The 113,809-nt window shown below is 71.9% G+C and carries 102 protein-coding genes, 2 tRNA genes and 1 pseudogene (2 of these 105 cut by a window edge); 69 read left to right on the top strand and 36 right to left on the bottom strand.

The annotated features are described in order from the left end of the window. A protein-coding gene (gene ccrA, locus U5C87_RS19820) for a crotonyl-CoA carboxylase/reductase (RefSeq protein WP_330474168.1) crosses the window boundary here: on the bottom strand, positions 1-156 show its 5' portion. It extends 1,185 nt beyond the left edge of the window; 156 of the gene's 1,341 nt are visible here — the first part of the coding sequence; it begins with the start codon at positions 154-156; its stop codon lies beyond the left edge, outside the window. 284 nt (positions 157-440) lie between these two features. Here ccrA and U5C87_RS19815 point away from each other — a divergent pair, with 284 nt between their 5' ends. Further along, entirely contained in the window at positions 441-1,091 is a 651-nt protein-coding gene (locus U5C87_RS19815) for a DUF998 domain-containing protein (RefSeq protein WP_330474167.1), read from the top strand. Here the strand turns inward: U5C87_RS19815 and U5C87_RS19810 are convergent. Continuing rightward, complete coding sequence (locus U5C87_RS19810) at positions 1,022-1,834, bottom strand: polysaccharide deacetylase family protein (RefSeq protein WP_330474166.1); 813 nt, start codon at positions 1,832-1,834, stop codon at positions 1,022-1,024. The two genes, U5C87_RS19815 and U5C87_RS19810, sit on opposite strands and share 70 nt — an antisense overlap. Before the next feature lie 111 nt (positions 1,835-1,945). Here U5C87_RS19810 and U5C87_RS19805 point away from each other — a divergent pair, with 111 nt between their 5' ends. Further along, positions 1,946-3,193 (top strand): glycoside hydrolase family 15, encoded by a 1,248-nt coding sequence (locus tag U5C87_RS19805; RefSeq protein ID WP_330474165.1) that lies wholly within the window; start codon positions 1,946-1,948, stop codon positions 3,191-3,193. Here the strand turns inward: U5C87_RS19805 and mce are convergent. Then, positions 3,176-3,616, bottom strand: coding sequence for a methylmalonyl-CoA epimerase (gene mce / locus U5C87_RS19800; protein ID WP_330474164.1), 441 nt, complete (start codon positions 3,614-3,616; stop codon positions 3,176-3,178). The genes U5C87_RS19805 and mce overlap by 18 nt on opposite strands. Before the next feature lie 137 nt (positions 3,617-3,753). Between mce and U5C87_RS19795 the strand changes: the two genes are divergently transcribed. The 7 genes from U5C87_RS19795 to U5C87_RS19765 all read left to right on the top strand — a co-directional run bounded on the left by U5C87_RS19795 (position 3,754) and on the right by U5C87_RS19765 (position 10,213). Then, complete coding sequence (locus U5C87_RS19795; protein ID WP_330474163.1) at positions 3,754-4,959, top strand: acetyl-CoA C-acetyltransferase; 1,206 nt, start codon at positions 3,754-3,756, stop codon at positions 4,957-4,959. A gap of 17 nt (positions 4,960-4,976) precedes the next feature. Continuing rightward, a complete protein-coding gene (gene meaB, locus U5C87_RS19790) occupies positions 4,977-5,942 on the top strand; it encodes a methylmalonyl Co-A mutase-associated GTPase MeaB (protein WP_330474162.1) in 966 nt (321 codons plus the stop codon). A 210-nt stretch (positions 5,943-6,152) separates the two neighbouring features. After that, positions 6,153-7,160, top strand: coding sequence for a GNAT family N-acetyltransferase (locus U5C87_RS19785; protein ID WP_330474161.1), 1,008 nt, complete (start codon positions 6,153-6,155; stop codon positions 7,158-7,160). Positions 7,161-7,230: 70 nt separating this feature from the next. Further along, positions 7,231-7,545, top strand: coding sequence for a thiamine-binding protein (locus U5C87_RS19780; RefSeq protein ID WP_030195005.1), 315 nt, complete (start codon positions 7,231-7,233; stop codon positions 7,543-7,545). Continuing rightward, entirely contained in the window at positions 7,538-8,041 is a 504-nt protein-coding gene (locus U5C87_RS19775; RefSeq protein WP_330474160.1) for a GNAT family N-acetyltransferase, read from the top strand. Before U5C87_RS19780 ends, U5C87_RS19775 begins: the two co-directional genes overlap by 8 nt. A gap of 223 nt (positions 8,042-8,264) precedes the next feature. Next, positions 8,265-9,251: a hypothetical protein gene (locus U5C87_RS19770; RefSeq protein WP_330474159.1), complete on the top strand. Its 987-nt coding sequence runs from the start codon at positions 8,265-8,267 to the stop codon at positions 9,249-9,251. A 14-nt stretch (positions 9,252-9,265) separates the two neighbouring features. Further along, a complete protein-coding gene (locus U5C87_RS19765) occupies positions 9,266-10,213 on the top strand; it encodes a tetratricopeptide repeat protein (protein ID WP_330474158.1) in 948 nt (315 codons plus the stop codon). A gap of 153 nt (positions 10,214-10,366) precedes the next feature. Here the strand turns inward: U5C87_RS19765 and U5C87_RS19760 are convergent, their stop codons facing one another. Genes U5C87_RS19760 through U5C87_RS19735 form a run of 6 tightly spaced genes read right to left on the bottom strand, consistent with a single transcriptional unit; the run spans position 10,367 to position 20,004 of the window. Beyond that, the gene (locus U5C87_RS19760; protein WP_330474157.1) at positions 10,367-10,870 is read right to left on the bottom strand and encodes a hypothetical protein; all 504 of its coding nucleotides are present in this window, start codon (positions 10,868-10,870) and stop codon (positions 10,367-10,369) included. Further along, positions 10,867-12,513 carry a phosphoglucomutase (alpha-D-glucose-1,6-bisphosphate-dependent) gene (gene pgm / locus U5C87_RS19755; RefSeq protein WP_330474156.1) on the bottom strand — a complete coding sequence of 549 codons (1,647 nt, stop codon included), beginning with the start codon at positions 12,511-12,513 and terminating at the stop codon, positions 10,867-10,869. Before pgm ends, U5C87_RS19760 begins: the two co-directional genes overlap by 4 nt. Continuing rightward, the gene (gene glgB / locus U5C87_RS19750) at positions 12,510-14,852 is read right to left on the bottom strand and encodes a 1,4-alpha-glucan branching protein GlgB (protein WP_330474155.1); all 2,343 of its coding nucleotides are present in this window, start codon (positions 14,850-14,852) and stop codon (positions 12,510-12,512) included. The genes pgm and glgB overlap by 4 nt, the downstream gene beginning before the upstream one ends. Then, positions 14,849-16,276 carry a maltokinase N-terminal cap-like domain-containing protein gene (locus U5C87_RS19745; RefSeq protein ID WP_330474154.1) on the bottom strand — a complete coding sequence of 476 codons (1,428 nt, stop codon included), beginning with the start codon at positions 16,274-16,276 and terminating at the stop codon, positions 14,849-14,851. The genes glgB and U5C87_RS19745 overlap by 4 nt, the downstream gene beginning before the upstream one ends. Continuing rightward, the gene (gene treS / locus U5C87_RS19740; protein WP_030195029.1) at positions 16,276-17,982 is read right to left on the bottom strand and encodes a maltose alpha-D-glucosyltransferase; all 1,707 of its coding nucleotides are present in this window, start codon (positions 17,980-17,982) and stop codon (positions 16,276-16,278) included. Before treS ends, U5C87_RS19745 begins: the two co-directional genes overlap by 1 nt. A 3-nt stretch (positions 17,983-17,985) precedes the next feature. Next, positions 17,986-20,004 carry an alpha-1,4-glucan--maltose-1-phosphate maltosyltransferase gene (locus tag U5C87_RS19735; protein WP_330476722.1) on the bottom strand — a complete coding sequence of 673 codons (2,019 nt, stop codon included), beginning with the start codon at positions 20,002-20,004 and terminating at the stop codon, positions 17,986-17,988. 380 nt (positions 20,005-20,384) lie between these two features. Between U5C87_RS19735 and glgP the strand changes: the two genes are divergently transcribed. Then, on the top strand, positions 20,385-22,973 hold the full coding sequence (glgP, locus tag U5C87_RS19730) for an alpha-glucan family phosphorylase (protein WP_330474153.1): 2,589 nt from the start codon (positions 20,385-20,387) through the stop codon (positions 22,971-22,973). Between the two features lie 123 nt (positions 22,974-23,096). Here the strand turns inward: glgP and U5C87_RS19725 are convergent, their stop codons facing one another. Next, the gene (locus tag U5C87_RS19725) at positions 23,097-24,116 is read right to left on the bottom strand and encodes an aldo/keto reductase (RefSeq protein WP_330474152.1); all 1,020 of its coding nucleotides are present in this window, start codon (positions 24,114-24,116) and stop codon (positions 23,097-23,099) included. A 144-nt stretch (positions 24,117-24,260) separates the two neighbouring features. On the opposite strand from U5C87_RS19725, the gene U5C87_RS19720 reads away from it, so the two are divergent. Next, positions 24,261-24,839: a TetR/AcrR family transcriptional regulator gene (locus U5C87_RS19720; RefSeq protein ID WP_330474151.1), complete on the top strand. Its 579-nt coding sequence runs from the start codon at positions 24,261-24,263 to the stop codon at positions 24,837-24,839. Positions 24,840-24,854: 15 nt separating this feature from the next. On the opposite strand, the gene glgX is transcribed toward U5C87_RS19720, so the two are convergent. Continuing rightward, the gene (gene glgX, locus U5C87_RS19715; protein ID WP_330474150.1) at positions 24,855-26,999 is read right to left on the bottom strand and encodes a glycogen debranching protein GlgX; all 2,145 of its coding nucleotides are present in this window, start codon (positions 26,997-26,999) and stop codon (positions 24,855-24,857) included. A 78-nt stretch (positions 27,000-27,077) separates the two neighbouring features. Here glgX and U5C87_RS19710 point away from each other — a divergent pair, with 78 nt between their 5' ends. From U5C87_RS19710 to U5C87_RS19700, 3 genes are read left to right on the top strand one after another with little or no spacing between them, the layout of a single operon-like run. Then, positions 27,078-27,602 (top strand): YbjN domain-containing protein, encoded by a 525-nt coding sequence (locus U5C87_RS19710; protein WP_030195035.1) that lies wholly within the window; start codon positions 27,078-27,080, stop codon positions 27,600-27,602. After that, on the top strand, positions 27,602-28,381 hold the full coding sequence (locus tag U5C87_RS19705) for an enoyl-CoA hydratase/isomerase family protein (protein ID WP_330474149.1): 780 nt from the start codon (positions 27,602-27,604) through the stop codon (positions 28,379-28,381). The genes U5C87_RS19710 and U5C87_RS19705 overlap by 1 nt, the downstream gene beginning before the upstream one ends. Further along, complete coding sequence (locus tag U5C87_RS19700; protein WP_330474148.1) at positions 28,378-28,710, top strand: hypothetical protein; 333 nt, start codon at positions 28,378-28,380, stop codon at positions 28,708-28,710. Before U5C87_RS19705 ends, U5C87_RS19700 begins: the two co-directional genes overlap by 4 nt. A gap of 54 nt (positions 28,711-28,764) precedes the next feature. On the opposite strand, the gene U5C87_RS19695 is transcribed toward U5C87_RS19700, so the two are convergent. Further along, the gene (locus U5C87_RS19695; RefSeq protein WP_330474147.1) at positions 28,765-29,562 is read right to left on the bottom strand and encodes an SDR family oxidoreductase; all 798 of its coding nucleotides are present in this window, start codon (positions 29,560-29,562) and stop codon (positions 28,765-28,767) included. Positions 29,563-29,809: 247 nt separating this feature from the next. On the opposite strand from U5C87_RS19695, the gene U5C87_RS19690 reads away from it, so the two are divergent. Next, positions 29,810-30,592 carry an electron transfer flavoprotein subunit beta/FixA family protein gene (locus tag U5C87_RS19690; protein WP_330474146.1) on the top strand — a complete coding sequence of 261 codons (783 nt, stop codon included), beginning with the start codon at positions 29,810-29,812 and terminating at the stop codon, positions 30,590-30,592. A gap of 39 nt (positions 30,593-30,631) precedes the next feature. After that, positions 30,632-31,588 (top strand): electron transfer flavoprotein subunit alpha/FixB family protein, encoded by a 957-nt coding sequence (locus tag U5C87_RS19685; protein WP_330474145.1) that lies wholly within the window; start codon positions 30,632-30,634, stop codon positions 31,586-31,588. A gap of 129 nt (positions 31,589-31,717) precedes the next feature. On the opposite strand, the gene U5C87_RS19680 is transcribed toward U5C87_RS19685, so the two are convergent. Continuing rightward, entirely contained in the window at positions 31,718-32,191 is a 474-nt protein-coding gene (locus tag U5C87_RS19680) for a hypothetical protein (protein WP_330474144.1), read from the bottom strand. Positions 32,192-32,302: 111 nt separating this feature from the next. On the opposite strand from U5C87_RS19680, the gene U5C87_RS19675 reads away from it, so the two are divergent. Continuing rightward, a complete protein-coding gene (locus U5C87_RS19675) occupies positions 32,303-33,493 on the top strand; it encodes a cysteine desulfurase family protein (protein ID WP_330474143.1) in 1,191 nt (396 codons plus the stop codon). Next, complete coding sequence (gene mnmA / locus U5C87_RS19670; RefSeq protein WP_330474142.1) at positions 33,490-34,596, top strand: tRNA 2-thiouridine(34) synthase MnmA; 1,107 nt, start codon at positions 33,490-33,492, stop codon at positions 34,594-34,596. The genes U5C87_RS19675 and mnmA overlap by 4 nt, the downstream gene beginning before the upstream one ends. 16 nt (positions 34,597-34,612) lie before the next feature. Here the strand turns inward: mnmA and U5C87_RS19665 are convergent, their stop codons facing one another. After that, entirely contained in the window at positions 34,613-35,500 is an 888-nt protein-coding gene (locus U5C87_RS19665; RefSeq protein ID WP_330474141.1) for a GNAT family N-acetyltransferase, read from the bottom strand. Positions 35,501-35,665: 165 nt separating this feature from the next. On the opposite strand from U5C87_RS19665, the gene U5C87_RS19660 reads away from it, so the two are divergent. Continuing rightward, positions 35,666-36,646: a methionine synthase gene (locus U5C87_RS19660; RefSeq protein ID WP_330474140.1), complete on the top strand. Its 981-nt coding sequence runs from the start codon at positions 35,666-35,668 to the stop codon at positions 36,644-36,646. Between the two features lie 86 nt (positions 36,647-36,732). Here the strand turns inward: U5C87_RS19660 and U5C87_RS19655 are convergent, their stop codons facing one another. Both U5C87_RS19655 and U5C87_RS19650 read right to left on the bottom strand, forming a co-directional pair. Continuing rightward, positions 36,733-37,968: a L,D-transpeptidase gene (locus tag U5C87_RS19655; protein WP_330474139.1), complete on the bottom strand. Its 1,236-nt coding sequence runs from the start codon at positions 37,966-37,968 to the stop codon at positions 36,733-36,735. Positions 37,969-38,150: 182 nt separating this feature from the next. Beyond that, complete coding sequence (locus tag U5C87_RS19650) at positions 38,151-39,662, bottom strand: long-chain-fatty-acid--CoA ligase (protein ID WP_330474138.1); 1,512 nt, start codon at positions 39,660-39,662, stop codon at positions 38,151-38,153. A 144-nt stretch (positions 39,663-39,806) separates the two neighbouring features. Here U5C87_RS19650 and ligA point away from each other — a divergent pair, with 144 nt between their 5' ends. The 7 genes from ligA (at position 39,807) to U5C87_RS19615 (ending at position 47,429) form a co-directional block, all read left to right on the top strand. Then, positions 39,807-41,954 (top strand): NAD-dependent DNA ligase LigA, encoded by a 2,148-nt coding sequence (gene ligA / locus U5C87_RS19645; RefSeq protein WP_330474137.1) that lies wholly within the window; start codon positions 39,807-39,809, stop codon positions 41,952-41,954. A gap of 32 nt (positions 41,955-41,986) precedes the next feature. Continuing rightward, positions 41,987-42,190 carry a hypothetical protein gene (locus tag U5C87_RS19640; RefSeq protein WP_330474136.1) on the top strand — a complete coding sequence of 68 codons (204 nt, stop codon included), beginning with the start codon at positions 41,987-41,989 and terminating at the stop codon, positions 42,188-42,190. 211 nt (positions 42,191-42,401) lie between these two features. After that, the gene (locus tag U5C87_RS19635; protein WP_330474135.1) at positions 42,402-43,166 is read left to right on the top strand and encodes an ABC transporter ATP-binding protein; all 765 of its coding nucleotides are present in this window, start codon (positions 42,402-42,404) and stop codon (positions 43,164-43,166) included. Continuing rightward, complete coding sequence (locus U5C87_RS19630; RefSeq protein WP_330474134.1) at positions 43,159-43,992, top strand: ABC transporter ATP-binding protein; 834 nt, start codon at positions 43,159-43,161, stop codon at positions 43,990-43,992. The genes U5C87_RS19635 and U5C87_RS19630 overlap by 8 nt, the downstream gene beginning before the upstream one ends. Before the next feature lie 207 nt (positions 43,993-44,199). Continuing rightward, positions 44,200-45,444, top strand: a complete 1,245-nt coding sequence (locus tag U5C87_RS19625) for an ABC transporter substrate-binding protein (protein ID WP_030195067.1) — start codon at positions 44,200-44,202, stop codon at positions 45,442-45,444. 99 nt (positions 45,445-45,543) lie between these two features. Then, the gene (locus tag U5C87_RS19620; RefSeq protein WP_030195070.1) at positions 45,544-46,413 is read left to right on the top strand and encodes a branched-chain amino acid ABC transporter permease; all 870 of its coding nucleotides are present in this window, start codon (positions 45,544-45,546) and stop codon (positions 46,411-46,413) included. Further along, entirely contained in the window at positions 46,410-47,429 is a 1,020-nt protein-coding gene (locus U5C87_RS19615) for a branched-chain amino acid ABC transporter permease (protein WP_330474133.1), read from the top strand. Before U5C87_RS19620 ends, U5C87_RS19615 begins: the two co-directional genes overlap by 4 nt. A gap of 79 nt (positions 47,430-47,508) precedes the next feature. Here the strand turns inward: U5C87_RS19615 and U5C87_RS19610 are convergent, their stop codons facing one another. Continuing rightward, positions 47,509-48,039, bottom strand: coding sequence for a hypothetical protein (locus U5C87_RS19610; protein ID WP_330474132.1), 531 nt, complete (start codon positions 48,037-48,039; stop codon positions 47,509-47,511). 146 nt (positions 48,040-48,185) lie between these two features. Between U5C87_RS19610 and gatC the strand changes: the two genes are divergently transcribed. The 3 genes from gatC to gatB all read left to right on the top strand — a co-directional run bounded on the left by gatC (position 48,186) and on the right by gatB (position 51,687). Next, on the top strand, positions 48,186-48,482 hold the full coding sequence (gene gatC / locus U5C87_RS19605; RefSeq protein WP_330474131.1) for an Asp-tRNA(Asn)/Glu-tRNA(Gln) amidotransferase subunit GatC: 297 nt from the start codon (positions 48,186-48,188) through the stop codon (positions 48,480-48,482). Positions 48,483-48,608: 126 nt separating this feature from the next. Further along, on the top strand, positions 48,609-50,138 hold the full coding sequence (gene gatA, locus U5C87_RS19600) for an Asp-tRNA(Asn)/Glu-tRNA(Gln) amidotransferase subunit GatA (RefSeq protein ID WP_330476721.1): 1,530 nt from the start codon (positions 48,609-48,611) through the stop codon (positions 50,136-50,138). A gap of 1 nt (position 50,139) precedes the next feature. Next, positions 50,140-51,687, top strand: coding sequence for an Asp-tRNA(Asn)/Glu-tRNA(Gln) amidotransferase subunit GatB (gatB, locus tag U5C87_RS19595; RefSeq protein ID WP_330474130.1), 1,548 nt, complete (start codon positions 50,140-50,142; stop codon positions 51,685-51,687). A gap of 117 nt (positions 51,688-51,804) precedes the next feature. On the opposite strand, the gene U5C87_RS19590 is transcribed toward gatB, so the two are convergent. From U5C87_RS19590 to U5C87_RS19580, 3 genes are read right to left on the bottom strand one after another with little or no spacing between them, the layout of a single operon-like run. Then, entirely contained in the window at positions 51,805-52,551 is a 747-nt protein-coding gene (locus U5C87_RS19590) for a DUF937 domain-containing protein (protein WP_330474129.1), read from the bottom strand. A 39-nt stretch (positions 52,552-52,590) separates the two neighbouring features. Then, positions 52,591-53,847 carry a PQQ-dependent sugar dehydrogenase gene (locus U5C87_RS19585; protein ID WP_330474128.1) on the bottom strand — a complete coding sequence of 419 codons (1,257 nt, stop codon included), beginning with the start codon at positions 53,845-53,847 and terminating at the stop codon, positions 52,591-52,593. A gap of 40 nt (positions 53,848-53,887) precedes the next feature. After that, a complete protein-coding gene (locus U5C87_RS19580) occupies positions 53,888-54,550 on the bottom strand; it encodes an MOSC domain-containing protein (protein WP_330474127.1) in 663 nt (220 codons plus the stop codon). Positions 54,551-54,619: 69 nt separating this feature from the next. Here U5C87_RS19580 and U5C87_RS19575 point away from each other — a divergent pair, with 69 nt between their 5' ends. Genes U5C87_RS19575 through U5C87_RS19565 form a run of 3 tightly spaced genes read left to right on the top strand, consistent with a single transcriptional unit; the run spans position 54,620 to position 56,987 of the window. Further along, positions 54,620-55,570, top strand: coding sequence for a 2-hydroxyacid dehydrogenase (locus tag U5C87_RS19575; protein ID WP_330474126.1), 951 nt, complete (start codon positions 54,620-54,622; stop codon positions 55,568-55,570). Between the two features lie 20 nt (positions 55,571-55,590). Then, positions 55,591-56,673, top strand: coding sequence for a WD40/YVTN/BNR-like repeat-containing protein (locus U5C87_RS19570; RefSeq protein WP_330474125.1), 1,083 nt, complete (start codon positions 55,591-55,593; stop codon positions 56,671-56,673). Between the two features lie 17 nt (positions 56,674-56,690). Then, positions 56,691-56,987, top strand: coding sequence for a MoaD/ThiS family protein (locus tag U5C87_RS19565; protein WP_030195122.1), 297 nt, complete (start codon positions 56,691-56,693; stop codon positions 56,985-56,987). Positions 56,988-57,144: 157 nt separating this feature from the next. Here U5C87_RS19565 and U5C87_RS19560 read toward each other — a convergent pair whose 3' ends face one another. Beyond that, a complete protein-coding gene (locus U5C87_RS19560) occupies positions 57,145-57,759 on the bottom strand; it encodes a TetR/AcrR family transcriptional regulator (protein WP_030195125.1) in 615 nt (204 codons plus the stop codon). 59 nt (positions 57,760-57,818) lie between these two features. Here U5C87_RS19560 and U5C87_RS19555 point away from each other — a divergent pair, with 59 nt between their 5' ends. The 4 genes from U5C87_RS19555 to ilvD all read left to right on the top strand — a co-directional run bounded on the left by U5C87_RS19555 (position 57,819) and on the right by ilvD (position 63,044). Then, positions 57,819-58,598 carry a hypothetical protein gene (locus U5C87_RS19555; protein ID WP_330474124.1) on the top strand — a complete coding sequence of 260 codons (780 nt, stop codon included), beginning with the start codon at positions 57,819-57,821 and terminating at the stop codon, positions 58,596-58,598. Next, positions 58,595-60,658 (top strand): YhgE/Pip domain-containing protein, encoded by a 2,064-nt coding sequence (locus U5C87_RS19550; RefSeq protein ID WP_330474123.1) that lies wholly within the window; start codon positions 58,595-58,597, stop codon positions 60,656-60,658. The genes U5C87_RS19555 and U5C87_RS19550 overlap by 4 nt, the downstream gene beginning before the upstream one ends. A 52-nt stretch (positions 60,659-60,710) precedes the next feature. Further along, positions 60,711-61,244, top strand: coding sequence for a SixA phosphatase family protein (locus U5C87_RS19545; protein ID WP_330474122.1), 534 nt, complete (start codon positions 60,711-60,713; stop codon positions 61,242-61,244). 99 nt (positions 61,245-61,343) lie between these two features. Further along, positions 61,344-63,044: a dihydroxy-acid dehydratase gene (gene ilvD, locus U5C87_RS19540; RefSeq protein ID WP_330474121.1), complete on the top strand. Its 1,701-nt coding sequence runs from the start codon at positions 61,344-61,346 to the stop codon at positions 63,042-63,044. A gap of 100 nt (positions 63,045-63,144) precedes the next feature. Here ilvD and U5C87_RS19535 read toward each other — a convergent pair whose 3' ends face one another. Then, entirely contained in the window at positions 63,145-63,978 is an 834-nt protein-coding gene (locus U5C87_RS19535; RefSeq protein WP_330474120.1) for a helix-turn-helix transcriptional regulator, read from the bottom strand. A gap of 127 nt (positions 63,979-64,105) precedes the next feature. Between U5C87_RS19535 and U5C87_RS19530 the strand changes: the two genes are divergently transcribed. Continuing rightward, on the top strand, positions 64,106-64,924 hold the full coding sequence (locus U5C87_RS19530; protein WP_330474119.1) for a phytanoyl-CoA dioxygenase family protein: 819 nt from the start codon (positions 64,106-64,108) through the stop codon (positions 64,922-64,924). A gap of 246 nt (positions 64,925-65,170) precedes the next feature. On the opposite strand, the pseudogene U5C87_RS19525 reads toward U5C87_RS19530, so the two are convergent. Together U5C87_RS19525 and U5C87_RS19520 are read right to left on the bottom strand one after the other, a co-directional pair. Next, positions 65,171-65,344: pseudogene (locus U5C87_RS19525) on the bottom strand (SRPBCC family protein); the annotation flags it as partial. A 65-nt stretch (positions 65,345-65,409) separates the two neighbouring features. Beyond that, positions 65,410-66,360, bottom strand: a complete 951-nt coding sequence (locus tag U5C87_RS19520) for a GNAT family N-acetyltransferase (protein WP_330474118.1) — start codon at positions 66,358-66,360, stop codon at positions 65,410-65,412. A 321-nt stretch (positions 66,361-66,681) separates the two neighbouring features. On the opposite strand from U5C87_RS19520, the gene U5C87_RS19515 reads away from it, so the two are divergent. From U5C87_RS19515 to ilvC, 3 genes are all read left to right on the top strand, one after another. Beyond that, positions 66,682-68,547 carry an acetolactate synthase large subunit gene (locus U5C87_RS19515; RefSeq protein WP_330474117.1) on the top strand — a complete coding sequence of 622 codons (1,866 nt, stop codon included), beginning with the start codon at positions 66,682-66,684 and terminating at the stop codon, positions 68,545-68,547. 2 nt (positions 68,548-68,549) lie between these two features. Beyond that, positions 68,550-69,062: an acetolactate synthase small subunit gene (gene ilvN / locus U5C87_RS19510; RefSeq protein WP_030195151.1), complete on the top strand. Its 513-nt coding sequence runs from the start codon at positions 68,550-68,552 to the stop codon at positions 69,060-69,062. Positions 69,063-69,175: 113 nt separating this feature from the next. Beyond that, positions 69,176-70,204, top strand: coding sequence for a ketol-acid reductoisomerase (ilvC, locus tag U5C87_RS19505; RefSeq protein ID WP_030195154.1), 1,029 nt, complete (start codon positions 69,176-69,178; stop codon positions 70,202-70,204). A gap of 64 nt (positions 70,205-70,268) precedes the next feature. Here the strand turns inward: ilvC and U5C87_RS19500 are convergent, their stop codons facing one another. After that, complete coding sequence (locus tag U5C87_RS19500; RefSeq protein WP_330474116.1) at positions 70,269-71,033, bottom strand: SDR family oxidoreductase; 765 nt, start codon at positions 71,031-71,033, stop codon at positions 70,269-70,271. A gap of 168 nt (positions 71,034-71,201) precedes the next feature. Here U5C87_RS19500 and serA point away from each other — a divergent pair, with 168 nt between their 5' ends. The 3 genes from serA to U5C87_RS19485 all read left to right on the top strand — a co-directional run bounded on the left by serA (position 71,202) and on the right by U5C87_RS19485 (position 74,591). Next, the gene (gene serA / locus U5C87_RS19495; RefSeq protein ID WP_330474115.1) at positions 71,202-72,785 is read left to right on the top strand and encodes a phosphoglycerate dehydrogenase; all 1,584 of its coding nucleotides are present in this window, start codon (positions 71,202-71,204) and stop codon (positions 72,783-72,785) included. Between the two features lie 104 nt (positions 72,786-72,889). Continuing rightward, positions 72,890-73,801, top strand: coding sequence for an ABC transporter ATP-binding protein (locus U5C87_RS19490; protein WP_330474114.1), 912 nt, complete (start codon positions 72,890-72,892; stop codon positions 73,799-73,801). Beyond that, positions 73,791-74,591: an ABC transporter permease subunit gene (locus tag U5C87_RS19485; protein WP_330474113.1), complete on the top strand. Its 801-nt coding sequence runs from the start codon at positions 73,791-73,793 to the stop codon at positions 74,589-74,591. Before U5C87_RS19490 ends, U5C87_RS19485 begins: the two co-directional genes overlap by 11 nt. Here the strand turns inward: U5C87_RS19485 and U5C87_RS19480 are convergent. Further along, on the bottom strand, positions 74,581-75,879 hold the full coding sequence (locus tag U5C87_RS19480) for an AI-2E family transporter (RefSeq protein WP_330474112.1): 1,299 nt from the start codon (positions 75,877-75,879) through the stop codon (positions 74,581-74,583). The two genes, U5C87_RS19485 and U5C87_RS19480, sit on opposite strands and share 11 nt — an antisense overlap. A gap of 323 nt (positions 75,880-76,202) precedes the next feature. On the opposite strand from U5C87_RS19480, the gene U5C87_RS19475 reads away from it, so the two are divergent. From U5C87_RS19475 to cimA, 11 genes are all read left to right on the top strand, one after another. Further along, positions 76,203-76,283: a 3-isopropylmalate dehydrogenase gene (locus tag U5C87_RS19475; RefSeq protein WP_081633825.1), complete on the top strand. Its 81-nt coding sequence runs from the start codon at positions 76,203-76,205 to the stop codon at positions 76,281-76,283. Between the two features lie 138 nt (positions 76,284-76,421). Then, positions 76,422-77,486, top strand: a complete 1,065-nt coding sequence (locus tag U5C87_RS19470) for a 3-isopropylmalate dehydrogenase (protein ID WP_330474111.1) — start codon at positions 76,422-76,424, stop codon at positions 77,484-77,486. 178 nt (positions 77,487-77,664) lie between these two features. Beyond that, positions 77,665-78,762 carry a branched-chain amino acid aminotransferase gene (locus tag U5C87_RS19465; protein WP_330474110.1) on the top strand — a complete coding sequence of 366 codons (1,098 nt, stop codon included), beginning with the start codon at positions 77,665-77,667 and terminating at the stop codon, positions 78,760-78,762. Positions 78,763-78,775: 13 nt separating this feature from the next. Then, on the top strand, positions 78,776-79,630 hold the full coding sequence (locus U5C87_RS19460; RefSeq protein WP_330474109.1) for an HAD family hydrolase: 855 nt from the start codon (positions 78,776-78,778) through the stop codon (positions 79,628-79,630). Positions 79,631-79,731: 101 nt separating this feature from the next. After that, entirely contained in the window at positions 79,732-81,282 is a 1,551-nt protein-coding gene (locus tag U5C87_RS19455; protein ID WP_330474108.1) for an amino acid permease, read from the top strand. Between the two features lies 1 nt (position 81,283). After that, a complete protein-coding gene (locus U5C87_RS19450; RefSeq protein ID WP_330474107.1) occupies positions 81,284-82,036 on the top strand; it encodes a FadR/GntR family transcriptional regulator in 753 nt (250 codons plus the stop codon). 8 nt (positions 82,037-82,044) lie between these two features. After that, entirely contained in the window at positions 82,045-83,412 is a 1,368-nt protein-coding gene (locus U5C87_RS19445) for a glutamine synthetase family protein (RefSeq protein ID WP_030195178.1), read from the top strand. Beyond that, a complete protein-coding gene (locus U5C87_RS19440; protein WP_330474106.1) occupies positions 83,409-84,791 on the top strand; it encodes an aldehyde dehydrogenase family protein in 1,383 nt (460 codons plus the stop codon). The genes U5C87_RS19445 and U5C87_RS19440 overlap by 4 nt, the downstream gene beginning before the upstream one ends. A 51-nt stretch (positions 84,792-84,842) precedes the next feature. After that, on the top strand, positions 84,843-85,610 hold the full coding sequence (locus U5C87_RS19435) for a 3-oxoacyl-ACP reductase (protein WP_330474105.1): 768 nt from the start codon (positions 84,843-84,845) through the stop codon (positions 85,608-85,610). Positions 85,611-85,629: 19 nt separating this feature from the next. Then, on the top strand, positions 85,630-86,340 hold the full coding sequence (locus tag U5C87_RS19430; RefSeq protein ID WP_330474104.1) for a gamma-glutamyl-gamma-aminobutyrate hydrolase family protein: 711 nt from the start codon (positions 85,630-85,632) through the stop codon (positions 86,338-86,340). A 403-nt stretch (positions 86,341-86,743) separates the two neighbouring features. Further along, positions 86,744-88,324 carry a citramalate synthase gene (gene cimA / locus U5C87_RS19425; protein WP_330474103.1) on the top strand — a complete coding sequence of 527 codons (1,581 nt, stop codon included), beginning with the start codon at positions 86,744-86,746 and terminating at the stop codon, positions 88,322-88,324. On the opposite strand, the gene bioD is transcribed toward cimA, so the two are convergent. From bioD to bioB, 4 genes are read right to left on the bottom strand one after another with little or no spacing between them, the layout of a single operon-like run. Continuing rightward, positions 88,303-89,040, bottom strand: coding sequence for a dethiobiotin synthase (bioD, locus tag U5C87_RS19420; protein ID WP_330474102.1), 738 nt, complete (start codon positions 89,038-89,040; stop codon positions 88,303-88,305). The two genes, cimA and bioD, sit on opposite strands and share 22 nt — an antisense overlap. Then, the gene (locus tag U5C87_RS19415) at positions 89,033-90,331 is read right to left on the bottom strand and encodes an 8-amino-7-oxononanoate synthase (protein WP_330474101.1); all 1,299 of its coding nucleotides are present in this window, start codon (positions 90,329-90,331) and stop codon (positions 89,033-89,035) included. Before U5C87_RS19415 ends, bioD begins: the two co-directional genes overlap by 8 nt. Then, complete coding sequence (gene bioA / locus U5C87_RS19410) at positions 90,328-91,692, bottom strand: adenosylmethionine--8-amino-7-oxononanoate transaminase (RefSeq protein ID WP_330474100.1); 1,365 nt, start codon at positions 91,690-91,692, stop codon at positions 90,328-90,330. Before bioA ends, U5C87_RS19415 begins: the two co-directional genes overlap by 4 nt. Next, positions 91,685-92,761, bottom strand: coding sequence for a biotin synthase BioB (gene bioB, locus U5C87_RS19405; RefSeq protein WP_330474099.1), 1,077 nt, complete (start codon positions 92,759-92,761; stop codon positions 91,685-91,687). The genes bioA and bioB overlap by 8 nt, the downstream gene beginning before the upstream one ends. Positions 92,762-92,885: 124 nt before the next feature. On the opposite strand from bioB, the gene U5C87_RS19400 reads away from it, so the two are divergent. From U5C87_RS19400 to U5C87_RS19390, 3 genes are all read left to right on the top strand, one after another. Next, on the top strand, positions 92,886-93,497 hold the full coding sequence (locus U5C87_RS19400; RefSeq protein ID WP_330474098.1) for a TetR family transcriptional regulator: 612 nt from the start codon (positions 92,886-92,888) through the stop codon (positions 93,495-93,497). Between the two features lie 190 nt (positions 93,498-93,687). Then, positions 93,688-94,074 (top strand): VOC family protein, encoded by a 387-nt coding sequence (locus tag U5C87_RS19395; protein WP_330474097.1) that lies wholly within the window; start codon positions 93,688-93,690, stop codon positions 94,072-94,074. Positions 94,075-94,164: 90 nt separating this feature from the next. Next, a complete protein-coding gene (locus U5C87_RS19390; protein ID WP_330474096.1) occupies positions 94,165-95,739 on the top strand; it encodes an HNH endonuclease in 1,575 nt (524 codons plus the stop codon). A gap of 87 nt (positions 95,740-95,826) precedes the next feature. On the opposite strand, the gene U5C87_RS19385 is transcribed toward U5C87_RS19390, so the two are convergent. Next, complete coding sequence (locus tag U5C87_RS19385; protein ID WP_330474095.1) at positions 95,827-96,756, bottom strand: 3-methyladenine DNA glycosylase; 930 nt, start codon at positions 96,754-96,756, stop codon at positions 95,827-95,829. 68 nt (positions 96,757-96,824) lie between these two features. On the opposite strand from U5C87_RS19385, the gene U5C87_RS19380 reads away from it, so the two are divergent. From U5C87_RS19380 to U5C87_RS19340, 9 genes are all read left to right on the top strand, one after another. Beyond that, positions 96,825-98,294 carry a hypothetical protein gene (locus U5C87_RS19380; protein ID WP_330474094.1) on the top strand — a complete coding sequence of 490 codons (1,470 nt, stop codon included), beginning with the start codon at positions 96,825-96,827 and terminating at the stop codon, positions 98,292-98,294. 42 nt (positions 98,295-98,336) lie between these two features. Next, the gene (locus tag U5C87_RS19375; protein ID WP_330474093.1) at positions 98,337-99,116 is read left to right on the top strand and encodes a fumarylacetoacetate hydrolase family protein; all 780 of its coding nucleotides are present in this window, start codon (positions 98,337-98,339) and stop codon (positions 99,114-99,116) included. A 23-nt stretch (positions 99,117-99,139) separates the two neighbouring features. Continuing rightward, entirely contained in the window at positions 99,140-99,319 is a 180-nt protein-coding gene (locus tag U5C87_RS19370; RefSeq protein WP_330474092.1) for a hypothetical protein, read from the top strand. 325 nt (positions 99,320-99,644) lie between these two features. Beyond that, positions 99,645-101,096, top strand: a complete 1,452-nt coding sequence (gene gltX / locus U5C87_RS19365) for a glutamate--tRNA ligase (RefSeq protein ID WP_443082144.1) — start codon at positions 99,645-99,647, stop codon at positions 101,094-101,096. 11 nt (positions 101,097-101,107) lie between these two features. Beyond that, positions 101,108-101,752, top strand: a complete 645-nt coding sequence (locus tag U5C87_RS19360) for a GNAT family N-acetyltransferase (protein WP_330474090.1) — start codon at positions 101,108-101,110, stop codon at positions 101,750-101,752. After that, positions 101,749-102,501, top strand: a complete 753-nt coding sequence (locus U5C87_RS19355) for an HAD family hydrolase (protein ID WP_330474089.1) — start codon at positions 101,749-101,751, stop codon at positions 102,499-102,501. Before U5C87_RS19360 ends, U5C87_RS19355 begins: the two co-directional genes overlap by 4 nt. 59 nt (positions 102,502-102,560) lie before the next feature. After that, positions 102,561-102,632 (top strand) — tRNA-Gln (locus U5C87_RS19350). Positions 102,633-102,723: 91 nt separating this feature from the next. Then, positions 102,724-102,796, top strand: a tRNA-Glu gene (locus U5C87_RS19345). A 133-nt stretch (positions 102,797-102,929) separates the two neighbouring features. After that, positions 102,930-104,657, top strand: a complete 1,728-nt coding sequence (locus tag U5C87_RS19340) for an alpha/beta hydrolase (RefSeq protein WP_330474088.1) — start codon at positions 102,930-102,932, stop codon at positions 104,655-104,657. On the opposite strand, the gene U5C87_RS19335 is transcribed toward U5C87_RS19340, so the two are convergent. The 4 genes from U5C87_RS19335 to U5C87_RS19320 form a co-directional block, all read right to left on the bottom strand. Beyond that, positions 104,642-106,831, bottom strand: coding sequence for a bifunctional lysylphosphatidylglycerol flippase/synthetase MprF (locus tag U5C87_RS19335; RefSeq protein ID WP_330474087.1), 2,190 nt, complete (start codon positions 106,829-106,831; stop codon positions 104,642-104,644). The genes U5C87_RS19340 and U5C87_RS19335 overlap by 16 nt on opposite strands. A 124-nt stretch (positions 106,832-106,955) precedes the next feature. Beyond that, positions 106,956-107,963 carry a glucose-6-phosphate dehydrogenase (coenzyme-F420) gene (fgd, locus tag U5C87_RS19330; protein WP_330474086.1) on the bottom strand — a complete coding sequence of 336 codons (1,008 nt, stop codon included), beginning with the start codon at positions 107,961-107,963 and terminating at the stop codon, positions 106,956-106,958. Between the two features lie 106 nt (positions 107,964-108,069). Next, the gene (locus U5C87_RS19325) at positions 108,070-109,059 is read right to left on the bottom strand and encodes a L,D-transpeptidase family protein (RefSeq protein ID WP_330474085.1); all 990 of its coding nucleotides are present in this window, start codon (positions 109,057-109,059) and stop codon (positions 108,070-108,072) included. A gap of 197 nt (positions 109,060-109,256) precedes the next feature. Further along, a complete protein-coding gene (locus tag U5C87_RS19320; protein ID WP_020142814.1) occupies positions 109,257-110,009 on the bottom strand; it encodes an IclR family transcriptional regulator in 753 nt (250 codons plus the stop codon). Between the two features lie 153 nt (positions 110,010-110,162). On the opposite strand from U5C87_RS19320, the gene leuC reads away from it, so the two are divergent. From leuC to U5C87_RS19305, 3 genes are all read left to right on the top strand, one after another. Next, a complete protein-coding gene (gene leuC / locus U5C87_RS19315) occupies positions 110,163-111,608 on the top strand; it encodes a 3-isopropylmalate dehydratase large subunit (protein WP_330474084.1) in 1,446 nt (481 codons plus the stop codon). 3 nt (positions 111,609-111,611) lie between these two features. Further along, positions 111,612-112,205 (top strand): 3-isopropylmalate dehydratase small subunit, encoded by a 594-nt coding sequence (gene leuD, locus U5C87_RS19310; RefSeq protein WP_330474083.1) that lies wholly within the window; start codon positions 111,612-111,614, stop codon positions 112,203-112,205. 284 nt (positions 112,206-112,489) lie between these two features. After that, positions 112,490-113,224 carry an HU family DNA-binding protein gene (locus tag U5C87_RS19305; RefSeq protein WP_330474082.1) on the top strand — a complete coding sequence of 245 codons (735 nt, stop codon included), beginning with the start codon at positions 112,490-112,492 and terminating at the stop codon, positions 113,222-113,224. A 90-nt stretch (positions 113,225-113,314) separates the two neighbouring features. Here the strand turns inward: U5C87_RS19305 and cofC are convergent, their stop codons facing one another. Next, positions 113,315-113,809, bottom strand: partial view of a 2-phospho-L-lactate guanylyltransferase gene (gene cofC / locus U5C87_RS19300; RefSeq protein ID WP_330474081.1) — the 3' portion only. Its footprint extends 375 nt past the window's final position; the window shows 495 of its 870 coding nt (coding positions 376-870); its start codon lies off the right edge, out of view — the gene reads right to left on this strand; the stop codon is at positions 113,315-113,317.

Genomic DNA, 113,809 nt, shown 5'->3' with positions numbered 1-113,809 from the left:
CTTGCGGGGGTCCTTGTCGCGCGTGGCGAGCCCCTCGAACATGCCGACCTCGTCCTTGTGGACGGTGGCCCCGCGATAGGTCGCGGGGATCTCGATGTTCGCGTAGGTCTCCTGGGTGCGGTCGCCGGAGAGGATGGCGTCGCGGATGGCCTGCATTGAAGGTCCTTACGTCGCAGCGTCATTGGTGGGTCGAGGCAGTGTCGAGCCAGTGCGTGGTGCCACCGAACGTAGCGAGACGCGACCCGCGGGTAGCCCCTTCTGAGACGGCCACCACAGGTGACCTGGGTCACGAGACCCGGCCGGGTCGGGCAGGTGGTCCGACGGACCGCCACGAGGTCGTATGCCGTGTGGTCGCGCCACGTGGTCACCGCCGCGGCGCCGTGCTCGTGGCGGTCCGTCGGTCCGGTCGGGCGCATCCGTCGACGGGGTACGGTCGGCGCGTGCGACGACAGACCGTGGGGGTGGCGTGCTGGCTCGCGCAGCCGGCCTACCTGCTCACCGAGCTCCTCGTGGCGGCCGGCGCGTCGGCGGCCTACTCGCTGCGGGACGACACGATCAGTGCGCTCGGGATGCTGACCTGCTCGCCCGGCCACGCGGGCTCGCTCGTCGACGTGTGCTCGCCGTGGCACGTCGGGATGAACGCGGCCTTCGTCGTCTTCGGGCTGCTCAGGGCGGCGGGTGCGGTGCTCCTGCGGCCGGCGCTCGGTGGCGGGCGGTGGGTGACGGCGGCGACCCTGCTGTGGGTCGTCTCGGCGCTGGCGGCCGCTGCGGTCGGTCTGGTTCCGGTGGACCAGCAGCCGGGCTGGCACGTCGTCGCCGCGCTGCCCGTCTTCGTGCTGCAGCCGCTCGCCGTCCTCGTGACGGCCGTGGCGCTGCGGCGGTCCGGCTCCGTGGCGCGCGCGGTGTCGGGCTCGGGGTTCGTCGTCGGCGCGGTGACCCTCGCTGCGGCTGCCGGTTTCGGGCTGCGCCTCGGTGGCGCGACGTGGGTGGGTGGCCTGGAGCGACTGGCCCTGTGGCCCGCCTACCCGTGGCTCGCGGTCGTGGCGCTCGCGCTGGCGGCCAACAGGGCGGAGACCGTGACGAAGGTGTAGCCGTCGTCGCGGAGCCGGCGGATGATCGCGGGCAGCCGGTCGATGGTGACGAGGCGGTCCTGCGACCCCGTGTCGTGGGCGAGCACGATGGAGCCGGGCCGCACCTGCCCCGCGATGTCCTCGACGATGCCGTCCGGACGGTCGGCGACGAGGTCCTCGCGCGCCTGGGCGGACCACAGGACGGTCGTCAGGCGTGCCTCCGCGGCGGCGAGCAGGGCGGCGCCGCCGACGTGCCCGTACGGCGGCCGGAAGAGCGTGGGGGCGACGCCGTAGGTCTCCTTCATGAGGCGGCTGGTGCGCTCGATCTCGTCGCGACACCCGGACCAGTCGTGCCGACCGAGGTCGGGGTGCTCGAAGGTGTGGTTGGCCAGCTCGTGGCGTCCGACGCTCTCGCGGTGCAGGTCGCCGTGGTCGCGCACGTTGCGGCCGAGGCAGAAGAACGTGGCCGGCACGTCCTCTGCCGCGAGCGCCGCGAGCACGCGCGGCGTCCAGTCGGGGTGGGGGCCGTCGTCGAAGGTCAGCGCGACGTGGCGCTCGGTGCCCGAGCCCGCCCAGACGACCGATCCCGCTGCCGCTGCCGGCGCGGACCGGTCCGGTCGGATCGCGCTGACGGGGCTGCTGTAGAAGGGGAGCGGGGTGTCCTGGTCGAGGTGCTCCTCGAGCCGGACGGCGCCCACCGCGCCGGCTGCACCGACTGCAGCCCCGGCCGCCGCGGTCAGGGCCTGCCGGCGTGTCACCTCCATGGCAGCCGATGCTACGGGCCGCCCGGCCGATCCTCGGGCGGCTCGGCCCCTCGCGTGCCACACTGGCGCCGGTCCACGGGGAGGTCGGACCGGGATCGAGGGGAGGTGCGCGTGCGACGTGCCGTGCTGGGCGCCCTGGCCACGGTGGTCGTGGCCGGCTGCGGCCTCGTGCCCCGGCTCACGCACGAGGAGCCCCTGCCGGTCCTGCGCAACGACGCCGGCTGGCGGGCGAGGTCCGTGCTCGCTCCGACGACGCTCGGCGCGCGGCTGGTCGACCCGGTGGCAGAGGCGGTGTGGGTCGCCGACGGGACGGTCCCCGTGGCCGGACCGCGCACGGACGTCACCGCGCAGGCGCTGCGGGACCTCCACTCCCTGACCCGCCCGAACGGCGCCGTCGCGGCCGGACCGGACGGGCCGTGGGCGTATGCGTGGCCGCGGGACTCGGCGTTCGTGGCGGTCGCCTACGCCGAGACCGGGCACGCAGCCGACGCGCGCCGGGTGCTGGGCTTCCTCGCGCGGGTGCAGCTCCCGGACGGCGGGTTCGAGGCCCGCTACCGGCTCGACGGGTCAGGGCCGCCGGACGACCGTCCCCGTCAGACCGACGGCGCCGGGTGGGTCCTCTGGTCGCTCGAGCGCGTCAGGGCCGCGAGTTCCGACCGGGTGCTGCCACCGGCGCTCCGGGGCCTGCGCGACCGCGCGTTCGCCTTCTCCATGGCGCAGACCGACGGTGGCAGGCGGCTGCCGGAGGTGTCTCCCGACTACTGGGAGGTGTCCGAGCGGCGGGTCACCCTCGGCACGGCCGCGCCCCTGGCGGCGGGGCTCGAGGCGGCGTCCCGGACGTTCGCCGCGGAGGGCGACACCCGACGCGCGGCCCGCGCGGCGCGCGCGGCGAGCGGCCTACGGGCCCTGATCCGCTCGGAGTTCGGGCCCGACTACGAGCGGCACGGCCACACCGGTGGTCTCGATGCCGCCGTGGCGATGCTCATGCCGCCCTTCGCCGCCGCCGACGACGCTGCGGCCCAGCGGGCCTGGGCCCGCTACCCCGTCCTGGCCCTGCGCAGCGCCGGCGGACTGGCGCCGGGCGTCGACTGGAAGAGCGACGGCGTGTCGTGGACTCCCGAGACGGCGATGGTCGCCTACACGGCCGCGGCGTCCGGGCACCCGCTCGTCGCCGAGCACTGGATGACCTGGCTCGACCGCCACTGCACGAGCTGGGGGAGCCTGCCCGAGAAGGTCCTTCCCGACGGCAGCCCCGCCGGGCCGGCGCCGCTCGCGTGGACGGCCGCACTCGTCGTGCTGACCGAGAGCGAGCTCGCCACCCGGCGGGCCGGCGTCGACGCGTCAGTGGGCCTGGGCTGAGGGCTCGACGAGCTCGACGAGGACGCCGCCGGCGTCCTTGGGGTGGATGAAGTTGACCCGGCTGTCGCTCGTGCCGGGCTTCGGGGTGTCGTAGAGCAGGCGCAGCCCGCGCTCGCGCAGGGTCGCGCACACGGCGTCGATGTCGCTGACGCGGTAGGCGAGCTGCTGGATGCCGGGGCCGCTGCGGTCCAGGAACTTGGCGATCGTCGACTCGGGGGAGAGCGGCGCGAGCAGCTGAATGCACGAGCCGGAGTCGCCGACGCCCATCATCGCCTCACGCACGCCCTGCTCCGCGTTGGTCTCCTCGTGCAGCATCGTCATGCCGTACTTCTCCTCGTAGAACGCGATGGCCGCGTCGAGGTCGGGCACGGCGATGCCGACGTGGTCGATGTGGGTGAAGAGGGGGTCGGGAGTGGCGCTCATGGTTCCCAACGTAGGGGGCGTGACGGCATACGACCCGCGTATGCCGTGTGCGCTTGGTCATGCTCGTCGGGAGCCTCGCAGGCGCCCCGACTACAGTTGTCCGGACACCCCCAAAGACGTCGGAAGAGGCTTCACCCATGACTGCTGACCGTCCCACCTCCGTGATCGTCGCCGGTGCCCGGACCCCCATGGGGCGCCTGCTCGGCTCGCTCAAGGACTTCTCCGGATCGGACCTCGGTGGCGTCGCCATCAAGGGCGCTCTCGAGAAGGCGGGCGTCGCCCCGGAGCAGGTCGAGTACGTCATCATGGGCCAGGTCCTGCAGGCCGGCGCCGGCCAGATCCCGGCCCGTCAGGCCGCGCACGCCGCGGGCATCCCGATGACGGTCCCCGCGCTGACGATCAACAAGGTCTGCCTCTCCGGCATCAACGCCATCGCCATGGCCGACCAGCTGATCCGCGCCGGCGAGGTCGACGTCGTCGTGGCCGGCGGCCAGGAGTCGATGACCAACGCTCCCCACCTCATGACGAAGTCGCGCGAGGGCTACAAGTACGGCGACGTGACGATGCGCGACCACATGGCCTACGACGGGCTGTGGGATGCCTTCACGGACCAGGCCATGGGGCTGCTGACCGAGCAGGCCAACACCGGCTCGCAGGCCTTCACGCGCGAGGAGCAGGACGAGTTCTCGGCGCGCAGCCACCAGCTCGCCGCCAAGGCGTGGAAGGACGGCCTCTTCGACGACGAGGTCGTCCCCGTGAGCATCCCGCAGCGCAAGGGCGACCCGGTCGTCTTCAAGAGCGACGAGGGCATCCGCGCCGACACGACGACCGCCTCGCTCGGGGGCCTGCGCCCGGCCTTCAGCAAGGACGGCACGATCACGGCCGGCTCCGCCTCGCAGATCTCCGACGGCGCCGCCGCGGTCGTCGTCATGAGCCGGGCCAAGGCCGAGGAGCTGGGCCTGACGTGGCTCGCCGAGATCGGCGCCCACGGCATGGTGGCCGGACCTGACTCGACCCTGCAGCAGCAGCCGGCCCGTGCCATCGCGCGCGCCTGCGAGAAGGAGGGCATCACGCCCGCCGACCTCGACCTCGTCGAGATCAACGAGGCCTTCGCGGCCGTGGGCCTCGCCTCGGCCAAGGAGCTCGGCATCGACGTCGACAAGGTCAACGTCAACGGCGGCGCCATCGCGCTCGGCCACCCGATCGGCATGTCCGGCGCCCGCATCGCGCTGCACCTCGCGCTCGAGCTCAAGCGCCGCGGTGGCGGCGTCGGCGCGGCTGCGCTCTGCGGTGGCGGTGGCCAGGGCGACGCGCTCATCGTCCGCGTGCCCAAGAGCGCCTGACGGTCGAATCCTCTTTCGTGTCACGCCGATCCGTCGACGTCCCCGCCCTGGTCGAGTCGGCCAGGGCGGGTTCTCCGCGCGCCGTTGCCCGGCTGATCTCGCTCGTCGAGGACGGCCACGGCTCGCTGCGTGAGGTCATGGCCGCGCTGGCGCCGCACGCCGGCAACGCGTGGGTCATCGGCATCACCGGCTCGCCCGGTGTCGGCAAGTCCACGACGACCACGGCGCTCGTGGGCGCCTTCCGCGAGCGCGGCCTGCGGGTGGGGGTGCTCGCGGTCGACCCGAGCTCGCCCTTCTCCGGCGGCGCCCTGCTCGGCGACCGCATCCGCATGCAGGACCATGCGCTCGACCCCGACGTCTACATCCGCTCGATGGCCTCGCGCGGGCACCTCGGCGGGCTGTCCTTCGCGACGCCGCAGGCGATCCGCGTGCTCGACGCCGCGGGCTGCGACGTCGTGCTCGTCGAGACCGTCGGGGTCGGGCAGTCCGAGGTGGAGATCGCCGGCCTGGCCGACACCTCCGTCGTGCTCCTCGCGCCGGGCATGGGCGACGGCATCCAGGCCGCCAAGGCCGGCATCCTCGAGATCGGCGACGTCTTCGTCGTCAACAAGGCCGACCGCGAGGGCGCCGACGCGACGGTGCGCGACCTGCGCCACATGATCTCGCTCGGCGACCGCACCGAGCCGGGCCTGTGGCGCCCGCCGGTCGTGAAAACCGTTGCGGCACAGAAGATCGGCATTGACGAGGTCATGGAGGCGCTCGACAAGCACCGGGCGTTCATCGAGGAGGACGGCGAGCTCGACCGGCGCCGTGAGCGCCGGGTCGCCGACGAGATCGAGACGATCGCGCTCGCCACCCTGCGCACCCGGCTCGGTCACCTCGGTGGCCGCGAGGGCGTGACGGCCCTGGCCCGCGACGTCGTCGCGGGACGCATCGACCCGTATGCCGCTGCCGACCGCCTGCTCGAGCAGCTCGGCACCTGACGGAGTCGCGCCCTCGCCTGGTCCACGCGTGTGTGCGGCGCGAGGTCGTGCGCGTGGTCGCGCAGGTGATGTCGTCATGACGCACCTGGCGCCCGATCTCATGCACGACCAGGAGGGTCCCCGTCGGGGAGCGAGGCTCAGGCGTGTGCGGGGCACGCGGCATACGTAATTCGTTGGCGCGGCAACGGCCCCCGGTGTCACCGTCGAGGGATGGACATCATCCCGCTCGACCGTGACGACGACGTCATGCTCAAGGCGCTCCACGGCGTGGCCACGCGCAGCGAGGCGGTCTCGCGCGTGCAGCCCGTCCAGCGCACCGAGGAGGAGTTCCTCAAGATGGCGCGCTTCTCGTTCCCGGGCGAGCGAGAGGAGACCGCGGTGGCGGTCGTCGACGGCGCGCCTGTCGGCTGGGTCCGGCTCTTCCTCCCGGAGCGCGACAACCTCGACAAGTCCTGGTCGCAGCTCGAGGTCGACCCCGAGCACCGCCGTCAGGGCGTGGGCTCGGCGCTCGCGGAGTGGGCGGAGCAGCGCGCGGAGGCGGCGGGTCGGCACATGCTGCTCACCGAGGTCTTCGTCCCCGTCGGCGACCGTGAGTCCCACGCGGACCGCGAGTTCGCCCTGAAGCGTGGGTATGCCGTGTCGAGCGTCGAGATCGTGCGCTCGCTGCCGCTACCTGTCGACTCGGACGTCCTGGCCGGTCACGAGGCCCGGGCCGCCGAGGCCATGGGCGACCTGTTCGAGCTCACCGTCCACGTCGACGGCGTGCCGGACGAGCTCCGCCAGGGCGTCTGCGACGCCTCGAACCGGCTCATCCTCGACGCACCCACCGGCGACGTCGAGTTCGAGCCGGAGTCCATGACGGTCGAGGACTACGAGACGCTGCTCGCCCACCTGCGCGACACCGGTCGCACGATGGTCACGGCGGTCGCGGTGCACCGCGAGACGGGGGTCGTCGCGGCCTACACCGACCTCGCCGTCCCGTCCGGAGACCCTGATGTCGTCTTCCAGTGGGGCACCCTCGTGCTGCCGGAGCACCGAGGTCACCGCCTCGGCATGGCCGTCAAGGCGGCCAACCTCAGGGAGCTGGGCCGCCTTGCGCCGGAACGACGCTCGGTCCAGACGATGAACGACGAGCAGAACCCCTGGATGGTCCGCATCAACCAGGACCTCGGCTTCGAGATCATCGAGGAGGCACTGACGATGAGGAAGGCCTTCTGAGCCGGCGCGTGGTCGAGGCTGGGCCGGGGGTGGCCGTGCGACAGGTCCGCCGGCGGCATACGGTGAGCGCATGCTGATCGCCTTCTCCGTCGCCCCCACCGTCGCGGCCGACGACACCGGATCGGTGTCCGACGCCGTCGCCCGAGCCATCCGCGTCGTGCGCGACTCGGGTCTGCCGCACCGCACCGATGCGATGTTCACGACGATCGAGGGGGAGTGGGACGAGTGCATGGCTGTCGTGAAGCAGTGCTGCGACGTCCTCGCCGAGACCTCGCCGCGGGTGGGGCTCGTGCTCAAGGCGGACATCCGGCCCGGGTGGACCGGCGAGCTGGACGGCAAGCTCGAGCGTCTCGAGGATGCCCTCGGTCGTCAGCAGGATGACTGAGCCGGACTGGCAGCTGCGGCCGCTCGCGCTCGAGGACTGCGACGAGCTGGGACGCGTCCACATGGCCGTCTGGCGTGACGCGTACGCAGGCCTGATGCCCGCGGACTACCTCGCAGGTCTCAGTGACGAACGCTGCGCCGACAACTGGCGTCGGATCGCGGCGCGCCCGGCGGACGAGCCCGGCGGCACGCTCGTCGTCGTCGGTCCCGACGGCCGGCTCGCGGGCTTCGGCAGCGCCGGGCCGAGCCGTGACGAGGACGCGCCCACCGAGTGGGAGCTGTATGCCGTGAACCTGGCCGCACCGGCCCGCGGCACGGGTGTCGCGGACCGGCTCCTCGACGAGCTGCTCGGCGCCAAGGACGCGACGCTGTGGGTCGTCGAGGGCAACGCCCGGGCGAGGGCCTTCTACTCTCGCCGCGGTTTCGCCCCCGAGGGCGGGCGTGACGTGCACCCGGCCACCGGGACGCCCGAGGTCAGGATGATCCGGCGCGCCTGAAGCGTTCAGGACGAAATGCGCATATCGGTCATGAGGCGCATCAGGCGCGGCGTGACCGGCCTGACACCGATCCGTCTCCTGCGCACGATCCGCGCCCGGACCGTCCGGAAATGTCCCCGGCGAGCCGCTTCGACGGATTGGGGATCCAGCACGGTGCCTGCGTATCGTGGGTCGCGGCCGAGCCTGCTCGGCCTGTCCTCCTGTGTCACCGAAAGGCTTTTCCATGCCCCGCACCGCGACCCGTCGACGTGCTCTGGCCGCCGCGCTCGCCTGTGCTGCCATGCTCTCCGCCTGCACCGGCAACTCCGATGACGGCACCAGCAGCGCCGCGGGCACCCCTGCCGTCGCCCCGGACTCGGCCCAGACCACGGCCGCCTCGGCCGTGAGTGCAGCGGCGACGTCGTCTCTCGACGGGACGGCTGCCGGCGCGGCAGCCCGGGACAAGGCGTTCGTCGGCGCGGCCCTCGAGTCGGCCAACGCGTACGCCAAGACGCTCCCCGGCCGCACGGCGGCGGAGAAGGCGGACGCCGAGCTCGCGACCACCGGCGTCAAGGTGCTTGCGATCTCCCGGAGTGGTGACACGCCCCAGCAGGTGCTCGCGCAGACGACCCTCAAGAAGACGGGCGCCGCGGTCCTCGTGCTGCTCGTCGGTGGTCAGTCCGGCGCCCCGTTCAAGGCGGCGGCCGTGACGCCGATGCTCCCCGACGCCAAGCTCGACGCGCTCGACCCGACGACCGACGGCTCGGCAGCCGTCGGGGACGGCTCGGGCCTCAGCGCCAAGCCCGACGACGTCGTCGCGGCCTTCGCCGCCTCGGTGAAGTTCCCGGAGCCGACGGCCACGAAGGTGCTCGCCGCCGACCCCCTCTCGGAGCAGCTGCGCCAGTCGGCCCGCGCCCAGTCGCAGGCCCTCAACAACCAGGGCGCCTTCACCCAGGAGCACGAGCCCAAGGGCGTCATCGGTGGCCTGCGGCTCAAGGACGGCAAGGGCGCCATCGTCTTCGCCCACCTCGTGCGCAACGACGCGATCGCCATGCGGACTCCCGTCAAGCTCACCCCGGCCAAGGACCTCACGCTCCTGACCGGCATCAAGCAGATCACGACCGAGGCCAACCTGACCTCCAACGAGATCATCGCCGTCGTCATCCCCGCGTCGGGACAGGCGCGCATCGTCGCCGCGTCCGACCAGCTCGTCGCCGGCTCGGGTCGGTGAGGCAGGATTGATCTATGAGTCACCAGCCATTCACCGCAGCAGCACTTCGCGGTGCCGTCGACCTGTCATCGCTCAAGCGTCCGGCCCCGCCGGCTGGCCCCGCATCCGGCGCGGCCTCCACCTCCGCGGACGGTGCTGGCCTCGTCATCGAGGGCACTGACGCCTCGATCCGCGAGGTCATCGCGGCCTCGGACCGGCACCCCGTGGTCATGGTGCTGTGGTCACCGCGGCTCCAGGAGTCGGCCGACTTCGTCACGACCCTCGGCTCGGTCGCGCGCCGCTACGGCGGACGCTTCCAGCTCGTGACCGTCGACGTCGACGCCAACCCTACGATCCTGCAGGCCTTCCAGGTCCAGGCCGTCCCCGTGAGCTTCGCCTTCGTCCAGAGCCAGCCCGTCCCCCTCTTCGAGGGCGTGCAGCCCGAGGCGCAGGTCGCGGCCGTCATCGACCAGGTCCTGCAGCTCGCGGCCCAGCACGGCGTCACGGGCACCGTCCCGGGAGTCGACGGCGCCGCTGGCGAGGCCGGTGAGCCCGAGCAGGAGCAGCCCCTCCCGCCGCTCCACCAGAAGGCCTTCGACGCCATCGAGGCCGGGGACCTCGACACCGCCGCCGCGGCCTACCGCGAGGCCCTCGCGCAGAGCCCGGCCGACACCGACGCCAAGCTCGGCCTCGCCCAGGTCGGCCTCATGCAGCGCACCCAGGGCGCCGACCTCCAGGCCGCTCGCGCCGCCGCGGCCGCAGCGCCGACCGACGTCGACGCGCAGATCCTCGTGGCCGACCTCGATCTGCTCGGTGGCCACGTCGAGGACGCGTTCCTGCGCCTCATCGACACGGTGCGGGTCACGGCCGACGCCGACCGCAACAAGGCCCGTGAGCACCTCGTCGAGCTCTTCGAGGTCGTCGGGGTCACCGACGAGCGGGTCGCCAGGGCCCGCAAGTCCCTCATGAGCGCCCTCTTCTAGAGCCTTCCGAGCCATGCCGACAGCGCCGAGCCACCCGGGTAGGGGTGCCTCGGCGCTGTCGTGCCACTGCGGTACCGACAGAGTGACTCGGTGCCGACAGAGTGGCTCGGTGCCGACAGGCTGGGTCGGTGGCGCCAGGGCGCGTCGGTGAGGTCAGTCGGTCTCGGCGGTGAGGACGAGGGCGTCCGACAGGCGCGCCACCACGTCGTCGGCGGTGCCGTCCGTGACTTCGGCGCCTTCGCCCCCTTCGGTGTCGACCCAGAGCCCCCAGCGCGGGGTGCGCGGGTCGGCCCCGTCGCGCACGACGACGACGTGCACCGGCTCGGGCTCGACGAGGTCGAGGAAGTCCTCGAGGCGGTCGCCGAGCGCGTCCTCGGCGACGACCGCGTCGAAGCCCTCGAGCTGGTAGGTCTCGGCGACGGCGAGGGCCGCCGACCAGCGCAGCAGGCGCAGCCGCAGCTGCTCCGGCGTCGGCGGGTCGTCCCAGCCGGGCACGTCCCCGGTCGTGAGCGTCTGCTCGAGCGCCGCCCCGTCCACGACGACGGCGCGCTCGAGCCGTGCGGCTACGGCGGAGGCGAGAGCGGCCCGGGCCGAGGCCCGGGCCGCCGTCACGAGCAGGAGCCGGCCGCGCGGACCGGTCTCGTCGGGGTCGCTCATCCGCCGAGGGCCGCCGACACGACGTCCTTGGCCTCGGCCTGCACGCGGACGAGGTGCTCGGGTCCCTGGAAGGACTCGGCGTAGATCTTGTAGACGTCCTCGGTGCCCGACGGACGCGCGGCGAACCACGCGCTCTCCGTCGTGACCTTGAGGCCGCCGATCTTGGCGCCGTTGCCGGGAGCCTCGGTGAGCTTGCCCGTGATCGGCTCTCCCGCAAGGGTCTCCGCGGTCACGTCGTCGGGGGAGAGGGCACCGAGCTTGGCCTTCTCCTCGCGCGACGCGGCGGCGTCGATGCGGGCGTATGCCGGGTCGCCGTGTCGCGCGGTCAGCTCGGCGTAGTGCGCGCTGGGGGTCCTGCCGGTCGCGGCGAGGATCTCGGAGGCCAGCAGCGCGAGCAGGATGCCGTCCTTGTCGGTGGACCAGACGGTGCCGTCCTGGCGCAGGAAGCTGGCGCCGGCCGACTCCTCGCCGCCGAAGCCCACCGAGCCGTCGAGCAGGCCGGGCACGAACCACTTGAAGCCCACAGGGACCTCGAGCAGCGTGCGGCCGAGGTCGCCGGCGACGCGGTCGATCATCGAGGACGACACGAGGGTCTTGCCGATGGCCGTGGTCGCCGGCCAGCCGGGGCGCGCCCCGCCGTAGAGGTACTGGATGGCGACGGCGAGGTAGTGGTTGGGGTTCATCAGCCCGGCGTCCGGGGTGACGATGCCGTGCCGGTCGGCGTCGGCGTCGTTGCCCGTCGAGATGTCGTAGGCGTCCTTGGCGTGGATGAGCGAGGCCATCGCCGAGGGGGAGCTGCAGTCCATCCGGATCTTGCCGTCCCAGTCGAGCGTCATGAACGCCCACTGCGGGTCGACGCGCGGGTTGACCACCGTGAGGTCGAGCCCGTGCCGCTCGCCGATCTCGCCCCAGTAGGCCACCGACGCGCCACCCAGGGGATCGGCGCCGATGCGGACGCCGGCCTCGCGGACCTTGGCGAGGTCGACGACGTTGGGGAGGTCATCGACGTAGGTGCCCATGAAGTCGTACGAGCCGGCCTCGCCGCGTGCCTGCTCGAAGGACACCCGTCGGACGTCGCGCAGCCCACCACGGATGAGGTCGTTGGCGCGCTTGGCGATGACGGAGGTGGCGTCGGTGTCGGCCGGCCCGCCGTGCGGCGGGTTGTACTTGAAACCGCCGTCGGCCGGGGGGTTGTGCGACGGCGTGACGACGATGCCGTCCGCGAGACCGCTTGCCCCGGAAGCCTTCCCGCGGTTGGCGCGCAGGATGGCGTGCGACACGGCGGGTGTCGGGGTGAAGCCGTCGCGGTCGTCGACGAGCACCTGCACGCCGTTGGCGACGAGCACCTCGAGCGCCGAGCGCCACGCCGGCTCGGACAGGGCGTGGGTGTCGCGCCCGATGAAGAGCGGACCGTCGAAGCCCTGCGACACGCGGTAGTCGACGATGGCCTGCGTCGTGGCGAGGATGTGGTCCTCGTTGAAGGCCGTGCGCAGGCTCGACCCCCGGTGCCCCGACGTGCCGAAGGCGACCTGCTGGTCGGGGTCGTCGACGTCCGGGTGGCGGTCGTAGTAGGCGCCGACGAGGGCGTCGACGTCGACGAGGTCCTGGGCCTCGGCGGGCTGACCGGCGCGCGGGTGGGTCATGAGGGGTCTCCGTTCGTGGTCGTGGCGGCAGGGGCTGGGGCGACGGCGCTGGATGCGGCACCGGTGGCAGCCCCGGCGAGCGTCGCAGTGCCTGCCGAGCTACCCGAGGCACCTGCGACCGCCGGGGTCGTGGGCTCGTCGACGGGGACGAGCCACACGGTCGACAGGCGCGGCACCGTGACGTCGACGGCATACGGCTGGTCGTGCCACGCCTCCTGGCGCGCCTCGACGACGAGACCGGTGCTGCTCGGCGCGTCGGGGTGGTAGCCGGCGGTGTCGAGCACGACCGTCCACCTCCCGCCCCGCGGCACGCCGATCCGGTAGGACTGCTGCGTCTCGCCGCTGAAGTTCATGACGCACGCGACGACGGGGGCGTCCGTCGCGCGGTCGCCCGTGCCGAAGCGAAGCCACGAGAACGTGTTGTGGGCGGCGTCATCGGCCTCGAGCCACTCGAACCCCGAGGGGTCGGCGTCGAGCTCCCACAGCGCGCGGTGGCTGCGGTAGATCCCGTTGAGGTCCTTGACGAGGTTGTGCACGCGGTAGTGCAGCGGCTGCTCGAGCAGCCACCAGTCGAGGCTGCGCCCCTCGGACCACTCGGACTCCTGGCCGAACTCGCAGCCCATGAAGAGCAGCTGCTTGCCGGGGTGGCACCAGAGGTAGGCGAGGAAGGCGCGCAGCGTGGCCACCTGCTCCTCGCGCGGACCGCGCGACTTGCGCAGGAGCGAGCCCTTGCCGTGCACGACCTCGTCGTGGCTGATCGGCAGCACGAAGTTCTCGTCGAACGCGTACATGAGCGAGAAGGTCAGCTTGCCGTGCTCGTACTGACGGTAGATGGGGTCCGACCCGAGGTACTTCAGCGAGTCGTTCATCCAGCCCATGTTCCACTTGAACCCGAACCCGAGGCCGCCCACGTTGGTCGGCTTCGTGACGCCGGGCCACGTCGTCGACTCCTCGGCGATGGTGACCACGCCGCCGTAGCGCTTGTAGGCCGTCGCGTTGGTCTCCTTGAGCAGCTCGACGGCCTCGAGGTTCTCGCGGCCACCGTCCTTGTTGGGGATCCACTCGCCGGGATTGCGGGCGTAGTCGAGGTAGAGCATCGAGGCGACGCCGTCGACCCGAAGACCGTCGATGTGGTACTCCTCGAGCCAGTAGAGCGCGTTGGCGACGAGGAAGTTGCGCACCTCGGGGCGGCCGTAGTCGAAGATGTTCGAGCCCCACTCGGGGTGCCATCCCTTGCGCGGGTCCGGGTGCTCGTAGAGCGGCAGCCCGTCGAAGCGGGCGAGGGCCCACTCGTCGGTGGCGAAGTGGCCCGGCACCCAGTCGAGCAGCACACCGATGCCGGCACGGTGGAGCTCGTCGACGAGGTAGCGGAAGTCGTCAGGGCGGCCCCAGCGCGAGCTCGGGGCGTAGTAGCCGGTGACGTGGTAACCCCACGAGGGCACGTAGGGGTGCTCCATGACGGGGAGGAACTCGACGTGGGTGAAGCCGAGGTCGCGCACGTAGTTGACGAGGTGCTCGGCGAGACCGCGGTAGCCCAGCTCCTGGCGCCACGAGCCGAGGTGCACCTCGTAGATGCTCATGGGCCCCTGGTGCGCGTTGCTCGTGCGGCGACGCTCCATCCAGTCGTCGTCGCGCCAGTCGTAGTGGGTCTCGGTGACGATGGCAGCCTGCTTGGGCGCCACCTCCGTCATGCGCGCCATCGGGTCGCTCTTGAGCCGGACGAGCTCGTCGGGCCCGCGCACGGCGAACTGGTAGTTCATCCCCTCCTGGGCACCGGGCAGGAACAGCTCCCAGATGCCGCTCTCGCCGAGGGCGCGCATCGGGTGCGAGCGACGGTCCCAGTCGTTGAAGTCGCCGATGACGTGGACGGCCTTGGCGCGGGGCGCCCAGACGGCGAAGGACACGCCCCAGACGTCTCCGAGGGGTCCGGGGTAGTGGCGCACGTGGGCGCCGAGGACGGTCCACAGCTGCTCGTGGCGTCCCTCGTTGATGAGGTGCCGGTCGATCTCGCCGAGGGTCGGCGCGAAGCGGTACGGGTCGTCCTGCTCGTGCTCGACGCCGTCGCCGTACTCGACGAGCAGGCGGTAGTCGTGCGTCGTGCCGAAGTCGGGAGACGTCATCGACCAGATGCCGTCCCGGACGTGCTGCAGGTCGACGCGCTCGCCCGAGTCGAGACGGGCGCCGACGCGGGTGGCGTACGGGCGGTAGGCCGTGATGGTCAGACCGCCCGGGCCGACGTGGTGACCGAGCAGGTCGTGGGGCTGTCCGTTGCGGCCCTGGAGGAAGGCGGTGATGGCCGCGTCGTCCAGGGAGGGGCCCCGGGTGGTGTCGGTGGTCATGGCGTGCCTTCCTCGGTGGTGAGCCGCTCGACGGCGCCGAGCGGGATCGGCAGCCACGTGGGCCGGTTGCGCGCCTCGTAGACGACCTCGTAGAGCGCCTTGTCGAGCTCGAGCGCGCGGATCAGCGCCTGCGTGTCGGCGTCGGGTGCGCCCGCGACGGAGGCGTAGCCGTCGAGGAACGCCGCCCGGCAGGCGGCAGCCCAGGCCGTGGCGTCGACGGGGGACTCGGCCAGCGCCACGGAGCCGGCGGCGTAGTCGAACGAGCGCAGCATCCCGGCGACGTCGCGCGCCGTGAGGTCGGGGAGTACGCGTTCGGCGAGCGGGCGCAGCGGCTCGCCCTCGAAGTCGAGGGCCACCCAACCCCGCTCGGGCACGTCGAGCACCTGTCCGAGGTGGTAGTCGCCGTGGATGCGCTGCAGCGGCGGCCAGTGCACGTCGCGGACCGACGCCACGACGCGGTCGACGGCGGCCGAGCGCGAGGCGAGGTCGGGCACGAGGGCCACGGCCGCGGCATACCGCTGTCGCATCGACGCGACGACGGCCTCGCGGGCCTCAGGGGTCACCTCGTGGGTGCCGAGGGAGTAGGCGAGCGCGCCATGGATCTCGGCGGTCACGACTCCGAGGTCGCGCGCCCGGGCCGTGAAGTCCGTGCCCGACGCCGCGGCGACGAGGGCGACGCGCCAGGCGTCCTCGACTCCCGGGATGAACTCCTGCGCGAAGGCGAGGTGCCCGTGCATGGGCGACCCGTCGGCGGGGGAGTCCCAAGCGCCGGAGAGGTGCCCGATCGCCATCGGGACCCGGTCGGACCCCTCGGCGGTCAGAGCGGACTGCACGACGACGTCGGGGTTGTCGCCGTCCTGGAGGGTGCGGAACACCTTGACGATGACGGGCTCGGCGGGACCGCCGCCCGGCGCCGTCATGCGGCAGATGATCGAGGTGTTGGACTGCTCGCCGCTCAGCACGGTGGCCGACGACACGGACCCGTGGGCGCGACCCGTCGAGGAGCCCGTCGCGAGGGCGTTGCTGCCGACCGAGGCCTGGGCCTCGTCGGAGACGCCGGCCCCGAGGATCGTCGCCATGAGCTGGCCGACATAGACCGGGTCGTGCGGGGCGTCGTAGACCCAGCGGGTGCCGAGGACGCTGTGCTCCATCGTGCCGAGCAGGGCGTGCTCGGCGCCCTCGAGCGGCGCGGCCCGGTAGGTGAGCGGGACCTGGTAGACGACGGCGGGCGTCACGGCCTCGTCGGCGAGCAGCAGCGTCTCGCAGCCGACCTCGCCGTCGGGGTCCTCGAAGCGGAAGCCGCCGACGCGCCGCAGCTGCGGCACGTGACCCTTGCCGTGGTACCACCGCTGGCGCGGCATCCACTCGGTGACCATCTCGGTCTTGGTCGGCACGATGGTCGCGCCCTTGTGCACGATCGCCATCAGCCGTGGTCCTCCCCGCCGCGCAGGCGCAGCCAGAAGAAGTCGCGCGAGCCGAGCGTCAGGGTGACGCGCCCGTCGCTCGCGACCCACGGGAAGCCGCTGCCGCCGAAGAGGTCGATGAGCTCGCGGCCCGCGAGGTGCTCGGGCAGCTGGATCGTCGCGGCCTGCGGGCGGCTCGAGAGGTTGTTGACGCACAGCACGGACTCGCCGGGCTCGTTGCCGTCGGCCTCCATGGTGCGCGTGAACGCGAGGATGGCGTCGTTGTCGGCCTCGACGACCTGGAAGTCACCGAGCCCGAAGACGGGGTGGCGCCCGCGGATCTGGAGCATGCCGCGCACCCAGTGCAGCAGCGACGCCGACGACGCCATCTGCGCCTCGACGTTGATGTTGTTGTAGTGGTAGACGAGGCTGCTGATGACGGGCAGGTAGAGCTTGCCCGGGTCGACGCTGGAGAAGCCGGCGTTGCGGTCGGGCGTCCACTGCATCGGGGTGCGCACGGCGTCACGGTCGGTGAGCCAGATGTTGTCGCCCATGCCGATCTCGTCGCCGTAGTAGAGGCAGGGCGAGCCGGGCAGCGACAGGATGAGCGCGTGGATGAGCTCGATCTCAGGGCGTGAGTTGTCGAGCAGGGGCGCGAGCCGGCGCCGGATGCCGACGTTGGCGCGCATGCGGGGGTCCGGGGCGTACCAGCCGTACATCGCGGCACGCTCCTCGGGCGTCACCATCTCGAGCGTCAGCTCGTCGTGGTTGCGCAGGAACGTGCCCCACTGCGTGCCGCTCGGGATCGCCGGGGTGTCGGCGAGCACGTCGATGATCGGCGCGGCCTTCTCCTCGCGCAGCGAGTAGTAGAGGCGGGGCATGACGGGGAAGTGGAAGCACATCTGGCACTCCGGCGCCTCCTCGGTGCCGAAGTAGTCGACGACCTCTGCAGGCGGCTGGTTGGCCTCCGCCAGCAGGATGCGACCGGGGTACTCGGCGTCGACCATGGCGCGCAGCCGGGCGAGGAACTCGTGCGTCTTCGGCAGGTTCTCGCAGTTGGTGCCCTCCTCCTCGAAGAGGTAGGGGACCGCGTCGAGCCGGAAGCCGTCGATGCCGAGGTCCATCCAGAAGCGCACGATGTCGAACATCGCCTCCTGGACGGCCTCGTTCTCGAAGTTGAGGTCGGGCTGGTGGCTGAAGAAGCGGTGCCAGAAGAACTGCCGGCGCACCGGGTCGAAGGTCCAGTTGGAGACCTCGGTGTCGACGAAGATGATGCGCGCGTCGTCGTAGCCGTCGTCGGTGTCGGACCACACGTAGAAGTCGCCGTAGGGGCCGTCGGGCTCGGCGCGGCTCGCCTGGAACCACGGGTGCTGGTCGCTCGTGTGGTTCATGACGAAGTCGGTGACGATGCGGATGCCGCGGGCGTGGGCCTGCGAGACGAGCTCGGTGAACTCCGGCAGCGTCCCGAACTCGGGCAGCACCGCCTTGTAGTCGGCGATGTCGTAGCCACCGTCGCGCAGGGGGGAGGCGTAGAACGGCGGCAGCCACAGGCAGTCGACCCCGAGCCACTGGAGGTAGTCGAGCCGGTTGATCAGCCCGGTGAAGTCACCGGCGCCGGAGCCCTTGGAGTCGGCGAAGGCGCGGACGAGCACCTCGTAGAAGACCGCCTTCTTGAACCACTGCGGGTCGTGCTTCAGGCCGGGCTGGGACAGGTTGAGGCCCTGCATGCGTCAGTGGCTCCTCACGTGGATGATGTGGACGGGCTCGGAGTCGGGCCCCAGACGGACGAAGTTGTCCTGGCGCCACTCCCACGTCTGGTTGGTGATGTGGTCGTGCGCCTCGAAGGTCGACCACGTGGCCATACCCAGAGCCTCCATGTCGAGGTGCACCCACGTCTCACGGGTCGCGTGCGGGTCGAGGTTGGCGATGACGAGCACCGTGTCCCGCTCACCCGTGTCCCGGTCGACGACGCGGGACTTGCTGAAGACGAGGACGTTCTCGTCGTCGGCGGCGTGGAAGCGCAGGTTGCGCAGCCAGCGCAGGGCCGGGTGCCAGCCGCGGATGTCGTTGAGCCGCTTGAGGTACCAGGCGAGGGAACGACTCTCGAGCGGACCGCCCGGCTCGTAGAGGTACCACTGGCGGTCCTTGTACTCGTACTTCTCGTTGTCGATCTGCTCCTCGGCGCCGGGGCGCGCCACGTGCTCCATCAGCTCGTAGCCGGCGTAGATGCCGTAGGTCGGTGACATCGTCGCCGCGACCGCGGCCCGCAGCTTCCACGCTGTGGGGCCGCCGTACTGCATGTAGGGCGTGAGGATGTCGTGCGTCGTGGGCCAGAACGACGGGCGCATGTAGGCCGACCCGGTCGTCTCGCCCGCGAGCTCGCGGCCGTACTCCTCGAGCTCCCACTTGGCGTTGCGCCACGCGTAGTAGGTGTAGCTCTGCTGGAAGCCTGCCTTGGCGAGCTCGTGCATCATCGCCGGCTTGGTGAACGCCTCGGAGAGCCAGACGGTCTCGGGGTGCTGAAGGGCGACGTCTGCGATCAGCCACTGCCAGAAGGCGACCGGCTTGGTGTGGGGGTTGTCGACGCGGAAGATGCGCACCCCGTGGTCGAGCCACACCTGGATGACCCGGCGCACCTCGGCGTAGGCCTCGGCGGGGTCGTTGTCGAAGTTGAGCGGGAAGATGTCCTGGTACTTCTTGGGCGGGTTCTCGGCGTAGGCGATGCTGCCGTCGGCGCGCGTCGTGAAGAGCGCCGGGTGCGTCTGCACCCACGGGTGGTCGGGGGAGGCCTGCAGCGCGATGTCGAGCGCGACCTCGAGCCCGACGCGACCGGCCTCGGCGACGAAGTGGTCGAAGTCCTCGAAGGTGCCGAGGTCGGGGTGGATGGCGTCGTGCCCGCCGTCGGGGGAGCCGATGGCGTAAGGGGATCCGGGGTCGCCGGGCTGCGCGCTGAGGGAGTTGTTGCGCCCCTTGCGAGCCGTCGTGCCGATGGGGTGGATCGGGGTGAGGTAGACGACGTCGAAGCCCATGTCGGCGATGGCGGGCAGCCGCTCGGCGGCGGAGCGGAAGGTGCCGGAGACCCACTCGCCCGTCGTCTCGTCGCGGTGTGCGCCCTCGGACCGGGGGAAGATCTCGTACCACGCGCCGTAGAGCGCGCGCTCGCGCTCGACGAGCAGGGAGTATGCCGGTGAGCTCGACACGAACTCACGCAGCGGCACGAGCGCGGCCAGTCCCGTGATCTCGGGCGAGGTCGCCGCGCCGAAGCGGTGGGCGGCAGGCGAGCGGGTGTCGCCGAGGGCGAGCACGCCCTTGTCGATCTCGGACGCGTCGACGCCCAGGCCGCGGACGGACTCGGCGAAGCGCTGGAGCACGCGGACGCCCTCGGCGCACATGAGGTCCTCGTCGACCCCGGCGTCGATCTTGATGCCGGCGTCGTGCACCCACGTCGCGTAGGGGTCGGACCAGCCCTCGACGCGGTAGGTCCACCAGCCCTCGCGGTCAGCGACGACGCTCGTGGACCACTCGGACAGGCCGGGGTTGTCGCTGTGCATGGCGAAGTAGTGCTCGTGGCCGTCGGGGTCGGTGAGGACCGCGGTGGCGTTGACCGCGTCGTGGCCCTCGCGGAAGACCTTGGCCCGGACGGTGAACTCCTCGCCGACGACCGACTTCGCGGGGCGCGTGCCGCCGTCGACGAGCGGACGGACGTCGCTCACGGGGATGCGTCCCATGGGGAGCGCGCCACCCGGCATACCCTCCACGGTCGGCGGAGTGCTCACGGCGTGGTCGGGAGCGAGGTGGACGGCGCCGGCCGCGGTGTCGTCGACGAAGGCGGAGTCCGCGGTCGGGGTGGAGTCGTCGCGCCGAGGAGCCGGGGGAGTCGCCACAGCGGGAGCAGCCGGAGCGGGAGCAACGGGATCAACAGGAGAAGCGGGGGGAGTCGCAGGGGGAGCGGCGCTGCGCACGCGGTTCGGCTTGCCGGAACGGGACTTCTTCGCTGAGCCAGTCACGTGTTCGACCGTATCGAAGTTGCAGCGTTTGGCCCATGAGGCGGTGCGGGTCGGTCCAGTGGGTGAAACCCCGCTGCAAGGGTTGCAAAAACCCGACATGGCGACCCCTATGCTGTCCCCTTGTGAAGGCCATCCGTCGCTTCAGCGTCCGTACCGTCCTGCCGAGCCGCATCGAGGGTCTCGGCGTCCTCGCGAGCAACCTCCGCTGGTCCTGGCACCCGCCCACCCGCGACCTGTTCGAGAGCATCAGCCGGCGCAAGTGGGCGCAGGCGGGTGAGGATCCCGTCAAGCTGCTCTCGCGCCTGTCCGCCGACGAGCTCGCGGCGCTCGCCGCCGACGACGACTTCGTCGGTCGCGTCGTGGTCGCCAACGAGGACCTGCACCACTACCTCACCGACGAGCGGTGGTACCAGTCGTGGAGCCGTGAGCAGGAGGCCGCCGGCAAGGCCGCGCCCGCCGCGATCGCCTACTTCAGCCCCGAGTTCGGCATCACGTCCGTGCTGCCGCAGTACTCCGGCGGTCTCGGCATCCTCGCCGGCGACCACCTGAAGTCGGCGTCCGATCTCGGCGTGCCGATCGTCGGTGTCGGCCTCTTCTACAAGACCGGCTACTTCAAGCAGTCGCTGAACCGCGACGGCTGGCAGGTCGAGACCTACCCCGTGCTCGACCCCGACGGACTGCCGCTCTCGCTGCTGCGCGAGGAGGACGGCACCCCCGCCGTCGTCACCGTGAGCCTGCCGGCCGGCCGTGAGCTGCACGCCCACGTCTGGAAGGCGCAGGTCGGCCGCGTGCCCCTGCTGCTGCTCGACTCCGACGTCGCCGGCAACGACGAGCAGACCCGCCGGGTCACCGAGTCGCTCTACGGCGGTGGCGGCGACACGCGCCTCGAGCAGGAGCTGCTGCTCGGCATCGGCGGCGTGCGCGCGCTGCGCCTGTGGTCGCGCCTCTCGGGCGCGCCGACGCCGGAGGTCTACCACACCAACGAGGGCCACGCCGGCTTCCTCGGCGTCGAGCGCATCACCGAGCTCGTCCGCGACCACGGCCTCACCTTCGACGACGCCCTCGAGGCCGTCCGCGCCGCAACGGTCTTCACGACGCACACGCCGGTGCCCGCCGGCATCGACCGCTTCGACGCGGCCAAGATCAACCTCTTCTTCGGCGGGCCCAACGCCATCCCCGGCGTCCCGGTCGAGCGCCTGCTGGCCCTCGGGGCCGAGGACTACGAGGGTGGCCAGCCGGGCATCTTCAACATGGCCGTCATGGGTCTGCGCCTCGCGCAGCGCGCCAACGGCGTGTCCCAGCTGCACGGCGTCGTCAGCCGCGAGATGTTCGACGGCCTGTGGCCGGGCTTCGACGACGTGGAGGTCCCGATCTCCAGCATCACCAACGGAGTCCACGCCCCGACGTGGGTCGACCGGGCGGTCTACGACGTCGCCCGCAAGCACCTCGGCACCGCCGACATCGCCGGCGAGGACGCCTGGGGTCGCATCGACGAGGTGCCGGCCGACGCGGTCTGGTCGACCAAGCGCGTCATGCGCGAGAAGCTCGTCGCCGACGTCCGTCGTCGCGTGCGCTCCTCGTGGCAGAAGCGTGGTGCGAGCGATGCGGAGCTCGGCTGGGTCGAGGACATCCTCGACCCCGACGTGCTGACGATCGGCTTCGCCCGTCGCGTGCCGACCTACAAGCGCCTCACCCTGATGCTCCGCGACCCCGAGCGGCTCAAGCGCCTGCTGCTCCACCCGGAGCGCCCGGTCCAGCTCGTCATCGCCGGCAAGTCCCACCCCGCCGACGAGACCGGCAAGCGCCTCATCCAGGAGATGGTCCGCTTCGCCGACGACCCCGAGGTGCGTCACCGCATCGTCTTCCTGCCCAACTACGACATCGCCATGGCCCAGCACCTCTACCCGGGCTGCGACGTCTGGCTCAACAACCCGCTGCGTCCCTTCGAGGCGTGCGGCACGTCGGGCATGAAGGCGGCCCTCAACGGCGGCCTCAACCTCTCGATCCTCGACGGCTGGTGGGACGAGTGGTTCGACGGCCGCAACGGCTGGGCCATCCCGACCGCCGACGGTGTCGAGGACGCCGACCGTCGTGACGACATCGAGGCCTCGGCGCTCTACGACCTCATCGAGCACGACGTCGCCGCGAAGTTCTACGACCGCGACGCGGCGGGCCTGCCGCAGGGGTGGATCGACATGATGACCCACACCCTCAAGACCCTCGGCCCCAAGGTCCTGGCGAGCCGCATGGTGCAGGACTACACCGAGCAGCTCTACAGCCCTGCTGCCGGCGCCGGCCGCTCGGTCGGTGGTTCCGACTTCGCCGGAGCCAAGGACCTCGCGGCCTACAAGACGAAGATCCGCGCCGCGTGGCCGAAGGTCAGGGTCGAGCACGTCGAGCCCTCGGGCCTGTCGGACTCGCCGCAGATCGGCGACGTGCTGGACCTGCGGGCCTACGTCACGCTCGACGGTCTGACGCCCGACGACGTCGAGGTGCAGCTCGTCCACGGGCACGTCAACGACACCGACGAGCTGTGGGGCATGGAGGTCGCCCCGCTCGCCCTCGTCGAGTCCTACGAGGACGGCCGCCACCAGTTCGCCGGCTCGCAGCCGCTGCGCCGCACGGGCTCGTTCGGCTACAGCGTGCGCGTCGTGCCCAAGCACGCGGGCCTCGCCGGCCCGGCCGAGCTCGGACTCGCGCGCAACGCCTGACGTCAGCTCGAACCGACCGGAGAGCCCGGACCCCTCGTGGGGTCCGGGCTCTCCGGCTCTCGAGCGTTCACGTATGCCGTGTGCCCGGGTCGCGGTGTCTCGTTGCGGCCGACGGGCGCGGCCTCACCGACGACGCAGCGACGCGTCGAGCAGCGCCGGGGGAGCGTCGGACTTCTCGTCCGGCGCGAGGTCGAGTCCGGGCGCGACGATCGCGTCCACCGCGTCGAGCACGTCGTGACCAAGCACGGTGTCCGCGGCGGCGAGCTGGGAGCCCAGGTGCTCCAGGGTGCGCGGCCCGACGAGGGCGCTCGTGACGGCGGGGTGCGCGGTGACGAAGCCGAGCGCGAGCTGGATGAGGGTGAGCCCGGCCTCGTCCGCCACGGCGGCGAGCCGCTCGACGGCCTCCAGGCGCGCCCGGTTGGCCGGCACGGTGGTGTCGAAGCGCTGGGGCATGAGGCTCGAGCGGCTCGTGGCGATCTCGCGTCCCTCGCGCACCGCACCGGAGAGCCAGCCCGAGGCGAGGGGGCTCCAGACGAGCACGCCGAGCCCGTGCTCCTGGGCCACGGGCAGCACGTGCGTCTCGGCGCCACGCCGGAGCGCGGAGTAGCTCGGCTGCTCCGTCACGTAGCGACCGAGGTGGTGCTCCCGGGCGGCCCACTGGGCGGCGACGATCCGGTGGGCGGGGAAGGTGGACGAGCCGAAGTAGCGGATCTTGCCGGCGCGCTGGAGGTCGGTCAGGGCCGAGAGCGTCTCCTCGTCGCTCGTCGTGGGGTCCCACCGGTGCATCTGGTAAAGGTCGATGTGCTCGACGCCTAGCCGCTCCAGACTGTGCTCGACCGCGGTGATGAGCCAGTGCCGGGAGCTGCCGCGGTGGTTGGTCCCCTCGCCCATGGGCAGGGTGGCCTTGGTGGCCAGCACGACGTCGTCGCGACGGCCGGCGATCGCGCGGCCCACCATCTCCTCGGACTCGCCCCGGCCGTACGCGTCGGCCGTGTCGATGAGGTTGATGCCGCCTTCGAGCGCGGTGTCGACGAGGGCGGTCACCTCCTCCTGGCTCGTGCGGCCGAGCCGGCCGAAGTTCATCGCGCCGAGGGAGAGAGTGCTGATCCGGACGCCGGTGCGTCCGAGGGTGCGGTACTGCATGGGTGACCTCCGTGGTCGGGGAAGGTGTGGGAGCCGGGTGCGTGGACGTCCTGCCGCACCCTCTGGCATGCTGAAACGGATCGATGTTCCGTTCACACGATACGGAACGCAGTTCCGTTTTGCCAACCCACGTCGAGGAGAACCGTGGCCGAGACCCCTGCCCAGACCGCCGGGCCCCGCAAGCGCGCCGACGCGCGTCGCAACGAGGAGGCGCTGCTCGACGCTGCCGCCGCGGCCTTCGTGGAGTCCGGGGTCGACGTGCCGGTGCGCGACATCGCCGGGCGGGCGGGGGTGGGCGTGGCCACGATCTACCGGCACTTCCCGACCCGCGCCGACCTCATCGTCGCGGTCTACCGGCACCAGGTGCTGGCCTGTGCCGAGGCCGGCCCACGCCTGCTGGCGGAGTCGGCCTCGCCGCACGCCGCCCTCGCCCGCTGGGTCGACCTGTTCGTCGACTTCCTCGTGACCAAGCGCGGTCTGGCCGAGGCGCTGCAGTCCGACGACGCCGCGTTCGCGACGCTGCACGGCTACTTCGTCGACCGGCTCGTGCCGGTGTGCGACGAGCTGCTGAGGGCCGCCGCCGAGGCCGGCGAGATCACCTCCGGGCAGGATGCCTACGAGCTGATGCGCGGCATCGGCAACCTGTGCATCGGCGGTGGCAACCCGCGCTACGACGCCCGGCACATGGTGGGCCTGGTCATCGAGGGGCTCCGCAGCCGGTAGCCGACTTCCTGGGGTTCAGGCCCTCTCGACCGGACGCCACACGTGCATCGAGGCCGCGCGCATCGTGACGAAGTCACCGGCGGCCACGGGCGGGCCCGGGGGAGTGGGCCGCTCGTCGGCGCTGTCCCAGAGCTTCTCGTAGGCCGCCGCGCCGGGGGCCGTCGGGAGCGTCACGTCCACCGCCCCTGCCGAGCCGTTGACCACGAGGAGCACGGAGCGCTCCGAGATCGCGGCGCCGTTGTAGAGGCCTTGGAGCACGGCGACGGCCGGGCCGTCCCAGCGCTCGCCCATGGGTTGGCCGTCGGCGCCGAACCAGGCGAGGTCGGTGGAGCCGTCGGCGTGGACCTGCCTGCCGGAGAAGAAGGTCCGCTGCCGCAGCACCGGGTGGTCGCGGCGCAGCCGCACGAGGTGGCGGCTGGTCTCGAGGAGGTCCTCCTGCCACGCCGCGAGGTCCCACGACATCCAGCTGATCTCGTTGTCCTGCGAGTACGGGTTGTTGTTCCCCCGCTGGCTGCGTCCCAGCTCGTCGCCGGCGTTGAGCATCGGCACGCCGGTCGACAGCAGCAGCGTGCCGAGCAGGTTGCGCATGGACCGCCGCCGGGCGGCGGCGATGTCGGGGTCGTCGGTGCGGCCCTCGACGCCGTGGTTCCACGACCGGTTGTCGTTGGACCCGTCGGTGCCGCTGTGGCCGTTGGCGCCGTTGTGCTTGGTGTCGTAGGTCGTGAGGTCGGCCAGGGTGAAGCCGTCGTGGGCCGTGACGAAGTTGACCGAGGCGATGGTGCCGCGGTCGTGCCGGTCGAAGAGGTCCTGCGAGCCGGCGAGCCGCGTGGCCAGCTCGCGCACGCCGTGACCGACGCCGCCCGACGCGGACGCCGCGAGGTCGCGCAGCCAGAAGGTGCGGGTCGCGTCGCGGTAGCGGTCGTTCCACTCGGAGAACGGCGGCGGGAACTGCCCGGTGCGCCAGCCGTGGAGGCCGAGGTCCCACGGCTCCGCGACGAGCTTGGTGCGCGAGAGGACGGGGTCGGTGCGCAGCGCGACGAGGAAGGGGTGGTCGCGGTCGTAGCCGTCGTCCTTGCCCCGCCCCAGTGCCACGGCGAGGTCGAAGCGGAAGCCGTCGACGTGGCACTCCTGCACCCAGTAGCGCAGCGAGTCGAGCACCAGGCGCGCGGCGACCGGGTGGGTCAGGTCGAGGGTGTTGCCGCATCCCGTGACGTCGATGTCACGCCCGCGTCCGTCGACCCGGTAGTAGGCGCGCTGGTCGAGCCCGCGCCACGAGAGCGTCATGCCCTCGCGCGAGTTCTCGGCCGTGTGGTTGTAGACGACGTCGAGCAGCACCTCGATACCGGCGGCGTGGAGGTCCTTGACCATCGTCTTGAACTCGTCGAGGGCGCCCTGCGGGTCGGGGGTCGACGCGTACGCCGCGTGCGGCGCGAAGAAGCCGAGCGTGTTGTAGCCCCAGTGGTTGCTCAGCCCGCGCAGCACGAGGTCGGGCTCGTGCGTGAACGTGTGGACCGGGAGCAGCTCGACCGCCGTGACGCCCAGCCCCAGCAGGTGGTCGACGAACGCGGGGTGCGCCAGGCCGGCATACGTCCCGCGCAGCTCTTCGGGCACGCCAGGGTGCAGCTTCGTGGCGTTCTTGACGTGCACCTCGTAGACGAGCGACTCGGTGAGCGAGTGCTGCGGGAACTCGTCCGCGCCCCAGTCGAACTCGTCCTCGACGATGACGCAGCGCGGCATGAAGGGCGCCGAGTCGCGGTCGTCGCGCACCCAGAGGTCGCCGCGCAGGTCGGGGCCCACCCGGTGGGCGTAGAGGGCCGGGTCGAGGTGCACTCCGCCCTCGACGGCGCGCGCGTAGGGGTCGAGCAGCAGCTTGGCGGGGTTGTGCAGCAGGGAGCGGTCGGGGTCCCAGTCGCCGTCGACCCGGAAGGCGTAGCGCTGCCCGGCCGCGACCCCGGGCACGGTGTCGAACCACGTCCCGTGGGCCCGGTGGCGCAGCGCAATGCGCCGCTCGGTCGTCGTCCCGTCCGCGGCGTCGTCGAAGAGGCACACCTCGACCGACCGGGCGTGACCGGCGTAGACGCAGAACTGTGCACCGTCAGCGGTCAGCCGCGCCCCGAGCTCCGGAGGCAGGTCGGGCGTCGCGGGCAGGGGCGGGCACATGTGTCAGAGCGTAGGGGGTGGCCCACGGCACGCCCGGGCCGGATCGACCTCGCCGCGCAGGCTCGTTACGGTTGACGCATGACCGATCCGACTTCGCTGCCCAACTTCATGCCGAGCGCGCCCGACGCCGGCCCCACCCCGAGCCCCAACGGCGCCGCTGCCAGCGACGCCCCGGTGCGCGACCGCATCCTCGAGGTCCTGAAGGGCCTCGGGATCGAGGCGAGCGTCGACGGCGACGGCGACCTCGAGTTCGCCATCGTGGACGACCAGGGCACGAGCACGACGCTCTTCGCCCGCGTCGCCGAGGGCGACCTGGCCCTCGTGCGCTTCTTCGGCCAGTGGCAGCTCGCCGACCCCGTGTCGCCGGACCGCAACGAGCGCCTCGCCCGCTGCAACGACCTCACGATGCAGCTCAACATCGTCAAGCTCTCGCTCGTCCAGGAGAGCCTCGTCGTCTCTGCCGAGCACGTCATCACCCCGAACGCCGATCTCGACATCCTCGTGCCGCTGTCGGTCAACCACATCCTCCAGAGCGTCGGCTTCTTCTTCCAGTCCTGGCTGCCCATGGACGACGCGGCTGCCGGCGCCCCCGGCGACGCCTGATGGGCGAGTTCGTCCGGCTCGAGGTCGAGGACGGCATCGGCACCATCCGCCTCGACCGGCCGAAGATGAACGCGCTCAACGTCCAGGTCCAGGAGGAGATCCGCGCGGCGGCCGCCGAGGCCACGGCGCGCACCGACGTCAAGGCGGTCATCGTCTACGGCGGTGAGCGCGTCTTCGCGGCCGGAGCGGACATCAAGGAGATGCAGTCCATGTCGTACACCGACATGGTCGAGCGCTCCGGCCCGCTCATGAGCTCGATCAGCGCGGTCGCCCGCATCCCCAAGCCGGTCATCGCGGCGATCACGGGGTATGCGCTCGGCGGCGGTTGCGAGCTCGCGCTCGCCTGCGACTTCCGGGTCGTCGCCGACGACGCCAAGCTCGGCCAGCCGGAGATCCTCCTCGGGATCATCCCGGGCGCCGGTGGCACGCAGCGTCTCTCGCGTCTCGTCGGGGCCTCGCGCGCCAAGGAGATCATCTTCAGCGGACGCTTCGTCGACGCCTCCGAGGCGCTCGCGATCGGCCTCGCCGACAAGGTCGTCCCGGCCGCCGACGTCTACACCGCGTCGCGCGAGTGGGCCTCCACCTTCGTCGGTGCCGCGTCCTTCGCCGTCCGCGCTGCCAAGGAGGCCATCGACCGGGGTCTCGAGGTCGACCTCGAGAGCGGTCTCGAGATCGAGCGGATGCTCTTCGCCTCGCTCTTCGCGACGAAGGACCGTGAGATCGGCATGACCTCCTTCGTCGAGCACGGCCCGGGCAAGGCGCAGTTCGAGGGTCGATGACCCAGCCGCTGGACGTCCTCGTGTTCTACTCGCCCGTCGAGTCGACCGAGGACGTCCTCGCGGCGGTCTTCGCCGCCGGCGCGGGTGCGGTCGGGGACTACCGCGACTGCGCCTTCGTCACCCGCGGCACGGGCCGCTTCCGCCCGACGGCCGGCGCCAACCCCACGATCGGGTCGGTCGGCGAGCTCGCGCTCGTCGCCGAGGACCGCGTCGAGCTCGTCCTCGACCGCCACCTGCGCGCCGACGTCGTGGCCGCGCTCCGGGCGGCGCACCCCTACGAGGAGCCCGCCTTCCACGTCGTCGAGACGGCCGACCCCGACGCCCGCTGACCTGCGCGTGAGCCGTTCCGGGTCGTATGCCGTCCCGCCCGCGGGCGACCGCGCTCAGGAGGTCCTGAAGCCGCCGTTGCTGTGGAGCAGCTGCCCGTTGATCCAGCCGCCCGCGTCCGAGAAGAGGAAGCGGACGAGGTCCGCGGTGTCGCGCGGTGTGCCGAGGCGTCCCGCCGGTGTCTCGGCCACGCCGAGGGCGCGGATCCGCTCGTCCATCCAGCCGGTGTCGATCGGCCCCGGGTTGATGACGTTGGCCCTGACGCCGCGGTCGGCGAGCTCGACCGCGGCCGCGATGACGATCCGGTCCAGCGCCCCCTTGCTCGAGCCGTAGGGCAGGTTGTGGGCCGTGTGGTCGCTCGTCAGCGCGACGACGCGGGCTGCGGCCGGCGCTCCCGGAGGCTGCTCCGGCAACCGGTCCGCGAGCGCCTTGAGGAGCAGCCAGGTCGCGCGGGCGTTGACCGCGTAGTGCCGGTCCCAGCTCTCGAGCGAGGTCGACAGGATGCCGCTGTCGACCGACTCGCAGTGCGACATGACGAGCCCCGTCACCGGTCCCAGCCGGTCGGTCGCCGCGGCGACGAGCGCCTCCGGCGTGGCCGGGTCGGCGAGGTCGCCCGGGAGCAGCTCGACGCGGCGGCCGAGGGCGCGGCACTCATCGGCCACCGCCGCGGGGTCGTCCGCGCCGCGCTCGTAGCCGAGGCGGTCGTCGTAGGGCTGCCAGTGGCCGAGCGCGAGGTCCCAGCCGTCGGCGGCCAGGCCGAGGGCGAGCTCCGCCCCGATCGAGCGGCGCCTCCCGACCCCGGTGACGAGGGCGACACGCGGCGGGACGGCACGAGGTGAGGAGGGCAGCGACATGCGCCCATCCTCTGCAGCGGGCACGCGCACGCACAAAGGGTTTTGGCCCTGACGGACCCGCCCCGGGTGCCGGTCCTTGACGCGCGAGGGGGCACACGGCATACGCCGTCGGTGCCCTGGTGGTGAGCGTCACGCCTGACGCGTGCGGACTGAGCGAGCGCTCAGTGAGAGGATGGCAGGCAGTGCCGGAGCGACCTCCGGCAGCTCCATGAGCACCACCACCAGCAACGGAAGAGGACGTTCACCCATGAACATCGTCGTCTGTGTCAAGTACGTGCCGGACGCCCAGGCCGAGCGCACGTTCAACGCATCTGACAACACGACCGACCGCGAGAACGTGGACGGCCTGCTGTCCGAGCTCGACGAGTACGCGGTCGAGGAGGCCCTGAAGATCGTCGAGGCCGGCGAGGGCGAGGTGACCGTGCTGACGGTCGGCCCCGACGCCGCCGCCGACGCGATCAAGAAGGCCCTGCAGATGGGCGCCGACAAGGGTGTGCACGTCAGCGACGACGCCATCCACGGCTCCGACGCGGTCGCCACCTCGCTCGTGCTCGCCGAGGCCGTCAAGAAGATCGGAGACGTCGACCTCGTCGTCACCGGCATGGCCAGCACCGACGGCACCATGGGTGTCGTCCCGGCTATGCTCGCCGAGCGCCTCGGCCTGCCGGCCGTGACCTTCGCGTCCGAGCTGAGCGTCGACGGCGGTGTCGCGACGATCCGCCGCGACGGCGACGCCTCGACCCAGACGATCACGGCCACGCTGCCGGCCCTCGTCTCGGTCACCGACCAGATCAACGAGCCGCGCTACCCCTCGTTCAAGGGGATCATGGCCGCGAAGAAGAAGCCCGTCGAGACGTGGAGCCTCGCCGACCTCGGCGTCGACGCCGCGCAGGTCGGCCTCGACGCCGCCTGGACGAAGGTCGAGTCCTTCGCCGCCCGCCCGCCGCGCACGCAGGGTGAGATCGTCCCCGACGAGGGCGACGGCGGAGCCAAGCTCGCGGCGTTCCTCACCGAGCGCAAGTTCGTCTGACCCTCCTGAACTTCCCAGCCAGCAAAGGAGATTCGCATCATGGCTGAAGTACTCGTGCTCGTCGACCACGTCGACGGCAAGGTCCGCAAGACCACGTCCGAGCTGCTGACGATCGCCCGCCGCCTCGGTGAGCCGTCCGCCGTCTTCGTCGGCTCCGGCTTCGACGCCGCCAAGGAGACCCTCGCCCGCTTCGGCGCCGAGAAGGTCTACCGCGTCGAGTCGCCCGAGGTGCTCGAGCACCTCGTCGTGCCGCAGGCCGAGCTGCTCGCGCAGCTCGTCGCCGACAAGGCTCCCGCCGCGGTCCTCGTGCCGTCCTCGCCGGAGGGCAAGGAGATCGCCGCCCGCCTCGCCGTCAAGACCGAGTCGGGCCTGATCACCGACGCCGTCGACGTCCAGGCCGCCAACGGTGGCGTCGCCACGACGCAGTCGGTCTTCGCCGGCTCGTACACCGTGTCGGCCGCGGTCACGAAGGGCACGCCCATCGTCGCCGTCAAGCCCAACTCGGCCACCCCCGAGGAGGTGGCGGGTGCGGCCGCCGACGAGGTGCTCGACTTCACCCCGTCCGACGCCGCCAAGGGCGCCCGGATCACCGAGTCCAAGCCGAAGCAGGCCACCGGCCGCCCCGAGCTGACCGAGGCCGCCATCGTGGTCTCTGGCGGTCGTGGCACCGCCGGCGACTTCTCCAAGGTCGAGGACTTCGCCGACTCGCTCGGCGCCGCGGTCGGCGCCAGCCGTGCGGCCGTCGACGCCGGGTGGTACCCGCACACCTCGCAGGTCGGCCAGACCGGCAAGCAGGTCAGCCCGCAGCTCTACGTCGCGTGCGGCATCTCCGGCGCGATCCAGCACCGCGCCGGCATGCAGACGTCCAAGACGATCGTGGCCGTCAACAAGGACAACGAGGCCCCGATCTTCGAGCTCGTCGACTTCGGCGTCGTCGGTGACCTCTTCGCGGTGCTCCCGCAGGCCACCGACGCGATCAAGGCCGCCAAGGACTGAACGCGTCCCGCGCCACGGCGCGGGCCCTACGTGAGCTCTGAACCTCGAGAGGCCACGAACCGGACCGGTTCGTGGCCTCTTGACGTGTGTGTGGGTTCGCCCGCGCCCGCGCGCGGGCGGGGGGCTCGGTCAGGCCGGCTCGGTGTCGAGGTCGAGGCGGGCGGTCAGGCGCGCCCAGCTCTCGAGTCGCTCGCGGTTGAACGCGTAGGCCTGCCGTCCCGTCCCGAGGGTCCACCACGCGCCGCGCAGCGCCTCCGACGGCAGGCGCACGGGCCGGCCGCTGCCGCGTCTCCACTCGAGCCGCCCGCCCGCCGACACCCGGCGCACGTCGCGGCGGTCGACCGTGGTCGTGGCCAGCGTGTTGTGCACGCGCAGGCTCCGGGTCCCGAGCTCGATCCGCGCCGACCAGGCACGCCAGCCGAGGGCGAGCGCGACGGCCAGGCACACGGCATACGTCATCGCGGTCGGCAGGGACGGCACGAGCCGCACGAGCAGGCGGGCGACGAAGTAGCCGACGACCGGGCAGGCGAGCCCGGCGACGGCCCGGTGGGCAGCGGGCGCGCGCAGCCGGCTCCCGCCGGTGCCCTCGTGCCTGCCACCCATGGGGCTGATCATAGGCACGCGGCCGCGCCCGTGGGGCGAGCACCGGAAGGGCCGCCGGCAGCCCCATCGGCGGCGGTCGGGAGAGACGTCGTGGCGGCCTAGAATCGATGGGTGACTGCCTACCTCGACCACGCGGCGACGACGCCGATGCTCCCCGCCGCCCTCGCGGCGATGACGGAGCAGCTCGCGGTCGTGGGCAACGCCTCCTCGCTGCACCGCACGGGCCGCGCGGCCCGCCGTGCCGTCGAGGAGTCGCGCGAGAAGATCGCCCGCTGCCTCGGCGCGCGACCGTCCGAGGTCGTCTTCACCTCCGGCGGCACCGAGTCCGACAACCTCGCGGTCAAGGGCACCTTCTGGGCCCGGCGCGACCGCGACCCCGCACGCGTGCGCCTGCTCGTCGGCGCCACCGAGCACCACGCCGTGCTCGACTGTGTCGACTTCCTCGTCGCCCACGAGGGCGCCAAGGTCACCTGGCTCGAGTGCACGTCCGAGGGCGTCGTCGAGCCCGCGACGGTGCGCGCCGCCATCGAGTCCGACCCCGACTCGGTCGCCCTCGTGTCGGTGATGTGGGCCAACAACGAGGTGGGCGCGGTGCAGGACGTCCGCGCCCTCGCCGAGGTCGCCCACGAGTTCGGGGTGCCCCTGCACACCGACGCCGTCCAGGCCGCCGGCCACCTGCCCGTCGACTTCGCCGCGAGCGGCGCCGACCTCATGTCCGTCACGGCCCACAAGCTCGGCGGCCCGATCGGCGTCGGGGCGCTCGTCGTCCGGCGCGGGGCCGCTCTCGTGCCGCTCACCCACGGCGGCGGCCAGGAGCGGCAGGTCCGCTCCGGCACCCTCGACACCCCGGCCATCGTCGGTTTCGCCGCCGCCCTCGTCGAGGCCACCGCGTCGATGGAGGCCGAGGCCGCGCGCCTCGTGGCCCTGCGCGACGACCTCATCGACCGCGCCATGGCGATCTCGCCCGACATCCGCCCGTCCGGGGTGTGGCACCGCGGCGACGGCGCGAGCCGGCTCCCGGGCAACGTGCACCTGCTCGTGCCGGGCTGCGACGGTGACTCGCTGCTCTACCTGCTCGACGCGGCCGGGGTCTCGTGCTCGACCGGCTCGGCGTGCCAGGCCGGCGTGCCGCAGCCCAGCCACGTCCTGCTCGCCATGGGCGTGGCCGAGAGCGACGCCCGGGGGGCGCTGCGCCTGACGCTCGGGCACACCTCGACCGCGGCCGACGTCGACACCTTCGTCGAGGCGCTGCCAGCGGCCATCGAGCGGGCCCGTCGCGCCCGGGAGGCGACCGCGTCGTGAGGGTCGTGGCGGCGATGAGCGGCGGCGTCGACTCGGCGGTCGCCGCTGCCCGCATGCTCGACGCGGGGCACGAGGTGGTCGGCGTGCACCTCGCGCTGAGCCAGAGCGCAGCGACCCTGCGCGAGTCCGCCCGGGGCTGCTGCACCATCGAGGATGCCGGTGACGCGCGGCGCGTGGCCGACGTGCTCGGCATCCCCTTCTACGTCTGGGACATGGCGGCCCGCTTCACCCGGGACGTCGTCGACGACTTCCGGGCCGAGTACGCCGCGGGTCGCACCCCCAACCCGTGCCTGCGCTGCAACGAGAAGATCAAGTTCGCGGCCCTGCTCGACAAGGCCCTCGCGCTCGGCTTCGACGCCGTCGCCACCGGGCACTACGCCCAGGTCGTCGAGGCCGACGACGGCCACGGGGGAGTGCGGCGCGAGCTGCACCGCGCGGTCGACTCTGCCAAGGACCAGAGCTACGTCCTGGGCGTCCTCGACGCGGACCAGCTGGCCCACTCCTTCTTCCCGCTCGGCGACACGAGAAAGCCGCAGATCCGCGAGGAGGCCGCCGAGCGCGGCTTCTACATCGCGAAGAAGCCCGACAGCCACGACATCTGCTTCATCCCCGACGGCGACACCCGCGGCTGGCTGACGCGCCAGCTCGGCGCGGCGCCCGGTGACATCGTCGACACCAGCGGCGACGTCGTCGGCCACCACGAGGGGGCCTTCGCCTACACGGTCGGCCAGCGGCGCGGGCTCGGGCTCTCGCGGCCCGCCGCCGACGGCGAGCCCCGCTACGTCGTCGAGGTCCGGCCCGAGACCAACCAGGTCGTCGTCGGCGCGGCCGAGCTCCTCGGCGTCAACGCCATCACCGGCGACCACGCCCGGTGGTCCGGGCCGGCGCCCGAGGGCGTGGTGCGCGTGGGAGCGCAGGTGCGGGCCCACGGCGAGGAGCACGCCGCGACGGCCTGGGCCGACGGCGACCACGTCGAGGTGCGCCTCGACAGCCGGATCCGCGGTGTGGCTCCGGGGCAGTCGGTCGTGCTCTACGACGGCACCCGGGTCGTCGGCTCCGCGACGATCGCGGCGTCCCGGCTCGAGCGCGCGACCATCGACTGAGCCGTCCGGGGCGGGCTCAGTCGAGCGAACGGCTCCACGTGACGGTGCGGGCACGCGGCCGGAATCCCATCGAGCGGTAGAGCCGCTGCGGGGCCGGGTAGCCGTCGTCACCGCGCGGGCTGATCTGGGCGACGACGGCGCCGACCTCGGCGAGCCGGTGCAGCGCGGCCATCGTGACCGCCCCCGCCAGTCCGCGACCGCGGTGCTCGGGCACGCAACCGACCGGCTCGACCAGCCCGGCGCCGTGGGCGGGGTCGAGCCACACGAGCGCAGAGGCCACCATCTGGCCGTTCGCGTCGACGGCGACCCAGTCGAGGTCGAGGCGGTAGGGCCACGCCGCCATGACGTGCTCGTACGCTCGCTCGTCCACCTTCGACGGCCCTACGTCGGACCACGAGGCGGCGTGCACGGCGGCGCGCGCCGCGGCCTCGTGCTGCTCGACGTGGCGGAGGCGGTAGCCGGGGATGGTCGGTACCGGGGGCAGGTCGACGAGGTCGAGGCAGTGGTGGGTGAAGAACGGCTCGTCGGGCTGCGGCGCGAATCCAGCTGCGGCCAGGGCGTGCTCGGCGGCGTCGCCCTCCATGACGAGAGCCGACTGCGTCTCGGCGTCGCTCACCTCCTCGAACCAGTCCAGGACCTCCGCGGCCACGTCGGGCCGCGCGGGGTCGACCTGGAGCTCGAGCCAGTCCGGAGCCTCGGCCCAGCCGAAGCCGACCACCTCGGCGCCGTCGGTCCACAGCGCGATCGCCTCGCCCTCGTCCAGGGCGTCCGGGTCGACGGGCCGGTGGTAGCGGCTCCACGCCAGCTGACCGGGATGGAAGCGGCTCGTCGGCGACCAGAGCCGCGAGGCGAGCGCCTGCATCGCGCGCAGGTCGTCGGGTCCGGAGAAGTCGTGGCGTCGCACCGGCGCCACGCTACCGCCGGGGGAGGGCCGCGCCCTCCCCGCAGGTCGTCTCGGACGGGGTCGACCGCTGACCCGCATCGTGGGCAGCAGCGTGGCCAGCAGCCTGTCAGGCGGCGTGTCAGGCGGCGTGCCAGGCGGGGGACCGGCTGCGCCTAGGCTGGCGCGGTGACTCTCGCTACCGGCATCGGCTCCTGGCCCGGCACCTCCGTGCGTGACGCGCTGGCGCAGGTGCGCGAGCTGCTCGATGGGCAGCTGCCCTACCTGCCCGAGCTGCCGGCGCGCGGGCCGGGCGCCGACATGGTGGGCCGCACCGCGGGCCTGCTCGTCGAGCTGCCCGTGGACCTCCAGCCGATCGGGTGGCGGCTCGTGGACCGACCCGGACGCGACGCCTCGCGCACCGCCGCCCTGCTCCGCGAGGACCTCGACGAGCTCGCTGAGGCCTTCGACGGCCACACGGGAGCCCTCAAGCTGCAGGTCGTCGGGCCTTGGACGCTGGCGGCGAACGTGTGGCTCTCGCGCGGCGAGCGCGTCATCGTCGACGACGGGGCCCGTCGTGACCTCGTCGAGTCGCTCGCCGAGGGAGTCCGGCTGCACGTCGCGGCGGTCCGCAGCCTCGTCCCCGGTGCGCAGATCGTGCTCCAGGTCGACGAGCCGAGCCTGCCCACCGTCCTCGCCGGACGGCTGCCGACGTCGTCGGGCTTCGGCCGGCTGCCGAGCCTGGACCCCCAGGTGGCGGCGGCCGGCCTGAGGACCGTGCTCGACGCCCACGACGGGGACACCGTCGTGCACTGCTGCGCGGCGAACCCGCCCCTCGCGCTCCTGCGGGCGACCGGCCCGACCGCGCTGTCGCTCGACGTCTCGCTGCTGCGCCCCCGCGAGTGGGAGGGCGTCGCGGTCGCCGTGGAGGACGGCATACGCCTGCACGCCGGGGTGGTGCCCACGGACGGCAGCCTCACGCGACCGCAGGACCTGGCGGCCCTCGTCGTCGAGGCCTGGACCCGGACCGGGCTGCCGCTCGCCTCGCTGGCCGACGTCGTCGTCACACCGGCCTGCGGGCTCGCGGGTGCCTCGCCCGACGTGGCCCGGGCCGTCCAGCGGGCTTCCGTCGAGACTGCCCGCGAGCTCGAGGAGCGCAGCGTCGGCTGAGAGGACGTCGTGCCGGTCCGGGGCCGGGGAACGCGAGAGGCCGGCCACCCGCAGGGGTGACCGGCCTCTTCAGGCGCTGGGGGAGCTCAGAGCGCGGAGCCTGCCGTCCACTTGGCCCAGCTGAGGTTCCAGTCGGCGTAGCCGTTGCCCATCGTCATGGGTCGGTTGGTGCCGGTGGTCTCGACGACGTCGCCGATCTGCATCTGGCCGTAGAGCCACTTGCCGTTGGCGTCGCTCATGCCGGTGCAGCCGTGGCTGACGTTGCGATGGCCCTGGTCGGCGACGGACCACGGTGCGGTGTGGAGGAACTCGCCGGAGTTGGTGACCCGCATGGCGTACTTGACCGGGGTGTCGGAGTAGTAGCCCGTGTCACCCTTCTTGAGGCCGATCGTCTCGGCGCGCATCGTGATGTTGGTCTGCTTGTCCATGATGACCTTGACGCCCGAGCGGGTGATGAACCCGTCCCGGCCGCCGGTGACCGGGATCCGCTTGGCCAGCTTGCCGTCGATCATGACGTCCATCTGGTCGGTCTTGAGGTTGACCTTGGCGATGACGGAACGACCGATCGTGAAGTCCGAGGTGCGCGACATCTCGCCGAAGCGACCGCCACCCGCGGGCACGCCGTTGAGGTTTGCCTCGACGTGCACCTTGCTGCCGGCCTTCCAGTACGTCTTGGGGCGCCAGTGGGCCTCGCGGGAGCTGAGCCAGTACCAGCTGCCCTCCTGCGCAGGGCTCGCCGTCACCTTCATGTGCTTCTCGAAGCTGGCCTTGTCGACGACCGGCAGGTCGAAGCGCACGACGACCGGCATGCCGATGCCGACGGTGCCGCCGTCACGCGGTGACACGGCGACGTAGACCTGGTCGTCGAGGGTGAGGTTGGCGGTCCGGAACGTCTTGGAGGTCTCGGTGACCTTGCCGTCGGCGTCCTTGGCCTCCATGTCCAGGGTGTACTTGACGCCCGGCTCGAGCAGGTCGCCCGCCGTCCACGTGCCGCCCTCGAGCGTGCCGTCGACCGGGATGCGGTTGCCCTTCTTGCTCTTGTAGGACAGCGAGGCCTTGGTCAGGGTGCCCTTCTGCGCGGAGGCCGTGACGCGCGTGTCGACGGCGACGTCCTCGGCCCCGGCGGCGGGCGTGGTCGTGAAGACGACCGGGTCGGTGGTCGGCGTGGGACTGGGCGACTCGGACGAGCCCTCCGACGCACCGGCAGACGAGCTCGCCGGCTTGCCGTTGTCAGCCGTGGCGGTCGCGTTGCACGCGGTGGCGCCCAGCATGGCCAGGACGGCCATCCCCGAGACTGCGGCGGAACGGATGCTCAACTTCACGCGTGAATACCCTTCGCAGACGTGACGCCGGGCGCCCCAGGGCGGGACGGGGTGCGACACGTCGATAGTGACCCTGCACCAGTGTCACCGATACGGGTCAATACTCCAAAACGTACGGCGAGTCCAACCGCTGCGCGTGTCGCACCCGGCCCGCACGGTCCCGCTGAGCCGTGCGGGGCCCCTCAGGAGGCGTTCTGCGGGCGCACCTCGCGGCGCAGGATCTTGCCCGTGGGGCCCTTGGGCAGCTCGTCGAGGCTCCAGATCCGGCGGGGGTACTTGTAGGCGGCCAGGCGCTCCTTGACGTAGGTCTGGACGTCCTCGAGGGTCGCGGAGGACCCGGGTCGCAGCACCACGGCGGCACCGACCTCCTCGCCCATGAGGTCGTCGGGCACGCCCACGACCGCGGCCTCGAGCACGTCGGGGTGGGTGTAGAGCACCTCTTCGACCTCGCGCGGGTAGACGTTCATGCCACCCCGGATGATCATGTCCTTCTTGCGGTCCACGATCGTGAAGTAGCCCTCGTCGTCGACGGTCGCGAGATCGCCGGAGCGGAACCACCCGTCGGGGATGGCCTCCTTCGTCGCCTCGGGACGGTTCCAGTAGCCCTTCATGATGTTCTCGCCGCGGATCGCGATCTCGCCGATCTCGCCGGGCGGGGTGTCCTTGCCCTCGAGGTCGACGAGCTTCATCTCGCAGCCGGGGATCGCTCGGCCGATGGTGCCGGGCTTCGTCGGCTTGTCGGGCATGTTGAACGACGCGACGGGGGAGGTCTCCGAGAGGCCGTAGCCCTCGAGGATCTGGCAGTGGAACTTCTCCTCGAACGCCTTCATGACGGCCTCGGGCATGGCCGAGCCGCCGGAGGCGCAGGTGCGCAGGGTGCTCGTGTCGGCCTGGTCGGCGTTCGGGTGGTTGAGGATCGCGGCATACATCGTCGGCACGCCCTGGAAGATCGTCACGTGGTCGCGCCCGAGGACCTCGATGGCCTTGGCGGGGTCGAAGCGGGGAATGAGGCTCAGGGTGGCGCCGCGCTGGACCGAGGTGTTGAGGCCGCACGTGAGGCCGAAGACGTGGAAGAGGGGCAGGCACCCCATGATCACGTCGTCCTGGGTGATCTCCATGATGTCGGCGGCCGACCGCTCGGCGTTGCGGTGCAGGTTGAAGTGCGTCAGCTCGGCGCCCTTGGGCTTGCCGGTGGTGCCGCTCGTGTAGAGGATGACGGCGGTGTCGTCGTCGGCGCGCTCGACCGGCTCGAGGACGGGCTCGGCCGCGGACTCCGACGCGTCGAACTGGCCGTCGGCCGGGCCCATCGGCCCGCACACGACCAGGCGCGTGCCGGTCTCGGCGGCGGCCTTGCCCGCCTCGTCGGCGAAGTCGGGCCACACGAAGCTGAAGCGGGCGCCGCTGTCCTCGTAGAAGTACTGGATCTCGCCCGACTTCAGCAGGGGGTTCATGGGAACCACGATGCCGCCGGCGAGCAGGGTGCCGTAGAACGCGACGGGGTAGGCCGGCACGTTGGGCAGGATGAGCGAGACACGGTCACCGGGCTCGAGGCCCGCCGCGCGCAGCTGCCCGGCAACCGTCGCCGCCGCCCGGTGCAGCGCCGACCACGACAGCTCGACCTGGTCGAGCTTGATGCCGACCTTGTCGGGGACGCGGGCCGCGGTGGCGGCGAGGTTGGCGGCGAGGTTGGTCATCTCTGCTCCTTCGCAGGGGGCGGCGCTCGGACTCGGGCCCATTGTTACCGCTGGGTCGCCCGGTGAACAGACCCGGTGCGTCCGACGCCACGTGACGTGTGTCATCGACCGGGCACCGTCACAGCTGGCTGGCAGGATGAGCGCGTGAGTGAGAGCACCGTCCCCGCGCCCGTCACCGACGACGTCCCGACCGAGATCCACCAGGAGTGGGCCGACCTCGCCGAGCAGGCCGCGACGGCCCAGTTCGCCTACCACGTCAAGGACGCGCCGACGATCAGCGACGGCGAGTACGACGCGATCATGCGCCGGCTCACCGCGATCGAGGACGAGCACCCGTCGCTGCGCACGCCCGAGAGCCCGACGCAGAACGTCGGGGGCGCCTCGTTCGCGACCGGCTTCGCCACCGTCGACCACCTCGAGCGGATGCTGAGCCTCGACAACGCCTTCTCCTTCGAGGAGCTGCAGACCTGGGCCGAGCGCGTCGAGCGCGAGGTCGGTGACGGGGCGCACTTCCTCACCGAGCTCAAGATCGACGGGCTGGCCATCAACCTGCTCTACGAGAACGGACGCCTCGTGCGCGCCCTGACCCGCGGCGACGGGCGCACCGGTGAGGACGTCACCCACAACGTCCGCACGATCGAGGGCGTCCCCGAGCGGCTGGCGGGCGACGACGTCCCCGACCTCGTCGAGGTGCGGGGCGAGGTCTTCTTCCCGACCGCCGCCTTCGCCGACCTCAACGCGAGCCTCGTCGAGGCGGGCAAGGCGCCCTTCGCCAACCCGCGCAACGCGGCCGCGGGCTCGCTGCGCCAGAAGGACCCGAAGGTCACGGCGAGCCGGCCGCTGCGCATGCTCGTCCACGGCATCGGCGCCCGCCGCGGCTTCGACGTCGAGCGACAGAGCGAGGCGTATGCCGTCCTGCGCGCCTGGGGTCTGCCGACCTCCGACGAGGTGCGCGTGCTCGACGACATCGCGGCCGTCGAGCAGTTCGTGACCTACCACGGCGAACACCGGCACGACCGCGCGCACGAGATCGACGGCATCGTGGTCAAGGTCGACGAGGTCACGCTGCAGCGCCAGCTCGGTGCGACCTCGCGGGCGCCGCGGTGGGCCATCGCGTTCAAGTACCCGCCCGAGGAGGTCAACACCAAGCTCCTCGACATCCGCGTCAACGTCGGCCGCACCGGTCGGGTCACGCCGTACGGCGTGATGGAGCCGGTCGTCGTGGCCGGGTCGACCGTCGAGAACGCGACGCTGCACAACGCGTACGAGGTGGAGCGCAAGGGCGTCCTCATCGGCGACACCGTCGTGCTGCGCAAGGCCGGCGACGTCATCCCCGAGATCGTCGGGCCGGTCGTCGACCTGCGCGACGGCACCGAGCGTGCCTTCGTCATGCCGACCGAGTGCCCCGCCTGCGGCACGCCGCTCGCCCCGGAGAAGGAGGGCGACAAGGACATCCGCTGCCCCAACACCCGCTCGTGCCCGAGCCAGCTGCGCGAGCGCGTCTTCGCCCTCGCCTCCCGCGGCGGCCTCGACATCGAGGCGCTGGGCTGGGAGGGGTCCATCGCGCTGCTCGAGTCCGGGATCATCACCGACGAGGGCGACCTCTTCGCACCACCCGAGGGCAGCCCGCACGCCGGGGACTACGGCATCACCCGCGAGAAGCTCTCGCACGTCCCGCTCTACACGCGGGCGGCGAAGAAGACCGACCCCGCCGACGCCGTCGTCGACGGGCGCATCCTCTCGGCCGGCGGCGAGACGCTCCTCGCCGAGCTCGAGAAGGCCAAGAGCCAGCCGCTGTGGCGGGTCGTCGTCGCGCTGTCCATCCGTCACGTGGGCCCGACCGCTGCGCGGGCGCTCGCGACGCACTTCGGCTCCATGGACGCGATCCGAGCGGCCTCGACCGAGGAGCTCGCGCAGGCCGAGGGAGTCGGAGGCGTCATCGCCGAGGCCGTCACCGCGTGGTTCGCGGTCGACTGGCACCAGGAGATCGTCCGCAAGTGGGCCGATGCCGGCGTCCGGATGGCCGACGAGGTGGACGAGTCCGCCCCGCGCACGCTCGAGGGCAAGACCGTCGTCGTCACCGGGTCCCTCGAGGGCTTCTCCCGCGACGAGACGAAGGAGGCCATCATCAGCCGGGGTGGCAAGGCGTCCGGGTCGGTCTCGAAGAAGACCGACTACGTCGTCATCGGCGCCAACGCCGGCTCCAAGGCGGCCAAGGCCGAGGAGCTCGGCCTGACGATCCTCGACGAGACCGGCTTCCGACGCCTCCTCGAGACCGGGTCGCCCGAGTGACGGTGCCCGACTCGCGTGACGGCGCCTGACCGGTGGCCGTGCCCGTGGAGGGCGCGCGGGACGGGTGCCGTGACCGCGTCGTCGCCCTCGGAGACGTCCGCCTGCTCGGCGTCGACCCCGAACGCATCGCGCGGGCCATCGCGCTGCTCGCGGCCCGCGCCGACCTGCGCGAGCGCCTCGTCGACGAGCGCGGGATCCGCCTCGTCGAGTCCGGATCGGCCGACGCCACGGTGTGAGCGGGCGGCGCGTCGATGGATGCGCTCGCATGTGTGCCGACCCCACAGAAGCCGCTCAGGTGTGTGGGTCCCCACCGTCCTTTCGTCGTGGTGCCCTCCTAGGCTTTGCCGAAGTTCGCAGCAGTTCCAGCAGCTATCCGCGGTCGATGCCTCGCTCACCTGAGCAGCACGCCGCGACACCACCGCTCACCGGAGCGCGACGCACGAGGAGGTGCAGGTCTTGACGGGTACCCCGTTGCTCGAGACCAGGGCCCTGACCAAGGAGTTCCGCGGTTTCCGCGCCGTCTCGGAGGTCGACCTGGCGGTCGCCCGCGGCACCGTCCACGCCCTCGTCGGACCCAACGGAGCGGGCAAGACCACGCTCTTCAACCTGCTCACCGGCTTCCTCTCGCCGACGTCCGGCGCCGTCGTCTTCGACGGTCAGGACATCACCGGCAAGGCGCCGGAGCAGATCGCGCCGCTCGGCATCGCGCGCTCCTTCCAGATCACGAGCCTCTTCGAGGCGATGACCCTGCGCGAGCACCTCGAGCTCGCCCTCGCGAGCCCCACGGGGATGGGCAAGCAGTGGTGGCGCTCGGTCAGCCGCATGGCGACCTTCAAGGACCGCGCCATGGAGCTGCTCGAGCAGGTCGGCCTCGCCGACCGCGCGGGCGCACCCGCCTCGTCGCTCGCGTACGGCCAGAAGCGTGCGCTCGAGCTCGCCATCGCCATGGCCCTGGACCCCAAGCTGCTCCTGCTCGACGAGCCGACCGCCGGCATGGGCATCGAGGACATCGACCGGACCATCGCCCTCGTCAAGCAGCTCGCGGCTGGCCGCACCGTCGTCTTCGTCGACCACAACATGCACGTCGTCGGCTCGCTCGCCGACACCGTCACGGTGCTCCAGTCGGGACAGGTGCTCGCCGAGGGCCCGTACGAGCAGGTCCGCGCCGACGAGCGTGTCATCACGGCCTACCTCGGAGCAGCCCATGAGTGACGACACCGCCGGCACGACCGGCACGACGACCGGCACGACGACCGGCACGACGACCGGCACGACGACCGGCACGACGACCGGCACGACGACCGGCACGACGACCGCGCCGGCAGGGACGACCGCCGGGCCGCGGATGCTCGAGGTGGCCGGGCTCTCCGCCTGGTACGGCGAGGCCCGCGTGCTCACCGACGTCAGCATCGACGTCGCCCCCGGCGAGGTCGTCACGCTCGTCGGCCGCAACGGCGCCGGCAAGACGACCCTGCTCCGCTCCGTCATGGGCCTGCACCGGCAGACCGAGGGCACGATCACCCTCGACGGCAGCGACCTCGCCAAGCGGTCGGCCGACGCCCGCGCCCGCGCCGGCATCGGCTGGGTCCCCGACGACCGCGGCATCTACTCGAGCCTCACCGTCGCCGAGAACCTCCTGATGCCGCCCGTCGTGCACCCCGACGCCTGGTCGCTCGAGAAGGTCTACGAGTTCTTCCCGGTGCTGCACGAACGCCGGGACTTCCCCGGCACGAAGCTCTCCGGCGGCGAGCAGCAGATGCTCGCCATGGCCCGGGTCCTGCGGATGGGCTCGCGCCTGCTGCTGCTCGACGAGCCCAGCGAGGGACTGGCCCCCGTCATCGTCCAGCGCATCGGCGAGATCGTCCGCGAGATCACGGGTCAGGGGGTCGGCGTGCTGCTCGTCGAGCAGAACGTCAAGTTCGCCTCGACCGTCGCCGACCGGCACTACCTGCTCGCGCAGGGGAAGGTCGTCGAGCACCTCGGCAACGCGGAGTTCCGCGCCCGTGAGGGCGAGCTGCTCACCTACCTCGGGATGTAGCCCGCCCGCGTCGGCGCCACACCCAGCCCGCGCCGCGCATCACGACGCCGCACCACGGCGCACACCAGGCGTCGCGCACCCGCGCGGCACACGGCATACGGCATACGACATACGACAGCACCCACCTCGCCTCACCGCACCACCAGCGTCACCCCGTCACACACCCGTCCCACCCCGTCACAAACCCGTCACAAACCAGGAGCAGACATGCGTAGCAGGACAGTCCAGGGCACCGTCGCCATCGCGGCGACCGCGTCGCTCGCGCTCGCCGCGTGCGGAGGGGCCGGCGGCCCGCAGTCCGGCGGCTCGAGCAAGCTCACCGACGACAAGGTCGTCATCGGCCTGCTCAACGACCAGTCCGGTGTCTACAAGGACCTGTCCGGCCCCAACTCCAAGGTCGCGATCCAGATGGCGATCGACGACTACAAGGCGAAGTACGGCGACAAGGCCGTCGCCAAGGACATCGAGATCGTCACGGCCGACCACCAGAACAAGGCCGACATCGCCAACTCCAAGGCGCAGGAGATGTACGACCGGCAGAAGGCCGACATCATCCTCGACGTGCCCAACTCGGCCGCGGCCCTCGCCGTCGCCACGCAGGCCAAGAACAAGAAGAAGCTCTACATCAACATCGGCGCGGGCACGACGGCCCTGACCGGTGCGAGCTGCAACAAGTACACCTTCCACTGGGCCTACAACACCGCCGTCCTCGCGCGCGGCACCGCCGGCACCATCACCAAGGAGGGTGGGACGAGCTGGAACATCGTCTACCCCGACTACGCCTTCGGCCAGGACATGAATAAGTCGTTCAGCGCCGAGGTCACCAAGAACGGCGGCAGCGTCGGGCAGTCGATCGCCTCGCCGTTCCCGAGCGACAACTTCGCCACCTTCATCACCAAGGCCGGCGAGGGCAGCCCCAAGGTCGTCGGCTCGATGCACGCCGGCGGCGACCTCATCAACTTCGTCAAGCAGTTCAACCAGAGCTCGCTCAAGGGCAAGGTCCAGCTCGCCGTCGGCCTGATGTTCATCACCGACATCCACTCGCTCGGGGTCGACCAGTTCGCCGGCACCCAGTTCACCGACGCCTGGTACTGGAACTTCGACGCCCAGAACAAGAAGTGGGCCGACCGCTTCAAGGAGAAGACGAACACCCGTCCGTCCTTCGCCCACGCCGCCAACTACTCGGCCGCGATGAACTACCTCGAGGCCGTCCAGGAGGCCGGCACCGACGACGCCGACACCATCGTCGGCAAGCTCGAGGGCAAGAAGATCAACGACGTCTTCCTGCGCAACGGCGAGATCCGCAAGGCCGACCACGCCGTCATCCACGACGTCTACCTCGCCAAGGTCAAGTCCTCCGCCCCGGAGGAGTGGGACTACGAGGACATCGAGAAGACGATCCCGGCCGCCGAGGCCTATGGCGAGGCCAACCCCGCCTGCTCGATGAGCTGACACCCGCCGGTGGCGTATGCCGTCCGGTGGCGTCCCACGAGGGCGCGCCGGACGGCATGCACCGAGGTTTTCCCGATCGACCGCGAACGAGCGAGAGACATGAGCGAATTCATCCAGTACACCCTCCAGGGGCTCGCCGCCGGCGGCTTCTACGCGCTGTCCGCCCTGGGCCTCGCCGTGATCTTCGGAGTCCTCGGGGTCGTCAACTTCTCCCACGGCGCCTGCTACATGCTCGGCGCCGTCATCTCCGCGGTGCTGCTCGGTGAGCTGCACGTCGGCTTCTGGGTCGCGCTCGTCGTCGTGCCGATCCTCATGTTCGGGTTCGGCGTGCTCATGGAGCGGCTGCTCGTGCGCTGGCTCCTCGCGCTCGACCCGCTCTACAACTTCCTGCTGACCTTCGGGCTGACGCTGATCCTCGTCGAGGCGGTCAAGCAGCGCTACGGCGTCTCCGGCCTGCCCTACGAGGTCCCGGCGGGCCTGACCGGCCAGGTGAGCATCGGCAGCGTCAACCTGTCGACGTACGCGATCTTCGCGTGCCTCTTCTCCGTCGTCGTCTGCGTGGCCGTCGGGCTGCTGCTGACGAAGACGCGGATCGGCATGATCGTGCGCGCCTCGACCGAGGCACCCGAGCGCACCCGCGCCCTCGGCATCAACGTCGGCCGCTGGGTGACACCGGTCTTCGGCTTCGGCATCGCCCTCGCGGGCCTGGCCGGGGTGCTCGCCGCCCCGACGCGCGCCATCACGGCCGAGATGGGCAGCAACTTCATCATCATCCTCTTCGCGGTCGTCGTCATCGGCGGCCTCGGATCCATCCTCGGGGCGGTGGTCGCGGGCTTCCTCGTCGGACTCGTCGAGGCCTACGGCATCGCCTACGCCCCCACGTACGCCCAGATCGTCATCTTCGTGCTGATGGCGCTCGTCGTTCTCGTCCGGCCCTCGGGGCTCTTCGGACGGGAGGAGGTCGCATGAGCGAGCAGATGACCGCCAAGGTCGACGTCGACCTGGCCCAGCCCTCGATCCTGTCGCGGCGAAACCCGCTGCGCTACGTGCTGCTCCTCGCCGGCCTCGCGGTCGTCGTGATGCTGCCGTACTGGATCTACCCGCCGGTCGCGATGGACATCCTGTGCTGGGGGCTCTTCGCGATCAGCGTCGACCTGCTCCTCGGCTTCACCGGGCTGCTCAGCTTCGGGCACGCGGCCTTCTGGGGCGGATCCGCCTACTGCACCGGGCTCATCGCCACCCACTGGGGCGTGCCGTTCCCGGTGGCCGTCCTCGGCGGGGCAGTCTTCTCGATGCTCATCGCGTGGCCGATCGGCTACCTCTCGGTGCGGCGCACCGGCATCTACTTCGCGATGGTGACCCTCGCCTTCGCGCAGATGCTCTACTTCATCGCCAACCAGGCGCGTGACCTCACCGGCGGCGAGAACGGCCTGCAGGGCATCCCGCGCAACTTCTTCGGGATCGAGCTCGTCGAGACCGACCCGTTCTACTTCTACTACGTCGGCGCCGTGCTCATCCTCATCGGCATCCTGCTCGCCTGGCGCGTCGTCAACTCGCCCTTCGGCCGGGTGCTGACGGCCGTGCGCGACAACCCGGCCCGCGCCCGTGCGCTCGGCTACGACGTCGAGCGCTACAAGATCACCGTCTTCGTCATCTCCGCAGGGCTCGCGGGCCTGGCCGGCGGCGTCTTCGCGGTCAGCCACCAGTTCGCCTCGCTGCAGGAGCTGATGTGGACGACCTCCGGCAAGGTCGTGCTCGTGACGGTGCTCGGCGGCATCGGCACCCTCTGGGGCGGTCTCGTCGGCGCCGGTGTCGTCGTGACGCTCGAGGACTTCCTCGCCAGCTCCGGCTTCGAGGGCATCGGCCTGATCACCGGCACGATCTTCGTCGTCATCGTGCTGCTCTTCCGGCACGGCATCTGGGGCACAGGGCGCAACGTCCTGCGCCGCTACGTCCTCGAGCGGCGCCAGAGGTCGCGCGACTGACGGTCCGCCACCGCCGCACCCACCCGGTTCGATGTATTCGCGTACGCCGGAAGGCCGCGCGAATACATCGAACCGGGGGTCAGGCTCGCGGGGTGAGGATCCTTCGGGCGATCCGGCCCACGACGAGCCAGGCGACCGCGCCGAGGCCCCAGTTGGTGATGGCGTTCTTGACCGTCGCGCCGTCGCCGGTGAACTGCTTGACGCCCGCGGTGCGGCTGAAGACGCCCAGGTCGGCCCAGTCGGCCGCCTTGAGCACCGCCTCGACGAGCGCGTTGCGCGTGTTGGCCTCGAGCACGACGAGGACGGCGCCGAGCAGCAGGGCCGTCGCCGCGAGCAGGCAGGCGAACCACACGATCTCGCCGAGCAGCGTGCGCAGCCGCGTGATCCCGGCGCCGGTCAGGCTCGCGGCCCGGCGTGCGCCGGCGCGGACGTCGAGGGAGCGGCGTGCCGCTGCGCCCGACTCGGCCTTGGCGGCTGCCCGGTCCGAGGGCTCGGGAGCGGGAGCCGGGGTGGGCGTCCCGGCCTCCGGCGTCGTGGCGGCCGGTGTGGCCGGTGCGGGTGCGGGCTCGGGTGCGGGGGTGTCGGTCGTCGGGGTGGCCGGGCTCGTCATCGAGGGTTCTCCTTGCGGCAGTTCGTGGATCCGGTGTGGTCAACGAGCCAGGCCGCCGGAGGACACGCCCGTCTCGTCGCGGACCCGTCGAGCCGACGCCGGATGCGTGGTCCGGGCGCGCTGGGGCGCCCCATAGACTGGCGCGCATGTCATCCCTGTCCCGCGACGACGTAGCCCACCTGGCCGGCCTCGCCCGCATCGAGCTCTCGAACGCCGAGCTCGACCGCATGGTGGGTGAGCTCGGCGTCATCCTCGAGTCCGTGGCCAAGGTCCAGCAGGCCCCGACCGAGGGCGTGGCCCCGATGTCGCACCCGATGCCGCTGACCAACGTGACCCGCCCCGACGTGGTCCGCCCGAGCCTCGGCGCCGACGCCGTGCTCGCCGGCGCGCCCCAGGCCGAGCAGCAGCGCTTCTCGGTGCCGCGCATCCTCGACGAGGACTGAGCCCCCCAGCCACCGACCTGCTCGCGTATGCCGTGTCGCCGAGCACCCGGCATACGCCCCGCCCGTGACGGGCATCCACGAAACCGCTTGTCGCAGCTACGAACCGAAGGCACCGACGTGACCGACCTGCCAACCGACCTGACGAGGGCGACCGCCGCCGACCTGGCCGACGCTCTCGCGCGCAAGACCATCAGCTCCGTGGAGGTGACCCAGGCGCACCTCGACCGGATCGCCGCCGTCGACGGCCAGGTGCACTCCTACCTGCACGTCGACACCGACGGCGCCCTCGCGCAGGCGCGCGCGGTCGACGAGCGGCGCCAGGCGGGCGAGAGCCTCGGTGCGCTCGCGGGCGTGCCGATCGCCGTCAAGGACGTCATGACGACCAAGGGTGTGCCCACGACGTGCGGCAGCCGCATCCTCGAGGGCTGGATCCCGCCCTACGACGCGACCGTCGTCACGAAGCTGCGCGAGGCCGGCCTGCCGATCCTCGGCAAGACGAACATGGACGAGTTCGCGATGGGCTCCTCGACGGAGCACTCGGCCTACGGCCCGTCGCACAACCCGTGGGACCTCGACCGCATCCCCGGCGGCTCGGGCGGTGGCTCGAGCTCGGTGCTCGCCTCGTTCCAGGCGCCGCTCGCGACCGGCACCGACACCGGTGGCTCGATCCGCCAGCCGGCCGCCGTCACGGCCACCGTCGGCACCAAGCCGACCTACGGCGGCGTCTCGCGCTACGGCCTCGTGGCGCTCGCCAGCTCCCTCGACCAGGCCGGCCCGTGCGGCCGCACGGTGCTCGACACCGCCCTGCTGCACGCCGTCATGGGCGGCCACGACCCGATGGACTCGACGTCCATCGACGCGCCGGTCCCGCCGGTCGTCGAGGCGGCCCGCGCCGCCGACGTGCGCGGCATGAAGATCGGCGTCGTCAAGGAGCTCGGCGGCGAGGGCTACCAGCCCGGCGTCCGCGCCCGCTTCGACGAGTCCGTCGCGCTGCTCGAGGAGCTCGGCGCCGAGGTCGTCGAGGTCAGCTGCCCGAACTTCGAGTACGCCCTCGCGGCCTACTACCTCATCCTCCCGAGCGAGGCCTCGAGCAACCTCGCCAAGTTCGATGCCATGCGCTACGGCCTGCGGGTGCTGCCCGAGGGCGTCGACGCCCCGAGCGCCGAGCAGGTCATGGCGGCCACGCGTGACGCCGGCTTCGGCGACGAGGTCAAGCGCCGCATCATCCTTGGCACGTACGCCCTGAGCTCGGGCTACTACGACGCGTACTACGGCTCGGCCCAGAAGGTCCGCGCGCTCATCGCCCAGGACTTCGACGCGGCATACAGCAAGGTCGACGTGCTCGTCAGCCCGACGGCCCCGACCACGGCCTTCAAGCTCGGCGACAAGCTCGAGGACCCGATGGCCATGTACCTCAACGACATCGCAACCATCCCGGCCAACCTCGCCGGCGTGCCCGGCATGTCGATCCCGTCCGGTCTCGCCGACGAGGACGGGCTGCCCGCCGGCATCCAGATCCTCGCGCCCGCGACCAAGGACGAGCGGCTCTACTCGGTGGGCGCCGCCCTCGAGGCCGCCCTCGTCGACCGCTGGGGCGGTCCGATCCTCGACCGCGCACCCTCGCTGGGTGGCGCCGCTGCTGCGAAGGGAGCCTGACATGAGCACGGCCACCGCCGACGCCGTCATGGACTACGACGAGGCCATGGGCAAGTTCGACCCCGTGATGGGCCTCGAGGTCCACGTCGAGCTGCACACGGCGACGAAGATGTTCTGCGGGTGCCCGACGGAGTTCGGCGCCGAGCCCAACTCGCAGGTCTGCCCCGTGTGCCTCGGCCTGCCGGGCGCGCTGCCCGTCGTCAACGAGAAGGCTGTCGAGTCGGCCATCCGCATCGGCCTCGCGCTCAACTGCGAGATCGCCGAGTGGTGCCGCTTCGCCCGGAAGAACTACTTCTACCCGGACATGCCGAAGAACTTCCAGACGTCGCAGTACGACGAGCCGATCGCCTTCGAGGGCCACCTCGACGTCGAGCTCGAGGACGGCACCGTCTACCGCGTCGAGATCGAGCGCGCCCACATGGAGGAGGACACCGGCAAGTCGCTGCACATCGGCGGCGCGACCGGCCGCATCCACGGCGCCGACCACTCGCTCGTCGACTACAACCGCGCCGGCATCCCGCTCATCGAGATCGTCACCAAGCCGATGGTCGGCGCGGGGGAGCGCGCACCCGAGGTCGCCAAGGCCTACGTCTCGGCGCTGCGCGACCTGCTGCGCGCCCTCGACGTCAGCGACGTCAAGATGGAGCAGGGCTCGATGCGCTGCGACGCCAACGTCTCGCTGCGACCGCGCGTCGGTGCGCCGCTCGACGAGGCCCAGCTCGCCGTGCCGCTCGGCACCCGCACCGAGACGAAGAACGTCAACTCGCTCCGCTCGGTCGAGCGGGCCGTGCGCTACGAGATCTCCCGCCACGCGGCGATCCTCGACGGCGGCGGCTCGATCCTGCAGGAGACGCGTCACTGGCACGAGGACACCGGCATCACGACGTCGGGCCGCGTCAAGTCCGACGCCGAGGACTACCGCTACTTCCCGGAGCCCGACCTCGTGCCCGTCGCACCGACGCGCGAGACGGTCGAGGCGCTCCGCGGCACCCTGCCGGAGCCTCCCGGACTGCGCCGCAAGCGGCTCCAGTCCGACTGGGGCTACAGCGATCTCGAGATGCGCGACGTCGTCAACGCCGGTGCCGTCGAGCTCATCGAGGAGACCGTGGCAGCCGGCGCCAGTGCCGGTGCGGCTAAGAAGTGGTGGCTCGGTGAGCCGTCGCGCCGCGCCAACGCCGAGGGCCAGGACATCGTCACGTATGCCGCGGGGCTGGGTCTGACGCCCGCCCACATCGCCGAGCTCGACGGGCTCGTCGTCTCCGGCCGGCTCAACGACTCGATGGCGCGCCAGGTGCTCGACGGCGTGCTCGCCGGCGAGGGCACGCCGACGGCCGTCGCCGACGCGCGCGGGCTCGAGCTGGTCCAGGACGACGGCGCCCTCGAGGCGGCTGTCGACAAGGTCATCGAGGCCAACCCCGACGTCGCCGCGAAGATCCGCGACGGCAAGGTGGCGGCCGCCGGTGCGCTCATCGGCCAGGTGATGAAGGAGATGAAGGGCCAGGCCGACGCCGGCAAGGCCCGCGAGCTCATCCTCGCCAAGCTGCAGTAACCGTCGGGAGGCCAGAGTTCGTGGCCAACGCGTAGTCGAGAGGCCACTCTTCGTCACGAAGAGTGGCCTCTCGACTGCTGTGGACCCGCAAGGGGTGGCCTCTCGACGTTCGAGGGGTCAGCGCTTGCCGCCGCCGAGGAGGCCGCCGAGCAGGCCACCGAGGATGTCGCCCGCGCCGCCGCTGCCACCGGAGGAGCCGGCCCCGCCGCCGAGCACCTGGCCGAGGATGTCCTGCAGCGGGTTGGACCCACCGGCGGCCGCCCCCGTCGAGGTGGCGCTGCCGGGCGCCTGCACCGGGCCGCTCGAGGCTCCGACGCCGCCGGGGAAGAGCGGGCCGCCGTCCGTGGACCCGCCGCCGGAGCCCCCGGTCCCGATCGTGCCGTCCTCCGAGCCACCGCCGAGCATGCCGCCGAGGCCGCCCTGACCCAACTTGTTGGCGAGCCACGACATGACGATCGGCGCGAGGAGCGGAAGCAGCTTCTGCACGAGGCCGCCCGAGCTGCCCCCGAGGCCGCCGAGCTGGTTGACCACCTGGTCGGTGCTGCCGCCGAAGATGTTGCCCACGATGGCGCGACCGTCCTGCTCGTCCAGGTCGTCGAGGCCGGTGACGGGGGCCTGGTGGTCCGACAGCGCCGCCATCAGCGAGTCGGCGCCGGCCGGGTCGGAGGCGTTGGCCTGCAGGCCGCCGAGCAGGGCGGGCAGCGCCTGCTCCGTCGCCTGGCGCACCTCGTCGCTCCCGACGCCGAGCTGGCCCGCCAGCTGGTCGATCGGTACCTGGTCGAGGATCTCGTCGTACGAACCCATCGGGTGCCCCTCCTGCTCGTGGACGGCGTCGGTGCCGGCCCTGTCCGTCAGGCTAGCCACGTCCGGCCGGGAGCGGCAGGCCCGACGTCGCGCAGTCCGTCAGCCGGCGCCGACCGCCGAGAGCGGCAGGGAGATGAGCCGGTCGGCCCGGTCGTTGTTGCTCGTCGTGATCCAGACCCGGTCGCCGACGCAGTGGATGTCGCGGATGCGGCCGTAGGTGCCCTGCAGGTGGCGGGTCGGCGTGCCGGCCGTCCCGTCGGCACCGACGGGGACGCGCCACACCGACTGGCCCCGCAGGGCTGCCATGTAGACGGCGCCGTCCGGGCCCACGGCGATGCCGCTCGGTGACATCTCGGACGTCGGCCACTGGGCCACGGGGTCGACGAAGTCGGGGTTGCCCGCGCGCCCCTCGACCTCGGGCCAGCCGTAGTTCTTCCCGGGCTCGATGAGGTTCAGCTCGTCGAAGGTGTTCTGACCGAACTCGCTGGCCCACAGTCGTTTCCGGCTGTCCCAGGCGAGGCCCTGCACGTTGCGGTGCCCGAGGGACCAGATCGGCGAGCCGCCGAAGGGGTTGCCCGGGGCGGGGTCACCGTCGGGGGTGATGCGCAGGATCTTGCCGCCGAGCGAGCCGAGGTTCTGCGACAGCGAGGTGTCGCCGGCCTCGCCCGTGCCGACGTAGAGGTAGCCATCGGGTCCGAAGGCGATGCGGCCGCCGTTGTGGTAGCGACCGCGGGGGATGCCGGAGAAGATGACGACCGGCTCGCCGAGCGTGCCGTCCCGCCAGGGCACGGCCGCGATGCGGTTGTCGCTGTCGGTCGAGTAGTACGCGTAGAAGACGGGGTCCGCGTCGAAGTCCGCGGGGACGGCGAGGCCGAGGAGCCCGCCCTCGCCCTCGGTGCGCGTGATGGGCAGCCGTCCGGCGACGGAGGACGCGCCGCCCGACCCGGGCTTGGGCACGTGGAGGATGCGGCCCGTGTTGCGCTCGCTGACGAGGGCGCTCCCATCGGGGAGCACCGCGACCGACCAGGCGATGTCGAGCCCGGACAGCAGCGTCGTGGGTCCCTGGGGCGTGGCCTGGGGCGTCGCAGGTCGGGTGGAGGTCGGCGCCGCGGGCGTGGTCGCCGTGGGGGAGAGGGCCGACGTGCCGCTGCTCGGTGCGGCGGTCGCGGTCGGCGCGCTCGTGGCCCCGCTGCCTCGCCCGGCCTCGGTGCCCGACGTCCCGCCGTTGCCCCCGGCGCCCGTGCCCGTCCCGACCGAGGGCGCCGACGGCCCGCCTGTCGAGCACGCCGCGGTGAGCAGGGCGACGACGACGCACCCCGAGAGGGCGCGACCGATCGATCGGGAGGAGTGCGGCATACCTCATTCTGTCCCACGCGGAGCGCGGGAGCACGGTGGCTCAGCGGCCGCGTCGCCCGAGGGCGTCGACGAGGCCCTCCTGGACCTCGGGGTGGACGACGTCCGCGTCGACGACCCGGCGAGCGGCCTCGAGGTCGCCGGTGAAGGCGCGGAAGAGCAGGAGCAGGTCGATGTCGTGCGTGGGCCGCTCGACCTCGACGGGTGTGCCGGTGCGCACGACGCCCGGCGTGACGACCGACAGGTAGGCCCCGGTGCGGCCCTCCTCGGTGAACCGCCGCACCCAGCGGGGCTCGTCCATGTGCTTCGCGAAGGTCCCGCACGGGATGCGCGGGACCTCCACCCGCAGCACGACGTCCCCGATCCGCCAGAGCTCCCCGACGAGGGCGTGCGTCGTGTCGATCCCGACGGTCGTGACGTTCTCGCCGAAGCCACCGGAGCGCAGGGGGCGTCCGACCTGCTGCTCCCAGAAGTCCAGGTCCTCGCGCGGGTAGGCGTAGACGGCCTGCAGCTCGCCCCCGTGGTGCTTGGGGTTGCCGATCTCGTCGCCGACCACGCCGCTGCCGAGCCCGCCGTGCTTGGGTCCCGGGTCGCGCACCTCGAAGGCGTCCACCGGCTGCTTGTCGATGGCGGTCGGGCGGCCACCACCGTGGGGGACGGTGCGCCGGCCGGAGCCGAGTGCCAGGACGTGGGGCTGCGTGATCACGGCGCGAGCCTAGCCGTGACTCGGCGGACTGGTCCGCGGCCACGGCGCTGCCTTCGTTAGCGTGACGTCATGGCTGCTGATCCGCTCGTCGTGTCCGTCCCCGACCCGGAGTACGCCGAGGCGCTCGCCGACCTCGACGGTGTCGACGCGCTCGTGTGGGACATGGAGGGTCCGCACCCGCGCGGCGCCGAGATCCGCCTCGCCGTGATGCCCTACATGACGAAGCTGCGGCTCGCCGACGTCACGCCGGGCCTCGACTCGCTCGAGGTCGTCCAGCTGCAGAGCGCCGGCTACGAGCACTTCGTCGACGACCTGCCGGACGGCGTGACGCTCTGCAACGCGGCGGGGGTCCACGATGCGTCGACAGCCGAGCTCGCTCTCACCCTCGTGCTCGCGTCGATCCGCGAGATCCCGGGTTTCGCTGCGTCCCAGGCGCGCTCGACCTGGGAGCCGTTGCGACTGCGCTCGTCGCTCGCCGACCGGCGGGTGCTCGTGGTGGGCTACGGACAGATCGGACGGGCGATCGTGCGACGTCTGGAGCCGTTCGAGGTCGCGATCACGGCGGTCGCGTCGCGGGCCCGGGCCGGTGACGACCTCGTGCCGCACGTGCACGGCATCGACGAGCTGCCCGAGCTCCTGCCCGACCAGGACGTCGTCGTCGTCATCGTCCCGCTCACCGACGCGACCCGCGGGCTGTTCGACGCGCAGATGCTCGGTCGTATGCCGGACGGCGCGCTGCTCGTCAACGTGGCCCGGGGAGCGGTGGTCGACACCGACGCCCTCGTCGCCGAGTGCTCCTCCGGGCGGCTGCGCGCGGCGCTGGACGTGACCGACCCCGAGCCGCTCCCCGAGGGCCATCCGCTGTGGACCGCGCCGGGGGTCCTCGTCACGCCGCACGTGGGAGGCGCGACCGAGGCCATGCGGCCGCGGGCCATCGCGCTCGTGCGCCGGCAGGTGGAGGCCCTGCGCTCCGGTGCTCGGGTCGACAATGCCGTGGCCGGACCCTTGTCTGCCCCGTAGTCATAGTGGACACTGTCCACATGACCGAGACCATCGTCGCCATCGGCACGCGCAAGGGGCTCTGGATCGCGCGCAGCACCGACCGCCGGGACTGGGCCCTCGAGGGTCCGCACTTCCTCATGAGCGAGGTGGCCTCGGTGGCCGTGGACACCCGCGAGGGGCGCTCCACGGTCCTCGCCGGCGTCAAGTCGTGGCACTGGGGCCCGACCGTCCAGGTGTCGTCCGACGGCGGTCGCACGTGGACCGAGAGCGCCGAGCGGGCCCTGTCGTTCCCCACCGACACCGACACGGCGCTCGAGCGCGTCTGGCAGCTGACGCCCGACCCCAACGACGCCGACGTCGTGTGGGCCGGGGTCGAGCCGCACGCCCTCTTCCGCAGCACCGACCGGGGCGAGCGCTACGAGCTCGTCCGCGGGCTGTGGGACCACCCGCACCGGCCGAGCTGGGAGCCGGGCTTCGGTGGGGGAGCCGTGCACACGATCGTCCCCGAGCCCGGGCACCCCGAGCACCTGCTCGTCGCCATGAGCGCGGGCGGCGTCTACCGGTCGGAGGACGGCGGAAACACCTGGGAGGCAAGCAATCCCGGCATCCGGGCCTACTTCATGCCCGACAACGAGTACCCCGAGTTCGGCCAGTGCGTGCACAAGGTCGCCCGTGGGCAGGCCGACGGGGCGCTCTACGCCCAGAACCACAAGGGCGTCTACCGCTCCGACGACAACGGCCACACGTGGGAGTCCATCGCCGACGGGCTGCCCACCGACTTCGGCTTCACGATCCTCGCGCACCCGCGCCGGCCCGGTGTCGTGTGGAACATCCCGGTGCAGGACGACGGCGAGCGCATCCCGCCGGGCGCCCAGCTTCAGGTGCAGCGCTCGGACGACGGGGGAGCGCACTGGCGCATGCAGGCCGACGGGCTGCCCGCCGACAGCTACACGTGCGTGCTGCGCGACGCGGCCTCGCTCGACGACTCCGACCCCGTCGGCGTCTACCTCGGCACCCGCAACGGAGACGTGTTCGCCTCCGCCGACGAGGGCGAGTCGTTCCAGCGCATCGCCACCCAGCTGCCCGACGTGCTCGTCGTGCGCGCGGCCCAGCTCGGTTGAGAGACAGAGGATTCCGTATGCCGTCCGCCCCCGTTCGCGTCATCCTCCCGGGCATGCTCCGCGACCTCGTCGGCGGCGTGGCCGAGATCGAGGTCGAGTCCCCGACCGAGTCGCAGACCGTGGCGGAGCTGCTCGACCGAGCCTTCTCGGGGCACCGGGTCCTCGACGGCAAGGTGCGCGACGAGCGCGGGCAGATCCGCCGTCACGTCAAGGTGTTCGTCAACGGTGAGGACGCCACACGCGGAGCCGGAGTCGGTGCGGCAGTGCCGGCCGGCGCACGCGTGCACATCATCAACGCGGTCTCCGGCGGCTGACGAGCGCGGTCGAGAGCGCGGTCGGCGACACCGGGTTCTCGACGCAGCCGGGCACCTCAGCCCAGGACATGGTCTCCTCCCCGGTCGACTCCCACTGCGTCCAGCACAGCGGGAGGACCTTGGGATCACCTTGCGGCTTCGGAGGAGGGTGAAGACCTCAGTCGGCGACGCCGAGCAGGATCGGCAGGACGGTGCGCTCGAGCTCGCCGACGGTGAGCGAGCGCGGCTCGACGAGGCGCTGGGTCATCGACCCCTGGGCGAGCGAGATGGCGGCCCGCACGAAGAGCTCGGTGGGGATTGGCAGGGTCAGGCCCTGGCGCGCGACGGCCTCGTCGACGACGGTCACGAGCTCGTCGCGGACGCGGCGCTGCTGCGCGGCCCAGGCGCGGCGCGCCTCGGGGTCGCGGATCGCGTGCAGGGTGAACTCCGTGGTCAGCACGAGCCAGCGCTCCTTGCTGCGGCTGTCGTCGGCGAGCGCCGCGAACACGTCGCGCAGGACCTCGTCGGCGCCGGCGTGCTCGCGCTTGCTGGCCCGGCGGATCCGGTCGACGAGCGCCTCGGAGTGGCGCTGCGACAGCTCGACGACGAGGTCGTCCTTGGAGCTGAAGTTGGAGTAGAACGCGCCCCGCGTGAAGCCGGCCCGCTCGCAGATGTCCTCGACCGTGGCCCCGTGGAAGCCGCGCTCGGCGAAGACCTCGCTCGCCGCCTCGAGCACACGGTCACGGGTGGCCCGGCGTCGGGCGGTGATTCGGGGCTCGGCCGTCGTGGTCATGTGTACAAGGATACGTGCTCGAATTGAATACGACAACGTATCGGATGCATACTCGTATCGTGACTGAAACCGAGGTGCCCCACCTGCAGGGCTTCAACCAGCGCACCGTCGTGGTCGACGACATCAGTGTCGCCGGCACCCACGAGCCCTTCGTCGAGCACGTCTCGTTCACCGCGCCGCCTGGCGAGGTCACCGTCGTCCCGACCGACCCCGGCATCCCGCAGGTCGCCCTGGCGCTCGCCATCGGCGGCCGCGTCGAGCTGATGCGCGGCCGCATCCGCATCGGCGCCGGATCTGACCTGGCCGACCTCCAGCTGCGCACCCGGCTCGTCGACGTCGCCGACGTCACGGCCCCCGAGGACACCATCGCGGTCAAGGCCGTCGTCGAGGAGGAGCTCGCGCTCGCCGAGAAGCCGGCCGGCCGTGCCGCCGTGGCAGCGTTCCTCGAGGCCCACGACCTGTCCGACCGCGCGACACGGCCCTGGGAGCAGCTACCCGCCGGAGTGCGCACGAGCCTGCTGCTCGAGCTCGGCGCCCTGCACCCCATGGTGCGCGTCCTGGTCCTCGCCGGCCCGGAGCGGCACGGCGGCGACCACACCGTGTGGCTCGAGACCTGCCGGCGCCTCGCGGAGACCGGCCTCACCGTCATCGTGCTGACCACGGCAGCGACGGCCGCGTCCCTGCCCGCCGACCTCGGCAGCCCCGACGACACGGCACACGACACGGCATACGACACGGCACACGACACGGCCGTCGACACGGCCGACGAACCCGACGTCGAGGCGGACCCCGCTGCCGACGCCGACGAACCGAACCTCCCGAAGGAGCCCTCGGCATGAACCCCGTCCGACTCGCGGTCGCCGAGCTGCGCCGCCTCACCTCCTCGCGGCTCGCCCGGCTGGCCCTCGCGGCCCTCGTGCTCATCCCGACCCTCTACGGCGGGCTCTACCTCTACGCCAACCACGACCCGTACGGCGCGTTCCCGCAGGTGCCCGCCGCGGTGGTCAGCGACGACGCCGGGACGACGCTCAGCACGGGGGAGAAGCTGCAGGTCGGGGGCAGCGTCGCCGACCACCTCGTCGACTCGAAGTCCTTCGACTGGCACCGCGTCTCGCACGACGAGGCGCTGCGCGGCGTCGACGACGGCACGTACGCCTTCGCGGTCATCATGCCGAAGACCTTCTCGGCCGACCTCGCCTCGACGGCCGAGATGAAGCCCCGTCAGGCCACCGTCGTGCTCGAGACCAACGACGCCAACAACTACATGACCTCGATGATCGGCAGCCAGGTCATCAAGCAGGTCACGGCGTCCGTCGCGAGCGAGGTGAGCCAGACCGCTGCGAGCAAGCTGCTGCTCGGGTTCAGCCAGGTGCACGACCAGCTCGTCAAGGCCGTCGACGGGTCGGAGAAGCTGCGGGCCGGAGCGGCCAAGGCGGACTCCGGCGCCCACCAGCTCGCGACCGGCGCCACGAGCCTCGCGAGCGGCCTGCACGACCTGTCCTCCGGAGCCAAGCGCCTCGGGACGGGCATCGGCCAGGCGGCCGCGGGCGCCGACGACCTCGAGGCAGGAGCCGGCCAGCTCGCCTCCGGGCTCGGCACGCTCCAGTCGCGGACGGCGAGCCTGCCGGCCCAGACCGACAAGCTGGCCGACGGCGCCGAGCAGGTCGCGGCGGGCAACCGCACGATCGCCGGCTACGGCACCAAGGCCGCGACGGCCTCGAGCGACCTCAAGCGCCGGATCACCGCCGACCGCACGAGCTTCCTCGACACCCTGCGCGCGCAGGGCCTGACGGACGCCCAGCTGTCCCTGGTCACGTCACGGCTGGACACGATCGACGGCTACGTCGACCGAGCCGACTCGACCATCCAGTCGGCCTCGAGCGACCTGACCCGCCTGTCCAAGGGCGCCGACCAGGTCGCCACCGGGGCCCGCGCCCTCGCGAAGGCGACGCCGGCGCTCACCGACGGCATCGCCTCGGCGCACTCGGGCGCCGTCCGGCTGCGCGACGGTGCGAGCACGCTCTCGAGCGGCCTCGACACGCTCAAGACCGGTGCCGGCCAGCTGACGACGGGTGCCGACAAGGCCGCCACCGGGGCCGACTCGCTGGCCTCGGGCGCGAACTCCCTCGCGTCCGGTCTCGACGCGCTCACCAAGGGCGCCACCGACCTGCACGACGGTCTCGTCAAGGGCCGCGACTCCATCCCCGACCCGAGCGACGCCCAGCGCAAGGCCATGGCGCAGACGATCGGCAACCCCGTCGGCGTGTCCACCGGCTCGCTCTCGTCGGCCGGCTCCTACGGCGCCGGGCTCGCGCCGCTCTTCATGAGCCTCGCCCTCTGGATCGGCGCCTACGTCCTCTTCCTGTTCGTCCGTCCGCTGTCACCGCGGGCGCTCGCGACGAGCCAGCGCTCGGTCCGCACGGCGCTCGGCGGATGGCTCGCCCCTGCGCTCGTCGGGCTCGTCCAGGTGGCGGCCCTCGTGCTCGTCGTCGGACGCGGCGTCGACATCAAGATCGCCCACCCGGTGCTCGCCTTCCTCTTCCTCTGCTTCACCTCGATGACGTTCGTCGCGATCCTGCACGCGCTGGCGGCTCGTCTCGGCGCCGTCGGCAAGTTCCTCGGGCTCGTCTTCATGGTCGTGCAGCTCGTCAGCGCCGGAGGCACCTTCCCGTGGCAGACCCTGCCCGCGCCGCTGCAGGCGGTGCACCACGTCGTGCCGATGAGCCACGCGGTCGACGGCCTGCGACGCCTGCTCTACGGCGCCGACCTCGGACCGGTCCTCGGGTCGCTCGGGGTGCTCACGGCATACCTCGTCGTCGCGCTGACTGTGTCGACGATCGCGGCCCGACGGTCGCGGATGTGGACGCCGAAGCGCATCAAGCCGGCCCTGGAGCTGTGACGCGGGACCACCCGGGCTGACAACCCGAGGGGATCGGGGCATGCTCGGAACCATGAGCAGCGCCTCGCGGGAGAAGACCCTCATCCTCATGCGTCACGCCAAGGCGGAGGAGGGGGCGGGCAAGCCCGACCACGACCGCGAGCTCGCTGCCCGGGGCCGGCGGGACGCCAAGGCGGCGGGCTCCTGGCTCCACACCGAGGGCCTCGTCCCCGACCTCGTCATCTGCTCGACCGCGCAGCGCACGCGCCAGACGTGGGAGGAGGCGTGCCGGGGTGGGGCGCACACCGAGTTCGTCGAGTTCCGGCGCAGCGTCTACCTCGGCGGCTCCGAGCAGACGCTCGAGACGGTGCGCGAGGACGCCGGCGACACCTCGACGGTGCTCGTCGTGGGGCACAACCCGACCATGGCCCAGCTGACGAGCCTGCTCACCGACGGCGAGGGGTCGCGCGAGGCCCACGAGGCGCTGGGCCAGGGTTTCGTCACGAGCGGGCTCGCCGTCCTGCGCTACGCGGGGGAGTGGGCCGACCTCGACCTCGGCACGTGCGAGCTGACCCGCTTCCACGTCAGCCGCGGGCGTGAGGACTGATCCCGGGGCCCTCCGGGTGACCGGTTCCGCAGCGACGACGCGGCGATCAGGCTGTGAGATGCGGTGTCCACCCAGCGGACACCGTCCTATGCTGCAGCCATGACGCAGACGCCTGACATCAAGCCCCGCAGCCGCGACGTCACCGACGGTCTCGAGAAGACCGCGGCACGGGGGATGCTCCGGGCGGTAGGCCTCGGCGACGACGACTTCGCCAAGCCCCAGATCGGGGTCGCGAGCTCGTGGAACGAGATCACCCCCTGCAACCTGTCCCTCGACCGGCTCGCCAAGGCCGTCAAGGACGGCGTGCACGCCGGCGGTGGCTACCCGCTCGAGTTCGGCACGATCTCGGTGTCCGACGGCATCTCGATGGGCCACGAGGGCATGCACTTCAGCCTCGTCTCCCGCGAGATCATCGCCGACTCCGTCGAGACCGTCATGAACGCCGAGCGCCTCGACGGCTCGGTGCTGCTCGCCGGCTGCGACAAGTCGCTGCCGGGCATGCTCATGGCCGCCGCGCGCCTCGACCTCGCGTCGGTGTTCCTGTATGCCGGCACCATCCTCCCGGGCGTCGCCAAGCTCTCCGACGGCACCGAGAAGGAGGTCACGATCATCGACGCCTTCGAGGCCGTCGGCGCGTGCAACGCCGGTCTCATGTCGCGCGAGGACGTCGACGCCATCGAGCGTGCCATCTGTCCCGGCGAGGGCGCGTGCGGCGGCTTCTACACCGCCAACACCATGGCCGCCGTGGCCGAGGCGATCGGCATGTCGATCCCGGGCTCGGCCGCGCCGCCCGCGACCGACCGCCGCCGCGACATGTACGCCCGCAAGTCGGGCGAGGCGGTCGTCGAGCTGCTCCGTCGCGGCATCACGGCGCGCGACATCATGACCAAGCCGGCGTTCGAGAACGCCATCGCCGTCGTCATGGCGTTCGGCGGCTCGACCAACGCCGTGCTCCACCTGCTCGCCATCGCCCACGAGGCGGAGGTCGACCTGACGATCGAGGACTTCCGCCGCATCGGCGCCAAGGTGCCGCACCTGGCCGACGTCAAGCCGTTCGGCAGCTTCGTCATGAAGGACATCGACCACATCGGCGGCATCCCCGTCGTCATGAAGACGCTCCTCGAGGCCGGCCTGCTCGACGGCGACTGCCTCACCGTGACCGGCAAGACCATGGCCGAGAACCTGGACGAGATCAACCCGCCCCACATCGACGGCCGCGTCATCCGCGAGATGAGCCAGCCCATCCACAAGACCGGCGGCCTGACGATCCTCACCGGCTCGCTCGCCCCCGAGGGCGCCGTCGTGAAGTCGGCCGGCTTCGACGAGTCGGTCTTCGAGGGCACGGCCCGCGTCTTCGACGGCGAGCGCGCCGCCATGGACGCCGTCGAGGCCGGCTCGCTGAAGAAGAACGACGTCGTCGTCATCCGCTACGAGGGCCCCAAGGGCGGCCCGGGCATGCGCGAGATGCTCGCCGTGACGGGCGCCATCAAGGGCGCCGGCCTCGGCAAGGACGTCCTGCTGCTCACCGACGGCCGCTTCTCCGGTGGCACAACGGGCCTCTGCGTCGGCCACGTGGCTCCCGAGGCGGTCGACGAGGGACCGATCGCCTTCGTGCGCGACGGCGACACCATCCGCCTCGACGTCGCGAGCGGCACGCTCGACGTGCTCGTCGACCACGACGAGATGGCGCGCCGCCGCGCCGAGGGCGTCACGCACCCCGAGCCCAAGTACACGAGGGGCGTCCTCGCGAAGTACCGCAAGCTCGTCGGCAGCGCGAGCGGCGGCGCCGTCTGCGGCTGAGCCGCCCGGCATATCAAGCCCTTTCGAGGTGATGCCAGCACCCGCCCGGGTGCCGGCATCACCTCGGTCACGCACGATGACGTATGCCTGACGTATGCCGTCAGGTGCCGGCGTCCCGGTAGGCGCGCGGCGTCACGCCGGTTGCCTCGCGGAAGCGCCGGATGAGGTGCCGCTCGTCGGTGAACCCGGTGGCGGCGGCGATGTCGCGCACGCTGAGGCCGGTGTGCACGAGCAGGTCGGTGGCCGCGGAGAGCCGCCGAGCCGCACGGTGCGCGTACGGGCCGGTCCCGGTCTCGGCCCGGAAGCGCCGCCGCCACGTCTCGTAGGGCAGGCCGACCTCGGCCGCCACCGACGGCAGGTCGAGGGTCTCGGTGAGGTCGCCCTCGAGGAGCTCGACCGACCGCGCGAGCCAGCCGGCCCCGCCGACGGGGCCGCGTCGCCGCGGGTGGTCGGCGAGGTCGCGCGCCTCGAGCAGGGCTGCGAGCAGGTCGAGCGCCTCGACGTCCCGCGCGTCGACCGTGGCGGGTCGCGGTCGGTCGAACGCGGCGAAGCGGGCGGCCCACCGGCGCACCGGCAGGCCGTGCACGAGCGGGCGGTCGGGGGAGAGGGCTCCAGTGCGTCCGGCGCAGTCGAAGACGGCGCCGTCGAACACGACGAAGTGCTCGTCCCAGCCGCCGGCGTCGGCGCCGTACCAGTGCGGATGTCCCGGGTGGACGACGACGAGCGTGCCTGCCCCGATGGGCTCGTCGTGACGGGCGTCGCGGTAGCGGCCGGTGCCGGCAGTGACGAACGTGAGCCCCCACGTCGGGTGGCGCCGGGTCGTTCCCGGTGGCAGGCCGCTCCCCGCGGTGATGCGGGCCGAGACGAGGACGCGGCCGAGGCGCGCGGCTGCGGGCTGAGGCCCGACCGCAGACGTCGATGCGGTGTCGCTCACGTACACATGGAACCAGAACGTACCCCTGTGACCACGAGGTTCGGGGTCTCGGTTCCGCGGGTCTGGTGTGCTTCAGCCACCCGACGACCGCTCCGGTCGTTGGCGATCCGCGAAGGACGGTCCGCCCATGCCCATCGACACGCTTCCCGAGCTCACCACGGCATACCCCGTCAGTGACGGTGACGTCACCGCCTACCGTGCGAACGGCCACGTGCGCCTGGCCCAGGTGGCCACGCGGGAGGAGGCGGCGGCCTACCGCGACCCCATCGCCGCGGCCGTCGAGCGGCTCAGCACCGAGACGCGGCCCCTGGCCGAGCGCGACAGCTATGGCATGGCGTTCCTGCAGGTGATGAACCTGTGGCGGCACGACGAGGACGTGGCCCGCTTCGTCATGGCGTCCCGCTTCGCCGGCGTCGCGGCACAGCTCCTCGGGGTGCCGCGGGTCCGGCTCTACCACGACCAGGCGCTCTTCAAGGAGCCCGGCGGCGGCTACACGCCCTGGCACCAGGACGCGATGTACTGGCCACTCGACGGCTCGCGGTGCCTGACGATGTGGATGCCGCTCGTCGACATCACGCCGGACCACGGCGGTCTCGCATTCGCGACCGGGAGCCATGCCGACGGGCCGCTCAGCGACATCGGCATCTCCGACGCGTCCGAGGAGCACTTCGACCGGCTTCTCGCCGAGCGTGGTCTCGTCGCCGACGAGCCGGTCGCGATGCAGGCGGGCGACGCCTCGTTCCACTCGGGCTGGACGGTGCACAAGGCCCTCGGCAACACCTCGACGCAGATGCGTGAGGTGATGACGGTGATCTGGTTCGCCGACGGGCTGCCCGTGCTCGAGCCGGCCAACCCAGCGCAGGTCAATGACCTGGCCTCGTGGCTGCCGGGCCTCACACCGGGCGACGTCGCGGCGTCCGACGCGAACCCCGTCCTGCCCCGCTGACCGCGGCCCCGGACGACACCGGTGCGCGACGGGTCGAGGGCTAGGTGCTCGGGTCCGACGCCCCGGCCTCGGACCGGGCCTTGAGACCCGCCGCCTCCATCGCGAGGTAGCGCTCGGTGAGTGACCGGTAGCCGCGGCCGACGACCGCGCCGACCCAACCCGACTGGGTGATCGAGAGGGTTGCCGGCAGGTGCCGGGACCGGTGGCCTCGACACCGTGGCGTCCGGTGGTCACGGTGCCGGGCCCGCGTGCCTCCCAGGTGAACTCGCGCCCCTCCGTGAGGTCCGTGACGGTCCACACGGTCGTCGGGATGCGGGGCTGGTCGACGCGGGCTCGCGCCCCCACCCGGAGGTCGTCGTCGAGGAGGGTCACCGAGCGCACGGATTCCGTCCACTCTGCCCAGCGCTGCACGTCGCGCATCACCGCCCACACGCGGGCGACGGGGGCGTCGATCTCGATGCTCGTGTGCTGCTCCACACGTCTCCTCAGGCTGGTGCGACCCCGGGCTGCGGTGCCACGTCGGCGGCCCAGTGACGCCACACCGAGGTGACCTGCATGCCGACCTTCTCATAGAGGCCGAGTGCTCCGGTGCGGGAGTCGGTCGACAGCTCGGAGCGCTCGCCACCGTGGGCGCGGGCGACCTCGAAGGCGTCGACGAGGAGCGCGCGGGCGAGTCCCCGGCCCCGCTCGTCGCGGCGCACCGCGAGCTTGTCGACGTAGCCGCAGCCGCTGGAGACGACGACGAAGGCCATGCCGACGACCTCGCCAGCGGCATCCACCATGAGTCGCAGCTGCCAGGGCTCGTAGCCGGGGCGGCGGGAGACGGTGGCCGTCCACTCCTCGAACGACGAGCGCTCGCGCTCGGACCACTCGAGGAAGGCGTCCTCGTTGACGGTCCAGGCCGCGCGCAGGTCGGCCTCGTCGCGCGGCTCGCGGACGCTGTAGCCGGCGGGGAGCGGCTGCGGCGTGATCGTCGTGCCCGCCGGCATCTCGAGCACCCAGGACGTCCAGAGGGTGCGGTAGCCGAGGGCGGAGAAGAGGCGCTCGCCGGGGGAGTCGCCGGGCACCGGCTGGCCGACGAGCGTGCCGCCGTCGCGGGCACCGACCGCTCGCGTCCAGTGCGACAGGGCGGTGCCGAGGCCCCGTCCGCGGAGGTCGGGCGCGACCGCGCCGTCGGCCCAGCGACCCTTGAAGACCTCGGCGTATGCCACGAGCCGGTCCCCGTCGAACACGCCGACCGACTGGGTGGCGAGGTCGAAGGCCGGACGCTGCCAGTCGCCGACGATGTCGGCCTCCTCGATGAGGACCTCGCCCACGTCGTGCAGCTCGCAGGCGGCCATGAGGGCCGTGACCGCAGCTGCGTCCTCGCGGGTCAGCGGGCGGGGCGTGAGGTGGGCCGCGGTCGGCGGCAGCAGGAGGGGCACGGCGCTCGTCATGACGGTCAGTGTCCCGAGAGGCTCCTGCGAGCGACAACCGACTTTCCGTGGCGAGCCCCCAGCGCCCTCGTCGCAACCGGGTGACAGTGGGTGAGATCACGAGGTCACATGCTGAGACGGGTGCGACGGTCGATTGACACCGTTGGGGCTGCGTAGGACGGTTGTCACGTGGCCCGACTCCTCGTACTTCCCTAGCGCGCCGACCAGCTCGAACGGTCAGCGCGCCCCCTTCCGTCCCCCCGCGGGACAGAAGGGTTTTTTTGTGGCTGGAGTCAGCCCGAACCGGCATCACCCCGCAGTGCTCGAGACAAGGAAGAGATCGTGAGCGACACGACGAAGCAGGCGCCCTCGCCCGCCGACGTGGCCTCCCTGGCCCGTCCCCGACCCGCGGCGGAGGCCAAGGCCGTCCCGACGGCCGGCGTCGTCACGCCGGTACTCGAGGTCACCGGGGCGCAGGCGCTCGTCCTCTCCCTCGAGGCCATCGGCTGCGACACCGTCTTCGGCATCCCGGGCGGCGCGATCCTCCCGGCCTACGACCCCATGCTCGACTCGAAGAAGGTCCGCCACATCCTCGTGCGCCACGAGCAGGGCGCCGGCCACGCGGCCGAGGGCTACGCCTCCGCGACCGGCAAGGTCGGCGTCTGCATGGCGACGTCGGGCCCCGGCGCGACCAACCTCGTGACACCGCTCGCCGACGCCCACATGGACTCCGTCCCGGTCGTCGCGATCACCGGCCAGGTGGCGAGCGCCGCGATCGGCACCGACGCCTTCCAGGAGGCGGACATCCGCGGCATCACGATGCCGATCACCAAGCACAACTACCTCGTGACCGACCCGGCGAAGATCCCGCAGGCCATCGCCGAGGCGTTCCACGTCGCGAGCACCGGGCGTCCCGGCCCCGTCCTCGTCGACATCAGCAAGGACGCGCTGCAGGCCACGACGACGTTCAGCTGGCCGCCGCAGATCGACCTGCCCGGCTACCGTCCCGTCCTGCGTCCGCACGGCAAGCAGATCCGCGAGGCCTCCCGGCTCATGGCGGCGGCGAAGCAGCCGATCCTCTACGTCGGTGGCGGCGTCGTGCGCGCCAAGGCCAGCGAGGCGCTGCGTCGGCTCGTCGAGCTGACCGGGATCCCGGTCGTCACGACCCTCATGGCGCGCGGGACCGTGCCCGACAGCGAGCCGCTCAACCTCGGCATGCCCGGCATGCACGGCACCGTCGCCGCCGTGACCGGCCTGCAGAAGTCGGACCTCATCATCGCCCTCGGCGCCCGGTTCGACGACCGCGTCACCGGCCAGCTGTCGACGTTCGCCCCGGACGCCAAGGTGATCCACGCCGACATCGACCCCGCCGAGATCTCCAAGAACCGCATCGCCGACGTCCCGATCGTCGGTGACGTGGGTGAGGTCATCAAGGACCTCATCGAGCAGGTCACCCTCGACCGGGCCGCGGACGACGCCGCGTCGGGCTGGGACTACGCCGCCTGGCGCGAGCGCGTCGCCGGGTGGAAGGAGACGTTCCCGCTCGGCTGGACCGACAGCGAGGACGGCACGCTCTCACCGCAGTACGTCATCGAGCGCATCGGTGCGCTGACCGGGCCCGAGGCCACCTACGTCGCGGGCGTGGGCCAGCACCAGATGTGGGCCGCGCAGTTCGTGCAGTACGAGCGCCCCAACGCGTGGCTCAACTCCGGAGGCCTCGGCACCATGGGCTACTCCGTCCCGGCAGCCATGGGCGCCAAGGTCGCCGAGCCCGAGCGCACCGTCTGGGCCATCGACGGCGACGGCTGCTTCCAGATGACCAACCAGGAGCTCGCGACCTGCGTCATCAACGACATCCCGATCAAGGTCGCGATCATCAACAACAGCTCGCTCGGCATGGTGCGCCAGTGGCAGACGCTCTTCTACGACGAGCGCTACTCCAACACCAACCTCCAGCCGCTCGAGCAGCGCGTGCCCGACTTCGTCAAGCTCGCGGACGCCTACGGCTGCCTCGGGCTGCGGGCCGAGACGCCCGAAGAGGTCGACGCGGCCATCAAGCTGGCCCTCGAGACCAACGACCGTCCTGTCATCATCGACTTCATCGTCCACCGCGACGCGATGGTGTGGCCGATGGTGCCGGCAGGAGTCAGCAACGACATGATCCAGGCCGCGCGCCACGAGGCGCCGGTGTGGGAGCGGGAGGACTGAGCATGAGCAAGCACACCCTGTCGGTCCTCGTCGAGGACAAGCCCGGCGTCCTGACCCGCGTCGCGGCACTCTTCTCCCGTCGAGGGTTCAACATCAACTCCCTCGCCGTCGGCCCGACCGAGCTGCCCGACATCTCGCGCATCACCGTCGTCGTCGAGGTCGAGGGCGCCGCCCTCGAGCAGGTGACCAAGCAGCTCAACAAGCTCATCGAGGTGCTCAAGGTCGTCGAGCTCGACGCGCACGCGTCGGTGCAGCGCGAGATCCTGCTCGTCAAGGTCCGCGCCGACGCGGCGACCCGCAGCCAGGTCATCGACACGATCCAGCTCTTCAAGGCCAAGGTCGTCGACGTCACGACCGACGCCATCGTCATCGAGGCGACCGGCACCTCAGACAAGCTGCGCGCGCTGCTCGACGTCCTCGAGCCGTTCGGCATCAAGGAGCTCGTCCAGTCCGGCCTCGTCGCCGTCGGGCGCGGCTCGCGCTCCATCACCGACCGTAGCCTCCGCAGCGCCTGACCCGGCCACCCTCCCGAGGACGTATGCCGTCCGGCCCGGCCACACGGCATACGACCTCGGGTGCCACACCCGCACAGACCAAACGCACACCGCAACCGAAGGAGAAGGCCACCATGGCCGAGATGTTCTACGACGACGACGCCGACCTGTCGATCATCCAGGGCAAGAAGGTCGCCGTCATCGGCTACGGCAGCCAGGGCCACGCCCACGCGCTCAACCTGCGCGACTCCGGTGTCGACGTGCGCGTCGGTCTCGCCGAGGGCAGCAAGAGCAAGGCCAAGGCCGAGGCCGAGGGCCTGTCCGTGGCGTCCGTCGCCGACGCGGTGAAGGAGGCCGACCTCGTCGTCATCCTGACGCCCGACCAGGTGCAGCGGACGGTCTACGCGAACGACATCCAGCCCAACCTCAAGGACGGCGCGGCCCTGCTCTTCGGGCACGGCTTCAACATCCGCTTCGGCTACATCAAGCCCGAGTCCGACGCCGACGTGCTCATGGTCGCCCCCAAGGGTCCGGGCCACATCGTGCGTCGCGAGTTCGTCGACGGCCGTGGGGTGCCCGTGCTCCTCGCCGTGGAGCAGGACGCGTCCGGCACCGCGTGGGACCTCGCCAAGGCCTACGGCAAGGCGATCGGCGGCCTGCGCGCCGGCGGCATCAAGACGACCTTCACCGAGGAGACCGAGACCGACCTGTTCGGTGAGCAGGCCGTGCTCTGCGGCGGCGCGAGCCAGCTCGTCATGTACGGCTTCGAGACCCTCGTCGAGGCGGGCTACCAGCCCGAGGTCGCCTACTTCGAGTGCCTCCACGAGCTCAAGCTCATCGTCGACCTCATGATCGAGGGCGGCATCGCCAAGCAGCGCTGGTCGGTCTCCGACACGGCGGAGTACGGCGACTACGTCTCCGGGCCGCGCGTCATCGACCCGCACGTCAAGGAGAACATGAAGGCCGTCCTCGGCGACATCCAGAACGGCACCTTCGCCAAGCGCTTCATCGACGACCAGGACGCCGGTGCGCCGGAGTTCAAGTCCTTGCGCGAGAAGGGTGCCCAGCACCCGATCGAGGCCACCGGCCGCGAGCTGCGCAAGCTCATGGCGTGGGTCAAGCAGACTGACTCCGACTACGTCGAGGGCAGCGCCGCGCGCTGACCTGGTCGACGGTCCGACGGCCGGTGCCCCGTTCGTGGGGGCACCGCCCGTCGGCGTCCGGCGGTCAGCGACCGGACAAGCGGGACGGCTGGGCGGCGAGCCAGTCGGCGAAGGTCCTGCCGCCGAGGTCGGCCGTGCCGGCGACCGGGACGGTGCGGCTCTCGGACACGGCGCGCATGAGCCGGCCCACCGGCGGGAGGCGGAGCGTGCGCGGTGCCGAGGCGCCGCGGTGGGTCCGCACGAGCCGCGCGACCTCCGTGATCGCCAGCACCTCAGGGCCGGCGACGTCCGTCGCGCGGGCGTATGCCGTGGGCCCGGGCCCCAGCGCCAGGTCGACGAGCCGTTGCGCCACGAAGTCGGTGTCGACGGGCTGGAGGGCCATGTCGCCGATCGTGACGGCGAACGGTCCGACTGTCAGACTGCGGGCGAAGAACGCTGTGAGGGAGTGGAACTGGGTCGCGCGCAGGACTGACGCAGGACCGCCGGCGGCTGCGATGCCCTGCTCGGCGCGCAGCTTGCGGCGGTAGTAGCTGAGCGGGTGGTCGTCGATGCCGACGATCGAGATGTGCACGAGGTGCGTGCCGCGGGCGGCGGCCGCGTCGGCCAGGCGGCGCGTCGCGTAGACCGTCACGTCGTCGCCGCGAGAGGTGTCGTCGGCGCAGTGCACGACGGCGTCGGCGTCGGTGAGCACTCTGTCGAGCCCCGCCCCGGTCGTCAGGTCCATCCCGGACCGCCGGCTCGCCGACACCGCCTGGTGTCCGCGGGCCGTCACCTCGCGGACCACCCGGGACCCGAGGTCCCCGGCGCCACCCGTCACCACGATGCGCATGACCCCACAGTGGCGCTCCTGACCGTGACAGCGCAACGTCTCACCCCACCCGGATCCCGTGGATCTGCGCAGGGGTGCGGCCTAGACTCGCCGACGGCACACCGCGGTGCCGCCGACGGTCCGCACCCCGCCGTGCGTGTGGCCTCGCCCCTCCGGAAGGGTTCCCCAGTGAGCAAGCCCGTTGTTCTGATCGCCGAAGAGCTGTCGCCCGCCACGATCGAGGCCCTGGGACCCGACTTCGAGATCCGTTCGGTCGACGGCGCCGACCGCGACGCGCTGCTCCCGGCGCTCGTCGACGTCGACGCGGTCCTCATCCGGTCGGCCACGAGGATGGACGCCGAGGCGATCGCGGCGGCCAAGCGGCTCAAGGTCATCGCCCGCGCCGGCGTCGGCCTCGACAACGTCGACGTCCAGGCGGCGACGCAGGCCGGCGTCATGGTCGTCAACGCCCCGACCTCCAACATCACCTCGGCCGCAGAGCTCGCCGTGGCCCTGCTCCTCGCGACGGCCCGCAACGTCGCCCCCGCCAACCAGGCCCTCAAGGCCGGTGAGTGGAGGCGCAGCCAGTACTCCGGCGTCGAGCTGCTCGACAAGACCGTCGGCGTCGTCGGTCTCGGCCGCATCGGGGCCCTCGTCGCCGAGCGACTCAAGGCCTTCGGCATGAAGATCGTCGCCTACGACCCGTACGCCTCGCCCGCCAAGGCCGGACAGCTCGGCGCCCAGCTCGTCGGCCTCGACGAGCTGCTCGTGCAGTCCGACTTCATCACCATCCACCTGCCCAAGACGCCCGAGACGGTCGGCCTCATCGGCGAGGAGGCGCTGTCGAAGGTCAAGCCGTCGGTGCGCATCGTCAACGCCGCCCGCGGCGGCATCGTCGACGAGACAGCCCTGGCCCGCGCCATCGCAGAGGGCCGGGTGGCAGGCGCCGGCATCGACGTCTTCGCCACGGAGCCCACGACCGAGTCCCCGCTCTTCGAGCACGAGTCCGTCGTCGTCACGCCACACCTCGGTGCCTCGACCGAGGAGGCCCAGGAGAAGGCCGGTATCGCCGTCGCGCGATCGGTGCGGCTCGCCCTCGGTGGCGAGCTCGTCCCCGACGCCGTCAACGTCAGCAGCGGCTCCATCGCCGAGGAGGTCCGTCCGGGAATTCCTCTGGTGGAGAAGCTCGGCCGCATCTTCACCGCCATCGCCGGCACGGTGCCCGCGCAGCTCGACGTGGACGTCCGCGGCGAGATCACGGCGCACGACGTCAGCGTGTGGAAGCTCGTCGCGCTCAAGGGGCTGTTCACCGACGTCGTCGAGGACCCGGTCACCTACGTCAACGCACCGGTCCTGGCCGAGCAGCGCGGCTGCGTCGTCCGTCTCGTCACCGACCCCGACGCCGGCGACTTCCGCAACGTCACGACGCTGCGCGGCACCCTCACCGACGGGTCGGTGGTGTCGGTGTCCGGCACGCTGACCGGTCCGAAGATGGTCGAGAAGCTCGTCGGGGTGGGCGGCTACGACCTCGAGGTCCCGCTGTCGGACCACATGCTCGTCTTCGAGTACTCCGACCGCCCCGGCGTCATCGGCGCGGTCGGCCGCATCCTCGGTGATGCCGGCATCAACATCGGCGGCATGCAGGTCTCGCGCCAGGAGGACCGCGCCATCGGCGTGCTCAACGTCGACAGCGCGGTGCCGCCCGCGATGGCCGCCGAGCTCGCCGAGGTCATCGAGGCCAGGACGTTCTCGGTCGTCGACCTGCGGGACTGAGCCGCGCTCAGCTGCACCGAGCCGCACTGCGCCGGCCGGGCACCCGCGGTCGTTCGGGCCTTTGGACCCTGTCGCGGGGCTCGGACGACTGTCAGCGTGAGGCTGTGGGAACTCCGGTCATCCGCTGCGCGGGCGTCACCAAACGGTTCGGCGCGACCGAGGCCCTCCGCGGCGTCGACCTCGTCGTCGAGGAGGGGGAGGTCTTCGGCTACCTCGGCCCCAACGGCGCCGGCAAGACGACGACGCTGCGCATCGTCATGGGCCTGACGCGGGCCACGGCGGGCGGCGCCGAGCTGTTCGGCCTCGACGCGTGGACGCACCGCGACGAGCTGCACCGCCGCGTCGGCTACGTCCCCGGCGACGTCGCGCTCTACCCCCGGCTCACCGGGCAGGACCACGTCGACTACGTCGGGCACCTCCACGGTTTGGGCCGGCCGCCCGAGGCCGCCGCCCTGGCCGAGCGCCTCGACCTCGACCTCCACCGGCCGTCGCGGCAGCTGTCCCGGGGCAACCGCCAGAAGCTGGCCCTCGTGCTCGCGCTGATGACCGGCCCCGAGCTGCTCGTGCTCGACGAGCCGTCGAGCGGTCTCGACCCGCTCGTGCAGCGCGAGTTCCACGCCCTGCTCGCCCAGCACGTGTCGCACGGCGGCACGGTCCTGCTCAGCTCGCACGTGCTGAGCGAGGTCCAGAGGGTCGCGACCCGGATCGGGGTGCTGAGCGCCGGGCGCGTGGTGGCGGTCGAGGATCTCGAGGCCCTGCGCGCCAAGTCGCTGCACCACGTCGAGGCGCAGCTCGAGGGCGACGTGCAGGCCGCGGCCTTCGAGTCGGTTCCCGGCGTGCGCGACGTGCGTCTCGAGGACGGCGTGCTCCGCTGCGACGCCCCCCAGACCTCCCTCGACCCGCTCCTCAAGCGGATCGCGCAGCACGCGGTCGTCGACCTCACGTGCACCGAGGCCGAGCTCGAGGAGACCTTCCTCGCCTACTACGCGACGCCGGGAGGTCCCGATGCTGCATGACGTCCTGCGCAAGACCCTCTACGACCAGCGCCGCTCCTACCCGGCATGGTGCCTCGGGGTCGTGCTGCTCGTGGCGATGTACGTCGCGCTGTGGCCGAGCCTCGAGGGGCAGCCGTCGATGCGGGACTTCCTCGCGTCGATGCCGGAGCCGCTCCGCAACCTCTTCGCGATGGCGGGCGCCGACATGTCGACTCCCGTGGGCTACATCCAGATCGAGCTGCTGTCGTTCATGGGGCCCATCCTCGTCCTGCTGTATGCCGTGGGCGTGGGCTCGTCGTCCATCGCGGGTGAGGAGGACCGCCGCACCCTCGACCTGCTGCTGACCACTCCCGTCACCCGCTCCCGCGTCGTCCTCGACAAGGCGCTGGCCATGGTCCTCGGGACCCTCGGGCTCGCCATCGTGCTCGGCGTGGCTCTCGTCGCGGAGGGGCGGCTTGCCGACATGGACCTGCCGGCCGGCAACGTCGCCGCCGCGATGCTGCACCTGGCCCTGCTGGGCCTCGTCTTCGGCGCGCTGTCGCTCGCCATCGGGGCCGGGACGGGCCGGCTCGGACTGAGCCGTGCCGTGCCGGTCTTCGTCGCGGTGGTGGCCTACGTCGTCAACGGACTCGGCGGCCTCGTCGACTGGCTCACGCCGGTGCAGAAGCTCTCGCCCTTCTACCAGTACGCCGCCCACGACCCGCTGCGCCAGGGCATCTCCTGGCCCGCCGTCGGCGTCGCCGTCGGGACGGTGCTCGTGCTCGTGCTCGTGGCGGCGGTCGGCTTCGACCGTCGCGACGTCACCTCGTGACGTCGCCGGCGGCGTCCTTCGCCCCGCCCGTCCCGCTGCTGCGGCCGGCGTCCTCCTCGCCGTTGCCGTTGCCGTTGCCGTTGCTGTCGTCGTCGTCCGGTTCGGCGGTCTCGAGGCTGGCGAGCTCCGGGACGAGCTCGTGGCGCTTGCTGAAGGTGTCGATGATGGCGAGCGCGACGGCGGCGATGGGGATGCCGATGAGGGCGCCGATGGGGCCGAAGAGCGCGGCTCCCGCGATGACCGACCCGAGCGCGACCGCCGGGTGCACGTCCATGGTGCGGCGGCTGATGCGCGGGGTGAAGACGTAGTTCTCGAGCTGCTGGTAGACGGTCGCGAAGACCGCGATCCACAAGGCGTTGATCGGCTTGTCGAGCAGCGCGAACAGCGCCGGCAGCGCGACCCCGATGTAGGTGCCGATCGTCGGGATGAACTGGCCGACGATGCCGGCGAAGACGCCGAGGGGCAGCCAGAACGGCACGTCGATGAACCAGAAGAAGGCGACGTGGAAGACGGCCGACAGCGCGGCGAGCAGGAGCTTGGACACGACGTAGCCGCCGGTCTTCTCGACCGAGATGGTCCACACGGTGATGAAGACCCGCTGGTAGCGCTGCGGCAGCCACGAGCCGATGGTCTGCCGCAGCCGCGGGCTGTCGGCGGACAGGTAGTAGGCGAAGACGAGGATCGTCAGGCTGTCGAAGAGGAAGGTGATGAGCGACCCGAAGATGCCGACGATGCCGCCGCCGTACTTGCCCGCGAGCTCGCCGAGCTTGTCGGGCGTCAGGCTGAGGGCCGACTGGATCTGGGCGAGGTCGAAGCTCGTGCCGAACGAGGAGTTGACCCAGGTGATCGCCGAGGTCACGGCCCCGGGCAGCTGGCTGCCGAGCTGCGAGAGCTGCGAGACGAAGACCTGGCCGAAGAGCTCGGCGAGCCCGGCGAAGAGCAGCAGCATGCCGAGCATCGTCAGACCGGTCGCGAGGCCGCGCTTCATGCCCCGCGAGCTGAGCCACAGCACGACGGGCTCCATGGCGATCGAGACGAGCCAGGCGAGCAGCAGCAGGAAGAGGAAGCTGCCCATCGCCTGGAAGGCCCACATCGCGAGCGAGAGCAGGACGATGGCGACCATCACGGTGAAGGTGACGCGGCGGGCGTTGCCCGGTGTCACGGCGATCCAGCGGGCCTCCTCGTCGAACGGGACCCCCGGCACGCCGTGGCTGCCGTGTCGCTGGTGGGCGACCCGGCCCTGGTGCTCGTGGTGCTCGTGGTGGTCGGCGGGGTGGTCGGCGCTCACGCGGCGAGCCTACGGGCAGGCACGGTCCGAGAGGGGGACGCGCGTCCCTCGCGCCACTGGGGCGTCCGGACACGTGAGTGGACGGATGTGACGGATGGTGGACGCCGCGTCTCACTTAGTGGAAACCCCCTGTACCCGTGGGTAGCCCGGCGTACCGTGAAACGCATGACGCGGCAGGTCGTACTCATTCTCCGCCGCGGCGAGTCCAGGTAGTCAGCAACCTCGCCGCGGAGATCCCGCGCACCCTCGTGCTGACCGGTTCGCTTGACCGAGCTCGAGCCACCTGAGACCACAACAGCACTGAACCGAAAGACGTGATCACCATGAGCGAAGACGCCAAGGCAGCCCGTCAGGCCCTGCAGGAGTCGATGGACCTGCGCGACCAGGGTCACACCGAGGACTGATCGGGGAGCTGCGCTCGCGACCTCGTCGCCGAGCCACCCCTCACGAAGGCCCCCGCCCACCCGGGCGGGGGCCTTCGTCGTGCGTTCACGAAATGAGACGCCGATCCCACATCACAAGACGGGTCCTAGGCTCGACCCATGGGAGAGACGCAGGTCAAGGACGCCTACTCGATCGCCGTCATCGGTGGTGACGGCATCGGCCCCGAGGTCGTCGCGGAGGGCCTCAAGGTCCTGGACGCGGTGACCGGCTCGGGCGGTCCGACGTTCACCACGACCGACTACGACCTCGGCGCGCGACGCTGGCACGCCACGGGCGAGACCCTGCCCGACTCGGTCCTCGACGAGCTGCGCGGCCACGACGCGATCCTGCTCGGCGCCATCGGCGACCCGACCGTCCCGAGCGGCGTGCTCGAGCGGGGCGTCCTGCTGCCGCTGCGCTTCGCCCTCGACCACTATGTCAACCTGCGCCCGGCCAAGCTCTTCCCCGGCGTATCGAGCCCGCTCGACGTCGCGCGGGTCGCGCCGGACGGCATCGACTTCGTCGTCGTCCGCGAGGGGACCGAGGGTCCCTACACCGGCAACGGCGGCGCCCTGCGCGTCGGCACCCCGGCCGAGATCGCGACCGAGGTCAGCGTCAACACCCGCTACGGCGTCGAGCGCGTCGTGCGCGACGCCTTCGCCCGCGCCCAGGCCCGGCCGCGCCGGCACCTGACACTCGTGCACAAGCACAACGTCCTGACGTATGCCGGCCACCTCTGGCGCCGCACCGTCGAGGAGGTCGGCGCCGAGTTCCCCGACGTCGAGACCGCCTACCAGCACGTCGACGCCGCAACGATCTTCATGGCGACCGACCCCGGCCGCTTCGACGTCATCGTCACCGACAACCTCTTCGGCGACATCCTCACCGACATCGCCGCGGCCATCGCCGGCGGCATCGGGCTCGCTGCGTCGGGCAACATCAACCCGGCGCGCACGACCCCGAGCATGTTCGAGCCCGTCCACGGCTCGGCGCCCGACATCGCCGGCCAGTCCAAGGCCGACCCGACCGCGGCAATCCTCTCGGTCGGCATGCTCCTGGCCCACCTCGGCCTCGACAAGGAGGCGGCGCGCGTCGACGACGCCGTGGCTGCAGACCTCGCCGAGCGCGGCGACTCCGCTCGCAGCACCACCGCCGTCGGCGACGCGGTCGTCGGCCGTCTCTGACACCGCGCCACACGGCATACCCAGGCTTCGGGCCCGGACGCGGGGAGACGGTCCGTACGCGTGGTGCACCGCGCGTAGGGAACCGTCACCCGCGGACGGAGCCCGGCTTCGTCGTCTCACGATGTGGGCGATAGCCTGACATCGGATCACCGCTGATTTTGCCCCTGGAGGTTTTGTCATGACCCAGCTGTCCTTCGAGGTCACGCGCCGCGACGAGCCGACGTCGCCCGAGCGGATCGCCGAGGTCCTCGAGAACCCCGGTTTCGGCAAGACCTTCACCGACCACATGGTCGTCGCGACGTGGACCGCCGACGGCGGCTGGACCGACGCCCAGGTCAAGCCCTATGGCCCCTTCCAGCTCGACCCGGCGGCGGCGGTGCTGCACTACGCCCAGGAGATCTTCGAGGGCATGAAGGCCTACCGTCACGCCGACGGCTCGATCTGGACGTTCCGCCCCGAGGCCAACGCGGCCCGCTTCGCCCGCTCGGCCCGGCGCCTCGCGCTGCCCGAGCTGCCCGAGGCCGACTTCATCGAGTCGCTGCGCCAGCTCGTCTCCGTCGACCAGGCCTGGGTGCCGGCCGGCGACGCGGGGGAGAAGAGCCTCTACCTGCGCCCGTTCATGTTCGCGTCCGAGGCCTTCCTCGGCGTGCGCCCCGCCCAGCAGGTCACCTACTCCGTCATCGCCTCCCCGGCGGGCGCGTACTTCTCCGGCGGCCTCAAGCCCGTGACCCTCTGGATCTCCACCGACTACGCCCGCGCGGGCGAGGGTGGCACCGGTGCGGCCAAGTGCGGCGGCAACTACGCCAGCTCGCTCGCCGGCCAGCTCGAGGGCATCGAGCACGGCTGCGACCAGGCCGTCTTCCTCGACTCCTCGACGCACACCTACATCGAGGAGCTCGGGGGCATGAACCTCTTCCTCGTCACCAAGGACGGGCGCATCATCACACCCGAGCTGACCGGCACGATCCTCGAAGGTGTGACGCGCAGCTCGATCCTCGAGATCGCCAAGGAGCTGGACCTCGAGCCCGAGGAGCGCCGCATCCCGATCGAGGAGTGGAAGGAGGGGGCGGCCAACGGCGACATCGTCGAGATCTTCGCGTGTGGCACCGCCGCCGTCGTCACCCCGGTCGGCGAGCTGCGCTGGGACGGCGGCTCCGTCGACCACCGTCGTGACGGTCACGAGGACCGCTACGCCGAGGCGATCCGGGCCCGCCTGCTCGACATCCAGTACGGCCGCGCCGAGGACTCCCACAACTGGCTGACCCGCCTCGTCTGACGGGACGTCGCCGATGGTTCCCGGCACCGGTCCGGCACGACCCGGGCCGACGCCGGGAGACCTGGACCGGCCCCGGCTCGTCGCGTCCGACCTCGACGGCACCCTGCTGCGCACGGACGGCTCGCTGTCCGCGCGCACGGCGGCCGCCTGGTCGGCCGCCGCCGACGCGGGCATCGAGACGGTCATCGTGACGGCCCGTCCGCCTCGCTGGCTGCACGACCTGGAAGGGGTCGTCGGGCCACGCGGCACGGCCATCTGCGGCAACGGTGCGTTCGTCTACGAGGTGGCCACCCGACAGGTCGTCGAGACGCACTGCTTCGAACGCGGCGTCGTCGACGACATCGTCGCGGACCTGCGTCGAGCCGTGCCGTCGATCGCGTTCGCGGCCGAACGGACCAGTGGGCCCTTCGTGGCCGACGACTACCCCGACCCGCACCGTGACCGCGGCGCGGACCGGGCCGTGCACGGGTCGTGGCGCGAGGTGGCGGCCGAACCGGTCGGCAAGCTGCTCGCCCTCGCGCCGCACCTGCCCCTCGAGGAGTTCCTCGCCGTGGTCGAGGACGTGGTCGGCGACCGCGGTCACCTGCACTTCTCCGGTGCGCACGGGCTCGCGGAGCTCAACGCGCCCGGCGTGACCAAGGCTGCCGGCCTCGAACGGTGGGCCACCGGACTCAGCATCGAGGCGGAAGAGGTGTGGGCGTTCGGGGACATGCCGAACGACCTGCCGATGCTCGAGTGGGCCGGAGTCGGGTGGGCCGTGGCCAACGGCCACGAGCAGGTTCGCCGGGCGGCGGACCGGGAGTGCCCGGCCAACGACGACGACGGCGTGGCCCACGTCCTCGAGGCGGTCCTCGCTCAAAAGGTTTGATCCAGAACCATTGACGGTGTCCGCTGTGCGGGTGGACGATGCCTCACATCATGGTGGAGCAGCGGGCAAAGGTTCGCTGCACGATGTTTGTGAGGTAGTGCATGAGCGTTCCTCCGTCCCCTGAACTGACCGGTCGCACCGCGGGTGCCCCAGCCCCCGCGGGAGCTGCGACCGACGAGGCCATGCTGGCCGAGCTCGGCTACAAGCAGGAGCTCCACCGCGGCATGAGCGGCTTCTCCAACTTCGCGGTCTCCTTCTCGATCATCTCGGTCCTCGCCGGCTGCATCACGAGCTACGCGATAGCCATGAACGCCGGCGGCCCGATCGCCATCTCCATCGGGTGGCCGCTCGTCGGCGCCTTCGTCCTGCTCGTCTCGCTCGCCATGGCCGAGATCTGCTCGGTCTACCCGACCGCGGGCGGCCTCTACTTCTGGGCCGGCCGGCTCGCGCGGCGCAACAAGCGCGTGTGGGCCTGGTACGTCGGCTGGTTCAACTTCCTCGGCGAGGTCGCCGTCACGGCTGCCATCGACTACGGCGCGGCCGTGACGTGGATGGCGCTGCTCAGCCTCGTCACCGGCATCGAGGTCACCGCCGTCTCGACGTTCGTGGCCTTCCTCGTCATCATCGCGCTGCACGGGCTGCTCAACACCTTCGGCGTCAACCTCGTCAAGCTGCTCTCCAACGTCAGCGCGTGGTGGCACCTCGTCGGCGTGGCTGTCATCGTGGCCGTCCTCGCGTTCGTCCCGGACCAGCACCAGAGCCTGTCGTGGACCTTCTTCCACTTCGAGAACCGCACCGGCTGGGACGCGCCGTTCTACGCCTTCCTCATCGGCCTGCTCATGGCGCAGTACACCTACACCGGGTTCGACGCCTCCGCCCACGTCGCCGAGGAGACCATCAACGCCTCCACCGAGGCGCCCAAGGGCCTCGTGCGCAGCGTGTGGGTCTCGATCCTCGCCGGCTGGGTGCTCCTCGTCGCGGTGACCGCCGCGATCCAGGACTACGACGCGGCCCTCGGCACCGACATCGGCCTGCCGCCGGCCCAGATCTTCATCGACGCGGCCGGCCGCTCGCTCGGGATCTTCCTGCTCTTCATCGCCGCCGTCGCCCAGTTCTTCTGCGGCATGGCCTCGGTCACGGCCAACTCGCGCATGTCCTACGCCTTCTCGCGCGACAACGCCCTACCCGGCTCGCGGTGGTGGTCGCAGGTCAACCCCCGCACCGGCACGCCGACCAACTCCATCTGGCTGTGCGTCGCGTGCTCCGTCGTGCTGACCGCGCCCGCGCTCGTCTCGACGACCGCCTACCTCGCCGTCACCTCGATCGCCGTCATCGGTCTCTACATCGCCTACGTCGTCCCGGTCTTCCTGCGCCGGACCAACCCCGAGTTTCGACCCGGCGTGTGGAACCTCGGCCGGTGGAGCGCCCCCATCGGCTGGGTCGCCGTCGTCTGGGTCGGCTTCATCGTCGTGCTGTTCATGCTCCCGCCGGCGAGTCCGATCACCGTCAACACCTTCAACTACGCGCCGATCGCGGTCCTCGCCGTCCTCGTCTTCTCGACGGTGACGTGGTTCGTCGGCGGCCGGGTGCACTTCATGCGTGACGTGCCGAAGGGTCACGACACCAAGCCGGCGTCGCAGATCTTCGGCTGACGTGGACGTGGTCAGGGGAGAGCGCCACCTCGCGCTCACGGCGTTGCCGGACGCGGTGCTGCGGCCGGCGTCCGGCAACGCCTTCGAGAACACCGTCGAGCAGCTCGCCCGCGCGATCCGTCTCGGGGTGCTCGCCGACGGCGAGCAGCTGCCGCCGGAGCGCGACCTCGCCGAGCGCCTCGGTGTCAGCCGCAACACGCTGCGCGAGGCCATCGCGGCGCTCCGCGACTCCGGCCTCGTCACGACCAAGCGGGGCCGGGGCGGCGGCACGACCGTGACGTATGCCGCCGAGCTCCCCTCGTCGCCACGCGGGGTCCCGGGGACCTTCGTGCGCAGCGGGGCCGCGATGGCCGATGCCCTGACGTTCCGCCGGGTCGTCGAGCCGGGGGCGGCGTGGCTGGCGGCGACGCAGCCGCTGGCCGGCGACCAGCGGGCCTGGCTGACCGAGAGCCTGCGCGAGGTCGAGGAGGCGGCCGACGCCCCGGCCCACCGCGTCGCCGACTCGCGGCTGCACCTCGCGATCGCCACGCTCTCGGGGTCGCCGATGCTCGTCGACGCGGTGACCCGGGCGCAGGCCGCCCTGCACGACATGCTCATGGCGATCCCGGTCCTCCGGCGCAACATCGAGCACTCCGACAACCAGCACGCCCAGATCGTCGAGGCCATCCTCGGCGGCGACCCTGACCGGGCCCGCGTGGTCATGGAGGAGCACTGCGATGCCACCTCCGCCCTGCTCCGCGGCCTCATCGGATAGGAAGAGACATGGCGAAACCACCGACCCTGACCGTCGACCAGCTCCGCACCGAGATCGAGGCGGGCGACATCGACACGGTCGTCGTCGCGTTCACCGACATGCAGGGACGGCTGCAGGGCAAGCGCCTGCACGGGCACTACTTCCTCGACCACGTCCTCGAGGACGGCACGGAGGGCTGTAACTACCTGCTCGCCGTCGACGTCGACATGAACACCGTCGACGGCTACGCCATCTCCTCGTGGGAGCGCGGCTACGGCGACATGTTCTTCGACCTCGACCTGGGCACCCTCCGCCGCACCCCGGGCAGCCGCAACTCGGCGACCGTGCAGTGCGACCTCACCTGGCTCGACGGGAGCGGCGCGGTCGCGCAGTCGCCGCGGACGGTGCTCAAGACCCAGGTCGACCGCGCCGCTGCCCTCGGGATGGCCGCTCACTGCGGCACCGAGCTCGAGTTCATCGTCTTCCAGGAGTCCTACGAGCAGGCGTGGGACGCCGGCTACACCGGGCTGACGCCGGCCAACCGCTACAACGTCGACTACTCCATCCTCGGTGGCGACCGGGTCGAGCCGCTGCTCCGCGAGATCCGCAACGAGATGTATGCCGCGGGCGCCGTCGTCGAGAGCGCCAAGGGCGAGTGCAACTACGGCCAGCACGAGATCGGCTTCCTCTTCGACGAAGCGGTGCGCACGTGCGACAACCACGTCGTCTACCGCAACGCGGCCAAGGAGATCGCGGCCCACCACGGCAAGTCGCTGACCTTCATGGCCAAGTTCGACCAGCGCGAGGGCAGCTCGTGCCACATCCACCTGTCGCTGCGCGGGCTCGACGGCGAGACGGTCTTCGTCGACGACGACCGCGAGCACGGCCACAGCGCGATGTTCGAGCACTTCCTCGCCGGCATTCTCGCGACGCAGCGCGAGCTGACCTACTTCTACGCGCCGAACATCAACTCCTACAAGCGATTCGCGTCGGCAAGCTTCGCGCCGACCACCGTCGCGTGGGGCCGTGACAACCGCACGTGCGCGCTGCGCGTCGTCGGCCACGGCGCCGGACTCCGCGTCGAGAACCGCATCGGCGGCGGCGACCTCAACCCCTACCTCGCCGTCGCCGCGATGCTCGCGGGCGGCCTGCACGGCATCGAGCACGAGCTCCCGCTCGAGCCTGCGCTGGACGGCAACGCCTACACCTCGGACAAGCCGCACGTCCCCTCGACGCTGCAGGAGGCCCGCGACCTCCTCGCCGGGTCGCAGATGGCGCGGGCAGCCTTCGGCGACGAGGTCGTCGACCACTACGTCAACGCCGCCGACGTCGAGATCACGGCCTTCAACGCCGCCGTGACCGACTGGGAGCGCAGGAGAGGATTCGAGCGACTGTGACCACCACCAGCCAGACGCACTACGTCATCAACCCGGCGACCGAGGAGGTCGTCCGCTCGGTCGAGCTGGCCTCGCTCGAGCAGGCCGACGCCGCCATCGCGCGGGCCTCAGCCGCGGCACCGGCCTGGCGGGAGGTGAGTCCCGCCGACCGCGGCCTGCTCCTGCGCCGCTTCTCCGACCTCGTCGGCGAGCACCAGGAGGAGCTCGCCCTGCTCGAGGTCGAGAACGCCGGCCACACCATCGGCAACGCCCGGTGGGAGGCCGGCAACGTCCGGGACGTCCTCGCCTACTACTCGGCGGCACCCGAGCGGAACTTCGGGCGCCAGATCCCCGTGGCCGGTGGCATCGACGTGACCTTCCGCGAGCCGCTCGGCGTCGTCGGCATCATCGTCCCCTGGAACTTCCCGATGCCGATTGCCGGCTGGGGCTTCGCTCCCGCGCTGGCCGCCGGCAACACCGTGGTGCTGAAGCCCGCCGAGCTGACGCCGCTGACGGCGATGCGCCTCGGCGAGCTCGCGCTCGAGGCCGGGATCCCCGAGGGTGTCTTCACCGTCGTCCCCGGCAAGGGGTCGGTCGTCGGCGAGCGCTTCGTGACCCACCCCGACGTGCGCAAGGTCTGCTTCACCGGGTCCACCGCCGTCGGGCAGCGGATCATGCGCGGCGCCGCCGACCAGGTCAAGCGGGTCACGCTCGAGCTCGGCGGCAAGAGCGCCAACATCGTCTTCGCCGACTCCGACCTCGAGCTCGCAGCGGCCCGCGCCCCCTACGGCGTCTTCGACAACGCCGGTCAGGACTGCTGCGCGCGCAGCCGGATCCTCGTGCAGCGCAGCGTCTTCGACACCTTCATGGAGCACTTCGAGACGGCGGTGCGCGGTGTCGTCGTCACCGACCCCCGCGAGGAGTCCGCCGAGATGGGGCCCCTGATCAGCGCCGGCCAGCGCGACACCGTGCGCTCCTACGTCGAGGAGGCCAGCGAGGAGGTCGACGTCGCCTTCCGCGGCGACGCCCCCGACGGCAGCGGCTACTGGTACCCCGCGACCGTGGTCCTGCCCCGCTCGACGACCGACCGGGTGTGGCAGGAGGAGGTCTTCGGGCCGGTCGTGGCGGTCATGCCGTTCGACGACGAGGCCGACGCGGTCGCCAAGGCCAACGACACGGCATACGGCCTCTCGGGGTCCATCTGGACGCGCGACATCGGGCGCGGGCTGCGGGTCGCGCGCGGCGTCGAGGCGGGCAACCTCTCGGTCAACTCGCACAGCAGCGTGCGCTACTCGACACCCTTCGGCGGCTTCAAGCAGAGCGGGATCGGCCGCGAGCTCGGCCCCGACGCGCTCGACGCCTTCACCGAGGTCAAGAACGTCTTCATCGCGACCGACTGACGGTCACCCCCACAACCGACACGTAACTCATTGGGCTGGAAGGAAATCCACATGGCAGGCAGGCTCGACGGCAAGGTCGCGGTCATCACGGGCGGATGCTCGGGCATCGGTCTCGCGACGGTGCGGCGGTTCGCCGAGGAGGGCGCCAAGGTCGTCATCGGCGACCTCGACGAGGTCAACGGTCCGCGGATCGCCGAGGAGGTCGGCGGCACGTTCGTGCGGGTCGACGTCGTGAGCAAGGAGGACGTCGACGCGCTCTTCCGGACGGCGAAGGACACCTACGGCTCCGTCGACATCGCCTTCAACAACGCCGGCATCAGCCCGCCCGAGGACGACTCGATCCTCGACACCGACCTCGACGCGTGGCGCAAGGTGCAGGAGGTCAACCTCACGTCGGTCTACCTCTGCTGCAAGGCGGCCCTGCCCTACATGCTCGAGCAGGGCAAGGGCTCGATCATCAACACGGCCTCGTTCGTCGCCGTCATGGGCGCGGCCACTTCGCAGATCTCCTACAGCGCGAGCAAGGGCGGCGTGCTGTCGATGTCGCGCGAGCTGGGTGTGCAGTTCGCCCGCCAGGGCGTGCGCGTCAACGCCCTGTGCCCGGGACCGGTCAACACGCCCCTGCTCCAGGAGCTCTTCGCCAAGGACGAGGAGCGGGCGGCCCGGCGGCTCGTGCACGTGCCGATGGGGCGCTTCGGCGAGCCCGAGGAGATGGCCAACGCCGTGCTCTTCCTCGCCTCCGACGAGTCGAGCTTCATCACCGCCTCGACGTTCCTCGTCGACGGCGGCATCTCGGGCGCCTACGTCACGCCGCTCTGAGGTCGGGTAGGGGATCGGCATGAGCCGTCCGGTCATCGGGATCACCGCCTACGTCGAGCGGGCGTCGTGGGGGCGCTGGGTCGACGTGCCCGGGGCGCTCGTGCCGCACCGCTACGTCCGGCAGGTCGAGGACGCCGGGGCCATCGCGGTCGTCATCCCGCCGCGTCCCGATGCCGACGACGACACGGCGCTCGAGATCATCGAGCGTCTCGACGGCGTCATCCTCGCCGGCGGTGTCGACGTCGCACCAGAGCTCTACGCCGACGAGCGCCACGCGTCGGTGCAGGCCTCACGACCCGACCGGGACTCCTCCGAGCTCGCGCTCGCGCGCGCCACCGCCGAGGTCGACCTGCCGCTGCTCGGCATCTGCCGCGGCATGCAGGTCATGGCCGTCGCGGCCGGTGGCCTGCTCGAGCAGCACGTGCCGGACCGCGTCGGCCACCACGAGCACTCGCCGGCGCCAGCGACCTACGGCAACCACCCCGTGCGGACCGTGGCGGGCACGCGCCTCGCCGGCATCCTCGGCGAGGAGGTCGACGTCCCGAGCTACCACCACCAGTCGGTGCTGCGGCACCCCGGCTACGTGGCGTCGGCGTGGGCCGACGACGGGACGCTCGAGGCGATGGAGGACCCCGGCGCGACCTTCCGTCTCGCGGTGCAGTGGCATCCCGAGGTCGGCACCGACCCGCGGCTCTTCCGTGCCTTCGTCGAGGCCGCCGCCGCGCGCTGAGATCCGGTATGCCGTGTGGCCGGGTCGAGGTGACACCGCACGTCCCGTGGGGCGGGGTGGCGGACGACCACCCGTCCTGCGGGACCGCTGGATGGGACGGCGGTCCCACGATCCGGACGTGGTGTTTCGCGGACGTTTCGTGGGCCCTACCGTGAGCGTGTGATGAAGCGCCCCGTGCCCACCGGCACCCTCATTATCGAATAGCGCGACGAGCACCCCTCGTCGCGCAGACCTCCCAACCCTGGGGGGTCTTTTTGTTTCCCGAACCACCCCGACGGAGACACCGCGAAGGCCACCACCCCGGCCGCCGCGACCACGAGAAGAGACCGGGACGCCCCCATCCGCGTCGCCCGCCTGTCAGAGGCGGTCGGCCGAACCCCCGAGACCGAGGACAATGAAGGCCATGGAAGCGCTGCACGTCTACGACACCACCCTGCGCGACGGCGCCCAGCAGGAGGGGCTCAACCTCTCGGTGTCGGACAAGCTCGCCATTGCCGGGCTGCTCGACGATCTCGGGGTCGACTTCATCGAGGGCGGCTGGCCCGGTGCCAACCCGAAGGACACCGAGTTCTTCGAGCGGGCCCGCACCGAGCTCGACCTGCGCCACGCGACGCTCGCCGCCTTCGGGGCCACCCGTCGTGCCGGCGGGGTCGCGGCGCAGGACGCCCTCGTCCAGGCGCTCGTCGACTCGGGCGCCTCGGTCGTGTGCCTCGTCGCCAAGTCGCACACGGGCCACGTCGAGCGGGCGCTGCGCACGACGCTCGAGGAGAACCTCGAGATGGTCCGCGACACGGTCAGCCACCTCGTGGCGCAGGGGCGCCGGGTCTTCGTCGACTGCGAGCACTTCTTCGACGGCTGGCACCTCGACCGCGACTACGCCCTGTCGGTGGTGCGCACGGCGCACGACGCCGGGGCCGAGGTCGTCGTGCTCTGCGACACCAACGGCGGCATGCTGCCGCACCAGGTCGAGGAGGTCGTCGCCGACGTCATCGCCTCGACCGGCGCCCGGGTGGGGGCCCACTGCCACAACGACACCGGGTGCGCGGCGGCCAACTCCGTCGCGGCCGTGCGGGCCGGCGCCACGCACGTCCAGGGCACCGTCAACGGCTACGGCGAGCGCACCGGCAACGCCGACCTCGTCACGGTCGCGGCCAACCTCCAGTTCAAGCTGGGGCTGCACGTGATGGAGCAGGACGAGTTCCGCCGCGCCATGCACATCGCGCACGCGATCAGCGAGGTCACCAACGTCCCCGCCTACAGCCGCCAGCCCTACGTCGGCGCGAGCGCCTTCGCGCACAAGGCGGGCCTGCACGCGAGCGCCCTCAAGGTCGACCCAGACCTCTACCAGCACATGGACCCGGCCCTCGTGGGCAACGGCATGCGCACCCTCGTCTCCGACATGGCCGGCCGCGCGAGCATCGAGCTCAAGGCCCGCGAGGCCGGGCTCGACCTGTCCGACCGTCCCGACGTCGTCGCCTCGGTGCTCGCCGAGGTCAAGGACCTCGAGCTGCGGGGCTGGACCTTCGACGCGGCCGACGCCACGGTGGAGCTCATGCTCCGCGAGGCCCTCGACCCCGGCTGCACGGACTACTTCGAGGTGGAGTCGTGGCGGGTCATCACCGACTCGTCGGGCGACGGCGACGCCACCTCGGAGGCCACGGTCAAGCTTCGCGCCGACGGGGCGCGCCTCATCGCGACCGGCGAGGGCAACGGCCCGGTCAACGCCCTCGACCACGCCCTGCGTGAGGCGCTGACCCGGGCCTACCCGGAGATCGAGAAGATCGAGCTCATCGACTTCAAGGTGCGCATCCTCGATGCCTCGCACGGCACCGACGCCGTGACGCGCGTGCTCATCGAGACCTCCGACGGGGAGACGTCGTGGGACACCATCGGTGTCGCCGGCTCGATCCTCGCGGCGTCGTGGCGCGCCCTCACCGACGGCATCGTGCACGGGCTGCTGCGTCAGGGCGTCCCGAGGCGCTGACCCAGGCGCTGACCCAGGCGCTCCTCCAGGCCGGGGAGCCACCCGGGCGAGGCGGTCCGGAAGGTCTCCGGGTCCAGCCGGGGTGCACCCAGCGGCACGGCGCCGAGCAGCCCCTCCGGCAGTGCCGCGAGGTGCTCGCGGTTGGTCTGCTCGATGACGTCGGGCTGCTCCGGCCAGGAGCCGAGGACAATGCCGAGCTGACGGATCCCTCGGTGAGACAGTGCTTCTCGCGTCAGCATCGTGTGGTTGAGGGTGCCGAGCGCGCTGCGGGCCACGACGACCACAGCGCAGCCGGGCAGCGCCAGCGCGAGGTCCGCGAGCGTGTCACCGTCGTCGGTGAGCTCGACGAGCAGCCCTCCCGCACCTTCGACGACGACGAGGTCGTGGCATACGACCAGCGACTCGACGCGAGCCACGTGCTCGTCCAGCGTGGGCAGCCGGGAGTCCTCGAGGCGGGCGGCCGGTCGCGGCGCCATCGGTGCCCGCAGCCGCACCCCCTCGACCGTCGGCGCGCCGGTCAGCCGCTCGACCTCGGCCATGTCCCCGGGCTCGCCGGGTGCCACCCCGGTCTGCGTGGGTTTGTATGCCGTCACGCGCCGTCCCGCCGCCCGTGCCGTCGCGACGACCGCCGACGTCACGACCGTCTTGCCCACGTCGGTGTCGGTGCCCGTGACGATCAGCACCGCCGGCAGCGTGGCGAGCCCTGACTCAGTCATCGTCGCCGTGGGGTGGGACGGCGCCGAGCGGCGACGGGGGAACGGGCCCCTGGACGCCCTCCACGGCCGCGACCGACGGGAGACCACGGGCGGGGGAGGGAGCGTCCCCTGCCCGTGGCCCCTCGACGGTATCGGGACGGGACGGTGCCTCGTGCGTCGCGGCCGTGCGGGCGACGAGACGCGCGGCCTGGAAGAGATCCTCGCCTGAGAGGTCAGCGCGCGCCGTGACCCGCAGGCGGGACACGCCGTCGGGGACGCTGGGCGGCCGGAAGCACCCGACGAGGACGCCGTGGGCGCGCAGGTCGAGGGCGGCGACGACTGCGCTCTCGGGCGACCGCATGGGGATCGACTGGACGGCTCCGGCCGCGGGCTCGATGCCGCAGATGGCTGCGATGGTGCGGGCGTTGGCGCGGACCGCGGCCGCCAGCGTCGGGTCGCCGTCGACGACCTCGGCGGCGGCGCATGCGGCCGCGGCGGCGGCAGGCGCGAGGCCGGTGTCGAAGATGAAGCTGCGGGCGGTGTTGACGAGGTGGTCGCGCACGGCGGTCGACCCGAGCACGGCACCGCCCTGGGAGCCGAGGGCCTTCGACAGGGTCATCGTCACGACGAGGTCGCGGGTCCCGACGAGGTCGAGCTCGTGCACGAGGCCGCGGCCGTGCCCCGCGACACCGATGCCGTGCGCCTCGTCGACGACGAGCAGGGCGCCGTGGGCGTGACACACCTCCACGAGGGCCCGCAGGGGAGCGGCGTCCCCGAGGACGGAGTAGATCGACTCGACGGCGACGACGACCCTGCGGTCGGGACGGGCGGCGAGCTCGGCGGCCAGGGCGTCGGGGTCGTTGTGCGCGAACGTCGCGTACGGGACCCGCGACATGCGGGCCGCGTCGTGCAGCGACGCATGGGCGTGGGCGTCGAGGAGGATCTCGGCCCCGCGCCCGCTGAGGGCGGTCAGCACCCCGAGGTTGGCGGCGTACCCGGTCGAGAAGGCGAGGGCGCTCGTCGCTCCCGTGAGACGGCACAGCGCGGCCTCGAGGTCACGGTGCACGGGCAGGGTCCCCGTGACGAGTCGGCTCGCGGTCGCCGAGGCGCCGTAGCGGTCGAGGGCCTCCTTGGCGGCCGTCACGACGCGCTCGTCGCGGGACAGGCCGAGGTAGTCGTTGGAGGCGAGGTCGAGAGGGTCCCGGGAGGCGGAGCCGGGGCGGCTGACGCGCAGCACCGGGTCGAAGCGCTCCGCGCCGCGCTCGGCCCTCAGGTCGGCTCGTTGGCCCAACCAGGCGTCCCAGCGGCTCATCCGTGGACCTCCGCCACGGCGCCGACGACGCCCTCGGCGATGAGCCGCACGTCGTCGTCGGTGCAGACGTAGGGCGGCATCGTGTAGACGAGGTCCCGGAAGGGCCGCACCCAGACGCCGCGCCCGAGCGCCGCGCGCGTGACGGCGGGGACGTCGACCGGCGACGTCAGCTGCACGACCCCGACCGCGCCGAGGGTGCGGACGTCCGCCACGTGGGGCAGGGAGAGCGCCGGCTCGAGGTGCTCGCGCAGGAGGCGACCGACGCGGGGGACGTCGTCCTTCCAGGTGGCCTCGACCAGCTCGACCGACGCGTTGGCGACCGCGCAGGCGAGGGGGTTGGCCATGAAGGTGGGTCCGTGCAGCAGGGACCGGAAGGCGGAGCGCGTGATGGCCTCACCGACCTCACGGGTCATGAGCACCGCTGCGAGAGAGAGGTATCCGCCCGTCAGTGCCTTGCCGACGCACATGACGTCCGGCGTCACGTCGGCCCACTCGGAGGCGAAGAGCCGGCCGGTCCGACCGAAGCCGGTCGCGATCTCGTCGACGACGAGGAGCAGGCCGTGCTCGTCGGCCACCTCACGCAGCACCCGGAGGCAGTCGGGGTGGTAGACGTGCATGCCGCCGGCGCCCTGCAGGATCGGTTCGACGACGACGGCGGCGAGCTCGTCGCCGTGGGTCGTCGCCAGTGTGCGCACCTCGCTTGCCCAGATCTCGAGGGCCGACCGGTCCGTCTCCCAGTGCTCCTCGCCGGTCGCGGTCGTGACGAGCCGCGCGGCGGGAGGGCGTGGGGCGAAGACCTGGCGCGCCAGGGCGCCCGGGAAGGCCGAGTGCATCCCGTCGACGGGGTCGCACACGCTCATCGCGGCGAAGGTGTCGCCGTGGTAGCCGCCGCGCACCGTGAGGAACCGCTGCCGCCTCGGTCGTCCTCGGGCCGCCTGGAACTGCAGCGACAGCTTGAGGGCCACCTCGACCGACACCGAGCCCGAGTCGGCGTAGAAGACGTGGGCCATCGGCCCGGGCGCCAGCGAGGTGAGGCGCTCGGCGAGCCGGACGGCCGGCTCGTGCGTCAGGCCGCCGAACATGACGTGGCTGAAGCGGTCGACCTGCTCGTGGGCGGCCGCGTCGAGGACGGGGTTGCGGTAGCCGTGGACGGCGCACCACCACGAGGCCATCGCGTCGACGGCGTCGTGGTGCGTGCCGTCCGGCGCCGTCAGCGTCAGGCGCACGCCCGAGGCGCCCTCGACGGCATACGGCGCGGGGCCGTCGAGCGGCGCGTAGGGGTGCCAGACGAGCCCGTGGTCCCGGGCGGCCAGCGGTGACTGCAGAGGTGGGACCGACTGTGGTCCCGACGGTTCAGGCATTGGCAGGCAGGTCCGTGCCGGCCCCGCGGCGACGCTTCGCCGGGTCGTGCGTGGCCGCGGACGGCCGGCCCGGATCGGCCGCCCCGTCGTCGGCGCCGAGGATGACGAAGCCGTTGTCGCGGAGCAGCTCGAGGTCGGCCTCCGCGGCCTGGCCCTCGGAGGTGAGGTAGTCGCCGAGGAAGATCGAGTTGGCCACGTGGAGGGCGAGCCCCTGGAGCGAGCGGAGGTGCATCTCACGACCGCCGGCGATGCGGATCTCCTTGTCAGGGCAGACGATCCGGGCCATGGCGAGGATGCGCAGGCAACGCCCCGGGATGAGGTCCCATGTTCCCTCGAGCGGGGTGCCGTCGAAGGGCATGAGGAAGTTGACGGGGATGGAGTCCGAGCCGAGGTCCCGGAGCGCGAAGAGCGCCTCGACGAGCTGCTCGTCGCTCTCGCCGAGGCCGGCGATGAGGCCCGAGCACGGGGAGAGCCCGGCGTCCTTGGCCTTGGTGACCGTGTCGACGCGGTCGGCGTAGGTGTGGCTCGTGACGATCTCGTCGTGGTGCGACTCGGCGGTGTTGAGGTTGTGGTTGTACGCGTCGACGCCGGCCGCGCGCAGGCGCTCGGCCTGGCCGTCCTTGAGCAGGCCGAGGCACGCGCACACCTCGACGTCGGGGTGCTCCTGCTTGAGCGCGCCGACCATGCCGGCCACGCGGTCGACGTCGCGGTCGGTGGGCCCCCGTCCGCTCGAGACCATGCAGATCCGGCTGGCGCCGCCGCGCAGCCCGGCCGCTGCCTGCTCGATGGCCTCGTCCGGCTTCAGCCAGGTGTACTTCAGGATGTCGGCCTGTGAGCCCAGCCGCTGGGAGCAGTAGTGGCAGTCCTCGGGGCAGAGGCCCGACTTGAGGTTGACGAGGTAGTTGACCTTGACGGCGTTGCCGAAGTGCTTGCGCCGCAGGCGCGCCGCCGCTGCGACGAGCGCGAGCAGCTCCTCGTCGGTGGCGCGCAGGACGTCGAGGGCGTCGTCCGTCGTAGCCGGGGCGCCGGCCAGCACGGCGTCGGCGAGGTCGTCGAAACGGCGGGTCATGCGGGCTCCTTGCGCGCGGCACTGAACGGTGTTCAACTTGAACGGTGTTCAGTATGCCGAGTCGCTAGGCTCGGCTGTCAACGCGGGTCCACAGCGGACCCGTGCACCGAGGGCGGGGGAGCGCGTGGCACTGAGTCGGGACCAGGTCGTCGCGACCGCGGTCGACCTGCTGCGACGCTACGGACTGGCCGACCTGTCGATGCGCCGCCTCGCGCGCGAGCTCGGCGTCGCGCCGGGCGCCCTCTACTGGCACGTCGCGAACAAGCAGGAGCTCCTCGTCGAGGTGGCCGACGTGCTGCTCTCCGAGATCCCCGATCCGCGCCCGGACCAGCCGCCGGCCGAGGCGCTCGTCGGGCTGGCCGTCGCCGTGCGCGACGCCCTGGTCCAGGTGCCCGACGGCGCCGATGTCGTCGGTCTCGCGTATGCCGTCGAGCCGGGCGCCGCTCGCCCGCTCCGTGCGCTCGCCCAGCTCGTCCACGACGCCGGCGCACCGGCGTCCGAGCGGGACGAGGTCGCGTCCCTCGTCGTGCACCACATCCTCGGATCCGTTGCAGGGCAGCAGGATCGCGCGATGGCCGCCGCCGTCGACCCCGACCTCCCTGCCCCGGATGCGACGTCCGAGGCCAAGGCGTTCGAGGTGGGTCTGGCGGTCGTCGTGCGCGGGCTCGCGCGGTCCACTGAGGCCCGCTGGGTCGCGAGTCACGAGTCACGAGTCGCGGGTCGCGAGTCGCGCTGAGCGCCTGAGGGCAGGCAAGTGCTGGGCGGTCCAGGCCCCGCCCAGCACCACCCCTGGAGGGTGGAGGTTCGTCGACGCGCGTGCCTGGACCTTCGCCGACACCCCTCAGAGGAGGGGGCGCCGCTCCTGATACGCCGATCCCGGTCCTTCTTCACGCCGTGCAGGACCAGGGCGGCGGCATGCTGGGGTGATGCCGCTACGAACGACGAAGCACTGGTTCGGCGTCGTGCTCGACGCCCCCGACGCGTCCGCCCTCGCGCACTTCTACGAGCGACTGCTCGGCTGGACGCTCTTCAAGGACACGCCCGACTGGGCGACGCTCGCCCCGTCCGAGACTCATGGCTACAACCTGTCGTTCCAGACGGAGCCGAACTACGTGCGGCCGGTCTGGCCGAGCGAACCGGGCCGGCCGATCATGATGCTCCACCTCGACCTCGAGGTGGACGACCTCGACGTTGCCGTGGCGTACGCCGTCGAGGTCGGCGCCGAGCTCGCCGGGTTCCAGCCGCAGGACGATGTCCGGGTGATGCTCGACCCCGTCGGCCATCCGTTCTGCCTCTACGTGGATTCCGAGTGACTCGAACTCGAGCCGAATTCCGCTCTCGGCGAACCGAATTGGGTGTGCACAAAGGGTTGTGAGTCGTCCTGATCCGATATCATCGAACACATGTTCGATGATGCGGCAGTGGTGACGACGGAGGGCCTCGAGGCTCTCGTGTCGACGCTGTCGCGGATCGGCTCGGATGTGCCCGAGATGTCCGACCAGGTGCTGATCGACCAGCTCGCGGTGCTCGAGCGGGTGAAGTCGGCGGTGGCCGCGGCGCAGGTGCGGGTCACGGCGGCGTTCGTCGACTCCCAAGAGCAGGTCGCGCAGGCGTGGTCGCAGCGGGCGCGGGAGTGCTCCGACGCCGGCGACTTCGACGGCTGGCGTGCGGCGCGGGACCAGGCCCGGGCCGCGTCCTTCGCCGACGAGGACAGCCCGGGCCGAGAGCGCTCAGGGGCCGAGACCGGTGATGGTGGCGCCGGGTCGCGGCGCCGGCGGCGGCCGTCGGGGATGACGGGGGTCGCGGCGCAGGTCGCGCTCGCCCGGTACGAGTCACCGGTGCAGGGCGCCGGGCACGTCCGGCTCGCGCTCGCCCTGACGACGGACCTGCCCCACACCCTCGCCGCGCTTGAAGCCGGGGAGCTGAGCGAGTGGCGCGCGCAGATCATCGTCCGCGAGACCGCCACCCTCAGCGGCGAGGGCCGGCGCCTCGTCGACGCCGAAGTCGTCACCGACCCGGCCCACCCAGTCGCCGGGCTCGGCGACCGGGAGCTCGCCCGGCGGGTCCGCGCCGTCGCCTACCGGATCGACGCCGCCTCGGTCATGGCCCGGGCCGCGAAGGCCGAGTCCGACCGGCGGGTCACGCTGCGCCCCGCGCCGGACACGATGGCCTACCTCACCGCTCTGCTGCCCGTCGCCCAGGCCGTCGCCGCCCACGCCGCGCTGACCGCGGCCGCCGACACCGCCCGCGCCGCCGGCGACGAGCGCGGCAAGGGCCAGGTCATGGCCGACACCCTCGTGCAGCGGGTCACCGGACAAGACGCCTCCGACTTGGTGCCCGTCGAGATCCAGCTCGTCATGACCGACCAGGCTCTCCTTGCCGGCGACGAGACCCCCGCGCAGCTCACCGGCTACGGCCCCGTCCCCGCCGCCTGGGTCCGCGACCTCCTCACCCGACTCCACCACGCGACCGGGTCGGCCACCGAGTCGGCCACCGAGCCCGACTCCGGGGCGCGGGAGGTCGGGGTGTGGCTGCGGCGGCTGTTCACCCACCCCGACACCGGCACCCTCATCGCGATGGACTCGACCCGCCGCACGTTCGAGGGCGGACTACGCCGCTACCTGCTCACCCGCGACGCCGCCACCTGCCGCACCCCCTGGTGCGACGCCCCCGCCCGCCACCTCGACCACACCCACGGCGGCCCCACCACCGACACCAACGGCCAAGCCCTCTGCGTGCGCTGCAACCACACGAAACAGCTCCCCGGGTTCACCGCCACCACCATCAACGACTCCGCGCCCGGCCAGCAGCCCGGCGCACCCCACACCGTCCGGACCACCACCCCCACCGGGCACACCTACACCTCTCACGCCCCACCCCTTCTGCCGGGACTGCTCCCCGAGCAGCCTCAAGGACCCGCCGAACCAGTCCCGCTCAGCCTCTTCGAACGCAGCCTCGCCCTGGCGCTCGCCGCCTGACCCTGCTCCTAACCCCGGCTCAGAGCTGCTGGGCCAACTCGACGACGTGACCCTGCAGGTCAGCGACCAGAATCGGGGCGAAGGAACTCAGCCTCGGCGTGACCGTTCGCCGTCCACGCGCGTCTCGGCCTCCGCGCCCGGCGCAGCTGCCTCGAGCCCCGGGATGGCGTCGATCGCGTCGACGAGACGGGCACGCAGCGCCTGGCCACGGACCGAGAAGCCTCGCTGCGCCGCGGCATACTCCGCCTTGCCCTCGGGCGTCTCGATCCGCACGGGCTCGTAGCCGAGCTCGCTCAGGTCGTAGGGCGCGGCGCGCATGTCGAGGGACCGGATGTCGCGGGCGAGCTCGAAGCAGTCCATGACGAGGTCGCTCGACACGGCGGGGACGAGCTTGTGCGCCCACTTGTAGAGGTCCATCCCGGCGTGGAGGCACCCGGGCTGCTCGAGCGCGGGCTGGCCCTCGCGGGTCGGCCTCAGCGCGTTGAGCGGCTCGGCGTCAGGGGTGAAGAAGCGGTAGGCGTCGAAGTGCGAGCACGCGACCTGGTGGCTCTCGACGACCGCGTCGGTGCCCGCGGCGCCGAGGCGCAGCGGCCAGCCCGCGTGCCTCACGTCGGACGGGTCGAGGCGGTAGACCATGGCCCACTCGTGCAGCCCGAAGCAGCCGAACCGTCCGGGGCGTCCGGCGGTGCGCACGAGCAGGTCCCGCACGAACCGCACCGTGTCGCCGCGGGCGGCGAGGAAGGCGTCGGCGTCCACGTGCACGCGGTCGTCCTCGACGGCGTAGAACCGCCAGTCGCGGTGGGGTGACCCGCCGGCACCAGCGAGGGCGACGCCTGCACCGGGGTGCCAGCGGCGCAGCTGCGCCGGCTTGAACGAGTAGTACGTGAAGAGGAAGTCCTCGACCGGGTGCTTGCGGTGGTCGCGTCGCCGGGCGAGGTGCGCGGCCGTGGCGGCGTCGACCCGTGCCTCGTGCGCGGTGGTCCGCTCCTGCCACTCCGGCTCGTCCAGCACCTGCACCCCACGAGGGTAGGCGATGTTCGCGTCGGATCCGCCCACGCCGAGGGCCGACGGAGCACGATGGGGCCATGGCTCCCGACGTCGAACGGCCCACCCATCTGCTGCACCGGCTCACGTCCTACTCCCACGAGCGCGAGTGGACGGAGGTGCCCGCCGACGACCGCCTCGTCCAGGACCTCGTCCCGAACGACCTCACCCGTCGCCCGCGCTGGTACAAGGACTACGACGACGACCTGAGCCGAACGCTCCTGCCCCAGGAGCTGCCCGGGACGACCGAGCCGGCCACGAGCGTCCTCGCGGGCACGGCCGACGTCGCACCCGCCAGCCTCGACCTCCCGGGCCTCGCCCGCCTGCTCTTCCTGTCCGCGGGAGTGACCCGGCGCACGACCCGTGCCGACGGCGGCACCAACCTCTTCCGCGCCGCCGGCTCGGCCGGAGCGCGCTTCCCGCTCGAGCTCTACGTCGCGGTGCCGCGGGGAGCTGCGGCCGACCTCCCGGGCCTCGCGCCCGGCGTGCACTGGTACGACCCCGAGGCGCACGCGCTCGTCACCGTCGGCCCACCGCCGACCGGTGACTCGACGACCCTCGTCGTGACCGGCACCCCGTGGCGCACCGGCTGGCGCTACCGCGAGCGCGGCTTCCGCCACATCTACTGGGACGCCGGCACGATGCTCGCTCAGACGCTCGCCCTCGCCGACGCCGCCGGACTCCCGGCCCATCTCGTCACGACGTTCCCGGACGCCGAGGTGGCCGCCCTCGTCGGTGCGGACCGTGTGCACGAGTTCCCCGTGGCGCTCGTCGTGCTCGGTGACGGGCGGGCCGCGGTCCATCCCACCGGCGACCCGCTCCCCGGGCGCCACGACGCGGACGGGCTCGAGTTCCCGCTCGTGACGGCCGCCCAGCGAGCGGGGGAGCGCGACGTCCTCGGCGCGCCGCACGCCCGTGGTCCGGCAATTCCTGTCCTGTCGTCCGATCCCGGACCGAGCACCGACGCGGTCGTCGCGAGCAAGGGCTCGATCCGCCGTCTGCACCGTGACCGGTCGGTCTCACGCGTCCTGCTCGTCGACGCCATGGCTGCCGCGACCCGGGGCGTCGACGTGCCGCACTGGGTCGGGGTCAGCGCCGTCGACGGCGTGCCCACCGGCATCCACCGCTGGCCCGACGTCGCCGACGCCGTGCGTCCGCTCGACGAGGCGACCGTGCGCGACGAGCTCTTCGCCGCGTCGCTCGAGCAGGGGCTGGCCGGCGACGCGGCGTTCGTCGCGATGAGCGGCATCGACCTGGCCACCCTCGACGACCACGACTACCGCGACGCGCAGCTGCTCTCGGGTCTCGTCGAGGGACGCCTGCACCTCATGGCGTACGCGTTGGGCGCCGCGGCCTCGGGCATGACCTTCCGCGACTCCGACCTCGCCGACCTCCTCGGCGCCGACGTCGCCGGGCTGCTGTGGACGTGCGTCGGCGTGCCGGAGTACCGCACCCGCCCCAGCGGTCAGCCTGGGTCGCCGGCCGACGTCACCATCGTCTGGCCGCGCTGACCGTCCTCCGCAGGGAAGTGTGACCCGTCGTAGGGTGGGCGCGTGCGCATCGCGAGGTACACGACCGGGGACGACCCGGCATACGGAATCGTCCAGGGCGACCCAGGCAGCGAGGTCATCACGCCGTTGGCGGGTGACCCGCTCTACATCGGCCTCCAGCCGAGCGGGCAGCCACCCGTCATGCTCGAGGACGCCCGCCTGCTGGCGCCGGTCATCCCGCGCTCAAAGGTCGTCGCCATCGGCAAGAACTACGCCGACCACGCCAAGGAGATGGGCGGCGAGGCACCGGCCGAGCCGATGATGTTCTTCAAGCCCAACACCGCCGTCGTGGGGCCGTTCGACCCCGTGGTCCTGCCGTCCGGCAGCGACGAGATCTCCTACGAGGGCGAGCTCGCCGTCGTCATCAAGACGATCACCAAAGGCGTCAAGGCCGAGAACGCCGCCGAGTGCATCTACGGCTACACCATCGCCAACGACGTGACCGCGCGAGACTGGCAGCGCAGCGACGGGCAGTGGGCCCGCGCCAAGGGCTTCGACACGAGCTGCCCGCTCGGCCCGTGGGTCGAGACCGAGCTCGACCCGGCCGACCTCTCGATCCGCACGACGCTCGACGGCGAGCTCAAGCAGGACGGCACGACCGCCGACATGATCCACGGCATCGCCTCGATCATCGAGTACGCGTCGGCCGCCTTCACGTTGCTGCCCGGCGACGTCATCCTCACCGGCACGCCCGCCGGCGTCGGGCTCGTCGAAGCCGGCCAGCAGGTCACCGTCGAGATCGCCGGCATCGGCTCGCTGACCAACACATTCGTGCGTCGCTGAGTCCGTCTCGTAGGGTTTATGTCATGGAAAAGGACGACATGAACCCCCAGACGCCGGCCGGGTCCGGCGAGACGGCCGCCGACAGCGGCTACGTCGGTCGCCACGCGCGCCCGGGCAAGCCGGACCAGGGACCCGACGAGGACGCCACGTACGACGCGCGGCACGACGACATCGACGGCCCTCCCGGAGCCGTGCAGGCCTGAGCGCCTGCACCCCAGCGTTCCCACGACGCCGCCCGACCCGCACGGTCGGGCGGCGTCTCCACGTCCGGAGGGCCGCGACGTGCCCACTAGGCTGGGTCGCACCATGAGCGACAACAGCAACAGCACCGGTATGCCGTCTTCCCCCGTCAGCGACGCCGCTTCCGCAGCGCTCGACCCGGGCTCCGCCCAGCAGGCCGAGCAGGGCCAGCAGGTCGAGGTTCGCACCGAGGCGACCCAGCGCGTCTCGACCTCCGACGGCTCCGGCCCGGTGCGCACCCGCGTCGCGCCCTCGCCGACCGGCGACCCGCACGTCGGCACCGCCTACATGTCGCTGTTCAACCTCGCCTTCACCCGGCAGCAGGGCGGCCAGTTCGTCCTGCGCGTCGAGGACACCGACCGGGCGCGCTTCCGCGAGGACTCCGAGGCGCAGCTCTACGACACCCTCGCCTGGCTCGGGCTGCACTGGGACGAGGGCCCCGACCTCGGTGGGCCCTTCGCGCCGTACCGCCAGTCCGAGCGCCTCGACACCTACCGCCCCTACGTCGACAAGCTCCTCGAGGACGGCCACGCCTACTACTGCTGGTGCTCGACCGAGCGCCTCGCGCAGATGCGTGAGGTCCAGCAGAAGACGAAGCAGCCCACCGGCTACGACCGCCTCTGCGTCGGCAAGACGCGCGAGGAACGCGCCGCGCTGCCCGGCTTCAGCGAGACCCCCGTCGTGCGCATGCTCGTGCCCGACGACGTGCCCCTCGTCTTCGATGACGTCATCCGCGGCAAGGTCTCGGCACCCCGTCCCGACGACCAGGTCATCCTCAAGGCCGACGGCTTCCCGACCTACCACCTGGCCGTCGTCGTCGACGACCACCTCATGGGCATCACCCACGTCGTGCGCGGCGAGGAGTGGATCAGCTCCACGCCGAAGCACATCCTGCTCTACCGCTGGCTCGGTCTCGAGGCGCCGAAGTTCGCGCACATGCCGCTGCTGCGCAACACCGACAAGTCCAAGATCTCCAAGCGCAAGAACCCCGCCGCGCGGCTGACGTGGTTCCGCGAGCAGGGCTACCTGCCCGAGGCGCTCGTGAACTTCCTTGCGTTGCTTGCCTATCCGCCGCAGCAGGACGCCGAGGGCGCCGACGTCGAGGTCTTCACCTTCGAGGACTTCAGCCGCACCTTCGACTGGGCCAAGGTCAACCCGATCGGCCCGATCTTCGACCTCAAGAAGCTCGACTGGCTCAACGGTGTCTACATCCGCTCGCTCGACGTGGGCGAGTTCGCGAGCCGGCTGCTGCCCTACCTCATCGCCGAGGACGTCCTCGGCGAGACGCAGTCCCTGGGTGAGCTGGCCCGGCTCAAGGCGGTCGCCGAGCTCATCCAGACGCGCATGGCCCACCTGACCGAGGCGCCGGCGCTCGTGCGCCCGTTCTTCGTCGGCGACGACCAGCTCGTCATCGACGAGGACGCCCGCGCCCAGCTCAAGGACGACGCCCCGGCGGTCCTCGACGCGGCCCTGAAGGTCCTCGGCGACATCGACGACCACGGCGCCGGCGTCCTCGGCACCGGGAGCCCCTGGAACGCCGCTGGCATCGAGGAGGCGCTGCGTGCCGCGATCGTCGACGGACTCGGCATCAAGCCGCGCTTCGCCTTCGGCCCGCTGCGCACCGCCGTCTCGGGCGCGCGCATCTCGCCGCCGCTCTTCGAGTCCATGGAGATCCTCGGCAAGACCTCGACCCTGAGCCGTCTCCGGTCGCTCCGAGACTCGCTTCAAGACTCGCTCTGAGGCAGGTGGGCGTGGAGGACTGGTCCTGGCCGCTGCACGGCATCCGCCTGCGCACGACCGACCTCGACCTTCGGGTCATGACCGAGGCCGACCTCCCGGGCCTCTGCGCCCTCCTGCCGGACGACCTCTCGATGAACCCGCACGCGACGACGTATGCCGGTCTCGACGACCGCGCGAACCGTCGGGCCGTGCTCGTGCAGGGCTACTGGCGCGCCCTCGGGTTGTGGTCGCCCGACGACTGGGCGCTGCCCTTCGTCGTGCGATCCGGTGGGGACGTCGTCGGGGCCCAGTGGCTCGAGGGCCCGGACTGGCGCGCCGACCACGCGGTCGACTCGTCGTCGTGGCTCGTTCCCGCGGCGCGCGGGAGGGGGCTCGGCAAGCAGATGCGGGCAGCCGTGCTCGCCCTCGCCTTCGGGCCGCTGCGGGCCGAGGCGGCGATCAGCTCCGCCGTCGTCGACAACGCCTCGTCCCTGGGTGTCTCACGTGCCCTCGGCTATCGCGACACGCACCGCTCGGTGCTGGAGCACTCGGGGGAGGCGCTGCAGCACGTGCGGTTGACGCGGGCCGCCTGGCTCGCGTCGGACCACGCCCGGGGGATAGGGATCGAGGGTGTCACGCCCGCGCTGCCCCTCTTCGGGATCGTGGACCCGACGTGAGCGCCCGGTCCGTCACGAGCGCCCTCGACGGCGCCCAGGCGCTGCTCCTCGACGTCGACGACACGATCGTCGACACGCGGGAGGCGATGGTCGTCGCGGGCACGCAGGCGGCGGCCGCGATCTGGCCGCACCGGCCCGACGAGCACCGGGCCATGGCGCAGCGCTACTACGACGACCCCGAACGCTGGTTCCCGCGGTACGCGTCGGGTGACGTGGCGTTCGAGGTGATGCGGGCCGGGCGGCTGGCCGAGGTCGCCGCCGCGTTCGGGCTCGCGGTCCCCGACGGGGCGCACCGCTCCTACGAGGAGGCCTACGCACCCGCCTTCCGGCGCGCCCAGCGGCTCTTCCCCGACGTGCCCGACCTGCTCGTGGCGGCCGAGGGCGCGAGCCTTCCCGTCGCCCTGCTCACGAACTCGGCCCAGGCGCCGACCGAGGTCAAGCTCGAGGCCCTCGACCTCGCCGGACGGTTCGACGTCGTCGTGACGACCGACACCCTCGGCTTCGGCAAGCCCGACCCCCGCGTCTACCTCGAGGCGTGTCGGCTCGTGGGCGTCGAGCCCGGGCGGGTCGTGTGCATCGGCGACAACCTCGAGTGGGACGTCCTCGGCGCCGAGGCAGTCGGTCTGCGTGCCGTCTGGCTCGACCGCGAGGGCCGCGGGACCTCCGAACCGGTCGCCTCCGTGCGGGCCTTGGACGAGCTGACAGCGGTGCTCGACCGCCGATTTGGGGGTTCGGTGGTCGACCGGTAACATTTCCACTCGGTTCACCACCGCAGAAGGCCGCAAGGCACGCTCGGAGTGAAACCCCTTGGGGTATGGTGTAATTGGCAACACTACGGTTTCTGGTTCCGTCATTCTAGGTTCGAGTCCTGGTACCCCAGCTCTGGTTCACGGCAACGTGGACCGATTCGGAGAAATCCAGCCTTCACGGTAAGGTTTCTTCTCGTGCCGAGTCCGCTCGGCACCGCTCACGGCCCCGTTGTGTAGCGGCCTAGCACGCCGCCCTCTCAAGGCGGTAGCGCGGGTTCGAATCCCGTCGGGGCTACGTGATTCTCGGAGGAGCAGCAGAAGACCCCGGTCCACACGGACCGGGGTCTTCTTGCATGTCAGGGGTGCCGTGTGGGACTCGCCATATGCTGACGCTCGTCATTGGCCACGCCGAGCAAGGAGCAGCCGCCATGACCGCACCGACCACCGTCGCCCCTCCGGCGGTCCAGGCCCGGCACCGCCCCTGGCGGCCGACCCTCGGCGCTCCCCGCCGCGTCCTCGACACGACCTTCTCCGGCGTGGGACTCACCGTCGCGGCCTGGTTCTTCGCGCTGTCCCTGCTGCCGTCGCTGCTCCCACGTGCCGCCATGGTGCAGGGGATCGTCTCCGGCGTCACCGTGATGATCGGCTACGGCATCGGAGCCGGCACCCAGGCCCTCTGGCGCTACCTCGGGATCCCGAGCGTGCCCGGCCGCACGCGCCGGGTCCTCGTCGCGGTCTTCGTCGGACTGGGCCTGTGGGCCGCCGTCTTCACCGGCTGGCGCCAGGTCGGCTGGCAGAACGAGATCCGCACGCTCTACGGCATGGAGCCGGTCTCGCCGACGGTGTGGCCCGTCATCATCGGCCTCACCGCGGCTCTGGCGGTGCTCATCCTCGTCGTCGCGCGCAGCCTGCGCCTGCTCTTCCGCACCGTCTTCGGGTGGCTCGGGCGACGCCTGCCGCGCCGGGTCGCGGTCGTCGTCGGGTCGGCCGTGCTGCTGGCGCTCATCTGGTCGCTGCTCACGGGCGTCCTCGTCAACGGCTTCTTCGCCGTCGCCAACAACATCTTCGCGCCGCGCGACACCCTCATCGCCGAGGACATGCGACGCCCCACGGAGCCCGAGCGCTCGGGTAGCCCGCAGTCCCTGTCGAGCTGGGAGCTGCTCGGCCGCCAGGGCCGCTACTTCGTCGGTGGTGGCCCGACCGTGAGCGACCTCGACGCCGCCAACGGTGGCGGGGCCAAGGAGCCGATCCGGGTCTATGCCGGTCTCCGCTCGGCCGACAGCGTGCAGGGCCGTGCCGACCTCGTGCTCGCCGAACTGCGCCGCACCGGGGCCTTCGACCGCAAGGTCCTCGTCATCGCCACGACGACCGGCACCGGCTTCCTCGACCAGAACGGAACCGACCCGCTCGAGTACCTGTGGAACGGCGACACGGCCATCGCCGGCGTGCAGTACTCCTACCTGCCGTCGTGGATCTCGCTGCTCGCCGACCAGGACGCCGTGCGCGAGACCTCGCGCGTCGTCTTCGACACGGTGCACGAGTACTGGTCGACGCTGCCCGCGTCGAGCCGTCCGAAGCTCTACCTCTACGGGCTCTCGCTCGGCTCCCTCGGCGTCGAGAGCATCCTCAGCTCGATCAACGTCATCAACGAGCCCATCGACGGCGCCCTCATGTCGGGGCCGCCGTTCGTCAACGAGATGCACTCGCGCCTGACGGCGCAGCGCCAACCCGACAGCCCGGCATACCTCCCCGTCTACGAGGAGGGGCGCACGGTCCGCTTCACGGCCGAGCAGAACGGGCTCGGCCGGGGGGCCCCGGACTGGGGGCCGACGCGCCTCGTCTACCTCCAGCACGCGAGCGACCCCATCGTCTTCTTCTCGCCGAGCATGGCCTTCACCTCGCCCGAGTGGCTCAAGGACGGAGAGCGGGGCCCGGACGTCTCGGCCCGGATGGGCTGGTTCCCGCTCGTGACGATGTGGCAGGTCCTGCTCGACCTGCCCGGCGCGGGCAGCATCCCGATGGGCTACGGCCACCTCTACTCCGCCACGTCCAACCTCGAGTCCTGGGTCGCCGTGACCAACCCGCCCGGCTGGACGCCCGAGAAGACGGCCATCCTCGCCTCGCTGCTGGAGAAGCGCCCCTACAAGAACACGTGATCGTCGTCCCTGCGGGACTGGAGCCCGGCTCGGGCCAGGTCGCGCAGGGAGGCGCCGGGCAGGTAGGCCGCCGTCAGCGCCAGTCCGATCCGGGGGAGCGCGGCCTCGTCGGGGAAGACGAGGTGCACGGGCTCGTGCCGCGGCCGGAACTTCTGCTTGAAGCTCTCGAGCGAGCGGAAGCCGTAGAGCGGCTCCATGGCCTCGCCGAGCTGGTCGAGCAGCCGCTCCAGTGCGGCTCGCTCGGCCGTGCCGTCGCCGGAGTGGGCGAGGGGCGCACCCGACAGGGAGACGAACGACGCACCCTGCTCGCGGAACGACAGGCAGGCGCTCGCGATGAGGAACTCCGTCACGGGGCGGAAGCCGTCCGGCAGGCGGCGCATGACGTCGAGGGTCCAGCCGCGGACCTCGCCGCCGGGTGAGTGGACGGGCAGCCACGACGTCACGCCGTGCACCGTCGTGTCGGCGTCGACCGCCAGCCCGACGACCGTGTCGGGGTCGAGCGCCTCGTCGACCCCACCGAGGGTGAAGCCCATCTCGGGCAGGCCCTTGTCGGAGACCCACAGCTCGGAGATGGCCCGCACCTGCGAGAGAAGACCCCTCGGCATGTCGGCGAGCCGACCCTCCCGGTAGGTGATCCCGTCCTTGGCGGCGCGGTTGAGGGCGGTGCGCACGCTCTGCCATGACTTGCCCTTGAACTCGAGGTCGGGCAGGTCGATGATCGCCTCCTCCGCGACGAGCACGTCACGCCGGCCGTGCGCCCGCCCCCAGTCGGCGACCTCTTGCGTCACGGAGAAGAAGCACACCTTCAGGCCGTGGGTCTCCTGGTCGTCGACGAACGCCTGGAGCACGGCGGCGCGCGTCTGCGGGTCGGCCGCGACCGGGTCGCCGAGCGCGATCGCGGTGCCACGGTGCACCTGGAAGGCGACGTAGCCGAGCGGTGTGCCGTCGGGGCCGCGGTGGATGAACCAGTGGTTGTCGGGCCAGGTGCCCATCCACGACATGGTGGACCCGCCGTGGGTCTTGAGCAGGCCGATGGCGGTGTCCCGGTCGCTCGAGCCGGTCGCGAGCTCGGCGCGCCGGCGACGGCCCGAGCGGGCTTGGAAGGCGGCCCGGCCGGCGACCAGAACGACGAGCTGCAGGACCCACAGGACGCCGTCCACGACGAGCTGCGGCACCGACGACACGACGTCGCCCTGCGCGTCGAGCTGGTCGGGGGCGAGCAGCTCCGCCACGAGGGCGGTGAGCCCGACGAGCACCGAGAGCGAGGCCAGGGCTCCGGCCACCTGCCACGTGCGCCGCGACCCGCGCCCGAGGCCCCAGGCGAGGGCCACCGAGATCGCGGCCCCCACGAGGACGGTCATGGCGTCGGAGTCGGACGTCGAGGCGCCGAGGGGTCCGTCGGACGGGGTGAAGTAGAGCAGGATGCGCACGACCGCCGACACGACGAACAGCGTCGAGGCGATGATGCGCCACTCGTGGCGGCTGAAGGTCGGCAGCTCGAGCCGCGGCCTGCGACCGAGGAGCACCGGGCCCAGGGCGAGGCCGACGAGGATCGCCAGCAGGTGCTCGACGTCCCAGAGCAGCCCGACGTAGAGCAGCGCCAGCGTGGCGTAGAGGCTCAGCACGAGTCGCAGCCGTCCACGCCACGGCGGAGCGAGCGTCGCGCTGGCAGCCGCGACGGCGGCCAGCGCGCCCGCGCTGAACCCGACGTCGAGCACGGCTGCGGTGCGGTCGGCCCACGCCCAGCTGGTCTGCGACAGCACGAGCAGCACGAGCGCGGCGCCGAGGACGCCGACGAGGTGCCCGTTCACAGAGGCCAGGGCCGCGCGGCGGGTGCCCAGCCGCAGCTCGGACCAGCCGAGCATCAGCAGGGCGCCGCCGGCGACCGGGAGGTACTGGGCGGGCACGAGGGCGAAGAATGCCCCGCTGACGGGCGTCCACCATCGACCCGCCTGCAGCGCGGGCAGTCCGTAGGCCACGGTGTCGAGCAGCTCGCGGTCGCGCAGCGGTGACCACAGCGACCGGGTCACGATGCCCAGGACGAGCATGGTCGCGACGACCGCCAGCGTGAACGGCACGCGCCGGGCCAGCCGCGTCAGCCGGGCCCACGTCGTCCCGCGTGTCGTCCCGCCTGTCGTCCCGCCCGTCGGCGCCTCGGTCGGATCTGCCGTCATCCCTGCCACCCCCAGGGCGCGGGGTCCACCGCACCCTCTGCAGGATGCTAGTGGCCGCGCGCCCGCAGTGGGCGTGGTTGCGCCAGACGTGGTTACGCCGGACGAGGTGGCGCCCGTCGGGGTCTCAGCCCAGCTCGCGCAGCCCCGGCAGCACGTCGGCGGAGAACTGCTCGAGGAACCGGCCCTGGTCGTGGCCCGGCGCGTGGAAGACGAGGTGGTTGAAGCCCCAGTCGACGTACTGGCGCACCGCCTCGACCGCCTCGGCCGGGTCGCTCGTCACGATCCACCGCTTGGCGATCTCCTCGTCGGGGAGCTCGTCGGCGAGGCGCTCCATCTCGATGGGGTCGTGCACGCCGTGCTTCTGCTCGGCGGTGAGCGACAACGGCGCCCAGAAGCGCACGTTGTGCAGGGCCTGCGCGGGGTCCCGGTCGTAGGAGAGCTTGATCTCGATCATCCGGTCGAGGTCGTCCCTGGTGCGCCCCGCCTTGGCCAGCCCCTCGTCCACGGCGGGGAGCAGCTTGTCCTCGTAGAGCTCACGGCCCTTGCCGGACGTGCAGATGAACCCGTCACCCGACCGGCCGGCATACCTCGCGACGAGGGGCCCGCCCGCGGCGACGTAGACGGGCACGGGCTCGTCGGGACGGTCGTAGACCGACGCGCCGTGGGTGCGGTAGTACTCGCCCTCGAACTCGACGCGGTCCTCGGTCCAGAGGCGCCGCATCAGGGTGACCGCCTCGCGCATCCGGGCGAAGCGCTCCTTGAACTCCGGCCAGGGCGACCCTGCCGCGCCGACGGCGACCTCGTTGAGGGCCTCACCCGTGCCGATGCCGAGCACGACCCGTCCCGGGTGCAGCGCGCCGAGCGTGGCGAACGCCTGGGCCACCACCGCGGGGTTGTAGCGGAACGTCGGCGTCATGACCGACGTGCCGAGCACGACCCGCTCGGTGCGCTCGCCGGCGGCGGCCAGCCAGCTCATCGCGAAGGGGGCGTGCCCGCCCTCGTGGCGCCAGGGCTGGAAGTGGTCGGAGATGAAGACCGAGTCGAGCCCGACCTCCTCGGCCTGCACGGCATACGTGACGAGGTCGCGGGGACCGAACTGCTCCGCGGACGCCTTCCAACCAACCTTGAGCACAGTGCCTCCTGGGGTGACCTGGGTTTCAGGTCAGCCTACGGCCGTGCTGTGACGCGCCTGCCGGCGCCCGATCCGGTATGCCGTCCGGCCGCGTGGCCGTGGTCGCTCACCAGTGCACGACGACCTTGTCGCCGATGCGGACCTCGTCGTAGAGCTGGATCAGGAGCGGCTTGTTGCGCACGTTGACGCAGCCGTGCGAGGCGCCGGCGTAGCCGAGCCTGGCGAAGTTCGACGAGTAGTGCACGGCCTGGCCGCCCGAGAAGAACATCGAGTAGGGCATGGGCGTGTGGTAGAGGTTCGAGATGACGTCGACCTTCTTCTTGTAGACGGAGAAGACGCCCTCTCGGGTGGGCAGCTCGTCGCTGCCGAAGCGCACGTCGAAGCCGTACTGCGGCACGCCGTCGACGACCCAGGTCAGGCGCCGCGTCGACTTGCTGATGCACATGACGCGCCCGGTGAGGCAGCGCGGGTCGACGTCCCATGAGACCGCACCCGGCTTGGGCTCGGCCGGCTTGGGCTTGACGTTGGCGAGCTCGTCGGCCGTCGGCCGGTGCGTCATCGCGACGAGCTTGTCCCACGTGCGCTCGTCGAGGACGCCGGTGGCCGCGAAGCCGCGCTTGGCCTGGAAACCGCTGACCGCGCTCGTCGTCCTGGAGCCGTAGCGGTCGCTGACGTCGCCCTCGAACCAGTTGAGCTGGCGCAGCCGGGCCTGCAGCGAGCGCACCTTGGGACCGGTGTCGCCGGGGCGCAGCACGATCACGGGCGCCGGCACCGGCTTCGGCGCGGGCTTGGCGGTGGTCGGGGGAGCGGTCGGGGTCTTCGTCGGGGTGGCGGGGGCGGGCGTGGTCGCGCTCGGGGTCGCCGGCGGCGTGGAGGTCGGGGCGGCACTGGTCCCGCTCGTCGTGGCCGACGGTGTGCCTGTGGTGGACGCGGCGCTGCTCGTGCCGACACCCGTGCCGACACCCGTGCCGGCCGTGCCGGCGCCCTGGTCGGGAGTGCACGCCGTCGTGGCGACGAGTGTCGCGATGGCGCCTGCCAGGACGAGGGCGTGGCGCATCCCGCGTGCACTGCGGACCGGTGAGCTGGCTGCCTGCATCGTGACCCCTTGTGTGGAACGCGTCGGAGACGCGCGACGTGCAGTGCGTCGTTGCACTGCACTGAGAGTGACGCGGTCACCCCGGGATTGGTTGTCCGAGCAGCGGCGGTGATACGGATCGTGACCGATCCGTTGTGCAGCGGCCGTTCGGGAAGGGGTTCCAGCCGGGGCGGCGAAGGGGCTTCGAGAGGGACGGATCAGGCGTTGTGCTGTTGCTGTTGCTGCTGCTGCATCGCGTGGTGGCGGCGCAGCACCTCCGTCAGCTTGTTGGCCCCCGCGACGACCGTGGCGGCGTGCAGGCGGCCGGGCTGGCGCGACAGCCGCTCGATCGGCCCCGAGATCGACACGGCGGCGACGACTCGACCGGACGGCCCGCGCACCGGGGCGGACACCGACGCGACGCCGGCCTCGCGCTCGGCGACGCTCTGCGCCCAGCCGCGACGACGGACACCGGACAGGGCCGTCGCCGTGAACGCCGCACCCTGCAGGCCGCGGTGGAGCCGGTCGGGCTCCTCCCACGCCAGCAGGACCTGGGCGGCCGAGCCGGCGAGCATCGACAGCGTCGCGCCGACGGGGATCGAGTCGCGCAGGCCGACGGGGCGCTCGGCCGCGGCGACGCAGATGCGCTGGTCGCCCTGGCGGCGGAAGAGCTGCGCGCTCTCGTTGGTGTGGTCGCGCAGCGCCCCGAGCACCGGGCCGGCAGCTGCGAGCAGGCGGTCCTCGCCGGCGGCGGAGGCGAGCTCGCCGAGGCGGGGGCCGAGCACGAAGCGGCCCTGCATGTCGCGCGAGACGAGGCGGTGGTGCTCGAGCGCGACCGCCAGACGGTGGGCGGTCGGTCGCGCGAGTCCGGTGGCGCCGACGAGCTGGGCGAGGGTGGCCGGTCCGGCCTCGAGGGCGCCCAGCACGGTCGCGGCCTTGTCGAGAACGCCGACCCCTGAAGAGTTGTCCATGCACTGATACTGACGTCTCAGGCACTGAGACGTCAATCCACCGCACCCATAAAAGGTTCAGTCTTTCCGAAGAGCGATGTCGCGACCCGGTCCTCGATAGCGCGCGCCGCTCGGGCATCGGAACGTCGTCGCGGAGGGAAGTCAGAGGGAGTCATGGCAGGGACACTGGCCGAGAAGGTCTGGGACGCACACGTCGTTCGTCGCGCCGAGGGGGAGCCCGATCTCCTCTACATCGACCTCCACCTCCTCCACGAGGTGACGAGCCCGCAGGCCTTCGACGGCCTTCGCCTGGCCGGTCGGCCCGTGCGCCGCCCCGACCTCACGCTCGCGACCGAGGACCACAACGTCCCCACGACGCCCGGTCCGATCACCGACCCCGTGTCGAAGGTCCAGGTCGAGACACTCCGCCGCAACTGCGAGGAGTTCGGCGTCCGTCTCTATCCCATGGGCGACGCCGACCAGGGCATCGTGCACGTCGTCGGCCCGCAGCTCGGCCTGACCCAGCCGGGCATGACCGTCGTCTGCGGCGACAGCCACACCTCGACCCACGGCGCCTTCGGTGCCCTCGCCTTCGGCATCGGTACGTCCGAGGTCGAGCACGTGCTCGCCACCCAGACCCTGCCGCTCCGCCCCTTCCGCACCCTCGCCGTCAACGTGCGCGGCACGCTGCCCGAGGGCGTCACGGCCAAGGACGTCGTCCTGGCCGTCATCGCCAAGATCGGCACGGGCGGTGGCCAGGGCTACGTCATCGAGTACCGCGGCGAGGCCATCGAGGCCCTGTCCATGGAAGCCCGGATGACCGTCTGCAACATGTCGATCGAGGCCGGCGCCCGCGCCGGGATGATCGCCCCCGACCAGACGACCTTCGACTACCTCCAGGGCCGCCCGCACGCGCCGACCGGCGCCGACTGGGATGCCGCCGTCGCCGAGTGGACCGCGCTGCGCTCCGACGACGACGCCGTCTTCGACGCTGAGGTCGACCTCGACGCGGCCGACCTCAGCCCGTTCGTCACGTGGGGCACCAATCCCGGCCAGGGTCTGCCGCTCTCGGCCTCCGTGCCCGACCCGGAGGAGTTCGCCGACGAGAGCGACCGCCTCGCCGCCGCGAACGCCCTGGCCTACATGGGCCTCGAGCCCGGCACCCCGCTGCGCGACATCAAGGTCGACACGGTCTTCGTCGGCTCCTGCACCAACGGCCGCATCGAGGACCTCCGCGCGGCCGCCGCTGTCGTCCAGGGACACCGCGTCGCCGACGGCGTGCGCATGCTCGTCGTGCCCGGCTCGGCCAAGGTGCGCCTGCAGGCCGAGTCCGAGGGGCTCGACAAGGTGTTCACCGCTGCCGGTGCCGAGTGGCGCCTGCCCGGATGCTCGATGTGCCTCGGCATGAACCCCGACACCCTCGCCCCGGGCGAGCGCAGCGCGTCGACCTCCAACCGCAACTTCGAGGGCCGTCAGGGCAAGGGTGGCCGCACCCACCTCGTCAGCCCGCTCGTCGCGGCGGCGACCGCGGTGCGCGGCACCCTGTCGAGCCCCAACGACCTCGACGACCAGGCCCGCACGCCGGGCGAGCTGGCGTCTGCGACGACCGGAGAGGCCTGAGCCATGGAGAAGTTCGAGACCCACACCGGCGTCGGCGTCCCGCTGCGCCGCAGCAACGTCGACACCGACCAGATCATCCCCGCCGAGTACCTCAAGCGCGTCACGCGCACCGGCTTCGAGGACGGCCTGTTCGCCGCCTGGCGCAAGGACGAGTCGTTCGTCCTCAACAACCCGGTGTATGCCGAGGGCTCGGTCCTCGTCGCCGGCCCGGACTTCGGCACGGGGTCGAGTCGCGAGCACGCCGTGTGGGCGCTGATGAACTGGGGCTTCCGGGTCGTCATCAGCTCGCGCTTCGCGGACATCTTCCGTGGCAACAGCGGCAAGCAGGGGCTGCTGACGGCGATCGTGGCCCAGGACGACGTCGAGCTGATCTGGAAGTACCTCGAGAACAACCCCGGTGCCCAGATCGCGGTCGACCTCGTCGCCAGGACGGTCCACGCCGGGGAGATCGTGGCCCCCTTCGAGATCGACGACTACACCCGCTGGCGGCTGCTCGAGGGCCTCGACGACATCGGACTCACCCTCCGACACGAGGATCTCGTCGCAGATTTCGAGTCCCACCGCCCCAGCCACAAGCCGGTGACCAGCCCGGCCTGACTCGGGGTCGGAGTCGCCTCTCCGACATGACCCTTCAGAACGGATCCCCTTGCAACGCAAGGGGATCCGTTCCGCTGTCCTGGCGATGCGGCCGCCGGGCCTCCCGCTCTGCTTCCCTCCAGATCGGTCCGAAAGCCGTCAAACTCCTTGCGACACAACGAAAAACCCACCAATCGGTGATGGACGTGTCCTCCAAGGCGGCCTAACGTCAGGAGGTAGCCGGACCGGTTCCGGACTCACATCGTCGGGTCACCTGACCTCGACAGTCCTCTGGAGGGGAAGACGTGAACAAGGCAGAACTGATCGACGCGCTCGAGGCCAAGCTCGGCAGCAAGAAGGTCGCATCCGATGCGCTCGAGGCGTTCCTCGACGTCGTCATCCGCGAGGTCGCCAAGGGTGGCAAGGTCGGCATCACCGGCTTCGGCACCTTCGAGCGGGCCGACCGGGCCGCGCGCACCGGCCGCAACCCCAAGACCGGGGCCACGGTGAAGATCAAGAAGACCCGCGTCCCGAAGTTCCGCTCGGGCACGAACTTCAAGGAGGTCGTGTCGGGCGCCAAGAAGCTCTCCAAGACCGAGTCGGCCGCCTCGCGCGCCTCCGCCGGGTCCTCGGTCGTCGCCGCGCCGGCCAAGAAGACGACGGCGAAGCGCACTGCCACCAAGGCCGCTGCCAAGAAGACGACGACCAGGGCCGCCGCGACCAAGGCTGCTCCGGCCAAGCGCGCGACCGCGACCAAGGCTGCCACCAAGACCGCCACCAAGGCCGCTCCGGCGACCAAGGCCGCCCCCGCCAAGGCCGCGGCCAAGCGGACGACGGCGACCACGAAGGCCGCTGCCACCAAGGCTGCTCCGGCCAAGCGCGCGACCGCGACGAAGGCCGCCGCCAAGACCGCCACCAAGGCCGCTCCGGCCAAGGCTGCCGCGAAGAAGACGACGGCCAAGGCCGCCACCGCCAGGACGACTGCGGCGAAGAAGACCACGACACGCAAGGCCGCCACGAAGAAGACCGCCTCCAGGTGACCACTGACGACGGCCCGACACCGGGCCGTCGTCAGTGCCAGGTCCGTGCGACGTGGGTCCGGCCGGTCATCGGCCGGGCCCACGCGTGCGTCAGCGGATCGGCTGTCCCGGACCGACCCCGACGATGTGCATCGCGACGACGAGGTCGTCGACGACCTCGACCGTGAGCCGTTGGCCGATGCGCAGCAGCCGCAGGCCGCTCGACTCGAACGCCGGCGCCTCGAAGGCCAGTTCGACCCCGTCGTCGCGGAGCACGCTCCCGGTGTGGGTCTCGGGGTCGAAGCGGTGCACGGTGGCCTGCATGCTCCTGATCCAACCAGATGCGCGGTGCTGCAGGACCGCTCGCGTCGCGGGCCCCAGCCCGAGGTGGCGGGCCTGCGACAGGCTCCGGGCGTCGTCCACGTCGGTGCGCAGGCGGGGGAGCGGCAGCTCGAGGCGCACTGCGCCGTCGGCCGCGTGGCGAGCCGCGCTGGCACCCCCGAAGCGGGGCATGAAGCCGACACCGCAGCGCAGCACCGTGCCGGTGCCGTCGGCGTCGGGCACGAACGAGTCGCCGTGCTGCTGCGCCGCCTCGAGGGCCGATCG

Origin of the sequence: Terrabacter sp. C0L_2 (assembly GCF_036352015.1) — a bacterium.
Lineage (GTDB): Bacteria > Actinomycetota > Actinomycetes > Actinomycetales > Dermatophilaceae > Terrabacter > Terrabacter tumescens.
This window is presented reverse-complemented; position numbering and strand designations above follow the sequence as displayed.

Bases quoted from the DNA above. Each gene is read 5' to 3' on its own strand.
- U5C87_RS19545 (WP_330474122.1), top strand. From the start codon at position 60,711: ATGAGCAGCGCCTCGCGGGAGAAGACCCTCATCCTCATGCGTCACGCC.
- U5C87_RS19435 (WP_330474105.1), top strand. From the start codon at position 84,843: ATGGCAGGCAGGCTCGACGGCAAGGTCGCGGTCATCACGGGCGGATGC.
- U5C87_RS19705 (WP_330474149.1), top strand. From the start codon at position 27,602: ATGGGCGAGTTCGTCCGGCTCGAGGTCGAGGACGGCATCGGCACCATC.
- mce (WP_330474164.1), bottom strand. From the start codon at position 3,616: ATGAGCGCCACTCCCGACCCCCTCTTCACCCACATCGACCACGTCGGC.
- U5C87_RS19695 (WP_330474147.1), bottom strand. From the start codon at position 29,562: ATGTCGCTGCCCTCCTCACCTCGTGCCGTCCCGCCGCGTGTCGCCCTC.
- U5C87_RS19610 (WP_330474132.1), bottom strand. From the start codon at position 48,039: ATGACGAGCCCGGCCACCCCGACGACCGACACCCCCGCACCCGAGCCC.
- U5C87_RS19625 (WP_030195067.1), top strand. From the start codon at position 44,200: ATGCGTAGCAGGACAGTCCAGGGCACCGTCGCCATCGCGGCGACCGCG.
- U5C87_RS19320 (WP_020142814.1), bottom strand. From the start codon at position 110,009: ATGGACAACTCTTCAGGGGTCGGCGTTCTCGACAAGGCCGCGACCGTG.
- U5C87_RS19745 (WP_330474154.1), bottom strand. From the start codon at position 16,276: ATGGCGATCGTGCACAAGGGCGCGACCATCGTGCCGACCAAGACCGAG.
- U5C87_RS19690 (WP_330474146.1), top strand. From the start codon at position 29,810: ATGAACATCGTCGTCTGTGTCAAGTACGTGCCGGACGCCCAGGCCGAG.
- gatC (WP_330474131.1), top strand. From the start codon at position 48,186: ATGTCATCCCTGTCCCGCGACGACGTAGCCCACCTGGCCGGCCTCGCC.
- U5C87_RS19615 (WP_330474133.1), top strand. From the start codon at position 46,410: ATGAGCGAGCAGATGACCGCCAAGGTCGACGTCGACCTGGCCCAGCCC.
- U5C87_RS19620 (WP_030195070.1), top strand. From the start codon at position 45,544: ATGAGCGAATTCATCCAGTACACCCTCCAGGGGCTCGCCGCCGGCGGC.
- U5C87_RS19795 (WP_330474163.1), top strand. From the start codon at position 3,754: ATGACTGCTGACCGTCCCACCTCCGTGATCGTCGCCGGTGCCCGGACC.
- leuC (WP_330474084.1), top strand. From the start codon at position 110,163: ATGGCAGGGACACTGGCCGAGAAGGTCTGGGACGCACACGTCGTTCGT.
- U5C87_RS19725 (WP_330474152.1), bottom strand. From the start codon at position 24,116: ATGCAGTACCGCACCCTCGGACGCACCGGCGTCCGGATCAGCACTCTC.
- U5C87_RS19520 (WP_330474118.1), bottom strand. From the start codon at position 66,360: ATGACGAGCGCCGTGCCCCTCCTGCTGCCGCCGACCGCGGCCCACCTC.
- U5C87_RS19785 (WP_330474161.1), top strand. From the start codon at position 6,153: ATGGACATCATCCCGCTCGACCGTGACGACGACGTCATGCTCAAGGCG.
- ilvD (WP_330474121.1), top strand. From the start codon at position 61,344: ATGACGCAGACGCCTGACATCAAGCCCCGCAGCCGCGACGTCACCGAC.
- treS (WP_030195029.1), bottom strand. From the start codon at position 17,982: ATGCAGGGCCTCAACCTGTCCCAGCCCGGCCTGAAGCACGACCCGCAG.
- U5C87_RS19760 (WP_330474157.1), bottom strand. From the start codon at position 10,870: ATGAGCGACCCCGACGAGACCGGTCCGCGCGGCCGGCTCCTGCTCGTG.
- U5C87_RS19500 (WP_330474116.1), bottom strand. From the start codon at position 71,033: ATGCGCATCGTGGTGACGGGTGGCGCCGGGGACCTCGGGTCCCGGGTG.
- pgm (WP_330474156.1), bottom strand. From the start codon at position 12,513: ATGACCCACCCGCGCGCCGGTCAGCCCGCCGAGGCCCAGGACCTCGTC.
- U5C87_RS19380 (WP_330474094.1), top strand. From the start codon at position 96,825: ATGGCTCCCGACGTCGAACGGCCCACCCATCTGCTGCACCGGCTCACG.
- bioD (WP_330474102.1), bottom strand. From the start codon at position 89,040: ATGACTGAGTCAGGGCTCGCCACGCTGCCGGCGGTGCTGATCGTCACG.
- U5C87_RS19570 (WP_330474125.1), top strand. From the start codon at position 55,591: ATGACCGAGACCATCGTCGCCATCGGCACGCGCAAGGGGCTCTGGATC.
- U5C87_RS19445 (WP_030195178.1), top strand. From the start codon at position 82,045: ATGGCGAAACCACCGACCCTGACCGTCGACCAGCTCCGCACCGAGATC.
- U5C87_RS19560 (WP_030195125.1), bottom strand. From the start codon at position 57,759: ATGACCACGACGGCCGAGCCCCGAATCACCGCCCGACGCCGGGCCACC.
- U5C87_RS19780 (WP_030195005.1), top strand. From the start codon at position 7,231: ATGCTGATCGCCTTCTCCGTCGCCCCCACCGTCGCGGCCGACGACACC.
- U5C87_RS19530 (WP_330474119.1), top strand. From the start codon at position 64,106: ATGCCCATCGACACGCTTCCCGAGCTCACCACGGCATACCCCGTCAGT.
- bioA (WP_330474100.1), bottom strand. From the start codon at position 91,692: ATGCCTGAACCGTCGGGACCACAGTCGGTCCCACCTCTGCAGTCACCG.
- U5C87_RS19340 (WP_330474088.1), top strand. From the start codon at position 102,930: ATGACCGCACCGACCACCGTCGCCCCTCCGGCGGTCCAGGCCCGGCAC.
- U5C87_RS19465 (WP_330474110.1), top strand. From the start codon at position 77,665: ATGACCCAGCTGTCCTTCGAGGTCACGCGCCGCGACGAGCCGACGTCG.
- U5C87_RS19550 (WP_330474123.1), top strand. From the start codon at position 58,595: ATGAACCCCGTCCGACTCGCGGTCGCCGAGCTGCGCCGCCTCACCTCC.
- U5C87_RS19470 (WP_330474111.1), top strand. From the start codon at position 76,422: ATGGGAGAGACGCAGGTCAAGGACGCCTACTCGATCGCCGTCATCGGT.
- U5C87_RS19455 (WP_330474108.1), top strand. From the start codon at position 79,732: ATGAGCGTTCCTCCGTCCCCTGAACTGACCGGTCGCACCGCGGGTGCC.
- U5C87_RS19810 (WP_330474166.1), bottom strand. From the start codon at position 1,834: ATGGAGGTGACACGCCGGCAGGCCCTGACCGCGGCGGCCGGGGCTGCA.
- cimA (WP_330474103.1), top strand. From the start codon at position 86,744: ATGGAAGCGCTGCACGTCTACGACACCACCCTGCGCGACGGCGCCCAG.
- U5C87_RS19710 (WP_030195035.1), top strand. From the start codon at position 27,078: ATGACCGATCCGACTTCGCTGCCCAACTTCATGCCGAGCGCGCCCGAC.
- U5C87_RS19335 (WP_330474087.1), bottom strand. From the start codon at position 106,831: ATGACGGCAGATCCGACCGAGGCGCCGACGGGCGGGACGACAGGCGGG.
- U5C87_RS19485 (WP_330474113.1), top strand. From the start codon at position 73,791: ATGCTGCATGACGTCCTGCGCAAGACCCTCTACGACCAGCGCCGCTCC.
- U5C87_RS19685 (WP_330474145.1), top strand. From the start codon at position 30,632: ATGGCTGAAGTACTCGTGCTCGTCGACCACGTCGACGGCAAGGTCCGC.
- bioB (WP_330474099.1), bottom strand. From the start codon at position 92,761: ATGACCCGCCGTTTCGACGACCTCGCCGACGCCGTGCTGGCCGGCGCC.
- U5C87_RS19770 (WP_330474159.1), top strand. From the start codon at position 8,265: ATGCCCCGCACCGCGACCCGTCGACGTGCTCTGGCCGCCGCGCTCGCC.
- U5C87_RS19430 (WP_330474104.1), top strand. From the start codon at position 85,630: ATGAGCCGTCCGGTCATCGGGATCACCGCCTACGTCGAGCGGGCGTCG.
- U5C87_RS19460 (WP_330474109.1), top strand. From the start codon at position 78,776: ATGGTTCCCGGCACCGGTCCGGCACGACCCGGGCCGACGCCGGGAGAC.
- ilvN (WP_030195151.1), top strand. From the start codon at position 68,550: ATGAGCAAGCACACCCTGTCGGTCCTCGTCGAGGACAAGCCCGGCGTC.
- U5C87_RS19575 (WP_330474126.1), top strand. From the start codon at position 54,620: ATGGCTGCTGATCCGCTCGTCGTGTCCGTCCCCGACCCGGAGTACGCC.
- U5C87_RS19680 (WP_330474144.1), bottom strand. From the start codon at position 32,191: ATGGGTGGCAGGCACGAGGGCACCGGCGGGAGCCGGCTGCGCGCGCCC.
- gltX (WP_443082144.1), top strand. From the start codon at position 99,645: ATGTCGCTGTTCAACCTCGCCTTCACCCGGCAGCAGGGCGGCCAGTTC.
- U5C87_RS19630 (WP_330474134.1), top strand. From the start codon at position 43,159: ATGAGTGACGACACCGCCGGCACGACCGGCACGACGACCGGCACGACG.
- U5C87_RS19475 (WP_081633825.1), top strand. From the start codon at position 76,203: ATGAGCGAAGACGCCAAGGCAGCCCGTCAGGCCCTGCAGGAGTCGATG.
- U5C87_RS19735 (WP_330476722.1), bottom strand. From the start codon at position 20,004: ATGCCGGGTGGCGCGCTCCCCATGGGACGCATCCCCGTGAGCGACGTC.
- U5C87_RS19370 (WP_330474092.1), top strand. From the start codon at position 99,140: ATGGAAAAGGACGACATGAACCCCCAGACGCCGGCCGGGTCCGGCGAG.
- leuD (WP_330474083.1), top strand. From the start codon at position 111,612: ATGGAGAAGTTCGAGACCCACACCGGCGTCGGCGTCCCGCTGCGCCGC.
- gatB (WP_330474130.1), top strand. From the start codon at position 50,140: ATGAGCACGGCCACCGCCGACGCCGTCATGGACTACGACGAGGCCATG.
- U5C87_RS19700 (WP_330474148.1), top strand. From the start codon at position 28,378: ATGACCCAGCCGCTGGACGTCCTCGTGTTCTACTCGCCCGTCGAGTCG.
- U5C87_RS19390 (WP_330474096.1), top strand. From the start codon at position 94,165: ATGTTCGATGATGCGGCAGTGGTGACGACGGAGGGCCTCGAGGCTCTC.
- U5C87_RS19565 (WP_030195122.1), top strand. From the start codon at position 56,691: ATGCCGTCCGCCCCCGTTCGCGTCATCCTCCCGGGCATGCTCCGCGAC.
- U5C87_RS19395 (WP_330474097.1), top strand. From the start codon at position 93,688: ATGCCGCTACGAACGACGAAGCACTGGTTCGGCGTCGTGCTCGACGCC.
- U5C87_RS19325 (WP_330474085.1), bottom strand. From the start codon at position 109,059: ATGCAGGCAGCCAGCTCACCGGTCCGCAGTGCACGCGGGATGCGCCAC.
- glgX (WP_330474150.1), bottom strand. From the start codon at position 26,999: ATGTGCCCGCCCCTGCCCGCGACGCCCGACCTGCCTCCGGAGCTCGGG.
- U5C87_RS19650 (WP_330474138.1), bottom strand. From the start codon at position 39,662: ATGACCAACCTCGCCGCCAACCTCGCCGCCACCGCGGCCCGCGTCCCC.
- U5C87_RS19775 (WP_330474160.1), top strand. From the start codon at position 7,538: ATGACTGAGCCGGACTGGCAGCTGCGGCCGCTCGCGCTCGAGGACTGC.
- U5C87_RS19585 (WP_330474128.1), bottom strand. From the start codon at position 53,847: ATGCCGCACTCCTCCCGATCGATCGGTCGCGCCCTCTCGGGGTGCGTC.
- U5C87_RS19415 (WP_330474101.1), bottom strand. From the start codon at position 90,331: ATGAGCCGCTGGGACGCCTGGTTGGGCCAACGAGCCGACCTGAGGGCC.
- U5C87_RS19765 (WP_330474158.1), top strand. From the start codon at position 9,266: ATGAGTCACCAGCCATTCACCGCAGCAGCACTTCGCGGTGCCGTCGAC.
- ilvC (WP_030195154.1), top strand. From the start codon at position 69,176: ATGGCCGAGATGTTCTACGACGACGACGCCGACCTGTCGATCATCCAG.
- glgB (WP_330474155.1), bottom strand. From the start codon at position 14,852: ATGACCACCGACACCACCCGGGGCCCCTCCCTGGACGACGCGGCCATC.